Source organism: Pseudomonas sp. PA-1-3F, from assembly GCF_021609665.1.
Lineage (GTDB): Bacteria > Pseudomonadota > Gammaproteobacteria > Pseudomonadales > Pseudomonadaceae > Aquipseudomonas > Aquipseudomonas paracarnis.
The window spans coordinates 1-115,343 of record NZ_WJZD01000020.1 but is presented as its reverse complement, the minus strand read 5'-3'; the positions used below and the strand labels follow the sequence as shown (position 1 = coordinate 115,343).

Genomic DNA, 115,343 nt, shown 5'->3' with positions numbered 1-115,343 from the left:
CTGGAAGGCGTGGCCGATGCCGAACCTGACAGCTACGCGCGCAAAGGCCTGCAACTATTGGTCGATGGCGCCGAACCGGAAGCGATCCGCAGCATCCTCGAAGTGGATTTCTACACTCAGGAAAGCCGTGACATCAATGCCGCCAAAGTCTTTGAAAGCATGGGCGGCTATGCGCCGACCATCGGCATCATCGGCGCGGTAATGGGCCTGATCCATGTGATGGGCAACCTGGCCGACCCCTCGCAACTGGGCAGCGGCATTGCCGTGGCGTTTGTCGCGACCATCTACGGCGTGGCCAGTGCCAACCTGGTGTTGCTGCCGGTGGCCAGCAAGCTAAAGTCGATTGCCATGCGCCAGTCGCGTTATCGCGAAATGTTGCTCGAAGGCATCCTGTCGATTGCCGAGGGCGAAAACCCGCGCTCCATCGAATTGAAGCTTCAGGGCTTCATGGATTGATGGGTATGCACATTGACCTGTGGCCAGTGAGCTTTATGTGGCGAGCGAGCTTGCTCGCGCTGGGCTGCGAAGCAGCCCCAAAACCAGGTACCGCAATCTGTCTGAACAAACGCGTTGCCTGGATGGGGGCCGCTTCGCGCCCCAGCGCGAGCAAGCTCGCTCGCCACAGTAGAGCGGCCAATAGCGGTCAGGGAGGTATTTGCCTGTGAGCCGTCGCCGTCGCGAGCCTGAAGAACACGTCAACCACGAACGCTGGCTGGTGTCCTACGCGGACTTCATCACCTTGCTGTTCGCGTTTTTCGTGGTGATGTACTCGATCTCGTCGATCAACGAAGGCAAGTACAAGATCATTTCCCAGGCGCTGGTCGGCGTGTTCAACGATGCCGAGCGGGCGCTCAAGCCGATCCCCATCGGCGAAGAGCGGCCCAAGACGGTGACCCCGGCCAAGCCCCTGGTCAATGACAGTGATGAAACCGCCGCCGGCATCGGCGGCACCAGCGACCCGCTCAAAAGTATCGCCGACGATATCAGTGCCGCCTTTGGCGACCTGATCAGCTCCAACCAGATGACCGTGCGCGGCAATGAGTTGTGGGTGGAGATCGAGCTGAACTCCAGTCTGTTGTTCGCCAGTGCCGATGCGTTGCCCAGTGACCAGGCGTTCACGATCATCGACAAGGTGGCGGCGATCCTCAAACCGTTTGAAAACCCGATCCACGTGGAAGGCTTCACCGACAATTTCCCCATCAGCACCGCGCAGTACCCGACCAACTGGGAACTGTCCTCGGCCCGCGCGTCGAGCATCGTGCGCATGTTGGCCATGCAGGGCGTGAACCCCCAGCGCCTGGCGTCTGTGGGCTATGGTGAATTCCAGCCGGTGGCCAATAACGCCACGTTGGAAGGCCGCGCCCGTAACCGCCGGGTGGTGCTGGTGGTCTCGCGCAACCTGGATGTGCGTCGCAGCCTGACCGGTACTGGCACTGCCAATGCCACCCCGGATGCGGCGTTGAAGCGTGCTGGCACACAAACTGCACCGCCCGTTGTCAAGCCGCCGGTCCGACCGAGTAACGTCAATTCTCCGTCGCTGGCTCAATAACCGTATGCAATGTCTCGGTCGCGCCTGTGCCCGCCGGGAGGAACCAACCGAATGAGAGTCTGGGCAGTTGCCAATCAAAAGGGTGGGGTCGGCAAGACCACCACTTCCATCGCCTTGGCCGGCTTGCTGGCCGAAGCGGGCAAGCGTGTGGTCGTGGTTGACCTGGACCCCCACGGTTCCATGACCAGCTATTTCGGCTACGACCCGGATGCGCTGGAACACAGCTGCTATGACTTGTTTTTACACAAGGGCAGCGTCCCGGCGGATCTGCCTGGGCAACTGCTGTTGCCCACCAGCAACGAAAGCATTTCCCTGCTGCCGTCGAGCACCGCCCTGGCCACCCTGGAGCGCCAGTCGCCAGGCCAGAGCGGCCTGGGCCTGGTGATCGCCAAGACCCTGGCGCAGCTGTGGCAGGACTTCGATTACGCGATCATCGACAGCCCGCCGTTGCTCGGCGTGCTGATGGTCAATGCGTTGGCGGCCAGCCAGCAATTGGTGATCCCGGTGCAGACCGAGCACCTGGCGGTCAAGGGCCTGGAGCGTATGGTCAGCACCCTGGCGATGATCAACCGTTCGCGCAAGCAGGCGCTGCCGTTCAGTATCGTGCCGACCTTGTTCGACCGTCGCACCCAGGCGTCCCTCGGCACCTTGCGCGTATTGCGCGATGCCTACCCGGACACCATCTGGAATGGCTACATCCCGGTGGACACGCGCCTGCGTGACGCCAGCCGTGCCGGGCTCACACCGTCGCAGTTCGACGGCAAGAGCCGTGGGGTGCTGGCCTACCGTGCGTTGCTCAAGCACCTGCTGTCGCAACAACTTGTGGCGCAGGTGGCGTGATGAACCGTCCTGTCGAATTCAAGACCCGCCCGCAACTGGCACTGGAATCCTACCTGGATGCCTTGCTGCAGGATGCGACGGCCGAGGAACTGCCAGAACCGATTCTGGTACTTGAGCCTGCTGTCGAACCCGAAAGCCCGCTGGATGAATTCCAGCAGGCGGTGATGGAAGAACAGGCGCGGGATGCGCAGGTGGTGGAGGCGCCCGTGGTGGTGCCGAGAGCCCCGGCAGTGGTGGCCCCCCCGGTGGTCGAACCGCTGGTGGACGTGCACCTGCCGCCCAGCATCACGCCGCCGCCGGTGACGGGCGACGGTCGGCCCTCATGGGCTGCCGAGCCGTTCGAGTGCCTGCTGTTCGACGTTGCCGGGTTGACCCTGGCGGTGCCGCTGGTGTGCCTGGGCTCGATCTATTCCCTGGAAGGCCAGGAGCTGACGCCGCTGTTCGGGCAGCCGGAGTGGTTCCTCGGCATCCTGCCCAGCCAGGCCGGCAACCTCAAGGTGCTGGATACGGCGCGTTGGGTGATGCCCGACCGCTACCGCGATGATTTTCGCCAGGGCCTGCAATACGTGATCTCGGTGCAGGGCTACGAGTGGGGGCTGGCGGTGCATCAAGTCAGCCGCTCGTTGCGCCTGGACCCGAATGAAATCAAATGGCGCAGCCACCGCGGCCAGCGGCCGTGGCTGGCGGGCACTGTGATCGAACACATGTGCGCGTTGCTGGATGTCGCCGAACTGGCCGAGTTGATCGCCAGTGGTGCGGTGAAGGCAATGCCACAGAACAAACGCAGTTGATTGAACAATAAGGGCCGTGCGGTTGCGCGGCCTACGTGCACACACGCCGTCGATAGCGGCATTTGAAGGGGTCAGATGAATGAACAAGTCAGCGTCCGCACAAGGTTTGGATGATCCGATCCTGCAATGGGTGACCTTCAAGCTGGATAACGAAACCTACGGCATCAACGTGATGCGCGTGCAGGAAGTGTTGCGCTACACCGAGATCGCCCCGGTTCCAGGCGCGCCAAGCTACGTGCTGGGCATCATCAACCTGCGCGGCAACGTGGTGACGGTGATCGACACCCGTCAGCGGTTCGGTCTGGACACGGTTGAAGTCAGCGACAACACCCGTATCGTGATCATCGAAGCCGACAAGCAAGTGGTTGGCATCCTGGTCGACAGCGTGGCCGAGGTGGTTTACCTGCGCCAATCGGAAGTGGAAACCGCACCGAACGTGGGTAACGAAGAGTCGGCCAAGTTCATCCAGGGCGTGTGCAACAAGAACGGCGAGCTGCTGATTCTGGTTGAGCTGGACAAGATGATGAGCGAAGAAGAATGGTCGGAACTGGAGAGCATCTGATTGTTCCTTGAGGCAGCGGTGATTGTCCTGGCCCTGTTGTGGGCCGGGACCTTGGCGTTTGTGCTGCGCTATATGCGCCAGCAGCGGGAGTCGGCCTTGCAACAGGCCGAGCGCGATGCGGTGCGCGACCGGCGCATTCTGGAACTGGTCAAGCGTGTTGATCACTTCCAGCAAAGTGCGGTGCGGGTTGGGGATGAAGTGCATGAACTGCGTGCGATTCTCGCGCCGTTGCCCGACAGGTTGGTGCAATTGGAGCAGCGTGATCCGTCGAACCTGTCGTTTGCCCAGGCGGCCAAGCTGGTTGGCATGGGGGCGACGGTGGATGAGTTGACCCAGTCGTGTGGGCTGACCCAGGCTGAGGCGCAGTTGATGAGTAAGTTGCACAAGGGCTGATTCTCGACGCGGCTTGGCCGCCGCAGCGATCAACTGTGGGAGCTGGCTTGCCTGCGATGACGGCCTACCAGCCGACACCTCTCTACCTGACACCCCCCGATCCAACTGTGGGAGCTGGCTTGCCTGCGATGACGGCCTGCCAGCCGACATCTATCTGCCTGACAGCCCACATTTTGATCTGCATACCTCAATCAATTTTCTCCAGCCACAGACTTTTCCTGTTCCCCAAAGGTCAACATCCTTCAAGCACCTTGACCCAGGAGATTCTCCCAAATGACCGCCCCCAAAGCCCTGTTGATCCTCCACGGCAAACAAGCCCTCAACGAGGATGTGCGCGCTGCTGTGCTGGCGCGGCGTGAGCAGGGTGGGGAGTTGGCGGTGCGGGTGACCTGGGAGGGCGGTGATGCCCGGCGACTGGTCAATGAAGCCCTGGCCGAGGGGTACACCCATATCATTGCCGGCGGTGGCGACGGCACCTTGCGCGATGTGGCCGAAGCCATGGCCTATGCCAACACTGACGCCAGCCTGGTGCTGATGCCCCTGGGCACCGCCAATGATTTCGCCAAGGCCGCCGGCGTGCCGTTGGAGCCGGCTGGCGCCCTGGCCTTGCTGGACGTACAGCCCAGGGCGATCGACCTGGGCCAGGTCGGTGGGCAAATTTTCCTGAATATGGCCACCGGTGGTTTTGGCAGCCAGGTCACGGCCAACACCTCCGAAGACCTGAAGAAGGTCTTGGGCGGTGCCGCGTACCTGTTCACCGGTTTAACCCGCTTCAGTGAATTGAAAGCCGCCTACGGTGAATTGGAAGGCCCGGATTTCCATTGGAAAGGCGAGTTGCTCGCGTTGGGCATCGGCAACGGTCGCCAGGCCGGTGGCGGGCATGTGCTGTGCCCCGGTGCATTGGCTGATGACGGGCTGTTGGATGTCAGCATCTTGCCGGCGCCTCAAGAGGTGGTCGGCACGTTGCGTGAGTTGATGAACAACGGCTGGGGCCTGGACACCATGTTCGTGCGCGCACGCCTGCCCTGGGTGAAGATCAAGGTCGCACAAGGCTTGTACATCAACCTCGACGGCGAGCCGCTGGAAGGCGACGACCTGCACTTCGAGGCGCTGCCCAATGCCCTGCGCGTGCACTTGCCGCTGGGTTCGCCGTTAGTCGTCCAGGCTGATGATCTGCTCACGCACGGCAAATAGCACCAGGCCCGCCACGTCAAAAATCTGCAAGCGCTTCATGATCTGCGAGCGGTGGGCTTCGACAGTCTTGATGCTCAGGCCCAGGCCGTGGGCAATTTCCCGGGTGGATTTGCCGCGCACGATCAAGCGCAGGATTTCCAGTTGCCGCGCCGTCAGGTTGTGGCTGTGGGCGACAGGCGCGCTGGAGTCCTGGCTACGGATCAGCGCCTGGTTGATCACTGTGTGGGCGATGGCAGGGCTCAGATAGCGTTCGTTGTTACGCAGAGCCAGCAGGGCATGTTCCAGCTCGTTGGCGGTGGTGTCCTTGAGCAGGTAGCCGTGGGCACCAGACTCCAGGGCGCGCATGATCATCTCGGGATCGGTGTGCATCGACAGGATCAGCACTTTGCACTTGGGGTAGGCGCGCTTGAGCTGCTGCAAGGCATCCAGGCCCACGGTGTGTTTCATCGACAGGTCCAGCAGCACAATGTCGGGCTGCAGGGCGCAGAATTTCTCAAGCAGTTGCGCGCCGTCGCTGGCCTCGCCAACAACGGCGTAGCCGGGGATATCCAGGATCAGCGCGCGCACGCCGGCGCGGATCAAGGCATGGTCATCGACCAGGAGCAGGTTGCAGGTCACCGGAGAACCTTATGGGCACTGGCCCGTTCGAGGGCGCGGGGGGCCCAGGGGAAAAGTGCGTGGATGCGTGTGCCGTTGCCCGGCTGGCTGCTGACGGACACGGTGCCGCCCAACTGGTGGGCCCGTTCGCACATGCCGGCCATGCCCCGTTGGCCTTCCTTGCCGGGGTCGGCGGCAGGTGCGAAGCCCTGACCGTCATCGCATATCGTCAGTGACAGCCCTTCCGGCAAGCGTTGCAGGCGCACCAGCAGGTTGTGTGCCTTCGCATGGCGCAGCATGTTGGTGACCGCTTCCTGGGTGATGCGAAAGGCCGCCACGGCCATTTCTTCGGGAATGCCGGTGAGGCGTTGCTGACACTCCAGGCTCCAGCACACCTGGGTATTTTCCAGGGCCTTGAGCAGGTGCGCGCGCAGGCTGGCTTCCAGCCCCAGGCTTGCCAGTTGGCGAGGGTTGAGAATGGCGGACACGTCGCGCACCTTGGCCAGGGTTTCATTGAGCGTATTGCACAGCACCGAGCAATGAATTTGCAGGTCTTGGGGCAGTCGACGCTGCAACCATTCGCTCTGCAACTTGGCGGCGGTCAGCAGTTGGCCGATGTCATCGTGCAGCTCGCGGCTGAGGCGGTGGCGTTCGTTTTCCTGGACTTGCAGCAGGCGGTCGGCCAGCTCCTGGGGCTGGAACTTGATGGCTTTGCGCGAGCGCCACTGGTGCAGGGCGACCACTGCCAACGTGACCAGGTTGAGCAACACAATCACTAATGGCAGCGGCGCGCCTTGCAGGTAAACCCACAGGCTGACCAGCAGTGAGCACAGGCACAGGGCAAGGATGAGGGGGCGCGCATGGCGGCGGGACACGAACCTTGCGATGAGTGACTTGAGGCTGGCGTACATAGCGGATGGAGCCAATGAGGGTTCACTGCGCGAAGACCGGTCACGGCGGTTGACTGGGCTCTGTCGAGAGTGCGGTGCCGGATCGTGGTTATCCATAATGAAGTTGCTTCATTTCGAGCGGGGCATGGTACCACCACTATTACCGTTGGTCGCCTGGCATATTCCTCCCTCGATATATTAACCACGTCAATGCCCTGACGGTCAGGCCAGCGCTCTTGAGTTGTATTAGTTAGACTGATTTGTACAATTTTCAAGGTGCTGGCTAATTGATATTTCTTCAGTCTCTAGAAGTGTTTCATCTTTGCCTTAAACGGTCGCTTTTAGATAACACGGGTATTAAATACGACCTCTCCTTGATTTAAGACCTCTGCTGTAGACGCTGCTGATGGCCGTAGTCTTTTTGCGGAATCTGCGAGGTCACCGTGGCAATCAGCGAAGTTTGCTCACTGTCATCCAGGCCCAGTTCCCCGGTACGGATGTCAATCAGCTCCAGTTGCCAAGCCAGTAACCTCAGGCAGTCGTGCAACGCCTCCAGGGCCTGGTCATGCAGTTGCACCGGGCTCACGGCATTGGCGATCAGGTATTGAATATGCCGGGAGAACTCGCTGATCGCCTGCAAGGCCAGGCCATCGGCTTTTTCTGCCAGTTTGGCCAAGCTGGTTTTCATGCAGTCGATGGCGTCGCTGTCATTGCGGATCAAATGCAGGTGGTTCAGGCATTCCTCGGACTTGGCCAGCAGCATTTCGGCTTCCAGCAAAAACTCGGGAAGCGCGGTTTGCCATTCGTTCGCGCTATTCATCATGCAAGTCTCCACAACTTAAGGTCGGGTGATGAGATGTCGCACCGGGTGAATGGCTTAAAACTAGCGCTGAAATACGACTGGGGCGTGTAGGTTGCTTCCGATAATCCAGTAGGACGTTTATTGAAAAACTCACGAATGCCGCCTTTAACCGCTGTTAGGCGGGATGACGCAACTTCAGTTGCCGATACGTGAGTGCCTGAAAGGCCCGTAGACCAAGGGCTTGGGTGGGCAAACAAAAGCCTGACTCCATTCATGCAATGAGAATGGCGTCACATTAATGGCTATTAGATATCGCGAATATCAGGTTGGGCCTGATTGCGTATAGGGGAATCCCCTATGTGGTGGAACTGCACGTCAATTCGACTGTCGCGCAAGGCGGCTTGATAGAGCATCAAGGGCCCAAGCAGTAAAGCATGATGTCAGTGTGACATCAATGGATTTACATGGCATTTTATTGGGGTCAAGGTCCGGCGCTTGCCGCCGATAACGTGCTTATACAGCTGCATACCCTTTCACGCGCCTGCGGCGTGTACACCAGGAGCTTTTAATGGCCGGCATTCTCGACACGGTAGATCAACGCACGCAATTGGTGGGTGAGAATCGCCTGGAAATTCTCATGTTCCGCCTCTTCGGACGGCAGTTGTTCGCGATCAACGTGTTCAAAGTGCAGGAAGTGCTGCAGTTGCCCAAGCTGACCCTGATGCCCCAGCGCCACCCGTTCGTGTGTGGGGTGGTCAACCTGCGTGGCCAGACCCTGCCGGTGATCGACCTGTCCCAGGCCATCGGCATGCGTCCTTTGGTACCGGGCCCCAACAGCACCATTATCGTCACCGAATATAATCGCTCGGTGCAGGCGTTCCTGGTGGGCGGTGTCGACCGCATCGTCAACATGAACTGGGAAGCCATCCTGCCGCCGCCGACCAGCGCCGGTCGCCAGCACTACCTCACCGCCATCAGCAAGGTCGATGAGCAACTGGTGGAAATCATCGACGTGGAAAAAGTCCTCGCCGAGATCGTGCCCTACAACGCCAAGGTCTCCCGGGACAAACTTGAAGACCCGGTGCTGGAGCGTGCCCGTGGCCGCGAAGTGCTTCTGGTGGATGATTCCAACGTGGCGTTGTCGCAGTTGCGTGACACCCTGGGCCAGTTGGGCGTGAAGATGCACGTCGCCAGCGACGGTCTCAAGGCACTGAACATGCTCAAGGCTTGGGCCGACAGCGGCCAGGTGATGACCGACAAACTGCTGATGATCTTCACCGACGCCGAAATGCCCGAGATGGATGGCTACCGTCTCACTACCGAAATCCGCAACGACCCGCGCCTGCGTGGTCTGTACGTGGTGATGCACACCTCGCTGTCGGGCAGCTTCAATGACTCGATGGTCAAGAAGGTCGGCTGCGACAATTTCCTCTCCAAATTCCAGCCGGACAAGCTGGTGGACGTGGTACGCCAGCGACTGATGTTGGACGAAATGCCCGCCTGACTTTAGGATGACACTTTGTTTCCTAGGAAGGCAGGCCCATGCTGCGTCTCAGCGCGTTGTACCGTTACCCCTTGAAGTCCGGCAAGGCCGAAGCCTTGCAGCAGATTGGCCTGGATAAACTCGGGTTGGACGGGGATCGACGCTGGATGCTGGTGGATGAAGCCAGCGGGCGGTTCCTGACGCAACGGGCCGTGGCGAAGATGAGCCAGCTCTCGGCGTTGTGGAACAGCAGCGGGGGCCTGACCCTGAGTTCGCCGGGCTACGCGCCATTGGATGTGGCATTGCCGGGCAGCGCCAGCGAACTGCGTGGTGTGACCATCTGGCGCGACACCCTGCGTGTGCCGGATGCTGGCGATGAGGCCGCGGCCTGGGTCAGTGCATTCATTGGCAAGCCGACGCGCTTGGTGCAACTGCCCCTGGAACGTGCGCGCACCACCGAAGCCGGGTATGGCAAGGATGACGACAAGGTCGGCTTCGCTGACGGCTACCCGTTGCTGTTGATCGGCCAGGGCTCCCTCGACGACTTGTGTGAAAAGATCGGCCGCCCGATGCAGATGCTGCGTTTTCGTCCCAACCTGGTCATCGAGGGCGCCGAGGCTTTCGCCGAAGACGGCTGGAAGCGCTTGCGCATCGGCGACGTGGAGTTTCGGGTGGTCAAGCCGTGCTCGCGGTGCATCCTCACCACAGTCGACCCCCAGACCGGTGAGCGCAGCCCCGACCGCGAGCCTTTCGCGACGCTGCAAACCTACCGCCAGACCGAAAAGGGCGCGATGTTCGGCCAGAACCTGGTCAACGATGGCATCGGGCGCCTGGAAGTCGGCATGCCGGTAACGGTGCTGGAATAAAAAAGCCCGTCTCGTGGGAGACGGGCTTTTTGTGTGCCGGGTACCGCTTAGCCGCGGTATTCACACAGGTAGGCGGTGTCCACCGCAACCTTCAACTGGAACTTGCTGTTGGCCGGTACGTTGAACTGGCTGCCGGCAGCGAAGGTTTCCCAGTCGCTGCTGTCGGGCAGCTTCACGGTCAGGGCGCCGGAGACCACGTGCATGATTTCACGTTGGGCGGTGCCGAATTCGTATTCACCCGGAGCCATCACGCCGATGGTCGCCGGCCCTTCTGCGGTGCCGAAAGCGATCGACTTGACGGTGCCGTCGAAGTACTCGTTGACTTTGAACATGGGTGAATCCTCGGAAAAGATGGATGCTTACGCTCATCACTGCAGGCGCGGGCTTCTGTGGCGAGGGAGCTTGCTCCCGTTGACTGCGTAGCAGTCCCCGTTTTTTGGGGGCGCTTCGCACCCCAGCGCAAGCAAGCTTGCTCGCCACAGGATTTCGTTGGTGCAGGTGGGCAGCATCAAAGGAAATTGGTTGGCCAGTATGCCCAAGGCTGCAAGCGCTGCCTAGACCGGCAATATCAGCGGCAGCAGGCGTGCGGTGTTGCGTGCATCCTCCAGGGCGCGATGCTGCTGGCCATTGAACTGCATTCCTGCCAATTGCAGCGCACCATTGAGGCCCAGCGGCTTGTCCAGGCGCCGGGCCTTGGCAAAGCGTTGCTTGAGGTTCACATGCGGCGTATCGCCCAGGGCGCTGGCGAGGCCATGGCGCTGCCACTCCAGCTCAAGCTGCACGCGATCATAGTCACCCCAACTGGCCCAGCCTTCCAGGCGTGGCTGATGTTGGCCCAGCCAGCGCTCGAACAGCGGCCACACCTCGGTGATCGGCGCGGCCATGTCGATATTGGCCTGGGTGATATGGGTGAGTTTGCGGCAAAAGGGTGTCAGCAATGGCCGGCGCAAGGGCCGCACAAAGCGCTGGAAGTGGTCCAGTTCGCGGCCCTGGCGGTTGACCAGGCTGGCGCCGATCTCGATGACTTCCATCTCTGTCACGGGCCAGCCGCCGTCATCCGTTGTGGCTTCAAGGTCAATAATCAGCCAATGAGGCATGTGCAGGTTCCCGTACTCGTCCCTTCCTGATGGGGATAGAGCGTAGCCCGGCCCTGTAGTTCCGCCTAGGGGCGTTATTCGATCTCCAGCAAAACCTGACGGTTGCGCACCTGGTCGCCCGTCATGACGCGCATCTCCTTGACGGTGCCATCGATGCCGGCCTTCAACGGGTGCTCCATTTTCATCGCTTCGAGCACCAGCAACAGTTGGCCTTTGCTGACGGTCTCACCGACGCACACCCGTATATCGACGATGGCGCCGTCCATGGGCGCCTGGACCGTGCCGCTGCTGGCGTCGGCCTGGCGGCTGGCGACTTGCTGGGTGCGGTCTGTGACGGTCAGCCCTGGTAGCCATAGCCGGTTGCCGTCCAGGTGATAAGCGATGCGGCGGCGGACCCCCTTGATGACGAGGCTGGCGTGACGGCCGTCGGTGGTGAGTTGCAGGTCGTCAACGCTGACGCTGTGGAGTTGGCCGTTGGCCTCCAGACGGTACGTTACGGGGACACTCGCCGTATTGCGCCAGCGCGCAAGTGTTTGGGTGTGCTGGTTGGCGCTGTGTTGATAAAACAGCGCGGCGGCCAGCTTGAGCTGTTCAGCGGTCGCCGTCTGCTGTGGGATGACGCTGAAGTGTTCGGCGATCAACCCCGTGCTGAAGTCGCCATTGATAAAGTCCGGGTGCTTGAGCAGGTCGATGAGCAAACGCTGGTTGGTCGCCACGCCCAGCAATACGCTGTCTTCCACGGCCCGCAGCAGTTTTCGCCGGGCTTCTTCGCGGCTGGCGCCGTGGGCGATGATCTTGCCCAGCATCGGGTCGTAGAACGGGCTGACGGTTTGGCCTTCAAGCAATCCATGGTCGATGCGTACGCCTGGGGCTGGTTCCCAACGCAACACGTCACCGGTTTGCGGCAGGAAGCCATGGGCCGGGTCTTCGGCGTACAGGCGTACTTCCATGGCGTGGCCGGTCAGGGTCACCTGCGATTGGGTGAGTGGCAGCGGTTGGCCGGCGGCGATCTGCAACTGCCAGTCCACCAGGTCGAGGCCGGTAATCATCTCGGTGACGGGGTGTTCGACTTGCAGGCGCGTGTTCATTTCCAGGAAATAAAACTGGCCGTTGCGGTCGAGCAGAAACTCCACGGTGCCGGCACCTACATAGCTCACCGCCCGCCCGGCCTTGAGCGCGGCTTCGCCCATGGCCTGGCGCAGATCGGGCGTCATCACGGGGCAGGGCGCTTCTTCAATGACTTTCTGATGGCGGCGCTGTATCGAACAGTCGCGTTCGCCGAGGTAAATGAGGTTGCCATGGCTGTCGCCGAACAGCTGCACTTCCACGTGGCGCGGGTCGATCAGCGCCTGTTCGAGGATCAACTCGTCGCTGCCGAACGCATTCATGGCTTCCGAGCGTGCGGTGCGCAGTTGCTCCAGCAGCTGTTCGCGCTGGTGCACCAGGCGCATGCCACGCCCACCGCCACCGGCGCTGGCCTTGATCATCAGTGGGAAGCCGATGCGTTCGGCTTCCCGTTGCAGGGTGGCATCGTCCTGGGCACTGCCTTGATAACCGGCGATGCAAGGTACGCCGGCGTCGAGCATGGCGAGTTTGGACAGGCGTTTGCTGCCCATCAGTTCGATCGCCTCGGCGCTGGGGCCGATGAAGGTGAGCGTGGCCTGCTGGCAGGCGCGGGCGAAGTCGGGGTTTTCCGAGAGGAAGCCGTAGCCGGGGTGAATGGCGTCGGCGCCGGTCAGTTGGGCGGCGGCGAGGATGGCCTCTGTGTTCAGGTAGGACTGGTGGACGGGCGCCGGGCCGATGTGTACGGCTTCGTCGGCCATCTGCACGTGCAGGGCATCGGTATCCGCGTCGCTGTACACGGCCACGGTGCGGTAGCCGAGGGCCTGGGCAGTGCGCTGGATGCGGCAGGCGATTTCACCGCGGTTGGCGATCAGGATCTTGGTGAATGCGGGCATTGGGTTATCCCTTGGTGGATGTGGCGTGTGTTGGGGCTTCTTCGCAGGCAAGCCAGCTCCCACATTTGAAATGTCTCCCCCTGTGGGAGCTGGCTTGCCTGCGATGGCGTCATCGAGACCAACTCGGCTTTCGCTTCTGCACAAACGCCTGCGTCCCCTCGACCCCTTCTTCACTCCTCACCGCCTCGGCAAACCACTGCGCCCCGCGATCCAGCACGGCCTCAAGGGGCTCATCCACACTGGCCAGCAACAGCGCTTTAGTCCGTGCGTTCGCCCCCGGCGCACACTGCAACACCTGCCCCAATACCTCATCCACCCGCTGCGCCAATGCCTGGGCGTCGTGCTCGACAAAATGCACCACTCCCAGCCGCCCAGCCTCCACCCCATCAAACCGCGCCGCCGTCAGCGCCAGGCGCCGCGTGTGAGTAAGGCCAATACGCTTGACCACAAACGGCGCAATTTGCGCCGGCAACAAGCCCAGGCGGGTCTCGGGCAAGCCGAACTGCGCCTGGCCCTCTGCAATCGCAATATCACTCACGCTCGCCAGCCCGAACCCACCGCCCAGCACCGCGCCTTGCAGCACCGCGATCACCACGGGTGTCAGTGCCTGCACCTCTTGCAGCAAGGTGCCAAATGCGCGGTTCAACGTTTGCAGTTGATCCCCCGCGCTGACCAGATCCTTCACATCGGCCCCCGCGCAAAAATGCCCGCCCGCGCCGCTGATCACCACGGCGCGCACCTGGCTGTCCAACTGCGCCAGTACCGCGCGCAGCTCATTGACCATTTCAAGGCTCATTGCATTGCGGCATTCGGGCCGGTTGAGGGTGATATGCAGCACGCCGTTGTGGGCTTCTAGCAGCAAGGTGCTCATGGCTTTTTACCGGGCAGGGTGCCCATCAGTTTGCAGATGATGCCCAGCATGATTTCGTCGGCACCGCCGCCAATCGACACCAGGCGCACGTCGCGATAGGCGCGGGCCACCGGGTTGTCCCACATGAAGCCCATGCCGCCCCAATATTGCAGGCAACTGTCGCTGACCTCACGGCCCAGGCGCCCGGCCTTGAGTTTGGCCATGGAGGCCAGCCGCGTGACATCCTGGCCCTTGATGTACTGCTCGGTGGCCTGGTAGACCAAGGCGCGCAGGCATTCGATTTCGGTGGCCAGTTCCGCCAGGCGGAAGTGGATTACTTGGTTGTCGATCAACGCCTTGCCGAAGGTTTGGCGCTCCTTGCAGTATTCGATGGTGCTGTCGATGCAGTACTCCAGGCCCTTGATCATATTGGCCGCGCCAAACAGGCGTTCCTCCTGGAACTGCAACATCTGCATCATGAAGCCCGCGCCTTCGTGGCCGATGCGGTTGCGTTGCGGTACGCGCACGCCGTCGAAAAACACCTGGGCGGTCTCGGAGCTGTGCATGCCGAGTTTTTCCAACGGCGGGCTGACGCTGATGCCGGGGCTGTTCATCGGCACCATGATCAGGGATTTGTTGATGTGCGGCTTGTCGTCCGAGGTGTTGGCCAGCAGGCAGATGAAGTCAGCGCTGGGCGAATTGGTGATCCACATCTTGCTGCCATTGATCACGTAGTCATCGCCGTCCTTGCGCGCATGGGTCTTGAGCCCGGCCACGTCGGAGCCGGCGCCGGTTTCCGAGACGCCGATGCAGCCCACTTGTTCGCCGCTGATGGCCGGGCGCAGGAACTCTTCGCGCAGTTCATCGGAGCCGAAGCGCGCCAGGGCCGGAGTGCACATATCGGTCTGCACACCAATGGACATGGGGATGCCGCCGCAGCGGATGGTGCCGAACTCTTCGGCGGCGACAATGGAGTAGCTGTAGTCCAGGCCCATGCCGCCGAATTTTTCCGGTTTGGAGATGCCCAGCAGGCCGAGGTCGCCGGCCTTGCGGAAGATTTCGTGAATGGGGAAGCGCCCGGCTTTTTCCCATTCATCCACGTACGGGTTGATCTCGCGGTGGACGAAGGCGCGCACGGTGCGGCGCAGTTCCTGGTGTTCCTGGGTGAAGATCATTTTTATTGTTCTCCCTGTTGGGACGCGGAGCGTCCTGGTTTGCATTCCCACGCGGAGCGTGGGAACGATCAGCGCGCCACGCCAAAGCTGTTCGGTTGCAGTTGCCGCAGTTCGGCTTCGTGACAGATATCCAGCAAAAATCCGAGCAAGGTGCGGGTGTCCCGTGGATCAATCAGCCCGTCGTCCCACAGGTTGGCGCTGCCGTAGAGGGCGGTGGACTGGCTGTCGAGCTTCTGCGCGGTGACCTGTTCGAGCATGTCGAGCACCTTGGGGTCGGGCACCAGGCCGTCCTTGAGTTGCTTGGCCTCGGTGACAATGCGCAGCACCTTGCCCGCTTGTGCGCCGCCCATCACCGCGGTGCGGCTGTTGGGCCAGGCGAAGATAAAGCGCGGGTCCAGGCCGCGGCCGCACATGGCGTAGTTGCCGGCACCGTAGGAGCCACCGACCACGATGGTGAGTTTAGGCACACGGGCATTGGCCACCGCCTGGATCATCTTCGCGCCGTGCTTGATCACCCCTTGCTGTTCCGACTCGGTGCCCACCATGAAGCCGGTGGTGTTGTGCAAAAACAGCAGCGGCGTGCGGCTTTGGTCGCACAGCTGGATAAACTGCGCGGCCTTGCTCGCGCCCTTTGGGGTGATGGGGCCGTTATTGCCGATCACTCCCACGGCGCGCCCCTGGATATGCAGATGGGCGCAGACGGTGTGGGGGTCGAACTCGCCTTTGAATTCCAGCAGGTTGGAACCGTCGGCCAGGCGCGCCAGGATTTCGCGCACGTCATAGGGCTTTTTCGGGTCATCGGGGATCAGCCCCAACAGCTCTTCAATCGGGTACAGCGGTTCGCGATAGGCGCGGGGTGGCGCGTGCGGCAAGCGATCATTCCAGGGCAGCAGGCCCACAATTTCACGCACGATGCGCACGCCGTCGGCATCGTCTTGGGCCAGGTACTCAGCGGTGCCGGCGGTTTGCGCGTGCATCTGCGCACCCCCCAGTTCTTCATCGGTGGCGACTTCGCCAGTGGCGGCCTTGAGCAACGGTGGCCCGGCGAGGAACAGCTTGGCCTTGCCGCGCACCACCACCACGTAATCCGACAGCCCCGGCTGATACGCACCGCCGGCCGTCGCCGAGCCGTGCACCACGGTGATCTGCGGCAAGCCCATGGCGGACATGCGTGCCTGGTTGGCAAAGCTGCGCGCGCCTTCAACGAAAATCTCGGCGGCGTAGTTGAGGTTGGCGCCGCCGCTTTCGGCGAGGGTCACCACTGGCAGTTTGTTCTCCATGGCGATCTGTTGCAGGCGCAGGGATTTTTTCAGCCCGGAGGGGGAAATGGTGCCGCCTTTGATCGCGCTGTTGTTGGCCACCACCAGCATGCGCACGCCGCTGACATAGCCGATACCAGCGATCAGCCCGCCACCGGCGGCGCTACCGTCCTTGTCGTCGTGGAGTTTGTAGCCGGCCAGACTGGCCAGCTCCAGGAAAGGCGCGCCGGGGTCCAGCAGCAGGTTGAGGCGCTCACGGGGCAGCAATTGGCCGCGCTTGTCGAACTTGGGCTTGGCTTCCTGGGCCTTGGCCAGCAGGGTGTGTTCCAGTTGACGTAGCTGGGCAATGGACGCCAGCATGGCTTCGCGGTTTTGCGCGAACGCTGGGCTGTTAGGCTCGATCATGGTTTCAATGACAGGCATGGCGTTATTGCTCCGCCTTGAGCACATCCGGCAGGTAGGCGCGGTGGAACCCGTTGAATGGCTCGCTCGGCGCCTGCGCCTTGTGCAGCGGCCATGCGCGGCTGCCCAGGCTGGCGGCGCCGTCGATGCGCAGGGTGCTACCGCTGATAAAGGCCGCAGCCGGGCTGAGCAGGAAGACGATGGCCGCGCTGACTTCCGACTCGGTGCCGATGCGCTTGAGCGGTACATGCTCACGCAGGGTGGGAATCACCGCCTTGAACGCGCCTTCGTAGGTGTCCATGCCGCTGGAGGCAATCCAGCCAGGCGCCACGGCGTTGACGCGCACCCCGGCATAGCCCCACTCAAACGCGGCGGTCTTGGTGACGTTGTCCATGCCGGAGCGCGCCGCGCCGGAGTGGCCCATGCCGGGCATGCCGCCCCACATGTCGGCGAGCATGTTGACGATCGCGCCACCGTGCTTGCTCATCGACTGGTTGAACACTTCCCGCGCCATCAGGAAACCGCCCACCAGGTTGGTGCGCAGTACGGTTTCAAAGCCCTTCTGATTGATCGCCGCCAGTGGCGACGGGTATTGGCCGCCCGCGTTATTCACCAGGCCATGGATGGGGCCGTGGTCGTGCAGGATCTGCGTGACCAGCGCTTTCACCGCCTCTTCCTCACGAATGTCACAGGCATGCCAATGGGCGACGCCGCCATCTTCAGCAATTTCCGCCGCGACCTTCTGCAGTTTTTCTGGCTTGCGCCCCACCATGATCACGCAGGCACCAAGGGCCGCCAGCTCATGGGCGGTGCAGCGGCCAATGCCACTGCCGCCTCCGGTGACGATCACGGTTTGCCCCTTGAACAGGTCGGCTTTGAAGATCGAGTCGAAGGCCACGGCGACGGTCCTTTAGGTGAGTTGATCGGCAATGTATTGCGGCACGGCGATGGGGATTTCCAGCAGTTGCTGAGCGAAGGCTTTGCCTTGCGGGTCGATGCGCAGGCTGGCGATACCGCCGCCGCCCAGGGCATTCTCCAGCAGGAAATTCAGGCTGTGGCTGCCGGGCAAGTACCAGCGTTCGACGCGGCCATGGATCGGGTCGAGCACGTGGTCCATCCAGTCGACGATCACCTCCGGGGTCAGGGCTTCGGCGATCCACGGCAGGTAGTCAGGGTGGCGAGCGATCACGCCGATATTGCTGTGGTTGCCCTTGTCACCTGAGCGCGCCACGGCGAGTTTCACCAGCGGCACACTGGCATCGGCACGGCCCTCCGGCTTGGCCGGCTCGATGGGCACAGCCGGCGTGAGCAGAGGCGCGGAGACGGGCAGCTCGACGGCATGACGTTGGCCTTGGTACTCGATGGCGACGCTACACCGTGATTTGTCGACCAGGAACGAAAACAGCCGAATCAGCGGATACACCGTCGGTCGCCCGCCCACAATGCCGGTCAGCCCCGGTGCCATGCCGGTGGCCGCCTGGGCGATCTCGCGAGCGAACAGTACCAGCGCCTGCTTGTTCGGATGCCGCACCGCCAGCTTCACCACCACTTCGCGGCAATCCGCACGCCGGGCGTGGGCGCCGTAGGTGGCTTCGCTGCCGAGCAGTTCGATGTTGACGTCGGTGTAGGGCGCCCAGCCGCGCTGGCTGAACAGCTCCGAAGTCTTGTTGATGAGCGCCTGGCTGACCCGCTCGGCCTTGGCCACCGCGTCGATGCCGGCGAGCAGGCAACTGGCGGTGCAGCGAAAGCCATCGGGGTAAGTGGCGCTGACCTTGTACTGGTCGGTGGGTGGCAGGCCCTTGGCGCCGTGCAGGCGCACCGCGTGTTTGCCTTGTTGCTGCAGTTTGACCTGGCTGAAATCGCAGATCACGTCCGGCAGCACATAGGCGCGCGGGTCACCGATTTCATACAGCAGTTGTTCGGCCACGCTGAGTTCGCTGATCAGCCCGCCGCTGCCTTCGACCTTGTTGACGGTGAACTGGCCGTCGGCGCTGACTTCGACGATAGGGAAGCCGATGTGTTCGTAGTCGGGCACGTCACGCCAGTCGGTGAAGTTACCGCCGGTGCATTGGGCGCCGCATTCGATGATATGCCCGGCCAGGGCGGCCTGGGCCAGGTGATCGTAGTCCTGCCATGACCAATTGAATTCATGCACCAGTGCCGCGCTGACCACTGCGCTGTCGACCACCCGGCCGGTGATGACAATATCGGCGCCGAGCCCCAATGCCTGGGCAATGCCCGGTGCGCCGAGGTAGGCGTTGGCGGACACGCACAGGGGCGGCAGCGGGGCGCCGTTGTACAGGTCGGTGACAGGTGGCAGCTGTTTGAGTTGAGGGTGCAGGTCATCGCCGAGCAACACGGCGATTTTCAGCGGGATGTGGGCGTTATCGCAAGCCGCCTGCAGGGCGGCGGCGCAGGCCTGGGGGTTGATACCGCCGGCATTGCTGATCACCCGGATGCCCTGGCGCTGGATATCCGCCAGCAGGGGCGTAAGCACCTCGACAAAATCCGTGGCGTAACCGGCCTTGGGGTCTTTCAGGCGGGCACCGGCGAGGATCGACATGGTGACTTCCGCCAGGTAATCGAACACCAGGTAATCCAAGGCACCGCCCTGCACCAATTGGGCGGCGGCGGTGCAGGTGTCGCCCCAGAAGGCGCTGGCGCAGCCGATACGTACCGTCTTTCTCATGAGAAATCCTTCCTCCAAGGGCTGGTGCCGAGACTACCAAGCAAGCGCTTGGTTTGTAAACTCCAGTCACAAGTTTTACCCAAGCGCTTGCTTGGGTGGCAGTCACGGCCTAAATTGCCGGCCAAGACGACAGTAGACGTGAAGGAGAGCAGCATGGATGAGCACAAAGCCCTGGGGGTGATGCGCACCATGGTCGATGGTGGCCAATTGACCGACCCCGAGAGCGCCCGCGGCAAGTTGCTGCAAACCGCAGCTCATCTGTTTCGCAACAAGGGTTTCGAGCGCACCACTGTGCGAGATCTGGCCAGCGCCGTGGGCATCCAGTCCGGCAGCATCTTTCATCACTTCAAGAGCAAGGATGAGATATTGCGTGCGGTGATGGAGGAAACCATCCATTACAACACCGCGATGATGCGCGCTTCACTGGAGGAGGCGAGCACGGTGCGCGAACGCGTGCTGGCGCTGATCCGCTGCGAGTTGCAGTCGATCATGGGTGGCAGTGGCGAGGCCATGGCGGTGCTGGTCTACGAATGGCGCTCGCTGTCGGCCGAAAGCCAGGCGCACGTGCTGGCCCTGCGTGACGTGTATGAGCAGATCTGGTTGCAGGTACTGGGCGAGGCCAAGGCCGCTGGCTACATCCGGGGCGATGTGTTTATCACCCGGCGCTTCCTCACTGGCGCCTTGTCCTGGACCACCACCTGGTTTCGCGCCCAAGGCAGCCTGACCCTTGAGGAGTTGGCCGAAGAGGCCTTGTTGATGGTGCTGAAGTCGGACTGAGGCGCAAGTTATTAATTTGCTGGCGAAAGTTGTCTCCCCCAGTAAAAACGCCTAGCTTATCGGCATTGAACTCTTCAACGGTGCGTGCCTCGATGTTTTCGCCATGGCGGCTGGCTGCAGGACTTACTTTATGGGCACTGGGCACCGCCGCGTGGACGCAGGCCGGTGCCGCGCAGTTGGTGAGAATCGGCGCGGCGCATTTTCCGCCCTACACCGTACGCCCTGAACAAGGCGCCGACACCGGGTTGCTGCCGCAATTGGTCGAGGCGTTGAACGCTGCGCAAACCGATTACCAGTTCGTGGTGGTGCCTACCTCGATCCCCCGGCGTTTTCGTGACTTCGAGCAAGGCCGGGTCGACATGGCCATCTTCGAAAACCCGTCCTGGGGTTGGCAGAATATTGCCCATACCAGTGTTGATATGGGGCTGGAAGATGCGGAAATATTCGTTGCCCAGCGTCAACCCGGGCGCGACCAGAGCTACTTCGCCGACCTCACCGGTAAGCGCCTGGCGGTATTCAGCGGGTATCACTATGCCTTTGCCGACTTCAATCCCGATCCCAAGAACATGGCCGAGCGTTTCAACGCGACGTTGACCTATTCCCATGACAGTAATTTGCTGATGGTTGCTCGTGGGCGTGCGGATATTGCACTGGTTACCCGTTCGTATCTGAGTGATTTCATGGTGCGCAACGCAGACATGGCGGGGCAGTTTTTGGTGTCGGAGCGTATTGACCAGGTGTATCACCACTATGCGTTGTTGCGGCCCAAGGCACCGATCACTGGTCCGGCGTTTGCCGAACTGCTCAAGCGTCTGCGCGACAGTGGCCAGATGCTGAAGATTTTTGAGCCGTATCGTATTGATGTGACGGCGGTGCCCTGAGGTCTTAGTAAGTAAAATCCTTCGGGCTCAGTGGGATCAACTGTGGGAGCTGGCTTGCCTGCGATGACGGCCTGACAGTCGACACAGATATAACTGATGCCCCGCGATCCAATGTGGGAGCTGGCTTGCCTGCGAAGACGGCCTGACAGTCAACACAGTTGGACCGTGTACATATCCATTCCTGCGGTAACGGCTATTTAGGGTTCCGCTTTTACAGCGGCTCACTTTTGAAAAGCCGGAATGCCGGCCCAGACAAAAGTAAGCAAAACGCTCTTGCCCCACCACTCGGCACCTCGCCTAGGCTCGGTGTGCCCGTAATCCGCCAGTGATTTGGGGGGCCGCCGCCACGCGCCATCCATGGCGCGGGGCGGCTAAACCGGCATCCCTGCCGGTTTACCCCCCAAATCCCTGTCGAATTCCGGCCAGCGTGGTTTAACGGGGCGCCTAAGATCAAAAGCCAGATCAAGATCACAAGCAGATCAAGATCAAGAGCGGCTCGCTTCGCATCGTAGTTACCGTGGAGCCCTTACCCACATATGTCTGCGCTGCATTAAACCCGCCGCGCAAACGTATCGCTATGACTGCCCGACACCTTGCGGCAATGCACCAGCGCATCGCGAATCATGAAGTTCACCAAGGTCGGAGACACCCCAAGCTCCTTGGCGATGTCTTTTTGCGGCACGCCATGCAAGCGGTACATCTCGAACGCGTAGCGGGTGCGCTGGGGCAGTTGCGTCAGGGCGTCGGCGATGTTTTCCAGGGTGTTGAAATTGATGTGCGAGGTTTCCGGTGAAGCGCCGTGAATAACCACATTCAAGCCTTCCTCTTCGGTCCCGGAGTATTTGAGCTCCAGGGCCTGCTTGCGGTAATGATCGATCGCCAGGTTGCGCACGATCTGAAACAGATAACTCAGTTGGGCCTTGAACGATGAGGTGATGGTCGGCGCCGACTGCAGCCGGAAGTAGGCGTCCTGCACCACGTCTTCGGCGCGGGAGCGGCACCCGGTGATACGGGCCGCGATCTTCACCAAAATCAGTCGATTGTCGACGAACGCCTGGAGAAGGGGTGAATCGCACCTGCCTGTGGATACTTGTTCCGTCATGGAAATCACCTTGCTGCGAATAGGTTAGGGGAGGGCATCCCTGCTGAGGCCTCCTACATATCGGGCAACAAATTATGCTTAATGATAATGATTGTCAAATGAGAAGACGAACTAATCTTATGCCTTGGGCAAAGGTGTGAACCACGTCTCGCTCGCCCCCGGCGACTAATTATTTGAAGGCTCCGTCCGTTCTCATGGGTGACAGGTTCGTTAGTACAACGGCCAAGGATCAGCACCCGCAGGAGGACCAGATGGGTTTTTATCGTGCATTCAGCGTGTTTCAGTTCGGAGTCCTCGCGGGATGAGTACGTCCCTGCGGCTGCGCCTGTTTTGCCTGCCCCACTCAGGCGCCAGCGCCTCGGTCTACGCTCGCTGGCGCCGGGTCCTGCCGGACTGGCTGCAAGTGTGCCCGCTGGAATTGCCGGGACGCGGCATGCGCATGGACGAGCCATTGCAGCGCGATATCAAGGCCTTGGCCGCGCAGCTTGCTGAAGAAATCAGCCGTGATCTCGATGGCCCCTATGCCTTGTTCGGCCACAGCCTTGGCGGGCTGTTGGCGTTTGAATTGGCTCACGCTCTGAACGCGCGCAATCTGCCCGCGCCCCTGGCGTTGTTCGTTTCCGGCACGGCGGGCCCGGCGCGTCGTGATGTGAGCGAGTACGCCGTCGAAAAGACCGATGCCCAACTGATTGCCCGGCTGCGCGAATTGCAGGGCACCGCCGAAGAAGCCCTGGCCAACCCCGAGCTGATGCAACTGATGTTGCCGATCCTGCGCGCCGATTTTCTGCTGTGCGGCAGTTTCACCTATGGCGAGCGCCAGCCCCTGGCGCTGCCGATCCATGTGTTCGGTGGCAAGCAAGACAGCGTGCGTGCCGACCAGTTGCTCGACTGGCAACTCGACGCCGCCAGTGGGTTTTCCCTGGACATGTTTGACGGCCATCACTTCTTCCTCGTGCAGCACGAAAGCGCCGTGCTGCGCTGCGTGCGTCGCTATGCCGACGAGCACTTGGCGCGCTGGCGCATTGGTGCGACGCGGCAGCTCGTCGCCGGCTGAACCCCACCGACTTCCCGAATTTCCCGTAAGCCGATTTCAGGCAGGAACCCCATGATGGACGCCTTCGAACTCCCCCGCACCCTGGTCCAGTCCCTTCAACAGCGTGCTGCGCAGACGCCGGACCAGGTGGCGTTGCGCTTCCTCGCCGAGAGTGCCGAGCACAGTGTGGTGCTCAGTTATCGCGACCTCGACCAACGCGCCCGCACCATCGCCGCCGCCTTGCAAACCAACGCTGGCCTGGGCGAGCGTGCGGTGTTGCTGTTCCCGAGTGGCCCGGACTATGTGGCGGCGTTCTTTGGTTGCCTGTACGCCGGGGTGATCGCGGTGCCGGCGTATCCACCGGAATCCACGCGTCGTCATCACCAGGAGCGCCTGCTGTCGATCATCAGCGATGCCGAGCCGCGGCTGCTGTTGACCATTGCCAGCCTTAGCGAGGGCCTGGCGCAGATTGAAAACGCGCCCAAGGTGTTGAGCGTCGACACCCTGGAGGCGCAGCAGGCCGACCAGTGGGTCGAGCCCGACCTCAAGGCCGACGACATCGCGTTCCTGCAATACACCTCCGGCTCCACCGCATTGCCCAAGGGCGTGCAAGTCAGCCACGGCAACCTGGTGGCCAACGAAGTGCTGATCCGCCGTGGTTTTGGCATCGACCTCAACCCCGATGACGTGATCGTCAGCTGGTTGCCGCTGTACCACGACATGGGCCTGATCGGCGGCCTGCTGCAACCGATCTTCAGCGGCGTGCCCTGCGTGTTGATGTCGCCGGCCTACTTCCTTGGCCGACCTTTGCGCTGGCTGGAGGCGATCAGCGAATACGGCGGCACCATCAGCGGTGGCCCGGACTTCGCCTACCGCCTGTGCAGCGAACGGGTCAGTGAGTCGGCCCTGGAGCGCCTGGATTTGAGTCGCTGGCGCGTCGCCTATTCGGGTTCCGAGCCGATCCGCCTCGACACCCTGGAACGCTTTGCGGAAAAATTCGCGGCCTGTGGTTTCACCACGAATAATTTCTTCGCCTCCTACGGTCTGGCCGAAGCCACCCTGTTTGTCGCCGGAGGTACCCGTGGCCGTGGCATTCCCGCCCTGCGCCTGGACGAACAGGCGCTGGCCGCCAACCGTGCCGAACCGGGGCAGGGCCCTGCGATCATGAGTTGCGGCACCAGCCAGCCGAACCACGCCGTGCTGATCGCCGACCCGCACACCCTCACCGAGCTGCCCGACCAGTGCGTCGGCGAACTCTGGGCCACGGGCCCGAGCATCGCCCACGGCTACTGGCGCAACCCGCAAGCCAGCGCCAAGACCTTCGTTCAGCATGCTGGCCGCACCTGGTTGCGCACCGGTGACCTGGGTTTTATCCGCGACGGTGAGGTGTACATCACCGGGCGCCTGAAAGACCTGCTGATCGTGCGCGGCCACAACCTTTACCCCCAGGACATCGAACAGACCATCGAGCGCGAAGTGGAAGTGGTGCGCAAGGGTCGGGTCGCCGCGTTTGCGGTCAATGACCAGGGCCTGGAAGGCATCGGCATCGCCGCGGAAATCAGCCGCAGCGTGCAGAAAATCCTGCCGCCCGAAGCGCTGATCAAGGCGATCCGCCAAGCCGTGGCCGAGGCCTGCCAGCAAGCCCCGAGCGTGGTGGTGCTGCTCAACCCAGGCGCTTTGCCGAAGACCTCCAGCGGCAAAGTGCAGCGTGCCGCCTGTGCGATTCGGCATGCCGATGGCAGCCTCGACAGCTACGCGCAGTTCCCCGGGCAGCAGGGGCAGGCGAGCGACGTGGCGCTGGAATCGGACCTGCAACAGCGGATCGCGGCGATCTGGTGCGAACAGCTGCAACTGGCCCAGGTGGCGGGCGACGATCACTTTTTCCTGCTGGGGGGCAACTCCATCACCGCGACCCAAGTGGTCGCCCGCCTGCGCGAAAGCCTGGGGCTGGAACTGAGCCTGCGCCTGCTGTTCGAAGCGCCGACCCTCGCCACCTTCGCCACGGCCGTCGCGCAGCTGCAACAGGATGGCGGCGTGGCCCAAGGCGCAATCCACGTGCTGTCACGTCAAGAAGACCTGCCCCAATCCCTGGCACAGAACCGCCTGTGGATCACCTGGCAATTGGACCCTCACAGCAGCGCCTACACCATTCCAGGCGCCTTGCACCTGCGCGGCGAGCTGGATGAAGACGCACTGCGCCACAGCTTCCAGCAACTGATCCAGCGTCACGAAGCCCTGCGCACGCGCTTCTGCGAGCGCGACGGCCAGGCGTTCCAGCGTGTCGAGGCTACGGCGGATTTCGAACTGCCGATCATCGACCTCAGTGACCTGCCCAACACCGAGCGCGAAGCCCGTGCGCAAGAGGTTCGCGAAGACCAGGCGCGCAGCCCGTTCGACCTGGAAAAAGGCCCGTTGCTGCGGGTTACCCTGGTGCGCCTGGGCGATGAAGAGCACCAACTGCTGGTGACGCTGCACCACATCATTGCTGACGGTTGGTCGCTGAATATCCTGATCGACGAGTTCTCGCGCCTGTACGCCGCTGCCGCCCAAGGCCAGTCTCTGGAGCTGCCGCCGCTGGCCTTGCAATACGCCGACTACGGCAGCTGGCAGCGCCAATGGCTGGCCGAAGGCGAGGGCCAGCGACAGCTGACGTACTGGAAAGCGCAGTTGGGTGACGAGCATCCGGCCCTGAACCTGGCCACCGATCACCCGCGTGCAGCCCAGCATCGGCACAGCGCCTCGCGCCATAGCCAGCGCCTGGATGCGCGCCTCAGTGCGGCGATCCGCCAGACCGCCCAGGCCCATGACTCAACACCGTTCATGCTGCTGCTGGCGACGTTCCAGACCTTGCTCTATCGCTACAGCGGCCAGCGCGACATCCGTATCGGCGTGCCCAATGCCAACCGCCCACGCCATGAAACCCAGGGCCTGATCGGCTTCTTTATCAACACCCTGGTGCTGCGCGCCGAGCTGGACGGGCGCCTGCCGTTCAACCAACTGTTGGCCGCCACTCGCGAGACCACATTGGCCGCCCAGGCCCATCAGGACCTGCCCTTCGAACAACTGCTGGAAGCCTTCCCCCAGGCCCGCGAACAGGGCCTGTTCCAGGTCATGTTCAACCACCAGCAGCGCGACCTCAGTGCCTTGCGCCGCCTGCCGGGCCTGCTGGCCGAAGAGTTGCCCTGGCACAGCCGCGAAGCCAAGTTCGACCTGCAACTGCACAGCGAAGAAGACCGCAATGGGCGCTTGAGCCTGTCGTTCGACTACGCCGACGAGCTGTTCGATTGCGCGACCATCCAGCGTCTGGCCGAGCACTTCATCCATCTACTTCAAGCTGTGTGTACGCAACCACAACACGCCATCGGCGATCTGCCGTTGATGCAGGCTGACGAACAGCAACCCTGGAGCGAAGCCCCCTGCGCGCCGGCCCGGCACTGGCTGCCCGAGCTGCTCAATCAGCAGACGTCGGACGCCACCGCATTGGTCTGGCAGGACGGCAGCCTGACATTCGCCCAATTGCACACCCAGGCCAACCGCCTGGCCCATTACCTGCGCGACAAAGGCGTCGGCCCGGACGTGTGCGTGGCCATCGCCGCCGAGCGTTCGCCGCAACTGCTGATCGGCCTGCTCGCCATCATCAAGGCCGGTGGCGCCTACGTGCCGCTGGACCCGGATTACCCCGCCGAACGCCTGGCCTACATGCTCAAGGACAGCGGCGTGCAACTGCTGCTCACCCAGACCGCGTTGCTGCCCCAACTGCCCAGCGCCGAAGGCGTGTGCGTGATTGCCATGGACAGCCTGCACCTCGACAGCTGGCCGACCCAGGCGCCAGGCTTGCACCTGCACGGCGATAACCTCGCCTACGTGATCTACACCTCCGGTTCCACCGGCCAACCCAAAGGCGTGGGCAACACCCACGGCGCCCTGGCCGAGCGTTTGCAGTGGATGCAGGCCACCTATCAACTGAACGAAACCGATGTGCTGATGCAAAAGGCGCCGATCAGTTTCGACGTGTCGGTGTGGGAATGCTTCTGGCCATTGATTACTGGCTGCCGCCTGGTATTGGCCGGGCCGGGCGAACATCGCGACCCGCACCGCATCGCGCAGCTTGTGCAGGAACATGGGGTGACCACGCTGCACTTCGTGCCGCCGCTGTTGCAGCTGTTTATCGACGAGCCGCTGGTGGCCGAATGCACCAGCCTGCGTCGCCTGTTCTCCGGCGGCGAAGCCTTGCCCGCCGAACTGCGTAACCGCGTACTGGCGCGCTTGCCAGCGGTGCAGTTGCACAACCGCTATGGCCCGACCGAAACCGCGATCAACGTCACCCACTGGCAGTGCGCCGTCTCGGATGGCGAGCGCTCGCCGATTGGTCGGCCGTTGGGCAATGTGATCTGCCGCGTACTGGACGAGCAGCTCAACCCGTTGCCGGCCGGTGTGCCGGGCGAACTGTGCATCGGCGGTATCGGCCTGGCGCGGGGTTACCTGGGCCGTGCCGGGCTGACGGCCGAACGTTTTGTCGCCGACCCGCTGGGCGCGGCGGGCACCCGCTTGTATCGCACCGGTGACCGTGCGCGCTGGAACGCCGATGGCGTGCTCGAATACCTCGGGCGCCTCGATCAGCAGGTCAAACTGCGGGGGTTCCGGGTGGAGCCGGAAGAAATCGAAGCGCGCCTGCTGGCCCAGGTAGGCATTGCCCAGGCCGTGGTGCTGGTGCGTGATGCACAGTTGATCGGCTACTACACCGCCGACACCGAACTGGATGAGCAAAGGGTCAAAACCGCCCTGGCCGCCGAGTTGCCGGAGTACATGGTGCCCGCGCTGCTGATGCGCCTTGACGCCATGCCCCTGAGCCCCAGCGGCAAGCTCGACCGGCGTGCCTTGCCAGAGCCGGTATGGCAAACCCGCGAACACGTCGAACCGCACACACCTTTGCAGCTGCAAATCGCCGCGATCTGGCGCGAGGTGCTTGGCCTGCCACGCATCGGCCTGCGCGATGACTTTTTCGCACTCGGCGGGCACTCGTTGCTGGCCACGCAAATCATCTCCCGCACCCGCCAGGCCTGCGACGTCGAACTGCCCCTGCGCACGCTGTTCGAAGCCAGCGAGCTGGGCGATTTTGCCCAGCAGGTCGGGCTGATGCAGGCGGCGGGCCAGCGCAACCAACAGACTGCCATCGCCAAAGTCGACCGCAGCCAGCCGGTCCCTTTGTCCTATTCCCAGCAGCGCATGTGGTTCCTCTGGCAGATGGAACCGGACAGCCCGGCCTACAACGTCGGCGGCATGGCGCGCCTGCGCGGCGTGCTGGATGTGGGGCGTTTCGAGGCCGCCTTGCAGGCCTTGATCATGCGTCACGAAACCCTGCGCACCACTTTCCCAAGTGTCGATGGTGTGGCCTGTCAAAAGGTCTCGGCGCAAACCAATGTGCGCATGGACTGGCAGGATTTCTCCGCGCTGAATGAGCCGCAGCGCCAGCAGCGTTTGCAGCAACTGGCCGATGTCGAGGCGCACACGCCGTTCAACCTGGAAACCGGGCCGCTGTTGCGCGCCTGCCTGGTCAAGGCCGGCGAGCAGGAACATTACCTGGTGCTGACCCTGCACCATATCGTTACCGAAGGCTGGGCCATGGACATCTTTGCCCGTGAACTCAGCGCCTTGTATGAAGCCTTTATCGACGAGCGCGACTCACCGCTGCCAGCGTTGCCGGTGCAGTACCTCGACTACAGCGTATGGCAACGCCAGTGGATGGAAGCCGGTGAGCGCCAGCGTCAGCTGGACTACTGGACCGCCCAACTGGGCAACGAACACCCGTTGCTGGAATTGCCCGGCGACCGTCCGCGGCCACCGGTGCAAAGCCATCGGGGCGAGCTGTACCGGTTTGATTTGAGCGATGAGCTGGCCGCCCGCGTGCGAGCCTTCAACGCCCAGCACGGCCTCACGCTGTTCATGACCATGACCGCGACCCTGGCAGTGTTGCTCTACCGCTACAGCGGCCAGACCGACCTGCGCATCGGCGCGCCAGTGGCCAACCGTATCCGCCCGGAAAGCGAAGGCTTGATTGGCGCGTTCCTCAATACCCAGGTGCTGCGTTGCCAGCTCAATGGGCAGATGCAGGTCAGCGAGTTGTTCGAGCAGGTGCGCCATACCGTGATCGAGGGCCAGTCCCACCAGGACCTGCCGTTCGACCATCTGGTGGAAGCCCTGCAACCGCCGCGCAGCGCGGCGTACAACCCGTTGTTCCAGGTGATGTGCAACGTGCAGCGCTGGGAATTCCAGCAAAGCCGCCAACTGGCTGGCATGACCGTGGAGTACCTGGCCAACGATGCGCGGGCGACCAAGTTCGACCTCAACCTGGAAGTCACCGACCTCGACCATCGCCTGGGTTGCTGCCTGACCTACAGCACCGACCTGTTCGACGAGCCGCGTATTGCGCGCATGGCCGAGCATTGGCGCAACCTGCTCGAAGCGTTGGTCGCCGATCCCGGCCAGCGCCTCAGCGAATTGCCGTTGCTGAGCGCAGATGAACAACGCGCCTTGCAAGACAGCCTGGGGGTGGAGAAGGGCGAGCATCGCCTCGACCAGTGCATCCATCAACTGTTCAGCCAGCAGGCCAGCCAGCGGCCGGATGCCCCGGCGCTGACCTTTGCAGGTGTGACCCTCTCGTATGCGCAACTGGATGAGCGCGCCAACCGCCTGGCCTGGATGCTGCGCGAGCGTGGCGTGGGCCCGCAGATGCGCGTGGGCCTGGCGCTGCCGCGTTCGCTGGAAATGGTCGTCGGTTTGCTGGCGATCCTCAAGGCCGGCGGTGCCTATGTGCCGTTGGACCCGGAATACCCGCTGGACCGCCTGCATTACATGATCGAAGACAGTGACATCGGCCTGCTGCTCAGTGATGCGGCCCTGTTCGAAGCTCTGGGTGAGTTGCCGGCGACGGTGGCGTGCTGGTGCCTGGAGGATGACTCGCCGGTGCTGGCGAATTACCCCGCCGAAGCGCTGCCGTTCGTGAGTCTGGCGCAACACCAGGCGTACCTCATCTACACCTCGGGTTCCACGGGCAAGCCCAAAGGCGTGGTGGTGTCCCACGGTGAGATCGCCATGCATTGCCAGGCAGTGATCGAGCGGTTCGACATGCGCCCGGATGACTGCGAGCTGCACTTTTACTCGATCAATTTCGACGCTGCCACCGAGCGTTTGCTGGTGCCGCTGCTGTGCGGGGCGCGGGTAGTGTTGCGCGCCCAGGGCCAGTGGGATGCGGAGGAAATCTGCGCGCTGATCCGTACCCATCGCATCAATGTGCTCGGTTTCACCCCGAGCTACGGCAGCCAGTTGGCGCAGTGGCTGGCGACCCAGCAACAGACGCTGCCGGTGCGCATGTGCATCACCGGTGGCGAAGCCTTGACCGGCGAACACCTGCAACGCATCCGCGCAGCGTTCACGCCCCAGCTGTTCTTCAACGCCTACGGCCCCACCGAAACCGTGGTGATGCCCCTGGCCAGCCTGGCGCCCGAGCAGTTGGAGGAGGGCGCTGGCAGTGTGCCGATCGGCAGCATCGTCGGCGAGCGCGTGGCTTACATTCTCGACGCCGACCTGGCGCTGGTGCCCCAGGGCGCCAGCGGTGAGCTGTACATCGGTGGTGCCGGCCTGGCCCAGGGTTATCACCAGCGGCCGGGGATGACGGCGGAGCGTTTTGTCGCAGACCCGTTTGCTGGCAAGGGCGGGCGCCTGTACCGCACCGGCGACCTGGTACGCCAACGCGCCGATGGCCTGGTGGAGTACCTGGGGCGCATCGATCATCAGGTGAAGATCCGCGGTTTTCGCATCGAACTGGGCGAAATCGAAACGCGCTTGCTCGAACATGACGCTGTGCGCGAAGCGGTGGTGCTGGCACTGGATGCGCCGAGCGGCAAGCAATTGGTGGCGTACCTGGTCAGCGATGCCGAGCACGCCGCCTTGCGCGACGCGTTGAAGGCGCACCTCAAGGCGCAACTACCGGACTACATGGTGCCCGCGCATCTGATCGTGCTGCAGAGCATGCCGCTGACCGCCAACGGCAAGCTCGACCGCCGCGCCTTGCCTGAGCCGGACCCAGAGGCCAATCGCCAAGCCTACGTGGCGCCGCGCAGCGAGCTGGAACACAGCCTGGCCGCCATCTGGTGCGCGGTGCTGAACGTGGAGCAAGTGGGCCTCGACGATAACTTCTTTGAACTGGGCGGCGACTCGATTCTGTCGATCCAGGTGGTGAGCCGGGCGCGCCAGGCCGGCATTCATTTCAGCCCCCGTGACCTGTTCCAGCACCAGACCGTACAGAGCCTGGCTGCCGTGGCGACTCGCTCGGAGCTCATTATCGCCGAGCAAGGATTGCTGACCGGCCCCTCGGGCCTCACGCCGATCCAGCACTGGTTCTTCGACACCGACATCCCGGCGCGCCAGCACTGGAACCAGGCATTGGTGCTCAAGCCACTGCAACTGCTCGATGCCCATCGCCTGGAGCAAGCGCTGCTGGCGGTGCTGGAACACCACGACGCGCTGCGCTTGAGCTTTACCCCGCGCGATACGCAATGGCATGCCGAATACCTGGGCGTGCCGGAAGGCGGCGTGCTGCTGCAGGCGCAGGTGCGCGACATGCAGGCGTGCACGGCGTTGTTCACCGACACCCAGCGCAGCCTCGACCTGGCACAGGGGCCGCTGCTGCGCGCCTTGCTGGTGGACGGGCCGCAAGGTCAGCAGCGCTTGCTGATCGCCATCCATCACCTGGTGGTGGACGGCGTGTCGTGGCGCGTCCTGCTGGAAGACCTGCAAAACGTTTATCGCCAACTCAGTGACGGCCAGTCCGTCAGCCTGCCGGCCAAAACCAGCGCGCTGCGCGATTGGGCTGCGCGCTTGCAAGCCTATGCCCACAGTGAGTCCTTGCGCGAAGAGTTGAGCCTGTGGCAAGCGCAACTAGCTGGCCCCACCGTGGCCTTGCCAGTACAGCGTCCCCAAGGCGCACGGCGCAATAGCGATGCCGAAACGGTCAGCGTGCGCCTGGATGCCGAGCGCACCCGGCAGTTGCTGCAACAGGCGCCGAGTGCCTATCGCACCCAGGTCAACGACCTGTTGCTGACCGCCCTGGCCCGCGTGCTGTGCCGCTGGAGCGGGCAGGCCTCGGCACTGATCCAACTGGAAGGCCATGGCCGCGAAACCTTGTTCGATGATATCGACCTGACCCGCAGCGTGGGCTGGTTCACCAGTGCCTATCCGTTGCGTCTGACGCCGCTGGCCGAGCAGGGCGACTCGATCAAGGCGATCAAGGAGCAACTGCGTGGCGTGCCCCATAAAGGTTTGGGGTATGGCGTGCTGCGTTACCTGGCCGATGACCTGTGCAAGCAGAGCATGGCCGCATTGCCGAGCGCGCAGGTCACCTTCAACTACCTGGGTCAGTTCGACCAGAGCTTTGGCACTGAGGCACTGTTCCACCCGCTGGAGGAATCCGCCGGCCTGGCCCATGACCCGGATGCGCCGTTGCCCAATGAACTGAGCATCGACAGCCAGGTCTACGGCGGCGAGCTGGTGCTACGCTGGACGTTCAGCCGTGAGCGGCATGATCAGCAGGTGATTGGCGATCTGGCCGAGGCCTACCTTGGCGAATTGCACAGCCTTATCGCCCATTGCCTGCAGGACGATGCCGGTGGCCTCACGCCGTCCGACTTCCCCCTGGCGCGCCTGACCCAGGTGCAACTGGACGCCTTGCCGGTATCGGCCAGCGCCATCGAAGACGTCTACCCGCTGACTCCGATGCAGGAGGGCTTGCTGCTGCACACCCTGCTGGAGCCCGGCACCGGCCTGTATTACATGCAGGACCGCTACCGCATCAACAGCGCCCTGGACCCGGAGCGTTTTGCCCAGGCCTGGCAAGCGGTGATCGCCCGCCACGAAGCCTTGCGCGCCTCGTTCTGCTGGAACGTCGGCGAAGACATGCTGCAAGTGATCCACAAGCCCGGCAGTACGCCGATCGAGTACCTGGACTGGAGCGCCGACCCGCAGGATGAGCAGGAGTCGCGTCTGCAAGCCTTGCTCAAGGCCGAGCGCGAAGCCGGTTTTGACCTGCTCAACCAGGCGCCTTTCCACTTGCGCCTGATTCGCGTGGGCGAGGCGCGCTACTGGTTCATGATGAGCAACCACCACATCCTGATCGATGCCTGGTGCCGTTCGCTGCTGATGAATGACTTCTTCGATATCTACACAGCCCTGGGCGAAGGCCGCGATGCGCAACTGGCGCCGCCGCCGCGCTATCGCGACTACATTGCCTGGCTGCAACGCCAGGACCTCAACGAGGCGCGCCAGTGGTGGCAGCAAAACTTGCAAGGCTTCGAGCGCGCCACGCCGATCCCGAGTGACCGCCCGTTCCTGCGCGAACACGCCGGTGGCAGTGGCGGCATGGTGGTGGGCGACTGCTACACCCGCCTGGATGCCCGCGACGGTGCGCAGTTGCGCGAACTGGCCCAGGCGCATCAGCTCACCGTCAACACCTTCGCCCAGGCGGCGTGGGCCTTGGTGCTGCGGCGTTTGAGTGGCGATCGCGACGTGCTGTTCGGCGTCACCGTGGCCGGGCGCCCGGTGGACATGCCCGAGATGCAACGCACCGTGGGGCTGTTTATCAACAGTATCGCGCTGCGGGTGAAACTGCCCGAGGACGGCCAGACGTGCAGCGTGCGCCAGTGGTTGAGCGCCTTGCTCGACAGCAATATGCAACTGCGCGAGTACGAATACCTGCCGTTGGTGACGATCCAGGAACACAGCGAATTGCCCAAGGGCCAGCCGCTGTTCGACAGCCTGTTTGTGTTTGAGAACGCGCCAGTGGAAGTCTCGGTGCTGGACCGTGCACAAAGCCTGAACGCCACCTCGGATTCCGGGCGTACACACACCAACTTCCCGCTGACGGCGGTGTGCTACCCCGGCGATGACCTCGGCTTGCACCTGTCCTACGACCAGCGTTATTTCGACGAAAGCACCGTGCAAGGCATGCTCGCTGAGTTCAAGCGCCTGTTGCTGGCGCTGGTGCAGGGCTTCCATGGCGACATGGCCGAGCTGGCGCTGATTGGCGAGCAGGAACGTGAATTCCTGGTGGCGGGCTGTAACCAGAGTGAGCGAGCCTATCCGCTGGAGACGAGCTACATCGAGCTGTTCGAGGCCCAGGTGGCAGAGCATCCGCAGCGCATCGCCGCCAGTTGCCTGGACCAGCAATGGAGCTACGACGAACTGAACCGCCGCAGTAACGGCCTGGGCCACGCGTTGATTGCGGCCGGTGTGGGCCTGGACCAACCGGTGGCGTTGCTGGCTGAACGTGGGTTGGACTTGCTCGGCATGATCATCGGCAGCTTCAAGGCCGGTGCCGGTTACCTGCCGCTGGACCCAGGGCTGCCCGGCCCGCGCCTGAGCCGCATCATCGACATGAGCCGCACGCCGCTGCTGGTGTGCACCGAGGCGTGCCGCGAGCAGGCCGTCGAGTTGCTGCAAGGGGTTGATTGCCAACTGCTGGTGTGGGAGGAAGTGCCCGCCCGTGGCGAAAACCCCGGTGTCTACAGCGGCCCGGACAATCTTGCCTACGTGATCTACACCTCGGGTTCCACCGGCTTGCCCAAGGGCGTGATGGTCGAACAGCGTGGCATGCTCAATAACCAGTTGAGCAAGGTGCCGTACCTGAACCTGAGCGATGCCGATGTGATTGCCCAGACCGCGTCGCAAAGCTTCGATATTTCTGTGTGGCAGTTCCTCGCCGCGCCGCTGTTTGGCGCACGGGTGGACATTGTGCCCAATACCATCGCCCATGATCCGCAAGGGTTGCTGGCCCATGTTCAAGCACAGGGCATCACCGTGCTGGAGAGTGTGCCGTCGCTGATCCAGGGCATGCTGGCCCAGGAGTGTATCAGCCTCGAGGGCCTGCGCTGGATGTTGCCGACCGGGGAGGCCATGCCACCTGAGCTGGCCCATCAGTGGCTGCTGCGTTACCCGCAAATTGGCCTGGTGAATGCTTACGGCCCGGCGGAATGCTCCGATGATGTGGCGTTCTTCCGCGTCGATCTGGCGTCGACCCGTGGCACTTACCTGCCGATTGGTACGCCGACCGACAACAACCGCTTGTACCTGCTGGACGGCGCTTTAGAGCTGGTGCCTCAAGGGGCGGTGGGCGAGCTGTGCGTCGCCGGCACCGGTGTCGGTCGTGGCTATGTCAGCGATCCGCTGCGCACCGCCCAGGTGTTTGTACCCAACCCCTTTGGCGCGCCTGGTGAGCGCCTCTACCGTACCGGCGACCTGGCACGGCGTCGCAGCGATGGGGTGCTGGAGTATGTCGGGCGTATCGACCACCAGGTGAAGATTCGCGGCTACCGCATCGAACTGGGTGAAATCGAAGCGCGCCTGCATGAACAACCCCTCGTGCGCGACGCGGCGGTGGGTGTGCAAGAGGGGGCCAATGGCAAACATCTGGTCGGCTACCTGGTGGCCGCCGATGCCAAACTCGACCCGAGCGAGCAGTTGGAGCGCATCAAGCAACGCCTGCGTACCGAACTGCCGGAATACATGGTGCCACTGCATTGGCTATGGCTTGACCGCCTGCCCCTGAATGCCAACGGCAAGCTCGACCGCAAGGCCCTGCCGGCCCTGGAGATCGGCCAGTTGCACAATCAGGACTATGTGGCGCCGCGCACTGAACTGGAAACCACGTTGGCGGGTATCTGGGCCGAGGTGCTGAAGGTCGAGCGGGTCGGGGTGCAGGACAACTTCTTCGAACTGGGCGGGCATTCGCTGCTGGCCACGCAGATTGCCTCGCGGGTGCAGAAGACACTGCAACGCGATGTGCCGTTGCGGGCGATGTTCGAGTGCAGCACCGTGGCGGAGTTGGCCGAGTATATCGAGGGGGTGGCAGGCAATGAGATCAGTGCCGAGAAGGTGGATCGGTTGAGTGATTTGATGGCGGAGTTGGAGGGGCTTTGATCTTCGTTGTCTGTCAGGGCCTCATTGCAGCATAGGCATCTACACAGCTGGACCTGTGGCGAGGGAGCTTGCTCCCGTGACGGCCTGGCAGCCGACGCTGATCGAGCTGGTGCACCGCGATCCAAATGTGGGAGCTGGCTTGCCTGCGAAGACGGCCTGCCAGCCGACACCTATCTACCTGAGGCCCCGTGATCAAATTGTGGGAGCTGGCTTGCCTGCGATAGCGGCCTGACAGCCGACACAGGTGTCAGACCGAGTACATATCCATTCCTGCGGTAACGGCCACTTAGGGTTCCGCTCTTACAGCGGGTCACTTTTGGAAAAGAGCCCCAAAAGTAACCAAAAGGGCTCCTGCCCCACCACTCGGCACCTCGCCTAGGCTCGGTGTGCCCGTAATCCGCCAGTGATTTGGGGGGCCGCCGCCACGCGCCATCCATGGCGCGGGGCGGCTAAACCGGCATCCCTGCCGGTTTACCCCCCAAATCCCTGTCGAATTCCGGCCAGCGTGGTTTAACGGGGCGCTTAAGATCAAGATCAAAAGCAGATCAAGAGCAAGAGCGACTCGCTTCGCATCGTGGTTACCGTCTGCTGTTACAACCCACAAAGTTGTGTAGATACCTATGCTCATCGCAGGCAAGCCAGCTCGCACATTGGATCGCGGGGCATCAGTTATATCTGTGTCGGCTGCCAGGCCGTCACGGGAGCAAGCTCCCTCGCCACAGATTTAGCGTCGTGCCGAAGTTGTGTAGATACCTATGCTCATCGCTGGCTTGCCTGCGATGGCGCCCGCGAGGGCGGCGCTTATTTTGGCCCGAGAATTTTCACTAACTTATCCGGCGAAGGCGCCCCTTGCTGCTGCTGCAACCCACCCTTGTCATCCAGATAGAAGATCGCCGGCGTCGCCGACAACTCCAGTTCATCCATCAGCTTCATATTGGCATCAAGCTTGGCCTCGACCTCGGCCGGGATCTTTTCCAGCGCCTTGAGCTTGCTGCCCTTGCCGGCGGCTTCGTGTTCTTGCAGGGCTTTTTGCGGGTCTTTGGCGGCGAGCAGGGCGGCGGATTTGCCTGGGCTGTCTTCGCGGATGATGCCGACCATGATGTGGCGCAACTGCACCTTGCCGGCCTTCACCCACGGGCGGGCCTGTTCCCAGAACATGTTGCAGTACGGGCAGTTGGGGTCGCTGAACAGGTAGACGGTGCGCGGGGCGTTTTTATCGCCGTCCTGGATCCAGCTGCTGTTTTCCATCTTGGCCCAGACTTCCTTGGCCATCGGCGCGTACACCAGTTTTTCCAGGGGCGCGGTGCTCAGGTCATTGCCTTGGGCGTCGTACAGGTTGCCCGCGATCACGTGCTTGCCGTCGGCGGTCAGGTACAAGGCCATGCCACGGTTCTGGTACTGGGCGGCGTAGCCGGTGAGGCCGCTGGGGGCATCGAATTTGCCGATGATCTTGGCACCTTTGGCTTCGATCTGTTTGATCGGGGCCGGCAGGTCTTCGGCCTGGGCCAGCGTAGCGGCTAGCGTCAAAGGCAGCAGGGTCAGCAGGTGGCGGAGGCGAGGCATGTCGGTTTCCTTGTCGTGGTGTTGTCGAAGGGTTCCATGGCACGGGCCAGGCTGGCTTCGGAGAGTTCGCCCAGGTGGCTGTTGATCAGGCGCCCATCGGCTTGGTAGAACAACGTAGTCGGCAAGGCCATGGAACCCACGGCCTGGCCGAGGCGGCCGCTGGCGTCGAACAGCACGTTGTCGAGGTTCAGGCCCTGGGTGGCCAGGTAAGTGCTGACGCTTTGCATGCTTTCGGCCTGGTTGACGAACAGGAAGGTCACATCGGGGCGCATGCGCTGGGCGTTTTCCAGCACCGGCATTTCGCGTCGGCACGGCGGGCACCAGGTGGCCCAGAGGTTGATCACCAACGGGCCGCCTTGATAATCCGCCAGTTGCACCACCTCGCCATTGGCATTGCGCAGGGTGATATCCGGCAGGCGCGTGCCTTTTTCGTACAGACTGAGGGACAGGCTGGTCATGCCCCAGAACACCAGGCCGGTGATCACCCCGGCGCTGAGCGGCTTGCGCAGGGCAGGGCGACGCCAGCCGTAGACCAGCGCGCCGAGGATCAGCGCGATGATCCCGGGCCAGGCGAGAAAGCCGCCGTCACGCAGGTCGACCATCTCCACCCAGTCGTGGCTGTAATAACTCCAGTACATCAGCACAAAGCTGACGCGGGCGGCGAGCAGGCCCAGCAGAAACAGGCTGAACAGCACCGACTCCGGGTTTTCGCCGCCGCGCTTGGCCACGCGCCAGCCCACCAGGGTGGCGAGAATCAGCGCGCTGATCAGCAGCAGGTGATTCAGGGCGATGGCGAAGGTGCCGATGGTGAGGGTCAGCATCAGAGAGCGTCCCGCGTCTGGGTCCAGCGTTGCAGGAAGGCGGCGGCGTCTACTTCGCCGGTGATGCGTTGGGCGCGGCGTTCTTCACCGTCCGGGCCGATCCACACGAAGCTCGGTGGCCCTGGCACTTTGTAGCGGCCCAGCAGCTCGCGGCTGGCGGCGTTGTCGGCGGTGACGTCCAGGCGTAACAGGCGCACGTCTTTGAGCGCGTCCATCACCTCGGGTTTGCCGAACACCTGTTTCTCCATGATCTTGCACGACACGCACCAGTCGGCGTAGTAGTCCAGCAGCACCCATTGGCCCTGGGCCTTGGCACTGTCGAGCTGGCTTTGCAGCACGGCCGGGTCGTTGATCGTGGTGAAGGCATCGTGGGCGCTCGGTGCACCGGCGACCTTTGAGCCGCTGTAGACCTTCAAGGGTTGCCACAGCTCATCGCTGCCACCGGCCGCCCCCACCACCAGCATCGCGCCCCACAGACCCAGCACCAGGGAACCAGCGCCGAATACCTTGGCCGCCAGGCCGGACTCACGGGCCAGCGCCCGGCCACAGTACGCCATCACCAGCGCCAAGGCGCCCCACAGGCCGATCCACAGGCTGTCGCCGACCACCGGGCGAATCATCAGCACCGCGGTGCCCAGGAACAGGAAGCCGAAGATGCCCTTGAGCACGTTCATCCAGGTGCCCGGCTTGGGCAGGAAGCGGTTGCCCACAGTCACCAGCAGCAACAGCGGGATGCCGATACCGATGCCCATGGCGAACAGGATCAGCCCACCGTGCAGCGCATTGCCGCTCTGGGCGATGTACAGCAGGGCGCCAGCCAGGGGCGCGGTCATGCACGGCCCCACCAGCAGGCCGGACAACGCGCCGAGCACACCGGCACCCACCAGGCTGCCACCGCTTTGCTGGCGGCTGACGTTATCGAGGCGGTCGCGCAGGAAGGCGGGCAGTTGCAGCTCAAAGAAGCCGAACATCGGCAGGGCGAGCAGCACGAACAACGCGGCAAAGCTGCCAAGGATCCACGGGGTTTGCAGCAACGCCGCCAGGTTGGCGCCGAGCAACGCGGCCATCACCCCCAGGGCGGCATACACCAGCGCCATGCACACCACGTAACTGCCGGCCAGGGCAAAGCCACGGCGCGGGCTGGCGCCACTGCCCACTACCAGGCCGGCGAGGATCGGCAGCATCGGCAACGAGCAGGGCGCAAACGCCAACAGCAGGCCCAGGCCGAAGAACACCAGCAGGCTCCACCCCAGGCTGCGCTGCTGCAGGCCGCTGGCCAGGCTTTGATCCTGGGCTTGCGCGGTCGCGGCGACGGCCGGGTTGCCGCCCAGGTCCACGGTGATCGACTGCGGCGGATAGCACAGGCCCGCATCGGCGCAGCCCTGCCAGCCGAGTTTGACCTGGCCGGTGGTGCCAGCGGGGATCTTCACTTCCAGGCCCTGGCGATACACCTGTTGTTCACCAAAGAACTCGTCGCTATGGGCTTCACCCTCGGGCAGCACGGGTTTTTCGGCCAGGCCGTCGAACTTCATGCGCTGCTGGTACAGGTAGTAACCGTCGGCAATCTGCCAAAACAGCTGGGTTTCGCCGCTTTCAAGACGTTCGGAGGTAAAGGCGAAGGCTTTGCCTACCGGGAGGAAGTCGGGTTTGGTTTCGAAGGGGCTGCCCGGCGCTGCCTGGGCGAATCCCGCGAACAACACCAGCAGAAAGGTAAACAGATGCCGCATGGTCAAGCCTTAGTTCGATGCAAGTGAGGCACACAATGTGTGGCGTTGATTAACCGATGATTAACCGCCGCTATTCTAGAGCGTAGGGATTGTCCGGTGTTGCGAACTTTAGCGGCATAATGCGCGCTTAATCCGTGGCTTTTCTAATCGCGCCATCTTTCATGAAGGGTTAACCATGCACGTACTGGTCTGTGAAGACGACGAACTGATCGCCAGTGGCATCGTGGCCGGCCTGACCGCCCAGGGCTTTACCGTGGAGCGCGTGGCCACGGCCTCGGCGGCGCGGGCGATGCTCAAGGCCGCGGCCTTCGACATCATGGTGCTCGACCTTGGCCTGCCCGACGAAGACGGCCTCAAGCTGCTGCAACAACAGCGCAGCCAGGGGTTGGACATTCCGGTGCTGATCCTCACCGCGCGGGACTCGGTGACCAACCGCGTCGACGGCCTGCAAGCCGGCGCCGACGATTACCTGCTCAAGCCCTTCGACTTGCGTGAACTCGCCGCTCGCCTGCAAACCCTGTTACGCCGCGTGGCGGGGCGCAGCGTCAACCTGATTGAACATGGGCGCCTGGCCTACGACCCCAGCAGCCGCGAGACCTTCCTCGGCGGCCAGCCGGTGGACCTGTCCCGGCGTGAACAGGCGTTGTTGCAGGCGCTGTTGCACAACAAGGGCCGCGTACTGTCCAGCGAACAGCTCAAGGACAGCGTCTACGGCTTCAGCGACGAACTGGAAAGCAACGCCCTCAACGTGCATATCCACCACCTGCGGCGCAAGTTGGGCAATGGCATCGTCGAAACCGTCAGGGGGCTGGGCTATCGCCTCGGCACGGCTGATGGGGGAGAAAACACGCCGTGAAGAGCTTGCGTCTGCGCCTGACGTTCAAGCTGGGCGCCGCTTTTGTACTGATCTGGGTGCTGGCGGCCGCCTGGATGCTCAACGACTTGCGCAACCAGATGATGTTTTCCCTCGACCAGCGCCTGGTGGCTTCTGCGCGCATGGTGGCCGGGCTCACCGAGCAGATGCCGGGCCTGGCCAGCGTCAGCGGGGGCGCGCATTTGCGCACCGAACAACTGAATGTGCCGGGTGGCATGGCTTGCCAGGTCAGCTCCTTGCGTGGCGAGATCCTGGCGCGCAGTCATACCACGCCGGAGGAAGGGTTGGAGTCGCGCCGCAGCGGCTTTCGCGACCAGATCATCGACGGTGTGGGCTGGCGCAGTTTTACCCTGTCCCGTGGCGACTTGCTGATCACCACCGCCGACCGCCAGGTGGAGCGTGAAGCCCTCAACCTGTCGATCCTGCTGGCGGCGTCGGTGCCGGTCGGCGTGGCATTGCTGGGCTGCCTGTGCCTGCTGTGGCTGGGCATTGGCCAGAGCCTGGTGCCGCTCAACCGTATGCGGGATGCCCTGATGCGGCGCAGTGTCGACTCCCTCGAGCCTCTGCAGATTCACCCTCTGCCCAGTGAACTCAAGCCGTTGCTCGACACCCAGAACCAATTGCTGCAGCGCATCGCCAAGACCATCGAGCGCGAACGTCGCCTGACCGGTGACGCCGCCCATGAACTGCGCAGCCCGTTGACCGCGATCAAGACCCACCTGCAAGTCGCGCGCATGACCGAGGGCGCGGCCCGCGACCAGTCCCTGGCGCACGCCGAGGAGGGCGCCGATCGCTTGCATCGCACCCTGGAGCAACTGTTGTTGCTGGCGCGGGTGGAGGGCAGCCTGTCGTTTGACGATGGCCTGCAGTCCAGTGCCGAGGAAGTCGCTCGGTTGGCGATCCAGGATGCCAACGCCGGCGACAATTCACGCATTGATCTGATCCTGGCGCCGGATCTTTCCCCTGTTCCAGTGGCAATGCCTGTGGGCCTTGCCGTCGCGGCCTTGCGTAACCTGCTGGACAACGCCTTGCGCCATACCCCGGCCGATACCCGCGTGGAACTGCAGGTGTTTTCTACCCCGGATAACGTGGTGTTCCGCGTGCGTGACCATGGCCAGCAGATCTCCAGCGAAGACCTGCAATACCTCACCCAACGCTTCTGGCGCAATGGCAGCAGCGAAGGCTGTGGCCTGGGCCTGGCGATTGTCCAGGCGATCGTGCAGCGCTGTTCCTGCTCGTTGAACTTCGACAGCCAGCCCGATGGTATGCGGGTCGACCTGGGCATGCCGTTGCGGCGCTGAGCAGTCCTATTCACGTGGCAAATAATTACCGCCCGCCTGAGGCTCAAGCCTTCAGGATGGCGGTAATTTTTTTGCGCTTGAACGGGCCGAATGAGTCGGCCTGAATTGAAAAGGACTGTTCTTATGTTGGTGATCGACACCAGTTTCCCCGCCAGGGATTTCAACGACCGCCGCGGCGAATCCGTGCAGCAGGTGCTTGTGCACTACACGGCCGCGCCCTTTGCTTCCTCGCTACGCACCCTCACCCAAGATGGCGTCAGCGCCCACTATCTGCTGCCCGACCCCGCTGAACCCAGCTACCGCGCTGCCGGTTATGAAGAGCTGCGGGTGTTTCGCCTGGTGGACGAGGACCAGCGCGCCTGGCACGCAGGCGTGAGCTATTGGGCGGGGAAGGCCGATCTCAACAGCCGCTCGGTGGGCATTGAAATCGTCAACCTGGCGCGGGATGAAGCGGGGGTCTTTACCTTTCCGGAGTACGCACCGGCACAGATTGACCTACTGATTGAATTGCTTCGCGACCTGCTGGAGCGCTATCCACAGGTGGGCCCCACTGACTGGCTCGGGCATTCGGACGTGGCCTACTGGCGCAAGAGCGACCCTGGGCCTCGGTTGCCCTGGCGTGTGCTGCATGAGGCCGGCATCGGGGCCTGGTTTGATGAATCGAGCCGGGCGATGTACCAGCGCCGCTTTTGTCTCGGCTTGCCGCCGGAGGTCGAAGTGGAGCGGGCGTTTCAGCGTTATGGCTACAAGCCCGCGCAGAATCGCCGGGCCTTTGAACAGCGCACCCGGGCGTTCCAGATGCACTTTCGGCCACGGGATTATTGTGGATTCCTGGATGCAGAGACCTGCGCGATCTTGTATGCCCTGAACGAAAAGTACCGCGGGATTTAATACCGAGCACTGTTCAAATGTAGGAGCGAGCTTGCTCGCGAAAAACGTCAACGATACCGCGGGCTTTCTGGATAAACGCGGCGCCGGGGAGTTTTTCGCGAGCAAGCTCGCTCCTACAATTGGATCTTCATTCATCAGTTAACAACCCTCGTCCCCTAAATCCTTTTCACGCTGAAGCGTCTCCACAACAGGAAATCCGTGCGCATGCCCTTGGGCCAGACGCCAACGGATCGGCAGTTTGGTCACGATCATCAGCGTATTGAGGGATCCACAGATGTCAGTCGCTACCAGCCGTATCGAAGACGCCCCGGTGCAGGCCGCGGAAACGCTCTATCAGTTTGACGAAAGCCCGCTGCTGGCCCGCCAGCGCCAGCAGGAGTCCAACGCCCGCAGCTACCCACGGCGCATCCCCCTGGCACTAAAACGCGCCAAGGGCATTTACGTGGAGGACGTCGAGGGGCGCCGGTTCATCGATTGCCTGGCCGGCGCCGGAACCCTGGCGCTGGGGCATAACCACCCGGTGGTGATCCAGGCCATCCAGCAAGTGCTGAGCGACGAACTGCCCCTGCATACCCTGGACCTGACTACGCCGGTCAAGGATCAATTCGTGCAGGACCTGTTCGGTTTGCTCCCATCGGAACTGGCGCGAGAAGCGAAAATCCAGTTCTGCGGCCCCACCGGCACTGATGCGGTGGAAGCCGCTTTGAAGCTGGTGCGCACTGCCACAGGGCGCAGCACCGTGCTGTCGTTCCAGGGCGGCTATCACGGCATGAGCCAGGGCGCGCTGAGTTTGATGGGCAGCCTGGGGCCAAAGAAACCCTTGGGCGCCTTGCTCGGCAATGGCGTGCAATTCCTGCCATTCCCGTATGACTACCGTTGCCCGTTTGGGCTGGGTGGCGCCGAAGGTGTGCGGGTCAACCTGCATTACCTGGAAAACCTGCTCAACGACCCGGAAGCCGGCGTGCTGTTGCCAGCGGCGGTGATTGTCGAAGTGGTCCAGGGTGAGGGCGGCGTAATCCCGGCGGACCTCGACTGGCTGCGTGGCCTGCGCCGTATCACCGCGCAAGCGGGGGTGGCGCTGATCGTCGATGAGATCCAGAGCGGTTTTGGGCGTACCGGCAAAATGTTTGCCTTCGAACACGCCGGCATCATTCCGGACGTGGTGGTCATGTCCAAGGCGATTGGCGGCAGCCTGCCGTTGGCGGTGGTGGTGTATCGCGACTGGCTCGACACCTGGCTGCCGGGCGCCCATGCCGGGACGTTCCGCGGCAACCAGATGGCGATGGCGGCGGGCTCGGCTGTGATGCGCTACCTCAAGGATCACGACCTGGCAGGCCATGCGGCGACCATGGGCGAGCGCCTGGGCGAACACCTGCGCATCCTGCAGCGCGACTTCCCGCACCTGGGGGATATCCGTGGGCGTGGGCTGATGCTGGGGGTGGAGCTGGTAGACCCGACTGGCACGCCTGATAGTCAGGGCCACCCGCCGGTGCATCGCCAGCTGGCGCCGCTGGTGCAGCGCGAATGCCTCAAGCGCGGGCTGATCCTGGAACTGGGCGGGCGCCATGGCAGTGTGGTGCGTTTCCTGCCACCGCTGGTGATCACCGCTGGCGAAGTCGACCAGGTGGCTGAGATTTTCGGGCGCGCCTTGGCGGCGGCCGTGGCCAGCCTGTAATTTTCCAGGCCCTTGGTACGTTTCTACAGATATCAGTGCTGCGCGTGGTGCGCAGCCAGCCTTTGAGCAACGGAGAACAGCAATGACCTCAGTATTTGACCGCGACGACATCCTCTTTCAGGTAGTGGTCAACCATGAAGAACAGTATTCGATCTGGCCCGACTACAAGGCCGTGCCGGAAGGCTGGCGCACCGTGGGCAAGAGTGGCATGAAGAAGGAGTGCCTGGCGTATATCGAGGAAGTGTGGACCGACATGCGGCCGTTGAGCCTGCGCCAGAAAATGGATGGCGCGGCCCTCGCCAACTGATTCACCTGGGTTCAAATGTGGGAGGGGGCTTGCCCCCGATTGCGGTGTATCAGCCAGCCAATGTTTAGCTGACACCCAGCTGTCGGGGGCAAGCCCCCTCCACATCAAGCATTACAGTGATGTGTGGGTATAGAGGTAATCCGTCGCCAACGACGCCAGCGTCCTCACGCCTACCACCAACGCCGACTCATCCACAAAGAACCCTGGGTTGTGATTCGGCGCCGCCTTGCTCATGTCCTGATCCCTTGGGGTCACCCCCAGGAAGACAAACAGCCCCGGCGCCTCCTTGGCATAGAACGAGAAGTCTTCGGCGCCACCCACCAACGGGCCTTGCACCACATCATCCTGAGCCGCCCAGCGCAGGCTCGGCAGCATTTTCTCGGTCAGCGCCGGATTGTTGATGGTGGGGTCGTACTTCTCGATGATCGTCACTTCGGCCTTGGCGCCACCGCTTTCGGCGATTTTCTCTACAGTTTGACGCACGTCTGCATGCAGCTTCTGGCGGATACCGTAGTCGTAGGAGCGAATGGTGCCGCTCATGTCCACCGACTCGGGGATGATGTTATAGCGGGTGCCACCGTTGATGGTGCCGATGCTCACCACAGAGGGGAATGACGAAATATCGGTACGGCGGCTGACCACGGTCTGCAGGCCGACAATGGTTTGAGCGCCAACGGTGATCGGGTCGATACCGTCCCAGGGGCGGCCGGCGTGGGTCTGTTTGCCGAGGATCCTGATGCGCAGGTCATCGGAGCTGGCCAGGGTCGGGCCCGGTCGGTAGGCGATTTGCCCGGCAGGCACACCGGCCCACACATGCAGGCCAAATACCGCATCGGGCTTGGGCGCTTTCATCACGCCTTCCTGCACCATCATCTTCGCACCCCAGGTGTTCTTGCCGTCGGGGATAAAGTCGCTGGGGCCTTCTTCGGCCGGTTGGAAATAAAACACCACGGTGCCGGGCAGGCGCTCGCGCATCCCGGTGAGAATCTTCGCAGTGCTCAGCAGGATAGCGGTATGGGCGTCGTGGCCGCAGGCGTGCATCACGTCGACTTCTTTGCCCAGGTAGGTGCCCTTGGCTTTGGAGGCGAAGGGCAGGTCGGCCACTTCCTTGACCGGCAGCGCATCCATGTCGGCGCGCAGAGCCACGGTCGGGCCGGGCAGGGCGCCTTTCAAGATGGCGACGACGCCAGTGCGGGCCACCCCGGTCTTCACCTCAAGGCCGAGTTCGCGCAACTGTTTGGCGACCAACTCGGCGGTGCGGGTTTCGGTATTGCCCAGTTCCGGATGAGCGTGGATATCGCGGCGGGTTTCCAACAGGCTGGGTTCGAGGATTTTTGCCTGGGCGGCAATGGTTTCCCGGGCACTGTCCTGGCCGCTGCTGGCGGCGATCACTGCACTGCTCGCGACCGCGCCGAGCAGACCCAAAACCCATTGGTGTGTCAGACCGTTCATTCGCATACCAACCTCTCCTTGCTTATTGTTGTGGATCTTTCTCCTGCACGCTGCCGGCAGTCTGCACCTGCACGCTCAAGCGCGGTGTCGCCAGGTCCAGCCCGGCTTCATCCAGGTGCCGCTTGAGCGACAGGTTGAACGCCCGGGATACTTCCCACTGCTTGATCGGCGCAGTCTTGAAGCGTGCGCGCAGGATCGCGCTGCCGGACTCGAAGCTTTCCACGCCCTGGATCTCCAGCGGCGACCAGATATTGCGGCGTTGCAGCGGGTCGTTGCGCATGGCATGGCCGACCTCGCGCATCAGTTTGATCGCGTCGTCGATTTCCATGTTGTAAGGGATCGCCACCCGGAAGATCGCGTAGCCGAACTCGCGGGAGTAGTTCTTGATGCTCTTGATTTCGCTGAACGGGATGGTGTGCACGATGCCGTCGATATCGCGCAGGCGCACGGTACGGATGGTCAGGCCCTCTACGGTACCGAGGTGGCCGCCGACGTCCACGTAGTCGTCGATGGCCAGGGAGTCTTCGATGATGATGAACAAGCCGGTGATCAAGTCGGCTACCAGCGATTGCGCACCAAAGCCGATGGCGATACCGATCACGCCCGCACCGGCCAGCAGGGGCGTGACGTTCATACCCATGTTCGCCAAGGCCACGATGGCGGCGATGATGAAGATGGTCACGAACAGCACGTTGCGGATCAGCGGCATCATGGTTTGCGCACGCGCGTTGGCCAGGCCTTTGCGCGAGCGGGTCAGGGCGTGGTGAATCGCGGTGTCGCTGAGGATCCAGATCAGCCAGGCGAACAACAAGGTCCCACCGAGGCCGAACAGCTTCACGGCTATTTCATGGCCTTCACCTTCGGTAAAGCGAATCATCGACAGGCCCCAGACCCGCAGCCCCAGTTCGATAAAAACCAGCCACACCACCAGGTGCACCAGGGTGTAGACAAAGCCTTTGAGGCGTTCGGAGTACAGCGCGTGGCGTTTGTGCCCGCGTTGCGGCTTGAGAGCGTGGCGGCGCACCAGGCCGTTGATCACCATGCACAACACCAGCAGCACCGTGCACAGCAACGACTGGCGCAGGGCGGTGCTGGTGTCGCCGGCCGACAGGAAGGTGGCGAACAGTGAGATGCCCACCAGCAGAAGAGCCGGGATGTACCAGAAGGTGCCGATGATCGACAGAGTATCGGTGAGGGCGCGGCGGGTCAGTCGGCGCGACAGCGGCTGGTTGCGGATCAGGTGCGCGATGGGCCGGCGGAAACGCAGGATAAACACCCCGGTGGACAACGCCGCCATTACATTGGCCACGGTCGCGGCGGTGTGGGCCAGATGCTGGCCGAGCGCGGCAACCAGGCGCGGGTCGCTCAAGGCTTCACCGAAGGCGGCAAAACTGCCGATCCACCACAGCGGGCGGAACGCCTGGTGGCGCAGGATATACAAGGCGCGGTGGCGGTGCGGGCCGTCGAGTACGGAGAAGGCAATCACGCAGATTGCCGAGAAACAGGTGCCGACTACCAAGGCATAGGCCAGCACCATGGCCAGGGATTTGCCCAGGGAGGAAGGCAGGGCGTAGCTCAGGTACACCGTGATCACCAGGGCGATCAACCAGGGGCCCAGCTTGCGCAGGGCAAAGCGCAGCATGTCCCAGGTGCGCGGGTGCTGCGGCAGCTCTTCGGGCAGGCCGAAACGCTCGCGCACCCGATGGCTGAGCCAGATCAGCGCAGCGGCCAGCAGGCTCCATACGGCCAGGATCACGGCAAAACCGAAGATGATCGGCAGCCATTCGCTGGCCGGCAACATCAGGGCGGCCAGTTCATCCTTGGCCAGGTCAACTTCATTGGACCAGCGCCCCAGCGGGCTGTCGGCGCCGGAAAACTGCTGCTCAAAGCCCGACAGCGTACTGCCGATCAACCCGAGTACCCCGAGTTCGGCGGCGGGCTGGGCCTTTTGCGTGGCGGCGCGCAGTTTTTTCAGGTCGCTGAGCAACTGGGTGCGTTGCTGGTCGTTTTCCAGGGTCTTGATCACTTCGTCCAGCGACTGCCCCAGGGGCACTTCCGCCTGGGGTTGGGTCTTGCTGGAGCCGCCCAGCATCCCCGGCAAGCCCACGGCTTGGGCGGGCATCACTGGCAGCAGCGTGAGCAGGGCGATCAGCAGGTAGCAGGGCAGGGCAAACAGACGGGAGAACACGAGGCGGTCAACCTTGAAAACGACGAATTGACCGAGTGTACGAGGCCGCTATGCCCAATGCGAGCGCATTTGTCACTGCGCCAGTTTGGCGAGGATCTTGTAGAGCACGGTGCCGAGGATCAACAGCATGCCGATCCACATGCCAAACACGCCCAGAGGCTTGTCGCGAAAGTTGAAGCCGACCGCGAGCATGATCATACCGATCACGATGGGGATCAGCATGGCGTGGAATGAGGACATTGAGATCATGGCGAGGGGCGGCCTTGTGGGACTGGAAGTTCTGACAAGTCTAGGCCGGATTGGCAGAAGTGCAGTTGATGTGAGTCAGGTAGCCTTATATCTGTTTGGAAACCCATCGCGGGCAAGCCCGCTCCCACACTGAAATGCATTCACAGATCAAATGTGGGAGCGGGCTTGCCCGCGATGGGCGCGCCTGGGTCTCAGGGTAAATCGCGACTGGCGTAGAACGCCCCCAGCACCTTGACCAGATGCGCCAGGTCATGGCTGCCGCACAGCTCGCGGATGGAGTGCATGGCAAAGGTCGGCAAGCCGATGTCCACGGTGCGCACGCCCAGGTGGCTGGCAGTGATGGGGCCGATGGTCGAGCCGCAGCCCATGTCGCTGCGTACCACGAAGCTTTGCACTGGCACTTCCTGGGCCATGCACAGGTGGCGGAAGAACCCGGCGGTTTCGCTGTTGGTGGCGTAGCGCTGGTTGCTGTTGACCTTGATCACCGGGCCGGCGTTGAGTTTCGGGCCGTGGTTGGCGTCGTGTTTCTCGGCGTAGTTGGGGTGCACACCGTGAGCGTTATCTGCCGACACCAGCAGGGATTTCTGAATGGTGCGTACGAATTCTTCACCTTCGGGCAGCAGGCGACGCAGGGTCTGTTCCAGCATCGGGCCATCGGCACCGCAGGCCGAGCAGGAGCCGACTTCTTCGTGGTCGTTGCACACCAGCACGCAGGTTTCATCGGTGTCGCTGGTGAGCAAGGCTTGCAAACCGGCGTAGCACGACAGCAGGTTGTCCAGGCGCGCACCGGCAATGAAGTCGCCATTGAGGCCGATCACGGCAGCACTTTGGGTGTCGTAGAAACTCAGCTCGTAGTCGAGCACCACATCGGCATTCAAGCCATGCTCGCGGGCCAACTGTTCGGTGAGCACGGCGCGAAAGTCCACGCGTTCGTCACCGGCAAACTGCGCCAGGATCGGCGGCAGCTCGGTCTGGGCATTGATTGCCCAGCCCTGGTTGGCTTCACGGTTGAGGTGAATGGCCAGGTTGGGAATGATGGCGATCGGCAGCTTGAAATCGATCAGTTGGCTCTCGACCTTGCCATCGCGGCGGAAGGTGACACGCCCGGCCAGGGACAGGTCGCGGTCGAACCAGGGCGCCAGTAGCGCGCCGCCGTAGACTTCCACGCCCAGTTGCCAGAAGCCCTGACGTTGCAGCTCCGGCTGGGGCTTGACCCGCAGGCACGGGCTGTCGGTGTGGGCGCCGACCATGCGGATACCGTCCTGCAGCGGCGATTGGCGGCCGAGCTTGAAGGCGATGATCGAGGAATCGTTGCGGGTCACGTAGTAGCGACCGTTGGCCTCGGTGGCCCAGGTGTCGCGCTCGTCGAGACGCTGGTAACCGGCCGCTTCCAGGCGTTGGGCCAGGGCGGCAGTGGCATGAAAAGGAGTAGGGGAGGCCTTGAGGAAGTCGATCAGGCCTTGATTCAACGCTTCGCGCATAAATAGCTCCAGACAGCAGTGGCGAGAGTTTACCGTATTGGCCCCGCCGATTCATTGTAGGAGCGAGCTTGCTCGCGAAAAACTCAACGGCACCGCAGCCATTCAGGCTATACGCAGTGTTCTCAGGTTCTTCGCGAGCAAGCTCGCTCCTACAAGGTCATCGTCTTTGTCTTAAAAAGGGGCTGGGCACTCGAAACGCTGGCGCTCGCCGCTTTGCGGATGGGTGAAGCTGAGCATGCTTGCATGCAGGCACAGGCGCGGCCACGCGGCCAGGGCTTGTTCATGGGCGTACAAACCATCACCCAGCAATGGATGCCCGATGGACAGCATATGCACGCGCAACTGGTGCGAGCGCCCAGTGATGGGTGTCAGCTCTACGCGGCACCAGTCGCCGCAACGCTCCAGCACTTTCCAGAAGGTCAGGGCATGTTTGCCGAACTCATGGTCGACCACGTGGCGGGGCTTGGTCGGCGGGTCGTAGCGCAGGGGCAGGTCGATACTGCCGCTGTCCAGTGCCGGTTGGCCCCAGGCCAGGGCGGTGTAGGCCTTTTCTGTCTCGCGGTCGTGAAACTGGCGGGACAGTTCGCGGTGGGTATCCGCGTCCCGGGCCAGCAGGATGATCCCCGAGGTTTCCCAGTCCAGGCGATGGACGATGCGGGCTTCTGGGTAGCCGTTTTCCTGCAGGCGAGTGATCAGGCAGTCCTTGTTGTCGTCGGCGCGACCAGGCACCGAGAGCAGCAGGGTCGGCTTGTTCACCACCAGGACAGCGTCGTCCTGATGCAGGATGTGGATATTGGACAGCGGCATTAAACAGCCTCGTAACAAACGCCAACGGCGGCTCCACTGACGGCCCCCTCACCCTGTAGGAGCGAGGGGGCCGTCAGTGGAGCCGCCGTGGCGACCGCCCGTTCGATCAACGATCGGGCAGGGTGATATTGAGTTCCAGAATCGAGCAGCTGCCGTCATTTTCCAGGGCGACATGCACGTCATCGTTGCCGATATTGACGTACTTGCGGATCACCTCGACCAGTTCCTTCTGCAAGGCTGGCAGGTAATCCGGCGTGCTGCGTTGGCCGCGTTCGTGCGCCACGATGATCTGTAGACGCTCTTTCGCTACCGACGCGGTACTTGGCTTTTTGTTGGCGCGAAAGAAGTCGAGAAATTTCATTGTTTAGTTGCCTCCAAAGATACGCTCGAAGAATCCCTTCTTCTTGACATCGAGGAAGCGGTGTTCCACGGTCTTGCCCAGCAAGCGATCGACTGCATCGCTGTACGCCTGGCCGGCGTCGCTCTGGTCGTCGAGAATCACCGGTACGCCCTGGTTGGATGCCTTCAGGACGGCCTGGGATTCCGGAATCACGCCCAGCAGGGTCACGGCGAGGATTTCCTTCACGTCTTCAACACCCAGCATTTCGCCGTTGTTGACGCGCTCCGGGTTGTAGCGGGTGAGCAGCAGGTGCTCCTTGATCGGGTCCTGGCCTTCTTCGGCGCGCTTGGACTTGCTGGCCAACAGGCCGAGCATGCGGTCCGAGTCACGTACCGAGGAGACTTCCGGGTTGGTTACCACGATGGCTTCGTCGGCGAAGTACATCGCCAGGTGAGCACCGGTTTCGATACCAGCCGGGGAATCGCAGACCACGTATTCGAAGGTTTCCTTGAGCTCGGCAAGCACTTTGCCGACGCCCTCTTTGGTCAGCGCGTCTTTGTCACGGGTCTGGCTGGCGGCCAGCACGTACAGGTTCTCAAGGCGCTTGTCCTTGATCAGGGCCTGTTGCAGGTTGGCTTCGCCGTTCACCACGTTGACGAAGTCATACACCACGCGACGCTCGCAGCCCATGATCAGGTCAAGGTTACGCAGACCGACGTCGAAGTCGACGATGACTGTCTTGTGGCCGCGCAGAGCGAGGCCGGTACCGATAGCGGCGCTGGTGGTGGTCTTACCCACACCACCCTTGCCGGATGTAACCACGAGAATCTTGGCCAAGGTGTTTCACCCCTAAGGAAAAAGGACTTTCGGTCCCTGAAAAACATCTCTTGAAACTCGCTGCAGGCGGACAGCCTTTGCAGGAAAAGAAGGAGTTTCCATGGGGAAACACCAACTTCCAATTAGTCCTACACAAGTCTTGCCGGTTTCGCTTTGCTATCAGAGTCTAGAGATGCTTGGAAAATGCGGCAGTATCCGTTAAAGACGGATGATGTTCAACACATCGCCCGACAGGTTGACCTGTACCGAAGCGCCCCACAGTGGATCGCGGCGCAAATCTTCGGAAACCTTGTACTGACCCGCGATGGAAACCAGCTCGGCGGTCAACTGCTGGCAGAAAATACGTGCCTTGGTATCCCCCTTGATGCCGGCCAGGGCGCGTCCGCGCATCGGGCCGTATACATGGATGTTGCCATCGGCAAGAAGTTCCGCCCCCGGGCTGACCGAGGAGACCACCACAAGGTCGCCGCCCTGAGCGTAAATCTGCTGCCCGCCGCGTACCGGCGAGGTGATGATCTTTGTAGGCCTGATCGCAGGCTCCGGTGGTTTTTCCGGTTTTTTCTTTTCTTCGCCGACCAATGGCTCCAGCGCACGCTCGCGGGCGCCGGACGGTGGCAGTACTGGCAGTTCAATGGCGATGGCGGCGGCAATGTCTTCGATGCGGCTGGCGCGAATCGCCAGTGTGCGCAGGCCATGGGAACGGCATACGCGCATCAGGCCGGGCAAATCAATCACTCCCTGGCCAGCCGGCAGCTTGTCCAGCGCCAGCACCAGCGGGGCGTTGTTGAAGAAGTTCGGCGCCAGGGCGACCTTGGCGGCCAGTTGGCGGTCCAGGGCGTCGAGGTCATTGCGGGCCAGTTCCAGCACGGTAATGGCGAGCATGCTGCCTTTTAGCTGGAACACGGGATCTTGGTCTAGCGGTTCGGTTTGGCTCATGGTCGGCGAAAGCGGCTTGTCACGAAAAGTGTCGAGACTTATAACGAGAACACTCACCCGCCGCAAGCCGAGTCGAACCGTTGTAGAATGCGCGGCCCTTGTCTTTACCGGAATCTGTAATGGATCGCCCGCGTTTTCGAGCTGTATTTCTTCACCCGCGTTTTTGGCTGCTATGGCTGGGGCTCGGCCTGCTGTGGCTGGTCACCCAGTTGCCGTACCGGGCATTGTTGACCATTGGTCGCCTGCTCGGTGCGGGCATGTACCGTGTGGCGGGTGATCGTCGCCGTATCGCAGCGCGCAACCTTGAACTGTGCTTCCCGGAAAAATCCGCCAAGGAACGCAAACGCCTGCTCAAGGAAAACTTTGCCTCCACCGGTATCGCCTTCTTTGAAATGGCCATGAGCTGGTGGTGGCCCAAGCCGCGCCTGGCGCGCCTGGCCCATGTCGAAGGGTTGCAACACCTCACCCAGGCACACTTGGAAGGCAAAGGCGTGATCCTCATGGCCTTGCACTTCACCACCCTGGAAATCGGCGCGGCGCTGCTGGGGCAGAAGCACACCATCGATGGCATGTACCGCGAACACGGCAACCCGTTGTTCGATTTTATCCAGCGCCGTGGCCGTGAACGCCATAACCTCGATTCCCTGGCCGTGGAGCGTGACGACGTGCGCGGCATGCTCAAGCTGCTGCGCGCCGGCCGGGCCATCTGGTACGCGCCAGACCAGGACTACGGCGCCAAGCAAAGCATCTTCGTGCCGCTGTTCGGCATCCAGGCCGCCACCGTCACCGCCACCAGCAAGTTCGCACGCCTGGGCAAGGCGCTGGTGGTGCCGTTTACCCAGGAGCGCCTGGCTGACGGCAGCGGTTACCGCCTGGTGATCCATCCGCCGCTGACCGACTTCCCGGGTGAAACCGACGAGATCGACTGCCTGCGCATCAACCAGTGGGTCGAAGCCTCGGTGCGCGAATGCCCCGAGCAATACCTGTGGACCCATCGCCGCTTCAAGAGTCGGCCGCCGGGTGAGCCCAAGCTGTACGAAAAGCGCCGTCGATAACCCTGCTGTCATTGTAGGAGCGAGCTTGCTCGCGAAAAACCCAATAACACCGCGTTCACCTAGGATGTACGCGTAATCATTGGCGATCTTCGCGAGCAAGCTCGCTCCTACAGTGATATGACGTTGATAAGCCCAACTTTTCGCCACATGGAGTGACGCAATGCGCCCAGCGGAACCGGTCACAGGCTTGATTCTTTCCGGCGGCGGGGCGCGAGCGGCTTATCAGGTGGGGGTGCTGGCGGCGGTTGCCGAATTGCTGCCGCCAGGGGCACCGAATCCTTTTCCGGTGATCGTCGGCACCTCCGCCGGCGCGATCAATGCGGTGAGCCTGGCCAGTGGGGCCAGTGACTTCTGCGCGGCTGTCCAACGGCTGACCGCATTCTGGCAGGGCTTTCGCAGCCATCAGGTGCTGCGCAGCGATTGGCCGGGGGTGATACGCCAGGCCGGTCGCTTCCTGATCCACAGCCTGTTGGGCCTGGGTGCCCAGGTGCCGGTGGCGTTGCTCAATAGCTCCCCCCTGCGTGACTTGCTGCAAGCGCGCTTGAACCTGGACGGCATCGACGAGGCGATCCGCCGCCAGCACTTGCAGGCGGTGGCGGTGACGGCCTTTGGTTATGAGTCCGGGCAAGCGGTGACCTTCTATCAGGGCGGCGGCACCATCGATGCCTGGCTGCGCCATCGGCGGATCGGCGTGCCGACCCAACTGACGGTGGAGCACTTGCTGGCGAGTTCGGCGATTCCGCTGTTGTTCGCTCCGGTCAAACTCGATGAAGAGTACTTCGGCGATGGCGCAGTGCGGCAGTCAGCGCCCATCAGCCCGGCCTTGCACCTGGGGGCCAGCCGCGTATTGGTCGTTGGTGTGAGCGGCAACCCAAGGGGCAATGAAGCCTCGACGCAACGCACCTACACCGGCCAGCAACCGACCCTGGCGCAAATCGGCGGGCACATGCTCAACAGCACCTTCATTGACAGCCTGGAAAGCGATATCGAACTGCTGGAGCGCTTGAACCAGTTCAGCCGCGTCGTGCCTGCGGATGCGGCGGTGCAGGGCCTGGCGCCGGTAGAGGTGTTGGTGATTGCCCCCAGCCAGCCCATCGATGAAATCGCCGCGCGACATCGCCAAGAATTGCCGGCGGCGTTGCGTGTGTTTTTACGGGGGCCTGGGGCAACCAAGACCAGCGGGGCAGGGGTGTTGAGTTATCTGTTGTTCGAGGCGGGGTATTGCAGCGAGTTGATCGAACTGGGGCGCAAGGATGCGCTGGCCAAGCGCGAAGAAATCACCCGTTTCCTGGGCCTGACGCCGAACTGAATGTGGGAGCTGGCTTGCCTGCGATAGCGGTATGCCAGCCAACACTGCTGGCACAGACACATCGCGATCGCAGGCAAGCCAGCTCCCACAGGGAACCGCGATCAACCTTTAGAAGTGGTACTTGACCAGGAAGCTTGCTGTGTCCTGAGTCGTCTTGAAGGCGCCGCTGTCTTCAATCCCGTATTTGTTCTTCCAGTAGTCGTATTCAAAACCCACATACAACTGCTTGTCGCCCCAATGCAGCGCCTTGCCCAAGTCGTATTTGACCTGCGGGTTGAAGTGCAGGTTGGCGTGATAAGTGCCGCGGGCGTTCTTGTCGTTATCCACCACCCAGTCCATGAAACCGTCGATCAGCACGTCGGAATTACCCACGGGAATGGTGTACGACCAGACCGGAGTGATCTGCCACACGCCGTCACCCGGACGATTGCCCTCGGTCTGGCGCTGGTAGAAGTTCAACTGGAAGTAGTCGAAACCGGGGATGTTCAAGTCGAACGCCGGACCCAGGAGGTAGGACTCGTTATCGCCCTCGCCGAACTCATAGGTGAAGGCCAGCAGCACGTCCTTGATCGGGCCGAACGACAGGTCCTTGTCCAGGATCTTGCCGAACGACAAACGCGGGCTGAACTCGCCGTAGTAAGTATTCGGGCCGACATTGCCGTCTTCCTTGCCGTTGTAAAAGATACGGTCGAGGAAGAAGAAGTTGTCGCCGTACTTCCATGCGTCGGCATGTTCGAAGGTGACGGTTTGCTGGATCTGCGGGTTGACGGTAAAGCTCTTGCCCCACAGATAAGTCAGGCTGTTGTTTTGCCACTGCAACAAGTCACCGGCGACGGCCTGGCCACCGGCCAACAGTGATCCTGCCAGCATCAGGCCTTTGAACATAGGTTTCATTCGGTTGCTCCCGAGTTAAAATTTTATGGTTTTTCTTCTACGCAGGCGCTCTGGTGTGGCGCCTTTTGGTTCGCTGCAAAAATCGTCTGTTCGGTCAGCTTTGATGCTTTTAGCAAGAGCTGCGCCAAGGTGCTGAAAAAGCCAAAAAATCCCCGTCGGCTGCAGCGGATGCAGTCGAATTCAGGGGACTTTTGTGCACTTTGGCAGCAAACATCAGGCCGGGATAAGTTGGCCTTGAGGTCAGCTTTTACATTCGCTGTTTTTTTTTGAGTCGATTCGAGCGGGCGCGGAGAATACTGGCTCCCAGGCCTGGGCTCAAGTGCGCTGTAACAGAGCGCGAGGGGCAAGAATGGGGCGCGGCGTGTGGCCGGCCCCATGTCAAGGTTGTGCATGTGGGGGTTCCCTGTTTGTTGTTATTTTTGTACTAACAAAGGAATCAATGCGTATGCGCGACTTCGGGGCGCTCAGCGCCGCCGAGGATGTTGAACAGGATGTTGAGCGACAGCGCGCTGAGGGTGGCCATGGCAATGCCACTGTGGGTAATCGGGCTCATCCACAACGGCAGCTGTGCGAAGAACTCCGGGCGTACCACGGGGATCAGGCCCATGCCGATACTCACTGCCACCAGCAACTGGTTACGGCGGTCGGCGATGTCGGCTTCCTGCAAAATCTTGATCCCGGTTGCCGCCACCATCCCGAACATCGCAATCGCCGCGCCGCCGAGTACCGCAGGTGGAATTGAAGCCACCAGATAGGCCGCCTTGGGCAACAGGCTGAGCACGATCAAGAACGCGCCGGCCATGAGCGTGACCGAGCGGCAGCGCACGCCGGTCATCTGCACCAGGCCGATGTTCTGCGCGAAGGAGGAGTGGGTAAAGGTGTTGAAGAAGCCGGCAAAGAACGACGCGCCGGCATCACACAACAGGCCGCGTCGCAGCATCTTCGGCGTGACCTCCTGGCCGGTGATCTTGCCCAGGGCGAGGAACATGCCGGTGGACTCGACAAAAATGATCACCACCACCAGGCACATCGACAGGATCGGCGCCAACTCGAACTTGGGCATACCGAAGTGCAACGGCGTCACCACCTGCACCCACGGCGCCTGGGCCAGGCCACTGAGGTCGACCATGCCGATCACACCACATAGCGCGTAACCCAGGCCCATGCCGATCAGTACCGAGATGTTCACCCAGAAGCCGCGCATGAAGCGGTTGATCAGCAAGATCGTGGCCAGTACCAGGGCGGCAATCGCCAGGTAGACCGGCGAGCCAAACGTGGCGGCGGCGCTGCCCCCGCCGGCCCAGTTCACCGCCACGGGAAACAGCGAAAGGCCGATGGCGGTGATCACCGTACCGGTCACCAGCGGCGGGAAAAAGCGCACCACCTTGGACATGAACGGTGCGATGAGCATGCCGAAGAACCCGGCGGCGATGGTCGCGCCGAAGATGCCCTGCAAACCGATGCCGGGCATACCGGCCATGGCGACCATGCTGCCCACGGCGGCAAAACTGGCGCCCATCATCACCGGCATGCGGATGCCCATGGGGCCGATGCCGAACGACTGCACCATGGTGGCGATACCGGCCACCAGCAGGTCGGCGTTGATCAGAAAGGCGATTTCTTCACGGCTCAAGCCGGCGGCCTGGCCAATGATCAGGGGCACGGCGACAGCACCGCCGTACATCAGCAAGACGTGTTGCAGGCCTACCAGGATCAGTTGCAAGAGGGGCAGCCGCACCATGGCGGGCGCGGCAGGAGTCTGCGTTTCTAACTGGGACATGCAACACCTCGAATCTTTTTATTTTTGTGTTGTTTGGCATTCAATTGCCGGATGAAACTTAATCTTCAAACCATCACTGATCTCCCTTGTGGGAGCTGGCTTGCCTGCGATGGCGGTGTGTCAGTCACCGAAAATGTTGGTGATCTGCCGCTATCGCAGGCAAGCCAGCTCCCACATGGGAACGGTGTGAAACAGTCAGTTGGTACGGGCCCCCTGATTAATCCAGGTGCCGATCAAATCCCGTTCCTGCTGGGTCATCTGGGTAATGTTGCCCAGCGGCATGATCTGGCTGGCCACGGCCTGCGCTTGAATCCGCGCCGCCTGCTGCTGGATCTGTGCCGGTGTGTCGAACATCACCCCAGCCGGTGCCGTACTGAACAGCGGGCTGGTGGGCTTGGCCGAATGGCACACGGTGCAGCGTTGCTCGATCACGTGGTGCACCTGGCCGAAGTCCGTGGTGGCCTGGGCCGGTGCCGGTTCAGCGGCGGGTGCGGCAGGCGCGGCCGGTTTCAAGCCACCGCCCAGTGCGGTTTCTGGCAGGGGTTGGTACTCGATGGCAGCCGGTGCCTTGGCAATCGGTTCAGCCGGCTTGGGCCCGGTCACGTAGGCCAGGCTGATCATCGCCAAGGCGCCTACGGGCAAGGTCCACGCATACTTCTGGCTGTCATGCCGGGTGTTGAAGTAATGGCGCACCAACACTGCTGCCACCGCGATACCGGCCAGGATCAGCCAGTTGTATTGGCTGCCATAGGTGCTCGGGAAGTGGTTGCTGATCATGATGAACAGCACCGGCAAGGTGAAGTAGTTGTTGTGGCGTGAGCGCAGCAGACCTTTGGCCGGCAGCGCCGGGTCGGGCGTGCGATTCTCGGCGATGGCCGCCACCAGCGCGCGTTGGGCCGGCATGATGATGCGAAACACGTTACCCACCATGATCGTGCCGATCACCGCACCCACGTGCAGGTAGGCACCGCGGCCGCTGAACACCTTGCTGAAGCCGTAAGCCGCCGCAATCAACAGCACGAACAGGATCAAGCCGAGCAGGGCAGGGCGTTTGCCCAGGGCCGAGTCGCAGAGGAAGGAGTAGATGAACCAGCCGGCGAACAGTGAACCGATGCCCAGCAACACGCCTTCGGTGCCGCTGAGGCTGCTGCCGGGGGCGAGCAGGTACAGCGTCGGGTTGAGGTAGAACACCACGCACAGCAGCGCGACGCCCGACATCCAGGTGAAATAGGCTTCCCATTTGAACCAGTGCAGGTTGTCCGGCATGGTCGGCGGGGCCAGTTTGTATTTTTCCAGGTGGTAGATACCGCCACCGTGGATCGCCCACAAGTCACCGGCCAGGCCGTTCTTGGGGTTGACGCGATTAAGGTTGTTTTCCAGCCAGACGAAGTAGAAAGAAGCGCCGATCCAGGCGACGCCAGTGATCATGTGAACCCAGCGCACGCTCAGGTTCAGCCATTCCAACAGATGTGCTTCCACAGTCTTTACCTCTCGCCTGTCACCCTTGTTGTCGGGTGATCAGACCTTCTCTTATTGGTGGGGGGCGAGGATCAAACGCTCATCCTCTTTGAAAAAATGCTCATCGCAGTTATTGCCTGTGCCACTGCGATCAACCACCAGGAAGTCATCCCGCTTTTCGATCGTCAGCACCGGGTGGTGCCAGACGCCGCGATGGTAATTAATGCCCTGCCTGCCGTTGGTGACGAAGGCGCGGACCAAGCCCGATACAGGTTCATCGCCAAGTGGCGCGACCACGATCAGAAAGGGGTTGCCGAGCAGCGGAATGAAAGCCTGGCTGCCCAGCGGGTGTCTCTCCAGCATGCACACGGTCAGCGGCATGTCCTGAGCGTCGGCGCGGAAGATGCTGATGATAGCGTGGTCTTCCGGCTTCGCGGTTTCGACCGTGGCCAGTTTGTGAAAGCGCATGGTCGACCCGTTGTTGATCATGAAGTGATCGCTGCCGTCGGTTTCGATAACGTCTCCGAAGGGGGCGAAGGCTTCTTTGGTCAGGGGTTCGATCATCAGTGTGCGCATGGCTGTCTTCTTGTCTTGTCTATAGATCGTTCCCACGCTCTGCGTGGGAACGCTGCCCTGGACGCTCTGCGTCCGCTGTGTGACGCGGAGCGTCACGGGGTGCATCCCCACGCAGAGCGTGGGGACGATCGGGTGTTATTTGGCGACCTTGCCCAGGACGCGCAGGCGACTCACACCACCATCCGGGAACACGTTCAAGCGGATGTGGGTAATCGGCCCCAGCGCCTTGATCTGCTCGGCGAAGGTGTGTTCGGCGTGCATTTCCAGCTTCTGCGCCGGCAGCAGTTCGCGCCAGAACAGCGACTGGGTTTCGATCTGGCTGTCGGTGCCGCCTTTCACGAAGGCGCCCTGGATCGAGCAGGTGTCCGGGTAGTTGCCCTTGAAGTGCAGGGTGTCCACCACGATTTTCTCGATCTCGCCCGGGTGGCCCAGGGCGACGATCACCCAGTCATTGCCTGGCGTGCGACGACGTGCGGTTTCCCAGCCATCGCCCATGTTGATGCCGCGGCCCGGGTTGAGGATGTTGCTCATGCGGCCGAAGTGTTCGTCGGAACAGGCCAGGGCACGACCGCCATTGAGCGCGGCAGCCAGGTCGACCTGTTCGTTGTCGCCCACCGAAGACCAGTCGCGGAACGGCACGCCGTACACACGCAGACGGGCCACGCCGCCATCCGGGTAGATGTTGAAGCGCAGGTGGCTGAACGCTTGGTCGTTGTTGATCTCGTGGTAGTGGTGGCTGTTGCCTTGCAGCTCGACGGCTGACAGCACTTCCACCCACTGGGTGTTGGCATCCGGCTCGCCCGAGGCCAGGAAGCAGGCTTCCAGGGAAGCCGACGGCGGGAAGTTGCCGGTGAAGAATGAAGTGTCGATGTCCACGCCTTTGATCGAACCCGGCACGCCCAGGCGGATCACCGCACTGTCGTAGCCTTCGAAGCGCTTGCGGCGTGACTCCCAGCCGTCCATCCACTTGCCGTTGTCATCGAAAACGCCCTCCTTCCACACGGCCGGGGTCGGCTGGAACAGGCGGTTGGCGTCAGCGAACCAGTCATCGGTCACCGAGATGATCTTGGTGCCCAGGCGGGCGTCGGCCAGGTTGACGAACTTTTCGAAAGGTACGGCGTAAGCTTTCATTCTTCTTGTCTGCCTTAGATAGAGTGGCTGGGGATGGACTGCTAGAGGGTCAGTAAGCGGAACAACGCGATCTTGTTGATCTCGTCCAGCGCGCACTTGAACTCGGTGTCTGCCGAGTTGTGGATGCGCGTTTCGAACGCGGCGAGGATCTGATGCCGGTTGCTGCCTTTTACCGCCATGATGAAGGGAAACTTGAATTTGGCTTTGTAGGCCTCATTCAGCTCGGTGAAGCGAGAAAACTCTTCGGCCGTGCATTGGTGAATACCCGCGCCCGCTTGTTCATCGGTGCTGGCTTGGGTCAGTTGGCCCTGGACGGCAGCTTTTCCGGCCAGGTCCGGGTGAGCATTGATCAGCGCCAGTTGCGAGGCGTGATCAGCACTCAACAGGATATCGCTCATGCGCTGGTGCAGGGTTTCGATCTGGTCGATCGACGCGTCCTGGCCCAGGTCGAAGGCCTTTTCGGCCACCCATGGCGAGTGTTCGTAGATATCGGCAAAGGCCTGGACGAAGGCGTCGCGGCCCAAGGTCGAAGGTTTCAGGGTCTGGAACGCAGTCATTTCGCCGCTCCCGGGAAAGGGTGGGTTTGGTGCCAGTGACGGGCGATGTCCACGCGGCGGGTGAACCACACCTGATCATGGCCTTTGACGTATTCAATGAAGCGCTTGAGCGAGGCCAGGCGTGCCGGGCGACCGATCAGGCGGCAATGCAGGCCGATCGATAGCATCTTCGGCGCTTCGGCGCCTTCTGCGTACAGCACGTCGAAGGCATCCTTGAGGTACTCGAAAAAGTCATCGCCCTTGTTGAAACCCTGCACCTGGGTGAAGCGCATGTCGTTGGTGTCCAGGGTGTAGGGGATTACCAGGTGCGGCTTGCCGTTCGGGGTGTTGGGTTCCCAGTAGGGGAGGTCGTCGTCGTAGGTGTCGCAGTCGTACAGGAAGCCGCCTTCCTCCATCACCAGGCGACGGGTGTTGGGGCCGGTGCGACCGGTGTACCAGCCCAATGGGCGTTCACCGGTAAGTTCGGTGAGGATGCGGATGGCTTCGAGCATGTGCTCGCGCTCCTGGGCCTCGTCCATGTACTGGTAGTCGATCCAGCGGTAGCCGTGGCTGCAAATCTCGTGGCCGGCGGCGACCATGGCGCGGATCACATCCGGATGCCGCTGGGCGGCCATGGCCACAGCGAAGATGGTCAGCGGGATGTCGAATTCTTTGAACAACTTGAGGATGCGCCACACACCGGCACGGCTGCCGTACTCGTACAGCGACTCCATGCTCATGTTGCGCTCGCCTTGCAGTGGTTGCGCCGAGACCATTTCCGAGAGGAAGGCTTCGGACTCTTTGTCACCGTGCAAAATGTTGCGCTCGCCGCCTTCTTCGTAGTTGAGTACGAACGACAGCGCAATGCGTGCCTTGCCCGGCCAGTGGGGGTGAGGAGGGTTACTGCCGTAACCGATCAGGTCGCGTGGGTAGTCAGCGCTCACTGCAGTCTTCCTTCTTGTTCGTGGTAGCAGGTGTGTGTGGCGTCCGGGCAGTGGAATGACTGAGTGGCGTCACAGCGATGAGTGATTGTATACAACTTATTGCAAACTTTGTAAGCCTGCATTTCTGCATTTTTTCTGAACGGGCTCTCTACGGGTCTCTGCAAGAAACTTGCCTGAGTGGTCAGGTTAAGATCAAAAAGCCCACTGTAGGAGCGAGCTTGCTCGCGAATAACCTGAGGGCGCCACTTTTCATCCTGAGAGCCCGCGTTATCGTTGGCGTTTTTCGCGAGCAAGCTCGCTCCTACAGGGGATTGAAGCGCTGTGAAATTTATTGTGTACAATTTTCTTTGAAAATGTCTTAATCAGCCATCGCCGGCTTTTTCACTGCCCTGAAAGAGTGCGGGTTTCTCTATGACTGACTTCGGGAGGCGCATAAAAGCCATGGGACGTTTGACCACACACGTTTTGGACGCCGCGCACGGTTGCCCCGGCAGCGCAATCAAGGTTGAGCTGTACCGCGTCGAAGGTGCGCAGCTTGAGCTGGTCGCTACCGCCACCACCAACAGCGACGGCCGCTGCGATGCGCCGCTGTTGCAAGGCGACGATTACCGCAGCGGTGTCTACCAGCTGCAATTCAACGCCGGCGATTACTACCGCGCCCGTGGCGTGCAGCTGCCGGAGCCGGCTTTCCTGGATGTAGTGGTGCTACGCTTTGGCATCAGCGCCGAGCAAGAGCATTACCATGTACCCCTGTTGATTTCGCCTTACAGCTATTCCACCTATCGCGGTAGCTGAGTCGTCACCTCGCTTCATACCCCCAAATGCTCTTCGTTGGTTTCGCCCGCGCACACTGCGGGCTTTTTTTCGCCCGTGGTGTGTTCAATTATCTAACGCCTTTTGAGCCGCGACGCTGCCTAGGCTGGTGTTTGTCCTTCCATCAAGAAGAAAGCACCATGACTTCAGCCATCGGCAACATCTATTCAGATGATCCGGATATCACTGCCGAACGCGTGCAGCAGATGCGCGATCAACTGACTCGGCGCATCAACACTCATCCCCAGCCCGGCCGCCTGATCAACCAGCTCGCGGAGGCCGACCGGCGGTGTTTCCAGTCGACCAGAGTGCTCGCCCGCTTGATAGGTCATGCGCCCCGGGTTCTGGGAGTGATTCGTGCCGCGCTGCGCAAGGAATTTGAAATTGACCCCGACAGCCTGCTGTTTACCCAGGCGGCATTGCCGGGAGCGGTCGCCAAAGTTGACACTTTGACCGACCGGGCGCTGCTGTCGCTGGCATTGCCTTCGGTACCGGACAACCTCAATCAATTTACCTCCTTGAGTGTCAAAGGCGATCCAAACCGTCGGCTGCCGTATACGCCTTTGCAGGTGTTGCGACGCATGATCGCGATGAACCTGCTGGAGCGGCTGCCTCAAGCGGTAACGGAATATTGGCAGGCCTTGGCGCATGGATCGTGGCACACACGTCAGGAGTGCTGGGCTGAATCATACGCCGCAGCTTTTGCCGAGCAGGCTTTCATGGCACGGCAACTGGATGAGATTTCCATTGCGGGAATGACCCTGGTCCAGCAACTGGTGGATGCCCCCGACACCGAGGCGCGCCAGCGCGCCGGGGGCAGTTGGGCCAGCGTGCGGGTAAGCCAATTGATGTGGCCAGGCTTGCCTGCAGTCGCGATTCCCGGGGCACTGCATATTTATCGAGACGGCGACCCCGAGGGTGCGCCGCATGTGATTTACCTGCCGGGCGTGGCCCGCCATTTTTACGAGTACCCGTCGTTCTTCTCGCTTCAATGCGGCCTGTTGGCGTTGACCAGTCAGACGCTGTTCGATGAACTCTGGCAATGCTTGCCACTAAAGCGTCGTCACCAATTATGCCGACCCGATCACCTGAGCCCAGCCTCCGTTGTCGTGCGTGGCGCGGCGGTGACGGAGGATGCGTTGGCTCTGAGCGCCCGGGCGTTGCTGGATGGCCAGTGGGCGAATGAGTTGGCCTGCGCGCTGGCGATCAATCACGCGCATGTGTTCGCTGCAAGCAGGCCGCGGCCTGAAACGTTGTCGGCCACGGCCTTTCTCCGTTCGATCGAGCAAGCTCGCAAACGGCTGGCAGGTAGCGCCCGGCTGCACAACGTGTGCGACCAATTACTTGCCTGGGACCGGCAACGACGGCAGCCGGAAATCCTGTTTGCCAGTGCGACGCCAGAGCTGGCCCGGCTTACGGCAGAGCAACAGGTCAAACGCTATGAAAAAGGCCTGGTTGCGTTGCTCAACCAGGATGATCTGAGTGCGCAGAGCGCGGCGTTCGAACAGGTGTTGGCGCTCGAGCGTCAGCGCAAGGAGCACACGCAGGTGCTGAGCGCACAGATCAAGGATGCGCAGCATCAACTGTTCGATTTGCCGTTCTGGCTTGCGCGCCCTGGGGGAGGGCGCAGGCGTGCTGCACTGTTTTTGCGCGCCCAGGTCGAAGCATTGCGCTGTGAGGTTGAGTTGCAACACCAGCTCAAGCTCATATCCACGGCGCATCGTGACGTGATTAGCGAAGTGCTGGACCAGCCTGCAGCGCGCAAACGCCCTGGCAGTCAAACCCAGGTGCTGTCGGTCTCGGTGGGCAGCGCGCCGGATGCCTTCTATCCGCTGCATAACCTGTGGGTGGTGACGCGAGTGACCGCGCTGAAAAAACCGGCAGGCGCAATTCCGGTGGTGCTGTATGCGTTTGGAGACTATGGCGGGCTTATGGCTTTTTCCGGCCTGGAGGCGCTGACGCAGGGGCTCAAAGCGACACTGGGCAGCAGTGACTATTCCAGGTTATGGGGTTGTGTCGAACGGGATAAGCTCCACGACTTGCGCGCCCATGCGGTGCGCAACACGCTGGCTGTGCGTTACGAGCCTGTCGACATCAGCCCCACGGGTCTCTCGCTGAAAAACCTGGTGATGTACTACGCAGGGTTGAGCAAACGCATCGGTGGCATGGCGAGGCTTTTCGGCGAGGTGAAGGATGCGATGGTCAGCCGCTTGTTGTGGGTGGTCGAGCTGCACCAACATCTGGCGTTTCCTCCCAACCATGCCTTGAGCCAGGCGTTGGCCAATGTGGACGTGCTGCGTAAAGTTGCGCTTGAGATGAAAGAATCTCCACCGTGGCTGGCCAGCGCAACGCGTACCCAGCTCAAACAATTCCAACGCCTCAAGCGCAGGTACCTGGGCAGTGCCGCTGCCGCTGAAAGCGGGCTCGTGCAGATCCTGCCTGACCTGGACACCTTCGCCCGCAGTGCATTGATCGCTCGTTTGACTGAAGACGGTTTTTACCCGGAACTGGACATCGACAAGCCGTTGATCGACTTGCCGGATGACACCTACAGCAGTTTTTGTGGCCACGAAAGCCGCTGCACGCCGGGCGATCGCAAAGTCATCGTGACACCCAGCCTCAAACGCCACACGTTCAGCATGCTGCAACTGGCGTTGCATAACCTTGACTCGCAAGCACCCTGGACACGCCCGCGATTGACACGCGGCCGCTATCTGCAACCGCAGTGGCGCCAGCGACTGAACGCCGATTATCTGATCAACACCGTGTCTTCGCTGGATATCGGCGGTCATTACGCGATACGGGCCCACCGTGCATTTTACCCTGCGGGGGCGAGCGGTCAGAGGGAAGAACGTATCCCTGTGCTGATAAATCGCACGTTGCGGGACTGCGCGCAGATGCAGCTTTTTTCAGCGGCCGCCCAGGGTTTGAGCGCCCAGGCGCAGAGCCTGTTCAAGGTTGCAATGGCAGCCCGCACGGCTGAAGACCTGTTAAAGAACGGGAATCGGCTGACGCTCAGTGTGGTTCATTTGGTAGGACACACGATGCTGCATGATCGTTACATCGCAGGCATTGTGGTGATGGCGGACCAGGCCAGCGGACGCTGCGTGGTTTACTGGCCGGCCGCGCCCCAAGCCTTGGTCATCAGCGAATACACCAGTGTGGGAGTAGCCCTGGCGGCGCTCAATCGTATGGCTGCAGAGCCCGATTACGTTAAGGTTCTGGCGCGACAGGTTGCACCGGGTTGGGCATTCGAGGCCATCGCCCATAACGTCGATGCAACAAACAAGACCAGCTCGATTTATGACGTGGACCCTATCCTCGCCGGTTTTTCATTCTTCGAAGGTGTGTGGAGGAGCTATGAGTTTTTCCGCTCATTCAAAATCACGCACCTTGAGCCTACGCCAGCGGTCAATGAAATCGAAGAGCTGATCCACGAGCAGATTGCCAGTGCACCGTCGAACTGGTTGGCGGTGGTGCCCACCACCTACCGTGACGCCAGGGCACTGCTGTACGCGGCCAGCTCGCTGGAGCTGCAAGGGCGGGTTCAAGCCGTCAGTAACTCCAGCTGGATGTTGGCGACTTATCGGGTTCAACGTCTTGAAGAGCAGAGCGAGGCCACCCGGCGCGGGTTGCTGGGTATTTTGATTCCGTTATTCGGTAAGGCTAACGACTTCCATGATTTGCTGTTGGCTGCCCGACGCTATCATCGCTTTGGCGACCCTAACGATGCCGTGGATGTGGCGTTCATGACCCTGTTTCTGGCGGTCGAACTGGCGACAGACTTTGCGCCTGTTCCCAAAGTGAAGGGCGGTAAGGTCATAGGTATGCGTTCGCCGATGAAGGTTCTGAGTCGTATCCGTCGCTTGCCGATGGCAATACGTAGTCATTTGCCCAGCGCGTCTTCGTCGCTGGTGACGCAATCGAAGCTCTTGGACCGTTTCAGAATCAAGGGTAAGCCCGAGGGCGCCGTAGCGTTGAAAGGGCCGGGCAGGCAAGGCGTGCATGTCAAGAACGGCGAGCAGTTCATAGCGGACGATACGCACCATTACCCGGTTTACCAGCGCGAAAGTGAAGAGGTATTTCGCCTGCGAAATAGCCGGGAACCGGGACTGGATGAGTTGGTCATCAACATTCAAGAGCCTAAAGAGTGGTTGTTGGGCATGAATGCGCCACAACCTGGGCCCAGCTCCGGGGTGCATAACCCATGGCCCGTTTCCCCATTGCCGGATTGGCAACCCCCTCGTACGCGCACGGCTACCGAGAATCGGATTGTGCAGTCACGTACAACGGATACTCAGTGGCTGAGTTGGCGTGTTCAAGTCCAACCCAGTCAAATTGTAGACTTTCCGGCGGCTGGCGTGTTTGAGGTAGGCGTGGGTCCCAGAGGTTCTGAGCTCAATGCCAGGTTTTTACGCGTGGCTCCTCCTTATACCGCCATCCAGGATCCGAGCAGCGGTTTCTACCGGATGCTCCCGCAGGGTGATCGTGCACCGTTGAACGGCCTGGTGTTTATCACCCGAAATGAGCCACCGGGGCGATCCGCGCTAACCGATATCATGCGCTGGACAAGCACTGATATTCGCGACCAGCCTATTCCCGTATCACGCCTGCCTTCAGGTGGATGGCAAAATCATCCGGCACTGTTCGACAGGCCGTTGAGGCAGTATGTGACCATGGCCTTTCCCACCCTGACGAATGACGCTCGAACGTTTGCCGTCATAAGGTTGGTTGAATTGTCAGGTCCTTCCCGGGCTGCCACGGCAAGCCATTTGCTCGACATCCGCGCGACGCTGGACGAATGGCTACCCGCGCCTCCTGCGAGGAGCGGTCAAACGGATGATTTACTGCGGATGTTGCGACCTAATGAGCGGCGCAGCGAATATCTATACATCGGTTTTGAAGGCAAGGCGCCCGGCTTCACGCGTGTAGACTTCATACCGCCTCATCCGTTAGACCCGAGCCTGCAATATGCTGTCAGACCGGTCAGGACGCAGAGGCTTGAAGCAGAGCGCGCCGCCGTCAGAACCGTGTTGGAGCAGCAGGGTTACCGCATTGTGGACTTGTCTGTGCGACGTCCAGGGTTACCTGTTGGAGAAAACAGTATTGAATCAGTCGTGACTCATCCCCGTTCGAGCACAATTTACTACGTGGCCTACCAATGGTTTGAGACAGGGCGAATTAGCGTGAGAACGAAGCTTTCGGACAAGTGGGTTAGGGTAGCCATCAACTCCCACCCTGACTCTGCTTTACTAAGGGCGGTTGACAACGCGATGCAAGAACAACGCTTGGTGCGGATTGTGGCCGGCATTCAGTGGCCCACAAAGGGGCAGTTGGCCCCCACTGTCTATTTCGTCAAATTGAACCCTTAGCGTTGATGAGAGCCATTGCACCGGCGCCGCCAAACAGCGCAGCGCTGGTGCGGTTGAACCAGCTCTGGCCCGAACCGCTGCGCAAATACCGCGCGGCGCCATGGGCGCCCAAGCCGTAAGCCAATTTGCACAACAGGTCGAGCACCGTCCAGGTGGCGATCATGATCAACAATTGCGGTAAAAACGCCTGCTCGGCGCTGAGAAACTGCGGCAGGAAGGCCGCAAAAAACAGGATGTCCTTGGGGTTGCTGGCCCCCAGTACGAAGGCCCGGCCAAACAACGCACCAAAGCGCGGCACAGCCGGGGACGGTGGCACTTCGGCGCCTGCGCTCGGCAGGCGCGATTGCTGCCAGCTTTGCCAGGCGAGGTAGAACAGGTACAGCGCGCCGACGATCTTCAGTGCGCTGAACAATTGCTCGGATGCCAGCAACAGCGCGCCGAGGCCAAGTGCCGAGGCGCTCAGCAGACAGATCGAAGCAAATACGCCGCCCAGAAACGCCGGGTAAGAGCGGCGCAGGCCGAAGTTGAGGCTGTTGCTGATCATCAGCAATGACAGCGGGCCGGGGATCAGGATCACAACCAGCGCAGCGCCGCTGAACAACAGCCAGGTATCCAGGTTCATCTACAGTTCTCCCTTACGTGCAAAAGCCCCACCCGAAGGTGAGGCGGTTTTTCAGCCCTTCCTGAACTACAGAAAGATGAACTTGGCGATAAAGATCGCGCACAGCACCCACAGGCTGATGGAAATCTCACGGTACTTGCCGGTGCCGGCCTTCAACGCCACATAGGTGATAAAGCCCAGGGCAATCCCGTCGGCGACCGAAAATGTCAACGGCATCATGATCGCGGTCACGATGGCCGGAATGCTGTCGGTGGCTTCATCCCAATTGATATGGGCCATGCTCGCCATCATCAGCATTGCCACGTAAATCAATGCGCCCGCCGTGGCATAGGCGGGAATCATGCCGGCCAGCGGCGCGAAAAACATCGCCGCCACAAACAGCACGCCTACGGTCACGGCAGTCAAGCCGGTGCGGCCGCCGGCAGCTACACCGGCAGCGCTTTCCACATAGCTGGTCACAGGCGGCACGCCAACCATGGCGCCGAACACGCTGGAAGCACTGTCGGCCTTTAATGCACGAGACAGGTTGTCGATCTTGCCGTCTGCCTTGACCAGCCCTGCGCGTTGGGCAACGCCCATCAGTGTACCGGCAGTGTCGAACATGTGTACAAAAAGAAAGGCAAATACCACGCTTATCATGCTCACATTGAACACACCCATCACGTCCATGGCCATCCAGGTCGGTGCCAAGCTCGGTGGGGTAGAGAGAATGCCGTTGTAATGCACCAGGCCCAGGCCCCAGCCCGCCAGGGTCACGGCGATGATGCTGATCAGGATCGCGCCGAATACGCGGTGGTAACTGAGGATGGCGATCAGCAGGAAGCACACCGCCGCCAGCAGTGGGGCGGGTTCATGCAGGGAGCCGAGCTTGATCAGGGTGGCCGGGCTGTCGACGATGATGCCGGCGGTTTTCAGGCCGATCACCCCCAGGAACAGGCCCACGCCCGCGCCCATGGCATGACGCAGGCTGACCGGGATACTGTTGAGCAACCATTCGCGGATACGCGACAGCGTCAGGATCATGAACAGCACACCCGAGACAAATACCGCACCGAGGGCGGTTTCCCAGTTGTAGCCCATGGTGCCGACCACGGTGTAGGTGAAAAACGCGTTCAAGCCCATGCCCGGCGCCAGTCCCACTGGCCAGTTGGCGTACAGGCCCATCAACAGGCAGCCCAGCGCGGCGGCGATGCAGGTGGCGACGAAAGCCGCGCCGTGATCGATACCGGCATCGGCCATGATGTTGGGGTTGACGAAAATGATGTAGGCCATGGTGATAAAGGTGGTGAGGCCGGCGATCAGCTCGGTCTTCACTGTGGTGCCATGCAAGCGCAGTTTGAACAGGCGCTCCAGCCAACCGCCTCGGGGCGCGGCCAGATCCAACGTAGGGGCTTCGGTTTTACGGCTATCCACAGCGAGTACTCCTCAATCGTTTTATTGTTATTTCCAGCGCCGGTTACATGAGTGGGCAACCGCGCTTTGAGGTACTGGCGGGCTTTGTTGACCAAAAGGTCAGGAACTCGCACGAAGCGAATTATGCTTTTGTATACAAATAAAGCAAATAATGTTTTCGATTATCTTGGCGAAAAGGGATGAAAGGCCCAGGCCAAGGGATTTATTCTGCACGACGCCTTGAAACAAGCCTTCGATACCCGCACCTTGTGGGCGCAAGCATTCGGTCAGCGCGGTGAAAAGGGGAGCCCCATGTACAAGGTTTATGGCGATTACAAGTCGGGCAATTGCTACAAGGTCAAATTGATGCTCAATCTGTTGGGCATCCCGTATGAATGGATCGATATCGATATCCTCAAGGGCGATACCCAGACCCCGGCGTTCCTGGCCAAGAACCCCAATGGCAAGGTCCCGGTATTGGAGCTCGAAGATGGCACCTGCCTGTGGGAGTCCAACGCGATCCTCAACTTCCTCGCCGATGGCAGCGAATTCCTGCCGACCGAACCGCGCCTGCGCACGCAAGTCCTGCAGTGGCAATTCTTCGAGCAATACAGCCACGAGCCCTACATTGCGGTGGCGCGGTTCATTCAGTTTTACCTGAACATGCCCGAGGATCGGCTGGAAGAATACAAGACCACCCACAAAGGCGGTTACAAGGCCTTGAGGGTGATGGAGCGTCAGCTTCAAGCCACGCCTTATTTAGTGGGCGAGCAATTTTCCATTGCCGATATTGCGTTGTATGCCTACACCCATGTGGCCCATGAAGGCGGCTTTGACCTGGCGCCGTATCCGGCGGTGCAGGCGTGGTTGCAGCGCGTGGCCAGTCATCCCAAGTACGTGGCGATGCTCGACTGACTCCCTCGGTCCAATGTGGGAGCTGGCTTGCCTGCGATAGCGTCACCCTGGTGCCCCGGCTAAACCGAGGTGTCTGCATCGCAGGCAAGCCTGCTCCCACATTCAGCGCGGCGGCGTGTCAGGCAGTGCTTTGTTGAGCAGTTCAAAGCAGCGCTGCGCCGCCGGGCTCAAGCCCATCCCGCTACGGCTGATCAACCCGATCTCCCGATTCACCCCGGGATGATCGATGCTGATCCGCTTCAAACCTTCCAGGCTATCGGCCGCTGACTCCGGCAACACACTGATGCCCAGGCCCTGGCGCACCAAGGCCAATACGGTCGACATGTAGTTGGCCTCCATGCCGGCGTTCAGCGTCAACCGTGTCTCATCGAACAGCGTGTCCACTTGCTCGCGCACACTGCTGTCGCGCCCGGTCAGGATGATCGGCTGGTCCGCCAATTGTTCCAGCGTCAGTTGGCGATGGCGGGCGAGCGCATGGCCTGACGGCACAAATGCGCACAAACGATCATTAAGCACGGGCACGAAGTCCAGGCCGTGGCTCAGGCGGGCGCGCACGCCGATGCCGAAATCCACTTCGCCGTTGCGGACCTTTGCGTGAATGCGCTGGGCCACCAGGTCATGCAGGCGCACTTCGATGCCGGCGAAGCGTTCGCGAAACAGGCGCAAGGCCGGGGGCAGGGCGCCAGCGCAGACTGAGGGCAGCGCGGCGATGGTTACCACTCCACGGCGCAAGGCGGCGAGGTCGCGGGAGCCGGTGACGATGTTGTCCAGGTCCAGCAGCAGTTTTTCCATGGGCCCGCGCGCCTCCTGGCCCGCAGCGGTAATGCTCACGTGGCGCGGGCTGCGGTCGAGCAGCGCGACGCCGAGCCAGTCTTCCAGTTGTTGCACCTGCACGGTGAGGGCCGACGGCGAAAGGTGTAACTCGTTGGCCGCTTTGGTGAAACTGCCAGTGCGGGCCACCGCGAGGAACGCCTGGATGTGCTGGATCGAGTTCTTCATTTTGTTTTTCCGAACGAGCTAGGCCGAATATTCCAATTTACAAAGACTAACCCGCTTCCAATACTCCAGGGAAAACAATAACCGGCCAACCAGGCCGCCCTGGAGTAACCCATGCTCGCAACCCTGGGTGTCATCACCATCCTGTGCCTGCTCGCTGCCGTCATGAGCAAGCGCCTCTCGCCACTGGTGGCCTTGATCGCCTTGCCGATCATCGCTGCGCTGATCGGCGGCTTCGGCCTGCAAACCAGTGCCTTCATCATTACCGGTATCAAGAACGTCGCCCCTGTGGTCGGCATGTTTGTGTTCGCGATCCTGTTTTTCGGGATCATGACCGACGCGGGCATGCTCGATCCCATCATTGATCGCATCCTGCGCACGGTCGGCACGCGTCCTACACGGATTGTGGTGGGGACCGCGACCCTGGCGTTGCTGGTGCACCTGGACGGCTCTGGCGCGGTGACCTTTCTGGTGACGGTGCCGGCGATGCTGCCGCTGTATACGCGGCTGGGCATTGATAAACGCATCCTCGCCTGCGTGTGTGCGATGGCCGCCGGCGTCAACTTCCTGCCCTGGACCGGCCCGGTGCTGCGTTCGTCGGCGGCGCTGCATGTGCCAGTGGCCGACCTGTTCCAGCCACTGATCCCGGTGCAGATCGTCGGGCTGATCTTTGTTTTCGCCTGCGCCTGGTGGCTGGGCCATCGCGAAGAAAAACGCCTGGGCCTGGGCGCCGGTTCCAGCGTGGAGGCGGTGCCGCAACGAGTGCTCAGCGATGACGACATCAAGCTGCGCCGTCCACGGTTGTTCTGGGTCAACCTGGTGCTGACCGTGCTGGTGATGGTGGTGATGATCGCCGGCTGGGTCGACCCGGTGGTGATGTTCATGCTCGGCACCGTGGTTGCGTTGTGCATCAACTATCCCAACGTGGACGCCCAGCGTGCGCGCATTGACGCCCATGCGAAAACCGCCCTGACCATGGCCAGTATCCTGCTCGCCGCCGGGGTATTTACCGGCATCATGCAAGGCACCGGCATGCTCAAGGCCATCGCCGAAGTGGCGGTGGCGCAGATTCCGGCGGGCCACGGCAAGTTGATCCCGGCCGTCGTGGGCTTTTTGTCCATGCCCATGAGCATGTTGTTTGACCCCGATTCCTACTATTTCGGCGTGATGCCGGTGATCGCCGAAGTCGGCAAAGCCCTGGGCGTCGACCCGCTTCAGGTGGCCCAGGCTTCGCTGCTGGGCGTGCACACCACCGGCTTCCCGGTCAGCCCGCTGACCCCTGCGACCTTCCTGCTGGTGGGCCTGTGCAAGATCGAACTGGCCGATCACCAGCGCTTCACCATTCCTTTCCTGTTTGCCGCCTCGGTGTTGATGACCCTGACGGCGTTGCTCCTGGGAGTGATTTGACATGAACACCTTGCGCATCGGCTCCGGCGCCGGCTACTCCGGCGACCGTATAGAACCCGCCGTGGAACTGGCCAAACACGGCGACCTGGATTACCTGGTCTTCGAATGCCTGGCCGAACGCACCATCGCCCTGGCGCAACAGGCGCGTATCAGCGACCCGCAAGGCGGTTATGACCCGCTGCTGGCTGAGCGCATGCGCCGTGTCTTGCCCTTTGTGGGGCAGGGGACGGGGCGTCGACGCCTGCGCGTGATCACCAACATGGGCGCGGCCAACCCGCTGGCGGCGGTCAGTGAAGTACGGCGCATTGCTGGCGAGCTGGGCCTGGGCCTCAAGGTTGTGGCGGTGGTCGGGGATGACGTGCTGCATACCTTGTCTGCCGAGCAGTTGCTGGATAACGGCCAGACCGTAGGCGCATTGGGTGAGCGGCTGATTTCTGCCAATGCCTACCTGGGCGTGGAGGGCATTGTTCAAGCGTTGCGCGCCGACGCCGATGTGGTGATCACCGGGCGCGTGGCCGACCCTTCGCTGTTCCTGGCGCCGCAGATGTTCGAGTTCGGCTGGGCCTTCGATGATTGGCCGCGACTGGGCCGGGGCACGCTGGTGGGGCATTTGCTTGAGTGCGCGGGGCAGGTCAGTGGCGGTTATTTCGCCGATCCAGGCTTCAAGGATGTGGAGGATCTGGCGCGCCTGGGCTTTCCCCTGGCCGAGATCGACGCCGACGGCAACGCAGTGATCACCAAGGTGGCAGGCTCGGGTGGGCGGGTCAGCCGCGCGACCTGCGTCGAACAACTGATTTATGAAGTTCACGACCCGGCAGCTTATTTGACCCCGGATGTGACGGCCGACTTTTCCCTGGTGGGGTTTGTCGAGGAGGGCGTGGACCGGGTGCGTGCCCAGGGAGCCAGTGGGCGTGCCCGGCCTGATCAACTGAAGGTCAGCGTCGGTTATCTGGACGGTTGGATTGGTGAAGGGCAGATGTCCTACGGTGGTCCCGGCGCTGTCGCACGGGCCGAGTTGGCGCGGGAAGTGGTGCTCAAGCGTCTCGCGTTGATCGGGGTCAACATGCAGGACCTGCGTGCCGAGTTGATCGGCATGGATTCATTGCACGGCCCTCGCAGCAGCGTCGAGCCTTGGGAAGTGCGACTGCGGGTTGCCGCCCGGTGTGACGAGCGCAGCGACGCCGTGCGGGTCGGCAATGAAGTAGAGACCCTCTACACCAACGGCCCGGCCGGCGGCGGTGGGGCGAGCAAGAGCGTGCGTCGGGTGGTGGCGGTGGCGTCGTTGCTGTTGCCCCGTGAAGCGGTCAAACCGAGGATTGAAGAATGAAACTGCACAGGCTGGCCCATTCCCGCACCGGGGATAAGGGCGACACGTCGAACATCTCGATCATTGCCTATCGCGCCGAGGATTATCCGTTGCTGTGTGAACAGCTGACGGCTGAGCGCGTGGCCGAGTTCTTTGCCGATTTACGCGATCCCGATGCGGCACCGGTTCAGCGCCATGAGCTGCCGAACGTGCAGGCGCTGAACTTCGTCCTGCCGGGAATCCTGCGCGGCGGCGTAACCCGCTCGCTGGCCCTGGACGCCCACGGCAAGTGCCTGGGTTCGGCACTGTTGGATCTCGACCTGGCAATACCGACTTAAGAACACAGCAGAGCAAATGTGGGAGCTGGCTTGCCTGCGATGCGGGCACCGCGGTGCAGCAGATGTACGGCGGTGATGCAATCGCAGGCAAGCCAGCTCCCACATTGACCGCCGCGGGCTTCAGATCGCAGCGAAGCGCTTGTCCAGGTAGTCAATGATCACCTTGGAGTCATACATCCAGGTGGTCTGGCCGTTCTCTTCGATGCGCAGGCACGGCACTTTGATCTTGCCGCCTTGCTCCAGCAGGGTCTGGCGGTCCTGCTCGTTGTTCTTCGCGTCCTTGAGCGCCACCGGCACATTCAGGCGGTGCAGGGTGCGACGGGTCTTCACGCAGAACGGGCAGGCGTGGAACTGATACAGGGTCAGGTCCTTGGCCGCAGCATTGACCTTGGCCTGTTGTTCGGCAGGGCGTTGCTTTTTGCGTGGGCGGGTAAGAAAGTCGCCCGCGATGATGACGTGGCCGAGGCCCACTCGAAGTGCTTTGACGAACATGGCTGAAACCTCTTGCCCATGACTGAGGGGGCGCAGCTTACCTGATTTCTGCAGGCGAAAAAAAACCGGCGATGAACGCCGGTTCCTTCCTGCCCAGCCGGTTACTTGATCAGGCTGAGAAATTCGCTGCGGGTGGCCGCGTTCTCGCGGAACTCACCCAGCATCACCGAGGTGATCATCGACGAATTCTGCTTCTCCACACCGCGCATCATCATGCACATGTGCTTGGCCTCGATCACCACGGCCACGCCCAGGGCGCCTGTCACTTCCAATACGGCGTCGGCGATCTGGCGGCTGAGGTTTTCCTGGATCTGCAGGCGGCGCGCATACATGTCGACAATGCGTGCGACCTTCGACAGGCCCAGCACTTTGCCGCTCGGGATATACGCCACATGGGCCTTGCCGATAAACGGCAGCAGGTGGTGCTCGCACAACGAGTACAGCTCGATGTCCTTGACCAGCACCATTTCGCTATTGTCAGAGCTGAACAAGGCACCGTTGGTGACTTCCTCGAGTGTCTGTTCATAACCGCGGCAGAGGTACTGCATTGCCTTGGCGGCACGCTTTGGCGTGTCGAGCAGGCCCTCGCGGGACACGTCCTCGCCGAGTTGGCCGAGGATCGCGGTGTAATTCTGTTCCAGGGACATGAAACTACCTGTGGGATTTTCGCAAAGCGCAAGGTTACGGTGGCGGACACATCGCTGCAAGCCTGACGATGGCACTTGTTACTCGTCGCGCCCTTCCATCATGGTGCGCTTGAGCATCACATACACCGCGCCGGCACCGCCGTGACGAGCCTGGCAGGAGGTAAAGCCGAGCACCTGGGCATGCTGGCGCAGCCAGGTATTGACGTGACTCTTGATCATCGGGCGCTTGCCGTCCAACCGCACAGCCTTGCCATGGGTGACGCGCACACAGCGGATTTCGAATTTGGTCGCTTCGGCCAGGAAGGCCCAGAGGGTTTCCCGGGCTTTTTCCACGGTCATGCCGTGCAGGTCGAGGCTGCCTTCGAAGGGGATCTGGCCGGCCTTGAGCTTGCGCATCTGGCTTTCCTGCACGCCGTCGCGGGCCCACATCAGTTCATCTTCGGGGCCGACGTCGATCACGAACTGGTCCGATAGGCCGTCCACGGTGGTGGCATCGGTGCGCACGGTCGCGGCCTGGCGCAGCTTGGCGATCTGCGCGCGGTCAGTCTTGGGTTTGCCGGTGTCGGCGCGGTCGTGCTTGATCGGCTTGACGCCGCGCAGCTCGTTTTTGAACAGGGAAAAATCGTCGTCTTGCATGTCAGCCTCCGCGAAGGGCGGGCAGTTTACCTAAATCGCGGCGGCCAGGGCGCAGGAAACGCTATCCAAGCGCCATCAGTCGTGCTTTTTCATCAGGTGAGAGGCGATATTCAACGACAGCGGCTGGCGCATTTTCCGGCGGCTGCGACGCCACAACCACACGCCCAACCACAGCACCAGCAAGCCGATCCCCAGCAGGAGTGCCGAGCCGCCCGGGCTGGCATTCAGTTCGCCCAGGGCGGGCGAATGCCCAAACAGACCGGCGCCACCAGCGCCCGCCAACAACAAGCCTACTATCGCCAGCAACGCGGCCATGCACGCTACCAGGCGCAGACGCCAATTGCTCGGGCCCTTGGGGCGCAAGCGACGAGCATCAAAACCATCGGATATCTTCATTCCGACCTTTCCTCCAGGGTATCGGCCCTTCGACCGGAAGATACACAGGTTGTTCCGGGGGGGAGAGGTAAATGCGCCAAATGAGAGGGCTTTGCGGATGAGCGGAGCAATAAACACGCCGCTCACCGCCAGCAGCATCAGATCAAGTCTTTGGCCAGCGCCAGGGTGGCGAAGTTGTCTGCCATGATGGCCATTTCGGTTTGCTGCACATGCTCGGCGCTCAGGATACCGCCCTTGTAGGGCAGGTCGCGGGTGGCACAGGCGTCTTCCACCAGCGTGCAGCGAAAGCCCAGGTTCTTGGCCGCGCGCACGGTGGTGCTGACGCTGGAGTGGCTCATGAAACCGCAGACGATCAGGTCCAGGGAGCCGAGGTCTTGCAGGTGTTTTTCCAGGCCGGTGCCATGGAAGGCGCTGGGCAGCAGTTTGCCGATGATGGTTTCGTCACCCTCAGGCTCAAGGCCCGGAATGAATTCGCCGCGCTCGCCCTGGGGGTCAAACAGGCCGCCCACGGTGCCCAGGTGGCGCACATGCACAATCGGGCGCCCGGCACTGCGCGCTGCGGTCACAAGCTGCTTGATGTTTTCTACCGCCGCGTCCATGCCCGAGAGGGCGAGCGGGCCGCTGAGGTATTCTTTCTGGGCGTCGATGATCACCAGGGTCGCATGATTGAGGTTGGCTGCTGCGTAACCGCGACCGCTGAGTTGAAACATCGTCTTTGGAACGGACATTCTGGGGCTCCTGTGAGTGGGGCTTTTGCGACATTGTCCACTGGCTGAGCGCTTCTGTGAATCGCTACTATCGTAAGGTACGCCGTTGCTGGCGTGCAGCCATGTCAAGAGGCAGGCCTGTTTAACACAATGCGGGCAGATTCGATGAAATCCGACGTACGGCGCCAGGTTTTTCGTACATCGTCGGTACAGGTGAAGGCTGTTAGAATCGCCAGTCGTTTTTTCCAGGAGCTTGCCCCGTGATCACTTCCCGCCTGCGCACCTTGCGCGACCATATCCGTTGGGCTGTCAGCCGTTTCCATGGGGAAGACTTGTTTTTTGGCCATGGCACCGACAATGCCTGGGACGAAGCCCGGCAGTTGGTGCTGGGCGCCTTGCACCTGCCGTGGGAAATCGCCGACAGCTATTTGGATTGCAACCTGGAAGAAGAGGAAATCTCCCACGTGCAGCGCTTGCTGCATCGCCGTATCCATGAGCGAGTGCCGACGGCCTACCTGTTGAACGAAGCCTGGTTTTGCGGCATGTCGTTTATCGTCGATGAGCGCGTATTGATCCCGCGTTCACCCATAGGCGAGCTGATTGAAGACCGCTTCGAACCCTGGCTGGCCCAGCCGCCGGCACGCATCCTCGACCTGTGCACCGGCTCCGGTTGCATCGGCATCGCCTGTGCCTATGAATTCCCCGAGGCCGAAGTGGTGCTGGGAGACTTGTCCTTCGAAGCCCTGGAAGTGGCGAACCAGAACATCGAGCGCCATGGCGTCGACGAGCGGGTCTACACCGTGCAGGGCGATGGTTTTGACGGGCTACCCGGCCAGCGTTTCGACCTCATCGTGTCGAACCCGCCCTACGTGGATGCCGAAGATTTCGCCGACATGCCCGATGAATACCAGCACGAACCGGAACTGGGCCTGGCCTGCGGCGACGACGGCCTGAACCTGGTACGCCGGATGCTGGCTGAAGCTGCGGACCACCTGACCGAGAAGGGCCTGCTGATTGTCGAAGTGGGCAACAGCCAGGTGCATGTCGAGGCGCTGTACCCGGAAGTGGATTTCGCCTGGCTGGACTTCAAGCGCGGTGGGCATGGGGTGTTTATGTTGACGGCTGAGCAGTGCCGCCAACACCAGGCCGTTTTCGCTGCCCGGATATAACTGCAGAAACTCGGTCAATGTGGGAGCTGGCTTGCCTGCGATAGTGGTGGGTCAGCTTGCACTTGTGCTACTGATACATCGCTATCGCAGGCAAGCCAGCTCCCACATTTTGATTGCATTTCAATCTATCAGCGGTGCGTGGCAATCCAGATCAACAACCCCGCCTGAAACACCGTAAACGCCACCAGACAGGTGATGGTAAAGCGCAGCCCGCTGTCTTCACGCTTGAACTTGGTGACTTTTTCCTCTTCCTTGCGCAGCTTCACTTCCTGCTCCGCCAGGTTCTGCTCTGCCTGTTGCAGCATCTGCGCGGCTTCCAGGATCTCCACGAACTGCACTTTCTCGGTGTTCCAACTGTCCAGCACGTCGCTGACCTTGCCGGGTTGCACATTGCCCTTGAGGTGCTGCACATCGGCGTAGGCCACATCGAAACCCTGGATACGCAGGAAGTGATCGCGGCGCAGGCGCGTGGCTTCGTTGAGGGCGTCCTTGTTGGCCAGATCCACGCCGTCGACGCGGTAGTGTGACCACTTCTTCTTCGCCCAGGCGGCGCCTTGGGCCACCAGGAAGCGCCCGATACCGCGGTTGGCCGGCTCGATTTCCAGGCTGTTGCCGGGCCCGAAATGCACGCGGTGTTTATCGTGATCGACCCAGATATCCAGGTGGTTCTGCTCGCGCCGTACTCGCTGGCCCGGTAACTGGATGACCATGCGCAACAGGCTGTGGTGTTTATCATGGCGCTCGGCATAGCCGAACTGCACAAAGCGCAACGGCCGTGCGCCGGTCGCGCGGTCGGTGGCCAGCGGGGCCAGGCGCAGCATCTTGAAATGTTCGGCGTGAACGTCGGCCCACGGCAGGGCCGCTGCGGCGCCAGCTTCGGTTGCGGCCGTAGTCTCGGCGGTAGATTCGGGTGTTGTTTCGGTGGTTGTCATGCGGCGCGATCCTGTCCAAGCCCTGCGAGCCGACAATCTTTTTACTGTCGACTCTGGACTTATCGGCCGTTTTTCCCAGGACTGGAGGCCAATTGCCGCTTAACGGGGTTGAAGTCCTTCGATAAAGCTGACGATACGTTGGCCCAGCTCCGCAGCCAGCGGCAGTTTCGGGTCATTGTAGGAGGCCAGTTGCTGCTTCACGTTATTGGGCACGATGCGCATCACGTGGTTCATGCCTTCGATCACCGTCAACTGCGCGTCGGGCTTGGCCTGCTTCAGTTGCCGGGCGTCGCCTACGCCAACCTGGATATCGTTGGTGCCCTGAATGATTAGCGCCGGCATGTCCAGGCGCGCAAAGGCGGCCGACGGATCGGCGCGGAACAGGCTGATCAGATACGGCTGCACGCTGGGTCGGAAAATACCCTCCAATGGGCGCGGCACGTCGGCGTCCACCTGGCCGGCCTTGAGGTGATCGAGTATTTCATTGCTGCGCAGCAGCAGGGCAGGGGGCAAGTGATCGGCCAGTTGCTGACGGATCACCTGGTCCACCGGGCGGGCGCTGCCAGACAAGGAAATGACCCCGGCCGGTTCAAGTTGCGGCGCGGCGAGGGCGGCGACCAGCGCGCCCTCGCTGTGGCCCAGCACAATCAGCGGGCCCATGCGCTTGTCGGCCTTGAGCAACTTGCCCCAGGCCACGGCGTCGGCCACATACGCCTCCAGGGTCAGGTTGCGTTCATCCGGCGTGGCCGCCAGGCTTGCGGCCACGCCGCGCTTGTCGTAGCGCACGCTGGCGATGTTATGCCGGGCCAGTACCCAGGCCAGGCGCTTGAGGCTGTCATTGCGCGCGCCGTCGGCGCTGTTGCCGTTGCGGTCGGTGGGGCCGGAGCCGGCGATGATCAACACCACCGGCACCGGTTTATCCGATTGCGGCAACAGCAGCGAGCCAAAGAGTTGGCCGCTACCGGTGTCCAGGCTGATCGGGCGTTGCAAGACGACAGGGGAGGCGGCCTGGGCCACGGCGGTGAACAGGGTGAGGGTGAACAGCAGAACTCGCAGCATCATAGCGCCATCATTGGAGAGGTGCCGGTTGGACCAACGTCTACCGGTAAGGTTTCGAGGATGAACTAGTCGGTTAGCCTGCGTATACTGGCCGCCTTAAGTTATTACGGTTGACTTGATTCAACTGATTTCACGGAGCGCCCTGCATGTCCGGCAATACCTTCGGCAAGCTGTTCACTGTCACCACCGCGGGCGAAAGCCATGGCCCGGCGTTGGTCGCCATTGTCGACGGCTGCCCGCCAGGCCTGGAGCTGAGCCTGGACGACCTGCAGCGCGACCTCGACCGCCGCAAGCCCGGCACCAGCCGCCACACCACCCAGCGCCAGGAACCGGACGAAGTCGAAATCCTCTCCGGAGTGTTCGAAGGCCGCACCACGGGCTGCGCCATTGGCCTGTTGATTCGTAACACCGACCAGAAGTCCAAGGACTACTCGGCGATCAAGGACCTGTTCCGCCCGGCCCATGCCGACTACACCTACCACCACAAATACGGCGAACGCGACTACCGTGGCGGTGGCCGCAGCTCGGCGCGTGAAACCGCCATGCGCGTGGCCGCTGGCGCCATCGCCAAGAAATACCTGGCCACCCAGGGTATCGTCATCCGTGGCTACATGAGCCAGTTAGGCCCGATTGAAATCCCGTTCAAGACTTGGGACAGCGTCGAAGACAATGCCTTCTTCTGCCCCGACCCGGACAAGGTGCCGGAACTGGAGGCCTACATGGACCAGTTGCGCCGCGACCAGGACTCGGTCGGCGCGAAGATCACCGTGGTGGCCGAAGGCGTGAAACCGGGCCTGGGTGAGCCGATCTTTGATCGCCTCGACGCCGAACTGGCCCATGCGTTGATGAGCATCAACGCGGTGAAAGGCGTGGAAATCGGCGCCGGCTTCGCCTGCGTATCCCAGCGCGGTACCGAGCATCGCGATGAGATGACCCCTGAAGGTTTCCTCAGCAACAACGCGGGCGGCATCCTCGGCGGTATTTCTTCCGGCCAGCCGATCGTGGCGCACCTGGCGCTCAAGGCGACGTCGAGCATTACCACGCCTGGCCGTTCGATCAATGTGCACGGCAACCCGGTGGACGTGATCACCAAGGGCCGCCACGACCCGTGCGTCGGCATCCGTGCCACACCGATTGCCGAAGCCATGATGGCCATCGTGTTGATGGACCATCTGCTGCGCAATCGCGGGCAAAATGCCGATGTGCGCGTGAGTACCCCGATACTGGGCCAACTGTGATCGCCTGGGGCAATGAGCGAGCTTGTTGTGGCCAGCGAGCTTGCTCGCGCTGGGCTGCGCAGCAGCCCCAATAACATGCTCCCACCGCTCCCATACTGGCGCCTCTCCAGCTTCTACCTCTTCTATTTCGCCCTGCTGGGGGCGACCGCGCCGTTCCTGGCGCTGTACTTCGATCACCTCGGTTTCTCCAGCGCGCGCATCGGCGAGCTGGTGGCCATTCCCATGCTGATGCGCTGCGTGGCCCCCAACCTGTGGGGCTGGATCGGCGACTACACCGGCCGGCGCCTGGCCATTGTGCGATTCGGCGCGGTGTGCACCCTGGCCAGCTTCTGCCTGATTTTTGTCAGCAAAACCTACGCCTGGCTGGCGCTGGTGATGGCCCTGCACGCGTTCTTCTGGCACGCGGTGCTGCCGCAGTTTGAAGTCATCACCCTGGCACACCTGCACAAGCAAACCTCGCGCTACAGCCAGATCCGTCTGTGGGGCTCCATTGGTTTTATCCTCACCGTGGTGGTTATGGGGCGCCTGTTCGATTGGCTGAGCCTGGATATTTACCCGGTGGTGGTCGTGGTGATCATGGCCGGCATCATCGGCGCCAGCCTGTGGGTACCGAACGCGCAGCCGGCCAGCCACGGCAACCGCCTGGCCGGCGATGGCTTTCTCAAGCAATTGCGCAGCCCAGGCGTGCTGGCGTTTTATGCCTGCGTGGCGCTGATGCAAATGAGCCATGGCCCGTATTACACCTTCCTCACCCTGCACCTGGAGCATTTGGGCTACAGCCGTGGCGTGATCGGCCTGCTGTGGGCGCTTGGGGTGGTGGCGGAAGTGCTGATGTTCCTGGCCATGAGCCGTATTCTTGCGCGCTTTTCGGTGCGCCGGGTGCTGCTCGCCAGCTTCTTGCTGGCGGCGCTGCGCTGGTGGCTGCTGGGTTCATTTGCCGAGGTTTTCTGGCTGCTGCTGGTGGCGCAGTTGATGCACGCCGCCACGTTCGGCAGCTTCCACGCGGCGGCAATTGCCTTTGTGCAACGCAGCTTCGGTGACCGCCAGCAAGGCCAGGGCCAGGCCCTTTATGCCGCGCTGGCCGGCACCGGCGGCGCGCTCGGCGCCCTGTATTCCGGTTACAGCTGGAATCTGCTGGGGCCAACCTTCACGTTCAGTATCGCCAGCCTCGCGGCCCTGGCCGCCGCCATTATCATTGGCCTTCGATTGCAAGAGCCGAACCAAGGAACCGTGCAATGAGCTATGTAGCCGTCTACTCCATCGCCACCCCGGACACCCCGAACAAAGTGTTGACCCATGCCGACGACATCCGGTCGACCCTGGCCGAGCACGGTGTGCGGTTCGAGCGCTGGCAGCCCAGCCCAATCGAGAAGGGCGCCAGTGCGGCGCAGATGATCGCCGCGTACCAGGCGCAGATCGATGCTCTGGGCTACGCCGCTGTTGAAGTGGTCAGCGTGACCCACGACCATCCACAGAAAGACGAGTTGCGCGCACAGTTCCTGGATGAACGTACCTACAGTGAAGATGAAGTGCGTTTCTTCATCGCAGGCCAGGGGCTGTTTACGCTGCACATAGACGACTATGTGTACAGCTTGCGCTGTGAGAAGAATGACTTGCTGATCATCCCGGCCGGTGTACCGCACTGGTTCGACATCGGCGAAAACCCGCACTGTGTGACACTGCGTTTGTTCAACACGGCCCAAGGCGTTGTGCCCTCTTTGACCGGTGATGCGATTGCCGCCCGCTTTCCAGGGCTGGATGACTAAGCATAGATAACTGAATGTTCAACCCTGGCAAGTTGGAAGTTGCTGTGGGAAGAAACTTAATTATTTGTAGGGCACCGCTGTTTGTTCGGTGCTGTGCGCTTTGATTCCACTCTTTATGTAACTCTCTGTTCGGCGTCAATGTTTATGCCATCTGTCAATGGGAGGAATCCGAAAGATGGCAGCGCATCAGCAGATATAAGGAGAGAACAATGAGTGGCCCCGAGGAGACGTATCGCCCGTTGGTTATCGTGCCGACGGCTATCAGAAAACGCATGAGCTTGTCCGGCAAGCCCCTGACTTCCACCGAGCTGGAAATCCTGCGATGGGCCTCCGAGGGCAAGACCGTCTGGGAAATCAGCCAGATTCGCGCCACCTCTGAAGCCACGGTTAAATTTCATCTGCGCAACATCTACGGCAAGTTGGATGTCACCAACCGTGTACAGGCAAAGAATGAGGCCGCACGCCAGGGCTTATGTTAACGGCATGAAAAAGGGCCGCGACGCTGAATAGCGTCGCGGCCCTTTTTTTTTCGGATTTTCAGCTTAGGCCGAATGATAAGTCGGCAGCGCAAAGCGGTTCTGGCTTTGCAACATCGAAATCTGCGGCAGTTCGCTGGCTTGTTCAGCCAAGTCACGGCGAATGGCGCTGATGACCCAGGTCAGTTGATCGGCGGTGTGCAGCTGCTGATAAGAGATCGAGCGCTTGACCTGTTTACCTTCGCTGTTGCGCAGGGTCAACAGGATACCGCCGTCCGGACGTGGCTGGGTGGTGACGTCGTAGTTGGAGAATACCGAAGCGAATTTATCTTGGATCAGGCTCATGTCTATCAGCTCCATTGGCTCAAGTTGGCAAGCATGGAGTGATAGGTGCAGTGATTGTGCCAGTATTGGATTTTCTAGAAAATCCTTATAAATCAGTTACTTATAAATTTATAGGATTTTCATTTTCGTGCAATTTGCATGAAGGGCCATCGTGCATCCTGCATTTTGCGCTATCTGCCCGGTGATTCTCCCGGCAGGAGGGGAAGGGCTGTAATGATACTGACCGTCTTTTGCCCGGAAAAATCCCGGTCGGCTGGCAGGCCGTCATCGCAGGCAAGGCGGCTCCCACATTTAAATGGTGGAGTGTCAGGGGGATAGGCATCGGGCGGCCGCCACGGGATACAAAACTTTTCAAATCCCGCGTGTACAGCCAAAGAACCGCTGACGTATTTTCCGCTACACCAGTCGATGTACCTGGACCAGACCAAGAATAAGAAAAGGGACGTCCCGCCATGACTCATCAGCAAATCGACATGATCACCTGGCGCATGATGCTGCGTAAGGTGCCTGCCATCGTTCGGGCGCTACCACGGGTGGTGCGCGGCATGCGTGCGGCCAACGTCACCGACCCCAGCCAACCCTGCGGCCTGGGCTGGCATTTCGAACAAGCCACGTTGCGTAACCCGGAGGGTGCTGCCCTGCTGTATGGGAACAGCGTGATCAGCTACCGCGACGCCAATCAGTGCGCCAATCGTATTGCCCATCACTTGCAGGCCCAGGGCATCCGCAAGGGTGACGTGGTGGCGCTGTTTATCGAGAATCGCCCCGAGTTGCTGCTCAACGTGCTGGCCGTGGCCAAGCTGGGCGGCATCTGCGCCATGCTCAATACGGCGCAAACTCAAGGGGCGCTGGTACACAGCCTGACCCTGGTCAATCCGGTTGCCATTGTGGTCGGTGCCGAATTGCTGAGCCCTTACGCAGCAGTGCGCGATCAAGTCCAGATCCCGGCCGAGCGCACCTGGTTCGTGGCCGATCAGCCCGGCAGTAGGGTGCCCGACGGCTACATCGACCTGATGGCCGCCAGTGCCGAAAGTCCGGTGGACAATCCGGCGAGTTCGGCGCAGGTGTTCTTCCACGATCCCTGCTTCTATATCTACACCTCCGGCACCACCGGCTTGCCCAAGGCCGGCATCATGAAGCACGGGCGCTGGACCAAAACCGCCGTGAGCTTCGGCAGTATCGCCCTGGACATGGGGCCGCAGGACGTCCTCTATTGCACCTTGCCGCTGTACCACGCCACCGGCCTGTGCGTGTGCTGGGGGGCGGCGATTATCGGCGCGTCCGGCTTTGCCATTCGGCGCAAATTCAGCGCCAGCCAGTTCTGGGACGATGCACGCCAGTTCAAGGCGACCACCCTGGGCTATGTCGGTGAGCTGTGCCGCTATCTGCTCGACCAGCCCGCGAGTGCGCAGGACCGCGATAACCAGGTGACCAAGATGGTCGGCAACGGCCTGCGCCCCGGTGTGTGGGCGCAGTTCAAGCAGCGTTATGGCGTGGAGCATATCTGCGAACTCTATGCCGCCAGCGACGGCAATATCGGCTTTACCAACGTGCTGAATTTTGACAACACCATCGGCTTTTGCCTGCAGCATTGGGCGCTGGTGGATTACGCCCATGACACCGGCGAACCGCTGCGCGGCAACAATGGGTTCATGGTCAAGGTGCCCACTGGCGGGCAGGGCCTGTTATTGGCGCGCATTGATGATAAGTCGCCCTTCGACGGTTACACCGACCCGGAAAAGAACCGCAAGGTGGTACTGACCGACGTATTCGAAAAAGGCGACCGCTATTTCAACACCGGCGACCTGGTGCGCAGCATCGGTTTCGGCCATGCGCAATTTGTCGATCGCCTGGGGGATACCTATCGCTGGAAGGGCGAAAACGTCTCGACCACCGAGGTGGAAAACGTCCTGCTGAAACACCCGCAGATCGCTGAAGTGGTGGCCTATGGCGTCGAGATCGACAACACCAACGGCCGCGCCGGCATGGTCGCCATCACCCCCAGCGAATCGCTGGCCAGCCTGGACATGCGCGAACTGCTGCAATTCGCCCACGGCCAGTTGCCCCCTTATGCGGTGCCGTTGTTTTTGCGGATCAAGGTGAAGATGGAAACCACCGGCACGTTCAAGTACCAGAAAGTGAAGCTCAAGGAGCAAGGGTTCGACCCGGACAAGGCTGGCAATGATCCGGTCTACGCCTGGTTGCCGGGTTCGGACACCTATGTGCCGGTGACCGGGCAATTGCTGGCGCAGATCCAGGGCGGGCAATTCCGTTATTGATTCTGGCTATGGCGGCTTTTGACAAAAAAGCCATGACACCGGGGAACTCCATCGCGACACTGGGCGCCTTAAACAGTTATGTCAGTCGCCTCAGCAAGGAGCCCCCATGTCAGATCAGCCTAAACAAATGACCGAAGACGAAGCCGCCGAGTTTGCCGAGCAAGTCTTCGACGTCGCTCGGCGCGGCGACGCCGCCATGCTTGCTGCACTGTTGGCGAAAGGCCTGCCGGCCAACTTTCGTAATCACAATGGCGACACCCTGTTGATGCTCGCGGCGTACCACGGCCATGCCGAGGCGGTCAAAGTGCTGCTGGAGTTCAAGGCCGACCCCCTGATCGCCAACGACAAGAACCAGTTGCCGATTGCCGGCGCGGCGTTCAAAGGCAACCTGCCGGTGGTCCAGGCGTTGATCGAGGGCGGCACGCCGATTGACGCGGCCTCCTCGGACGGGCGTACGGCCTTGATGATGGCGGCGATGTTCAACCGCGTTGACATGGTTGATTACCTGCTTGGTAAAGGCGCAAACCCCAAGGCCACCGATGCACAAGGCGCGACGGCACTGGCCGCGGCGCAGACCATGGGCGCGGTGGATACGGCGGCGCAGTTGCAGAAACTGGTGTAGGCTACGCGCCCTTCAAAACTTGCCCGTTACAGGATCGCCCCATGAAAACCGCCCTCGTCGAACTCATCAGCAAAATCAGCGCCGGCGTCATGGGGGAGGATGAGGTAGCGCGTATTGCCGACGAAGCGGCCCAGGCCTACGCGGACCCGGCGGCGTTCCTGGCGGCCAATCCGGATATCAACTACGACGACAGTTTCCCGATCCCGCTGGGGGAGTGGGTGGTGGTCGGTAGCCTGCCGGACACGGTGTTGTTCCAGGCCGATACCTATGGCGACCTGTTTGCCCAGATCGTTGCGTCGTTCGGTCCGGGCGTGGCGTTCAACCTCAAGCCCAAGCAACTGGCCAAGACCGAAGACCTGACCGCGCTCAACCGCATCCAGATCCAGATGAGCGCCCTGAGCCCCGAAAATGGCGGTTATGTGCTGATGAACTTCAGCCAGTTGCTGGACGACGAGATCCAGGCAGTGCTGGTGTTCGGCAACGACCTGGCGCGGGTACTGGAACTGTGTGCCGAAGTCGGCATCAAGGCCGAACCGTCATTGGAAGCCTTAAAGATTGCCGTACACGTCTGAAATAAAACGGAACCCGCGCCAAGGCTGACTATCCTACAAGTGCATGCCCTCACTTAGGAGCGACACCATGGGTTCCACGTTTAATAGTCTGATTGGCCTGATCATCCTCGCGCTGGATATCTGGGCGATCATCAACGTGTTCAAAAGCGGCGCCAGCACCGGCGCCAAAGTGCTGTGGATCCTGTTGATCCTGCTGTTGCCAGTGCTGGGCCTGATCATCTGGGCTATCGCCGGGCCGCGCGGTAACGTGCGGATCTGACGACCCACTCGATTTGGAGCGGGCACAGTCAATGTGGGAGCTGGCTTGCCTGCGATAGCGGTGGGTCAGCTTGCATTGTATTGGTTGACACACCGCTATCGCAGGCAAGCCAGCTCCCACAGTGGGGTTTACGGCGTTAATTAAATTTGTGTGTCGAAAGTATTCGCCGCACGAAATTTTCACATCCCATCCAAGACAATTCTCCGGCTTTATCCGGCTGCCAGGGCTCTATCTCCAGCGCCCTTAAAGGCAGGGCCGTGGCATGCGTTCAGTAATTAATAGCCTTGCCGGCCTTGATCGGGCACCATTTGTGCCACCGCGTTAACCGCCTACCCCAGCCAGCCTGGGCGAGGGACGGACGCCACTGCATTATTTCGCAACTTAAACTTCCAATGGGTCCTAAAACGACATGGCAAACCCGGACGCCCTGAATCAGCAGCGAGCTTCAAATCGCCTGCTGCAACCGACCGTCAAATCCCATCTGGCGTACACGCTGCTCTGCGCACTGGTCATGATGGTGATGTTTTCCCTGCTGCGCCTGGCGTTGCTGGTCTACAACCGCGAGATGATCCTCGATACGCCGGCTTCGACGTTCCTCGAAGCCTTCGCCAACGGGCTGCGCCTGGACATTCGCCTGGTGATGTACCTGCTGATCCCGCTGCTGTTGGCGCTGTTCAGCGTGCGGGCCATGGCAGCGCGCGGGTTCTTCCGTTTGTGGCTGACCGTCGCGTCCAGCATCGCCTTGTTCCTTGGCCTGATGGAGATGGACTTCTACCGCGAATTCCACCAGCGCCTCAACGGCCTGGTCTTCCAGTATGTGAAGGAAGACCCGAAAACCGTGATGAGCATGCTCTGGTACGGTTTCCCGGTGGTGCGCTACCTGCTGGCCTGGGCCGTGGGCACGCTGATCCTGAGCATGGCCTTCAAGGGCGCTGACCGCGCAACGCGCCCACGGGGCCCCTTCAGCGGCGGCACTATCAGCACGCGCCAGGTGGCGCCATGGTACAGCCGCATCGCAGTGTTCATGGTTTGCCTGCTGGTCGCCGTGGTCGCCATCCGTGGCACCCTGCGCCAGGGGCCACCGCTGCGTTGGGGTGACGTCTACACCACCGATTCGAACTTCGCCAACCAGCTGGGCCTCAATGGCACTCTGTCGCTGATCGCGGCGGCCAAGGCGCGCTTCGGTGAAGACCGCGCCAACATCTGGAAGGCGACCCTGGAACAACCGCTGGCCACCCAGACCGTGCGTGACATGCTGGTGCTGCCGCAAGAGAAGCTGGTAGACACCGACACCGCTGCCGTGCGCCGTGACTTCACGCCACCGGCCGAGAAAACCCTGCCGATCAAGAACGTCGTGGTGATCCTGATGGAAAGCTTCGCTGGTCATTCGGTGGGCGCATTGGGACGTCCGGGCAATATCACCCCGTACTTCGACAAGTTGACCCACGAGGGCTTGCTGTTCGACCGCTTCTTCTCCAACGGCACCCACACCCACCAGGGTATGTTCGCCACCATGGCCTGCTTCCCGAACCTGCCGGGTTTCGAATACCTGATGCAGACTCCGGAAGGCAGCCACAAGCTGTCGGGCCTGCCGCAGTTGCTCAGTGCGCGTGATTTCGACGATGTGTATGTCTACAACGGCGATTTCGCCTGGGACAACCAGTCGGGCTTCTTCAGCAACCAGGGCATGACCAACTTCATCGGCCGCAATGACTTTGTCGACCCGGTGTTCTCCGACCCTACATGGGGCGTGTCCGACCAGGACATGTTCAACCGTGGCCTGGAAGAACTGAAGGCGCGCGAAGGCGGCAAGCCGTTCTACGCACTGCTGCAAACCCTGTCCAACCACACGCCGTACGCATTGCCGACCCCATTGCCGGTTGAGAAGGTCACCGACCGTGGCAGCCTCAACGAGCATTTGACGGCCATGCGTTACTCCGACTGGGCCTTGGGCCAGTTCTTTGAAAAGGCCCGCAAAGAGCCGTACTTCAAGGAAACCCTGTTTGTGATCGTCGGTGACCACGGCTTTGGCAATGAGCAGCAGATCACCGAGATGGACCTGGGTCGCTTCAACGTGCCGATGCTGATGATTGCACCGGGCATGCGCGAGAAGTTCGGTGAGCGTGACCACACCGTGGGCACCCAGATCGACATCGTGCCGACCATCATGGGCCGCCTGGGCGGCGATACCTTGCACCAGTGCTGGGGCCGCGACCTGCTGAACCTGCCGGAAGGTGACAAGGGTTTCGGCGTGATCAAGCCATCGGGCAGCGACCAGACCGTGGCCTTGCTCACCGGCGACCGCGTACTGGTATTGCCCAAGGAAATGCCACCCAAGTTGTGGGAATACACACTGGGCGCCGAGCCGACTGGCAAGGTGATTCCTGAGTCGCCGGACGAAGCTGTGCTCAAGCAGAAGCTCGAGTCGTTCCTGCAGACCGCGACCAAGAGCCTGCTGGATAACACCGCAGGTGTGGTAGATGGCAAACCGGACTAACTGACCGGCAATAAAAAAGAGGCCCTCTAGAGGGCCTCTTTTTTTGCTTTCTTACTTGTAGGAGCGAGCTTGCTCGCGAAGAAGGTCAACGATAACGCGCGTCCTGAATAAACGCGGCGCCTGTACCTTTTTCGCGAGCAAGCTCGCTCCTACAAAAAGCGTAGCGCGGCGTTTATATCTTGCCGAGCAACAACAGCACCAGCAGAACAACCAGCACCACACCCAGGATACCCGACGGCCCATAACCCCAGTTACGCGAGTGCGGGAACACGGGCAGGCCACCGACCAGCAGCAGGATCAGGATAATAATCAGAATGAGGCTCATGGTTTTATTCCTTATAGGTTCTTTGCAAAAACCGGCTGTTTAACCGTTGGTTCGTCCATGTACAGTGGGACGCCTTACCCATTCCGACTCTGCTACTTCGTAGAAAATTCATTGTTTTTATAAAACATTTTGATGTGACGCTTATTTCTTTTAACGCGTGCGCAACTTGAACTAATCAGTTGAAAAAAATTGAACTTAGTCTATAGGCACGCTTGCGACCGAGCCCGCGGTTTGCCCGGGGCATTCATCACCCTGATGGTGCGTGGGTAGAGCAAAAACCTTCGCTACACTGCCGGTCACTTCTTTCGTGAACCACAAGGCTACCTCCTATGCAAAACCGCATGATGATCACTGGCGCCGGGTCTGGCCTGGGTCGCGAAATCGCTCTGCGCTGGGCCCGTGAAGGCTGGCAGTTGGCGTTGTCTGATGTCAGCGAGCCCGGTTTGCAGGAAACCCTCAAGCAGGTTCGCGAAGCAGGGGGGGATGGCTTTATCCAGCGCTGTGACGTGCGTGACTACAGCCAGCTCACGGCCTTCGCCCAGGCCTGTGAGGTGAAGCTCGGGGGCATCGATGTGATCGTCAATAACGCCGGCGTGGCCTCGGGCGGGTTCTTCGCTGAACTGTCCCTGGAGGATTGGGACTGGCAGATCGCAATCAACCTGATGGGCGTCGTCAAAGGCTGCAAGGCGTTCCTGCCGCTGCTGGAAAAGAGCAAGGGCCGCATCATCAACATCGCGTCAATGGCAGCGCTGATGCAGGGCCCCGCCATGAGCAACTACAACGTGGCCAAGGCGGGCGTGGTGGCGTTGTCAGAGAGCCTGTTGGTGGAGCTCAAGCAACAGGAAGTGGGCGTGCATGTGGTGTGCCCGTCGTTTTTCCAGACCAACCTGCTCGACTCGTTCCGTGGGCCAACCCCAGCCATGAAGGCTCAAGTGGGCAAGTTGCTTGAGAGTTCGCCCATCTCGGCGGCGGATATTGCCGACTACATTTACCAGCGCGTGGCCGAAGGCGAATTCATGATCCTGCCCCACGAGCAAGGCCGCATGGCTTGGGCGTTGAAACAGAAAAATCCGCAGTTGCTGTATGACGAAATGACCCTGATGGCCGACAAGATGCGCGCCAAGGCGCAAGCTGTGAAGGGCTGATTTGGCTGGGGTCTGTCAGGCAAGTTACCTACCTGTGTAGGCAACGCCTGATTTGCCCGCAAGCCATTGCCGGTCCAGTGCCAAGGGGGCATGGTCGAGGTCCTGTTATTTGCAAAGGACAACCGCCATGCTGGTCTTAAGCCGTGCCATAGGCGAAGCCATCGCCATTGGCGATGACATCACCGTGCATATCCTTGAAGTGAACGGTACTCACGTGAAATTCGGCATCGAGGCACCGATGGATGTCAACGTGTACCGCGCCGAGGTGTACCGCAAGATTCTCAAAGGCGAGGGCCAGGCTACCCATCCCGTGCCGGTACCCAACCTTTAGGCGCAGCTTTTCAGTCGAACAGGTGCTTGGGCACATCGTGCTTGAGCATCAACTGGCATTGCTCGCTTTCGGGGTCGAAGACGATCAGCGCCTGGCCTTTGGTCAGCGCCTGGCGCACGCGCAGCACGCGGGTCTCCAGGGGCGTGTCGTCGCCATTGTCGGTGCCGTCGCGGGTGACGAAGTCTTCGATGAGGCGGGTCAGGGTGTCGACTTCAAGTGCATCGTAGGGAATCAGCATACAAGCCTCAGGTGTCAGGTCCCGGCGATGCTACTGCGCCGGGACCTTTGTTGCCAGTATCAACTCACCGCGTCAGGACTTCTGGCCGACCAGGCTGTCCACCGATGGCACGCGGGTGTCGCTCTCCATTTGCGTTTCATGCTCGATCTGATGACTGAACCGATCCAGTGAGCCCTGGGCCGGTTGCGCATCGCTGGCAAACACCGGCGGGCTGAGGATGTAAGCGCCCAGCAAGCGGCTCAGGGCGGCCAGGCTGTCTATATGGGTACGCTCGTAACCGTGGGTGGCGTCACAACCGAAGGCCAGCAGGGCGGTGCGTATATCATGGCCGGCGGTGACCGCCGAGTGCGCATCGCTGAAGTAATAGCGGAACAGATCGCGGCGTACCGGCAGGTCGTTCTCCGACGCCAGGCGCAGCAAGTGGCGGGACAGATGATAATCATAGGGCCCGCCGGAGTCCTGCATGGCCACGCTCACCGCGTGTTCGCTGGAGTGCTGGCCGGGGGCGACCGGGGCAATATCGATGCCGACAAACTCACTCACATCCCAGGGCAGGGCGGCCGCTGCACCACTGCCGGTTTCCTCGGTGATGGTGAACAGCGGGTGGCAGTCGATCAGCAAGGGTTCGCCACTGTCGACGATGGCCTTGAGCGCGGCGAGCAGGGCAGCGACGCCGGCCTTGTCGTCCAGGTGGCGAGCGCTGATATGCCCGCTCTCGGTGAACTCGGGCAGTGGGTCGAACGCCACGTAGTCACCGACGCTGATGCCCAGGGAGTCGCAGTCGGCACGCGTGGCGCAGTAGGCGTCCAGGCGCAGTTCCACATGGTCCCAGCTCACCGGCATTTCATCCACGGCAGTGTTGAACGCGTGCCCGGAGGCCATCAACGGCAATACGCTGCCGCGAATCACGCCGTTGTCGGTGAACAGGCTGACCCGGCTGCCTTCGGCAAAGCGGCTCGACCAGCAGCCCACCGGCGCCAGGGTCAGGCGCCCGTTGTCCTTGATCGCACGCACGGCGGCGCCGATGGTGTCCAGGTGGGCAGAGACGGCGCGGTCAGGGCTGTTTTTCTGGCCCTTGAGGGTAGCGCGAATGGTGCCGCGCCGGGTCATTTCAAACGGAATGCCGAGCTCTTCCAGGCGTTCGGCGACGTAACGCACGATGGTGTCGGTAAAACCGGTGGGGCTGGGAATGGCGAGCATTTCCAGCAGCACTTTTTGCAGGTACGCGAGATCGGGTTCGGGAATGGTTCGGGTCATGAAAACTCCTGATGAGTTGAGGGCGATCGACGCGCTGCGATCGTGCGATCGTTCCCACGTTCCGCGTGGGAATGCAGCCTGTGACGCTCTGCGTCACCACAGCGGACGCAGAGCGTCCCTGAGGCATTCCCACGCAGAGCGTGGGAACGATCGGTAGTCAGGTAGCCGGCTGACTGTGTGGAAACAACAAATCCACAAACTTCTCAGCCGTGGGTTGCGGTTCATGGTTGGCCAGGCCGGCCCGTTCGTTGGCTTCGATAAACACATACTCTGGCTGGTCGGCCGCAGGTACCATCAGGTCCAGGCCGACCATAGGGATATCCAGGGCACGGGCCGCACGCACGGCCGCGTCCACCAGCGTGGGGTGCAGGATCGCCGTGACATCTTCCAGGCAACCCCCTGTGTGCAGGTTGGCGGTGCGTCGCACGGCCAGTTGCACGCCACGGGGCAGGATGCTGTTGTAGTCGTAACCTGCGGCTTTGAGGGTGCGCTCGGTTTCTGCATCCAGCGGGATTTTGCTCTCACCATCGGTGGCCGCCTGGCGACGACGGCTTTGCGCCTGGATCAACGCGCGAATCGAATGCTGGCCGTCGCCGATCACTTCGGCAGGGCGACGAATCGCAGCCGCGATCACTTCAAAACCGATCACCAGAATCCGCAGGTCCAGGCCTTCGTGGAAGCTTTCCAGCAACACGCGGCTGTCGAACTGGCGCGCCGCTTCGATCGCCTGCTGCACCTCTTCGATGCTGCGCAGATCCACGGCGACGCCATGGCCTTGCTCGCCATCCAGCGGCTTGACCACGATGCGCTGGTGTTCGTCGAGAAACTCCAGGTTGTCGTCGGCACTGCCCGCCAACTGTTGCACCGGCACCTGCAGGCCCGCCGCCTTGAGCACCTTGTGGGTGAGGCTCTTGTCCTGGCACAGGGTCATGCTGATGGCGCTGGTCAGGTCGCTCAGGGACTCACGGCAACGCACGCGACGCCCGCCGTGGCTAAGGGTGAACAGGCCCGCATCGGCATCGTCCACGTGCACATCAATACCGCGTCGGTGGGCTTCTTCGACAATGATGCGCGCGTAAGGGTTGAACTCCGCCTGGGGCCCCGGGCCCAGAAACAGCGGTTGATTGATGCCGTTCTTGCGCTTGATTGCAAAGGTGGTCAACGCCCGAAAGCCCAGCTTGGCGTAAAGGCTCTTGGCCTGGCGGTTATCGTGCAGCACCGACAAGTCCAGGTAGCTCAAGCCTCGGCTCATGAAGTGCTCCACCAAGTGGCGCACCAACACTTCACCGACGCCAGGGCGGGTGCATTGAGGGTCGACGGCCAGACACCAGAGGCTGCATCCGTTCTCCGGGTCGTGGAAGGCTTTGTGATGATTGAGGCCCATCACGCTGCCAATCACCGCGCCGCTGTCTTCGTCTTCGGCCAGCCAGTACACCGGGCCGCCTTGATGACGTGGGGTGAGGCGTTCCGGATCGACAGGCAGCATCCCGCGGCCCTGGTACAGGTGGTTGACCGCTTGCCAGTCGGCCTCGCTCTGCACCCGGCGAATACGAAAGCCGCGAAATACACGGGTGGCCGGGCGGTAGTCGGTGAACCACAGGCGCAGGGTGTCGGACGGGTCGAGGAACAGTTGCTGCGGGTCAATGCCCAGGATTTGCTGGGGCGCGGCCACGTACAGCGCGATATCACGCTCGCCAGGCTGCTCGTTGAGCAGTTCCTGGGCCAGGCTTGCCGGGTCGGGAAAGGTGTGGCCGATCAACAAACGACCCCAGCCGCAATGCACGGCAATCGGGTCGGCGGCCAGTGCGCTGCCGTCTTCGGCCAGGCGCGCTTGCAGGCGCTCGTAGGTCGGCGCCTGGCCCTTGAGTAAGCGTTGGCTGTAAGCCGCGGCATTCGGTTTCATGGATCAGATTCCTTGTTCGCTCAGCCACAGGTTCAGCGCCGCCAACTGCCACAGCTTGGAGCCGCGCAGTGGGGTCAGTTGGCCTTGCGGGTCGGTGAGCAAGCGGTCGAGCATGGCTGGGTTGAACAGCCCGCGGTCCTGGCTCGGGTCCAGCAGCAACTCGCGCACCCAGTTCAAGGTGTCGCCCTGCAGGTGCTTGAGGCCGGGCACGGGGAAGTAGCCTTTCTTGCGGTCGATGACTTCGCTGGGGATCACGCGGCGCGCCGCTTCCTTGAGCACCTGTTTGCCGCCGTCGGGTAGCTTGAACTGGGCCGGCACACGGGCCGACAGTTCTACCAGGCGGTAGTCGAGAAACGGCGTGCGCGCTTCCAGGCCCCAGGCCATGGTCATGTTGTCGACGCGTTTGACCGGGTCGTCCACCAGCATCACCGTGCTGTCCAGGCGCAGGGCCTTGTCCACCGCTGCGTCGGCGCCCGGCATTGCAAAGTGCTCGCGCACGAAATTGCCAGCAGCGTCGTTGGCGGTCAGCCATTGGGGCGCGACGGTCGCCGCGTAGTCGTCGTAGCTGCGGTCGAAAAACGCCTCGCGGTAGGCCGCGTACGGGTCGCTGGCACCGTCCACTTGCGGGTACCAGTGGTAACCGGCGAACAGTTCATCGGCGCCCTGGCCGCTCTGCACCACTTTGCAATGCTTGGCCACTTCCCGCGACAGCAGGTAGAAGGCGATGCAGTCATGGCTGACCATCGGCTCGCTCATGGCGCGGAAGGCGGCCGGCAGTTGCTCGATGATCTCGCTTTCGGCGATGCGCAGTTGGTGGTGATGGGTGCCGTAGTGTTTGGCGATCAGGTCTGAGTACTGGAACTCGTCGCCACGTTCGCCGCCGGCGTCTTCAAAGCCGATGGAAAAGGTCGACAAATCCTCCACGCCCACTTCACGCAGCAGGCCGACGAGCATGCTCGAGTCGACGCCGCCGGACAGCAGCACCCCCACATCCACCGCCGCACGTTGGCGAATGGCCACGGCTTCGCGGGTGCTGTCGAGCACGCGGTCGGTCCAGTCTCCCAGGGTCAGGTGTTTTTCGTCCTCATGGGGCCCGTAGGGCAGGGTCCACCAGGTTTTCTGTTCGGTCTTGCCGCTGGCGTCGATGCGCATCCAGCTGGCGGGCGGCAGCTTTTCGATGCCGGCCAACAGCGTACGCGGCGCGGGCACCACGGCGTGGAAATTCAGGTAGTGGTTGAGGGCGACCGGATCGAGGATCGGGTTGATATCCCCACCCTTGAGCAACGCTGGCAACGCCGAGGCGAAACGCAGGCGCTGGCCGGTGCGCGACAGGTACAAGGGCTTCACACCGAGACGGTCACGAGCGATGAACAGACGCTGGGCATCACGCTCCCAGATGGCGAAAGCGAACATGCCGTTGAGCTTGGGCAGCAGCGCTTCGCCCCAGGCGTGATAACCCTTGAGCAACACTTCGGTGTCGCCACCGGAATAGAAGGCGTAACCCAGGGCTTCCAGCTCTTGGCGCAGCTCCGGGAAATTATAGATAGCGCCATTGAACGCCAGGGACAGCCCCAGATGGGCGTCGACCATCGGTTGGGCAGAGCCGTCCGACAGGTCCATGATCTTCAGGCGGCGGTGGCCCAGGGCAATCGGCCCTTGGGCATGAAAGCCCCAGGCGTCGGGGCCTCGGGGGGCGAGGTGGTGTGTGATGCGTTCTACGGCTGCCAGGTCGGCAGGTTGATGATCAAAGCGTAACTCGCCAGCTAGTCCACACATAAATTCCTTACCGGTTTTTCCGTTGGGGAGGGGTCAATACTCAATACGCCCAAAAGGGCGCGTACCCAGAAACTGACCCAGTGCTATGCGTGGAGTTTTAGACCGATAAGTTATAAGGCAGATAGCCGCCTTGCCTTTAATCCGGCTTTTTTTGTGCAGCGCCTTGGCCTCGCACCAACGCGCGCAGGGCAAATCGATTGGGGTGGCAAGCCTCGGCTACGCTGGTTGGCACTGGCAGGGGCTCATCACTCAGCCATGCAGCCAGCAGTTCGCCGCACAACGGCGCAGTGATCAGGCCACGCGAGCCATGGCCGCTATTGAGAAACAGCCCCGGCAGCCACGGGCAGGGCGTTTTCGGCACTTGCCGGGCGTCTTTGCCCAGTACCGCATAAGCCTGCTCAAACGCCGCATGGTCGGCCAATGGCCCAACGATGGGCAGGTAGTCGGGGCTGGTACAACGAAACGCGGCACGGCCTTCCAGTTGTTCGGCCGCCAGGCGGTCGGCACCCAGGCGCTGCAGCAGGTCGGTAGACATCTCGCGCAGCATCTGCAGGTTGCCGCTGTGTTCGGCGGGCGTGGGCGTGAGGTCTTGATTGTTGAAGTCAAAACTGGCGCCCAGGGTGTGTTCGCCAAGCCGGGCCGGCGCGACGTAGCCCTCGGCACAGACCACCGTGGCCAGCGCTTTACTCGCGCAGGTTTGCGCCAGCCGAGTGATCTGCCCACGGATGCGCTTGAGCGGTATGTCTGCACTGAAGGGGAAACGCTTGATCTCCGCAGCCCCTGCGAGCACCACGACACCGGCGCTGGCCAGCACGCGGTCACCGGCGCGGGCTTGCCATTGGTCGTCGAGCCGGTGCAGTTCCAGTGCCTCGTGGTGGGTGAGCACTTCAATCAGTGGATGTTTGGCCTGCCACTGGCACAGCGCGGGCGGATGCACCCAACCGCCCTCTGGAAAAAACAACCCGCCGTGGGCCAGTTCGATTCCCGCCTTTTGCTGCGCCTGCTCGCGGTCCAGCAGATGCAACAGGTCCGGAGCAAAGGCGTTTGCCAATTGAGCCTGACGCTGGATTTCCTTGGCGTCAAACGCCAGTTGCAACACGCCACAGCCGTCCCAATCGACACCTCGGTGCAAATGTTCCAGCAGGCGTCGGGTGTGGCCAAAACCGCTGACTATCAGCTGGGACAAGGCCGTGCCATGGGCCGAAAGCTTGAGGTACAACACACCCTGTGGGTTGCCCGACGCTTCCTGTGCCAAGCCGGCGTGGCGCTCCAGAAGGCTGACACGCCAACCCCTTGCGGCCAGGCTGGCGGCGGTCGCGCAACCGGCCAGGCCACCGCCGATGACCAGGGCATGACGTTCTCCCTCGATGGCGGGTGGCCGGGCGAACCAGGGTTTACGTGGGGCCGGCGCGGGTAAGTCGGCGGGCCAACCGACAAACTCCCCACGCAGGATCTCCCACTTATGGCCGATGCCTGGCGTGCGTTTCATCTTGAACCCGGCGGCATTGATCAACCGCCTTACCCAGCCGGTGCTGGTGAAGGTGCTGATGGTCGAGCCCGGTGCCGCCAGGCGCGCCAGTTGGGCGAACAGCTCGGCGGTCCACATGTCGGGGTTTTTCGCCGGGGCGAACCCGTCGAGAAACCATGCATCGACCTGGGCGTCCAGTTGCGGCAATTGTTCCAGCGCATCGCCGATCAACAGGGTCAGGGTCACGCGGCCGTTGTCCAGTACCAGGCGTTGGAAACCCTGATGGATGGCAATGTATTGCGCCAGCAGTTGCTCGGCCAAGGGTTGCAGTTCGGGCCAGAGGGCGAGGGCGCGTTGCAGGTCGGCATGGCTGAGGGGGTACTTTTCCACGCTGACGAAGTGCAGCCGCGCACCGGCGACTGCGTGCTGTTCGAACAACTGCCAGGCGCAGAGGAAGTTCAAGCCGGTGCCGAAGCCAGTTTCACCAATCACCAGGCGCCCACCTGCGGGCAAGGCGGCGAAGCGTTCCTGCAAGCGGTTCTGCTCCAGGAACACGTAGCGGGTTTCTTCCAGGCCCGACTGGTCGGAGAAATACACGTCGTCGAATACCCGCGAATGCGGGCGGCCTTGGTCATCCCAGTCGAGCTGGGCGTGGGTGATGGGGTTCATGGCGGCTCATAAAATGAAAGCGGGCAAAGGCAAGGCGGCCATTCTAGCCGATCAACAGGCGTTGAATTGATCCATGGCAAGGCTGGGTTGTATTTCCTTGCGCGTGTCGGGGCCCAATCCGCTAGTCTTGAGCCATCTTGAAACGGAGCTGCCCATGTTCGAATCCGCCGAAATCGGTCACGCCATCGACAAAGACACCTACGACGCCGAAGTGCCGGCCTTGCGTGAAGCCTTGCTGGAAGTTCAGTACGAGCTGCAACAGCAGAAACGCTTCCCGGTGATCATCCTCATCAACGGCATCGAGGGCGCGGGCAAGGGTGAAACCGTCAAGCTGCTCAATGAATGGATGGACCCGCGCCTGATCGAAGTGCGCACCTTCGACCTGCAGACCGACGAAGAACTGGCGCGTCCACCGGCCTGGCGCTACTGGCGGCAACTGCCGGCCAAGGGCCGCATGGGCATTTTCTTCGGCAACTGGTACAGCCAGATGCTGCAAGGCCGCGTGCATGGGCAGATCAAGGATGCGCGCCTGGACCAGGCCATCGCCGGCGCCGAACGTCTGGAAAAGATGCTCTGCGATGAAGGTGCGCTGATCTTCAAGTTCTGGTTCCACCTGTCCAAAAAACAGATGAAGGCGCGCCTCAAGGCCCTGGCCGACGACCCGCTGCACAGCTGGCGCATCAGCCCATTGGACTGGCAGCAGTCCAAGACCTACGACAAGTTCGTGCATTTCGGTGAGCGTGTGCTGCGCCGCACCAGCCGCGATTACGCGCCGTGGCATGTGATCGAAGGCGTCGACCCCCATTACCGTGGGCTGACCGTGGGCAAGATCCTGCTCGATGGGCTGCAAAGTGCCCTGAAGCAGGCCAAGGTCAAGGCCAGCGGCATGAACCCGGCGCCGTTGCTTGCCTCGGTGGACCGCAAGAGCCTGCTCGACAGCCTCGACATGACCCTGCGCCTGGACAAGGACGACTATGAAGAGCAACTGATTACCGAACAGGCGCGCTTCTCTGGCCTGATGCGCGACAAACGTATGCGCAAGCACGCGCTGGTAAGCGTGTTCGAGGGCAACGACGCGGCGGGCAAGGGTGGGGCGATCCGTCGAGTGGCGGCAGCACTGGACCCGCGCCAGTACCACATCGTGCCGATTGCCGCGCCCAGCGAAGACGAACGGGCCCAGCCTTATCTATGGCGGTTCTGGCAGAAAATCCCGGCGCGCGGCATGTTCACCGTGTTTGACCGCTCCTGGTACGGCCGCGTGCTGGTGGAACGCATCGAAGGCTTCTGTACCCCTGCGGACTGGATGCGCGCCTATGGCGAGATCAATGACTTCGAAGAGCAACTGCGCGATGCGGGGGTGATCGTGGTCAAGTTCTGGCTGGCCATCGACAAGGAGACGCAGCTGGAGCGCTTCCAGGCTCGTGAAGAAATCCCCTTCAAGCGCTTCAAGATCACCGAAGACGACTGGCGCAATCGCGACAAGTGGGACGACTACCGCGCGGCGGTGGGCGATATGGTTGACCGCACCAGCACCGAGGTGGCGCCCTGGACTCTGGTCGAGGCCAACGACAAGCGCTGGGCGCGGGTCAAGGTGCTGCGCACCATCAACCGTGCGCTGGAAGAAGCGTTTGATAAAAGCGACAAGCACGACAAAAAGAAAAAGAAATAGCCTGTAGGAGCGAGCTTGCTCGCGAAAAACGTCAACGATAACGCGTGCTTCCTGAGTGAACGCGGCGCCTATTAGTTTTTCGCGAGCAAGCTCGCTCCTACAGAGGCTTCATGCTTTTGCATCCACGCAGTGAATGATCATCGCGGTCGGCCAGGCCTGGATCTATCCTCGATCCACAACCACAAGATCGAGGTAGCCCATGCGTGAAGTAGTGATCGTCGACAGCGTGCGAACCGGCCTGGCCAAATCCTTTCGCGGCAAGTTCAACCAGACCCGCCCCGATGACATGGCGGCCCATTGTGTCAATGCGCTGCTGGCCCGCAACGGTATAGACCCGGCGACGGTGGAAGACTGCATCGTCGGTGCCGGCTCCAACGAAGGCGCCCAGGGCTATAACATCGGGCGTAACGTGGCGGTGCTCTCGCAACTGGGCACCGGTACGGCGGGCATGACTCTCAACCGTTTCTGTTCGTCGGGCTTGCAGGCGATTGCCATTGCCGCCAACCAGATCGCTTCGGGCTGCAGCGACATCATTGTTGCCGGTGGCGTGGAGTCCATCAGCCTGACCATGAAGAGCGTCAACACCGATAACCTGATCAACCCGCTGCTTAAAGAACAGGTGCCGGGCATTTACTTCCCCATGGGCCAGACCGCCGAAATCGTTGCGCGCCGCTATCACGTCAGCCGCGAAGATCAGGACCTTTACGCGCTGCAAAGCCAGCAGCGCACCGCCCAGGCCCAGGCTGATGGCTTGTTCAACGATGAAATCGTGCCGATGGCGGTCAAGTACAAGGTCGAGGACAAGAACACTGGCGCGGTGCAGATCCTGGATGGCGTGGTAGACCGGGACGACTGCAACCGCCCGGACACCACCCTGGCCAGCCTCAGCGGCTTGAAGCCGGTGTTTGCCGAGGATGGCTCGGTGACTGCAGGTAACTCCTCGCAGCTCTCCGACGGTGCGTCGATGACCCTGGTGATGAGCCTGGAAAAAGCTCTGGAACTGGGGCTCAAGCCCAAGGCGTTCTTCCGTGGCTTTACCGTGGCCGGTTGCGAGCCGGACGAGATGGGCATCGGCCCGGTGTTCTCGGTGCCCAAGTTGCTCAAGGCCAAGGGGTTGCAGGTGGCGGATATCGACTTGTGGGAACTCAATGAGGCCTTTGCTTCCCAGTGCCTTTACGCGCGCAATCGCCTGGAGATCGATAATGCCAAATACAACGTCAACGGCGGCTCGATTTCCATCGGGCACCCGTTCGGCATGACCGGCTCGCGGCAGGTGGGGCACCTGGTGCGCGAGCTGCAACGGCGCAACCTGCGTTACGGGATTGTCACCATGTGCGTGGGGGGGGGGATGGGCGCCACCGGACTCTTCGAAGCCGTACGCTGAGTCAGGTTGGAATACCGCCAATGTGGGAGCTGGCTTGCCTGCGATTGCGGTGGGTCAGCGACAGATTGGACACAGATAAATCGCCATCGCAGGCAAGCCAGCCCCCACATTCAAGACTGTGACGTATCCGAACTCAGTGACTTGCCCCTAGAATGCCTGCTCCACTTCCTCTGGCATCTGGGGCTCTCATGCACATCTCTTCCGGCCGCTGGGTCTACGGTTTCTTCCTGACCCTGCTGACCGCGTTTCTGTGGGGCATTCTCCCGATCAAGCTCAAGCAAGTGTTGCAGGTGATGGACCCTATCACCGTGACCTGGTTTCGCCTCATGGTAGCGGGCACGTGCCTGTTCGTTTACCTGGCCGCCACCAAACGTCTGCCCAGCCGCAAAGTGCTTGGCCCCAAGGGTGGGTGGCTAGTGGGCATGGCGGTGTGTGGCCTGGTGGGCAACTACGTGTTGTACCTGGTTGGCCTGAAAATGCTTAGCCCCGGCACGGCGCAGTTGGTGGTGCAGATGGGCCCGATCTTTCTGATGGTTGCCAGTGTGTTTGTGTTCAAGGAGCGCTTCAGCCTGGGGCAGGGGGTGGGGCTGATGGTGCTGATCGCAGGCTTTGGCTTGTTTTTCAACCAACGCCTGGTGGAGTTGCTGACGTCCATGGGTTCTTACACCGCCGGTGTGCTGACGATCCTGCTCGCCACCACCATCTGGGTGTTCTACGCACTGGGGCAGAAGCAGTTGCTGACGGTATGGAATTCATTGCAGGTGATGATGGTGATCTACCTGTCGTGCGCGGTGTTGCTCACGCCTTGGGCGCACCCGCTGGAGGCGTTGCAGTTGAGCCCGTTGCAAGGCTGGCTGCTGCTGGCGTGCTGCATGAATACGCTGGTGGCCTACGGCGCATTTGCCGAAGCCCTGGCGCATTGGGAAGCCTCGCGGGTCAGTGCGACCCTGGCGTTGACGCCGTTGGTGACCTTTGTGGCGGTGGCAGTGTCGGCCTGGCTGTGGCCGGACTATGTGCAAGCCGAAGAGATCAATGCCTTGGGGTATGTGGGGGCTTTGGTGGTGGTGACTGGCTCGGCGATGGTGGCGCTGGCGCCTTCGCTGCTCGCCGGGCTCAGGGCCCGGCGGCTGCGGATGTCGGTTTAAGCGCCGAGCATGTTTTGCGGGCGCACCCACTGGTCAAACTCGGCATCGGTGAGGTAGCCCAGCTCCAGTGCAGCCTCACGCAGTGTCAGCCCTTCGGCGTAAGCCTTCTTGGCGATTTCGGCTGACTTGTCGTAGCCGATATGCGGGTTGAGGGCGGTGACCAGCATCAGCCCGCGTTCCAGGTGCTGGGCCATTTGCTCGGCGTCGGGTTCAAGACCGGCAATGCAATGCTCCTGGAAGTTGTTGCAGCCATCGGCCAGCAGGCGGATCGACTCCAGCAGGTTGTGGATGATCACCGGTTTGTACACGTTCAACTGCAAGTGCCCTTGGCTGGCGGCCATGCCGATGGTCACGTCGTTGCCCAGCACCTGGCAGGCCAGCATCGACAGCGCTTCGCATTGTGTGGGGTTGACCTTGCCGGGCATGATCGAACTGCCCGGTTCGTTGGCCGGCAACTTGACTTCGGCCAGCCCGGCGCGAGGGCCGGAACCCAGCAGGCGCAGGTCGTTGGCGATCTTCATCAGCGCCACGGCCAGGGTTTTCAGCGCGCCGTGCAGGGTCACCAGCGGCTCATGGCCGGAGAGGGCGGCGAATTTGTTCGGCGCGGTCACAAAAGGTAAACCCGACAACGCGGCCAGCTCGGAAGCAATCGCCTCGCCAAAGCCATGGGGGGCATTGAGGCCGGTGCCGACGGCGGTGCCGCCCTGGGCCAGCTCGCACACCGCGGGCAGGGCGCTGCGGATCGCACGCTCGGCGTAATCGAGCTGGGCGATAAACGCCGAAAGTTCCTGGCCGAAGGTGATCGGTGTGGCATCCATCATGTGGGTACGGCCGGTCTTGACCAGCTTCATATGCCGCGCGGCCAATTCTGCCAGCCCACCGGACAAGGTGGCGATTGCCGGCAGCAGTTGCTTGTTCACCGCTTGCACCGCAGCAATGCTCATGGCGGTGGGGAAGCAATCGTTGGAACTCTGGGAACGGTTGACGTGATCGTTGGGGTGCACCGGGCTCTTGCCGCCGCGGTTGTTGCCGGCCAGTTCGTTGGCGCGGCCAGCGATCACTTCGTTGGCGTTCATGTTGCTCTGGGTGCCACTGCCGGTCTGCCAGACCACCAGCGGGAACTGGTCGTCATGCTGGCCGTCCAGGACTTCGTCGGCAGCCTGCTCGATCAGGCGGGCAATATCGGCGGGCAAGTCGCCGTTGCGGTCGTTGACCCGCGCCGCAGCCTTCTTGATCAGGGCCAGGGCATGCAATACCGCCAGCGGCATGCGCTGCTCGCCAATCGCGAAATTGACCAGCGAACGTTGGGTTTGCGCGCCCCAATAGGCGTCATCAGGGACCTGTACTTCCCCCAGGCTGTCGGTTTCGATACGGCTCATCGGTCACCCTCCTTATGCAGTCGTGATTGGTCAGTTTAGGCCCTGGCGGCCAGCGTGGGTTCCCTAAAAGCGCATTTGTGCCATCGCGCCCCGTGAAACCGGGGCTTGCCAAGGAGTGGGGTTGAGCCGCGAGGTTTTTTAGGCGCAGAATGGTCGCCCTTGGGGTCTTACCTCGCCTGCTAGAAAAGGAAACTCGATGACTCGTCTTCGTGCCATCTGTACCGCGGTTGCTCTGGTTTGCGCCAGCGGCCAGGTTCTTGCCGATACCGCCAGCCACAACGCCAGTGCCGAAGCCTTCCTTACCCTGGCCCATGCTGACAAGCTGGGGACCCCGGTGTACATGCAAGTGCAGCAAATGTTCGCCCAGCGTTTCGAACAGACCAAGGCGCCTGCCGCCAAGCAGTCGGTACTGGACAGCTACCAGGCCAAGGCCAACGCCGCTCTGGACCAGGCCATCGGCTGGCCGAAGCTCAAGCCTGACATGGTCAAGCTCTACACCACCAACTTCAGCGAATCCGAGCTCAAGGACCTGGTAGCGTTCTATCAGTCGCCACTTGGCAAGAAAGTCCTGGAAAAAATGCCCCAGCTGACCCAGCAATCGGCCCAGATGACCCAGGCCAAGCTGGAAAGCGCCGTACCGGTGGTGAACAAGCTGTTGGAAGACATGACCAACGAGCTGGCGCCAAAAGCCGCCGCACCGGCCAAGAAGAAGTAAGCAGGAATGACCATGCAACAGCGTATCGAAACGGCCCTTGCCGCCCTGGCCCCGCAACATTTGAGCGTGCTGGATGAAAGCCACATGCACAGCCGTGGGTTGCAGACCCACTTCAAGGCCGTGCTGGTCAGCCAGCAGTTCGAGGGGCTCAACCGCGTCAAGCGCCATCAGAAGGTCTACGCCACTCTGGGTGATCTGATGAGCGAGTTCCATGCGCTGGCGCTGCATACCTATACGCCCGACGAGTGGGCGACAATCGACGCAGCCCCGGCCTCGCCGACCTGCGCCGGCGGACATTGATGGGGTAACCCTGATAGAATCCGCAACGCGCCGCTTAGCCGGCGCGTTTTTTTTGCATCCGGTTCACCCCTTACGAGGGTAGCCACCTGGAGAGAACACCCATGACTCAACCGATTGTCGTGGCGGCACTGTATAAGTTCGTCACCCTCGAAGATTACGTCGCCCTGCGCGAGCCCCTGTTGCAGGCTATGATCGATAACGGCATCAAAGGCACCTTGCTGATCGCCGAAGAAGGCATCAACGGCACCGTTTCCGGCAGCCGCGAAGGCATTGACGGCCTGATGGCCTGGCTGAAAAAAGACCCGCGCATGGTCGACATCGACCACAAGGAATCCTACTGCAACGACCAGCCGTTCTATCGCACCAAGGTCAAGCTCAAGAAAGAGATCGTGACCCTGGGCGTTGAAGGCGTCGACCCGAACAAAAAAGTCGGTACCTATGTCGACCCGCAGGATTGGAATGCGTTGATCAGCGACCCGGAAGTGCTGTTGATCGACACCCGTAACGACTACGAAGTGTCCATCGGCACCTTTGAAGGCGCAATCGACCCGAAAACTACCAGTTTTCGCGAATTTCCCGACTACATCAAAGCCAACTTCGACCCGGCCAAGCACAAGAAGGTCGCCATGTTCTGCACTGGCGGCATTCGCTGTGAGAAGGCCTCGAGCTACATGCTCAGCGAAGGCTTCGATGAGGTCTACCACCTCAAGGGCGGTATCCTGAAGTACCTCGAAGAGGTGCCCCAGGAAGAAACCAAATGGCAGGGCGACTGCTTTGTGTTCGACAATCGCGTGACCGTGCGCCACGACTTGAGCGAAGGCGACTACGATCAATGTCATGCCTGCCGCACACCCGTGAGCGTAGAAGACCGCGCCTCCGAGCATTACGTGGCGGGCATCAGTTGCCCCCATTGCTGGGATAAGCTGCCGGAGAAGACCCGTCGCAGTGCAATCGACCGCCAGAAGCAGATCGAACTGGCCAAGGCCCGCAACATGCCGCACCCGATTGGTTACAACTACAAGCAAACCCCTTCCGAGGCCTGAGCCATGTCTGCGCGCCTGCTCTATGTAATGGACCCGATGTGTTCCTGGTGCTGGGGCTTTGCCCCGGTGGCACAAGCGCTGGTGGAGCAGGCCCAGGCGGCCGGCGTGGACGTGCACCTGGTGGTGGGCGGCTTGCGCACCGGCAGCGGCGCGGCGCTGGAGCCGACTACCCGGCGCTACATCCTTGAACACTGGCAGGCCGTCACCGACGCCACCGGCCAGCCGTTCAAGCGTGACGGCGCGCTGCCCGACGGTTTTGTCTACGACACGGAGCCGGCGTGCCGCGCTATCGTCACCGCACGCAGCCTGGCGCCGGATTGCGCCTGGAAGCTGCTGGGGCTGATCCAGCGTGCGTTCTATGTCGAAGGACGGGACGTGACCCTCGCCCATGTGTTGGTTGAGCTGGCCGAGCAGGCCGGCATTCCACGTATCGAGTTTGCCGGCGAGTTCGACCGTGCCGAGCAGCACGCCGCCACGGCGGCCGATTTCACTTGGGTGCAAGACCTGGGGATTGCCGGGTTCCCGACCCTGCTGGCCGAGCGCAACGGCCAGTTGGCCTTGCTGACCAATGGTTACCAGCCGCTGTCCGAGCTGTCGCCGTTACTGGGTCGATGGCTGGAGCGAGCTGCCTGTGTATGAACAGCCTCCACGCACCGACCGCCTGACCTGGGCAGAAATTCGCCGCCTGGCCCTGCGCCACAAGAAATCCCTGTGGGTCGCCAACGGTGTCGCCGTGCTCGCCACCCTGTGCAGCGTGCCTATCCCGCTGTTATTGCCGTTGCTGGTGGACGAAGTGCTACTGGGCCATGGCGATGCCGCCCTCAAGGTGATGAACCACGCGCTGCCCCTGGGTTGGCAAAAAGCCGCAGGCTATATCGGCCTTATGCTCTTGGTCACTCTGGCCCTGCGCTGCGGCGCGCTGGTGTTCAACGTGGTGCAGGCGCGGCTGTTTGCGCGCTTGGCCAAGGACATCGTGTACCGCATCCGCGTGCGTCTGATTGAGCGTCTCAAGCGTATCTCCCTGGGTGAGTACGAAAGCCTGGGCAGCGGTACGGTCACCACCCACTTGGTGACCGACCTGGACACCCTGGACAAATTCGTCGGCGAAACCCTCAGCCGCTTCCTGGTGGCGATGCTGACCCTGGTCGGCACCTCGGCGATCCTGGTGTGGATGCATTGGCAGCTGGCGTTGTTGATCCTGTTGTTCAACCCGTTGGTGATCTACGCCACGGTGCAATTGGGCAAGCGCGTCAAGCACCTCAAGAAGTTGGAAAACGACAGTACTTCACGCTTTACACAGGCGCTGACCGAAACCCTCGATGCCATCCAGGAAGTACGTGCCGGCAACCGCCAGGGCTTTTTCCTCGGGCGGCTGGGCCAGCGTGCCCAGGAAGTGCGTGACTACGCCATTCATTCCCAATGGAAAACCGACGCGTCGAGCCGCGCCAGTGGCTTGCTGTTCCAGTTCGGTATCGACATCTTCCGCGCCGCGGCCATGCTCACCGTGCTGTTTTCCGACCTGTCCATCGGCCAGATGCTCGCAGTGTTCAGTTACCTGTGGTTCATGATTGGCCCGGTGGAACAACTGCTGAACCTGCAATACGCCTATTACGCGGCGGGCGGCGCGCTGTCGCGCATCAACGAGCTGCTGGCGCGTGCCGATGAGCCGCAATACCCAGGCGGCGCAGACCCGTTCAGCGGGCGCGAGACGGTCGGCATCGAAGTGCGTGGCCTCGACTTCGGCTACGGCGAAGAGCTGGTACTCAACCAGTTGAACCTGGCCATCGCACCGGGTGAAAAGGTGGCAATTGTCGGCGCCAGTGGCGGCGGTAAAAGCACCCTGGTGCAACTGTTGCTGGGGCTCTACACGCCGCAGGCCGGCAGCATTCGCTTTGGCACTGCCACCCAGCAGGAGATTGGCCTGGAGACCATCCGCGAGAACGTCGCGGTGGTGCTGCAACACCCTGCGCTGTTCAACGATACCGTGCGCGCCAACCTGACCATGGGCCGCACCCGCACCGATCAAGCCTGCTGGCAGGCGCTGGAAATCGCCCAACTGGATGCTACTGTCAAGGCATTACCCTTGGGCCTGGACAGCGTGGTCGGGCGTTCGGGCGTGCGCTTTTCCGGTGGTCAGCGGCAACGCCTGGCGATTGCCCGCATGGTGCTCGCCGAGCCTAAAGTGGTGATTCTGGACGAGGCCACGTCTGCATTGGATGCGGCGACCGAGTACAACCTGCACCAGGCACTGGCGCGGTTTCTCAGCGGGCGTACTACACTGATCATCGCTCACCGGCTGTCTGCGGTGAAGCAGGCTGACCGAGTGTTGGTGTTCGATGGCGGGCACATCGCCGAGGATGGCGACCATCAGCAGTTGATTGCCGATGGTGGGTTGTACGCCAAACTGTACGGACACTTGCAACAAGTGCGTTGATTTAGCTTAGGCTGTGCTATCGGGAGCGGATTTTCGCGTGCGTATTAAGCTGTGCATGTGTAAGGGACTTCATGAAGCAAAAGCGGACTCTCGGAACGCCACGCCTGTTGGGTATTGTCTGGCCCTTCATCGCCGTCGTGTTGTTCCAGGCATTGTTAGGCTGCGTCAGTCTCTACGTGCTTTCGGCAGTGCGGGGCTATGTGGCGGGCGAAAGCCTGTGGTCCAAGGGCCAGAAGGATGCTATCTACTACCTGACCCTCTACGCCGATAACCGCAACGACGCCACCTACCTCAAATACCAGCAGGCCATTGCCGTGCCCCAGGGTGGGCATGAATTGCGCATTGCCCTGGACCGTCCCAATCCAGACATGGAGGCCGCGCGCCTGGGTATCCTCAAGGGCGGCAACCATCCGGACGACGTTTCCAGCCTGATCTGGCTGTACCTCAACTTCCGCCATTTCAGCTACCTGGAAAAAGCCATTGAGCTGTGGACGGTGGGCGACGGCTATCTGCTGCAGTTGGATGAGCTGGCCCAGGAGATGCACGGCGCCATTACCTCCGGCTACGTCAGCAGTGACGATGTCCATAGCTGGAAGGCGCGCATCACGGCCATCAATGAAGGTGTGACGCCCGCCGCCAAGGCGTTCAGCGATGCCCTGGGCGAAGGTTCGCGGATGATCCTGCGCCTGTTGTTGATCACCAACCTGGCGACAGCCTTGGGCCTGATCGTGTTGGCGCTGCTGCGCACCCACAAGCTGCTGGCCCAGCGTCATGCCTTTGCCGATGCGCTGCAAGCGGAGAAGGAGCGGGCGCAGATTACATTGGAGTCGATTGGCGACGGGGTGATTACCACCGATGTCGACGGGGCCATTGCCTATATGAACCCTGCCGCTGAAGCCTTGACCCACTGGCGCTCGGAGCAGGCCCAGGGCCTGCCGCTGGCGGCGTTGTTCAAGCTTTTGAATGAAAACGCCGAGCCCGACGGATTCACCCTGATTGAGCACATCGTCAAGGGCCAGTTCAGCGGCGGCAGCGAGCATTCCAAGCTGATCCAGCGCCTGGACGGCAGCACGGTCTCGGTCACCCTGGTGGGCGCGCCGATCCGCAGCGCCGGCAAGATCAGCGGTGCGGTCCTGGTGCTGCACGACATGACCCAGGAACGTCAGTACATCGCCAATCTTTCCTGGCAGGCCACCCATGACGCCTTGACCGGCCTGGCCAACCGTCGCGAGTTCGAGTTCCGCCTTGAACAGGTGCTGCAACAGGTCGCGCGCCAGCAAAGTGGGCGACATGCCTTGATGTTCCTCGACCTCGACCAGTTCAAGCTGGTCAATGACACCTGTGGGCACGCGGCAGGCGATGAATTGTTGCGTCACATCTGCGCGCTGTTGCAATCAGACTTGCGCGAAGGCGATACCCTGGCTCGGTTGGGCGGCGACGAGTTTGGCATCCTGCTGGAAAACTGCCCGGCGCCGGTGGCGGAAAAAATCGCCGAGAGCCTGCGCCATACCGTGCAAAGCTTGCACTTCGTGTGGAAGGGGCGGCCCTTCATGACCACTGTCAGCATCGGCCTGGTGCATATCTCGCAAACCCCGACCACCCTGGAAACCTCCCTGCGCGCCGCCGACATGGCGTGCTACATGGCCAAGGAAAAGGGGCGCAACCGGGTGCAGGTCTACCACGTCGACGACTCCGAGTTGTCTCTACGGTTTGGCGAGATGGCCTGGGTACAGCGGCTGCATATCGCCCTTGAAGAAGATCGCTTTTGCCTCTATGCCCAGGAAATCGCGCCGTTGGGCCCTACCGACGCTGGCAATGGGCACATCGAAATTCTCCTGCGCCTGCATGACGAAGCGGGGCGGATCATTTTACCCAACAGTTTTATTCCGGCTGCCGAGCGTTACGGTTTGATGACGTCCCTGGACCGTTGGGTAGTGGAAAACGTATTCAAGATTATCGCCCGCTGCATGCATGAGCGTCCGGGCCGACCCATGGCCATGTGTGCGATTAATCTGTCAGGCATCACCATTGGCGATGATGACTTTTTGGGTTTTTTACGTCAGAAATTCGATAGTTACAGCATTCCACCGGAAATGATTTGTTTTGAAATAACTGAAACGAGCGCTATAGCCAATTTGGGCAGTGCGATTCGATTTATTAATGAACTCAAAGCGTTAGGGTGCCATTTTTCCCTGGATGACTTTTGCGCCGGAATGTCCTCATTCGCATATTTGAAACATTTACCTGTAGACTTCCTGAAGATCGATGGAAGTTTCGTAAAGGATATGCTGGACGACCCGATTAACCGCGCCATGGTCGAGGTGATCAACCACATCGGCCACGTCATGGGTAAGCGCACGATTGCCGAGTTTGTTGAAACACCCCAGATCGAACAGGCTTTACTTGAGATAGGTGTGGATTACGCTCAGGGCTACCTGATTGAACGCCCGCAATTGTTTACCTTTGATAGCCTGCAGTGCCGACCTGAGCGGCCGCAGCCTCTGTTATTCAAGGCGCCCGGCACTTTCCGCTGAAACATTTGCTGGTCTGTACAATCACACTTGAAAAGGAGCCCCACAGTGATCGACACATTCAACAGAACCGGCCCGCTTATGGAAGCCTCGAGTTACCCCGCCTGGGCGCAGCAACTGATCCAGGACTGTAGCGAGAGCAAGCGTCGGGTTGTCGAGCACGAACTGTACCAGCGCATGCGCGACAACGCCCTCAGCGCCAAGACCATGCGCCACTACCTGATTGGTGGTTGGCCGGTGGTGGAACAGTTTGCCTTGTACATGGCGCAGAACCTGACCAAGACCAAGTTTGCCCGCCATCCTGGGGAGGATATGGCGCGCCGTTGGCTGATGCGCAACATTCGCGTGGAGCTCAACCATGCCGACTATTGGGTCAATTGGGCGCGGGCTCACGGCGTCAGCCTTGAAGAACTGCAAGCGCAGGAGGTGCCGCCCGAGTTGCACGCCCTGAGTCATTGGTGCTGGCACACCAGCTCGGCGGATGCGTTGATCGTCGCGATTGCCGCCACCAACTACGCGATCGAGGGGGCGACGGGAGAGTGGTCCGCCGTGGTCTGCTCTACCGGTGTGTATGCTGCCGCCTTCCCTGAGGAAGATCGCAAGCGGGCGATGAAGTGGCTGAAGATGCACGCCCAATACGACGATGCCCACCCTTGGGAAGCCCTGGAAATCATCTGCACACTGGCCGGGACCAACCCGAGCAAGGCCTTGCAGGAAGAGTTGCGCCAAGCGGTGTGCAAGAGCTACGACTACATGCACTTGTTCCTGGAAAGCTGCATGCGTCTAGAGAATGCGGAAAAAGACAAGGCGCCAGCCGTTCGCGAGCGCCCTGTGCGCATCGCCAGCGAGGCGTGATGTAACGGTTCGGATGGTATTTGTGGCCAGGGAGCTTGCTCCCGTTGGACTGCGTAGCAGGCCCAACCTCTTTTAACAAAAAAGCGGGGCGGCCTCGCGCCCCCACCGGAGCCAGCTCCCTCGCCACAGGGCAGTGTTTGTTGGTTAACAGCGCCGCGCCCCGCGATCCGTGGTGCGTGCTTGTTCTTATTAACATCCGGCGCCTCCGACGACATCTTTTTGGTTGTGGGTT

The 115,343-nt window shown here is 61.6% G+C and carries 97 protein-coding genes (1 of these 97 running past the window's edge); 48 read left to right on the top strand and 49 right to left on the bottom strand.

Annotated elements, in window-relative coordinates:
- The 7 genes from GIV26_RS16235 to yegS form a co-directional block, all read left to right on the top strand.
- Window positions 1-456, top strand: the 3' portion of a protein-coding gene (locus tag GIV26_RS16235; protein WP_003192902.1) for a flagellar motor protein. 285 nt of this gene lie to the left of the window's left edge; 456 of the gene's 741 nt are visible here — the last part of the coding sequence; its start codon lies beyond the left edge, outside the window; the stop codon is at window positions 454-456.
- 205 nt (window positions 457-661) lie between these two features.
- Window positions 662-1,549 (top strand): flagellar motor protein MotD, encoded by an 888-nt coding sequence (gene motD / locus GIV26_RS16230; RefSeq protein WP_236281504.1) that lies wholly within the window; start codon window positions 662-664, stop codon window positions 1,547-1,549.
- A 51-nt stretch (window positions 1,550-1,600) separates the two neighbouring features.
- Entirely contained in the window at window positions 1,601-2,389 is a 789-nt protein-coding gene (locus tag GIV26_RS16225) for a ParA family protein (protein ID WP_014719332.1), read from the top strand.
- A complete protein-coding gene (locus tag GIV26_RS16220) occupies window positions 2,389-3,180 on the top strand; it encodes a CheW domain-containing protein (protein WP_236281502.1) in 792 nt (263 codons plus the stop codon). The genes GIV26_RS16225 and GIV26_RS16220 overlap by 1 nt, the downstream gene beginning before the upstream one ends.
- Window positions 3,181-3,259: 79 nt before the next feature.
- Entirely contained in the window at window positions 3,260-3,742 is a 483-nt protein-coding gene (locus GIV26_RS16215; RefSeq protein ID WP_003192896.1) for a chemotaxis protein CheW, read from the top strand.
- Window positions 3,743-4,135, top strand: a complete 393-nt coding sequence (locus GIV26_RS16210; RefSeq protein ID WP_054896355.1) for a DUF2802 domain-containing protein — start codon at window positions 3,743-3,745, stop codon at window positions 4,133-4,135.
- Between the two features lie 273 nt (window positions 4,136-4,408).
- On the top strand, window positions 4,409-5,329 hold the full coding sequence (gene yegS / locus GIV26_RS16205; RefSeq protein ID WP_236281501.1) for a lipid kinase YegS: 921 nt from the start codon (window positions 4,409-4,411) through the stop codon (window positions 5,327-5,329).
- Here the strand turns inward: yegS and GIV26_RS16200 are convergent.
- From GIV26_RS16200 to GIV26_RS16190, 3 genes are all read right to left on the bottom strand, one after another.
- Window positions 5,288-5,947: a response regulator transcription factor gene (locus GIV26_RS16200; protein ID WP_236281499.1), complete on the bottom strand. Its 660-nt coding sequence runs from the start codon at window positions 5,945-5,947 to the stop codon at window positions 5,288-5,290. The genes yegS and GIV26_RS16200 overlap by 42 nt on opposite strands.
- A complete protein-coding gene (locus GIV26_RS16195) occupies window positions 5,944-6,837 on the bottom strand; it encodes a sensor histidine kinase (RefSeq protein WP_034126804.1) in 894 nt (297 codons plus the stop codon). Before GIV26_RS16195 ends, GIV26_RS16200 begins: the two co-directional genes overlap by 4 nt.
- Window positions 6,838-7,195: 358 nt before the next feature.
- Complete coding sequence (locus tag GIV26_RS16190; RefSeq protein WP_169918712.1) at window positions 7,196-7,639, bottom strand: hypothetical protein; 444 nt, start codon at window positions 7,637-7,639, stop codon at window positions 7,196-7,198.
- A 547-nt stretch (window positions 7,640-8,186) separates the two neighbouring features.
- On the opposite strand from GIV26_RS16190, the gene GIV26_RS16185 reads away from it, so the two are divergent.
- On the top strand, window positions 8,187-9,122 hold the full coding sequence (locus GIV26_RS16185) for a chemotaxis protein CheV (protein WP_034126805.1): 936 nt from the start codon (window positions 8,187-8,189) through the stop codon (window positions 9,120-9,122).
- 38 nt (window positions 9,123-9,160) lie between these two features.
- Window positions 9,161-9,967, top strand: coding sequence for an MOSC domain-containing protein (locus GIV26_RS16180; protein WP_054920414.1), 807 nt, complete (start codon window positions 9,161-9,163; stop codon window positions 9,965-9,967).
- 47 nt (window positions 9,968-10,014) lie between these two features.
- Here the strand turns inward: GIV26_RS16180 and ppnP are convergent, their stop codons facing one another.
- The 8 genes from ppnP to GIV26_RS16140 form a co-directional block, all read right to left on the bottom strand.
- Window positions 10,015-10,299 (bottom strand): pyrimidine/purine nucleoside phosphorylase, encoded by a 285-nt coding sequence (gene ppnP, locus GIV26_RS16175; protein ID WP_003226701.1) that lies wholly within the window; start codon window positions 10,297-10,299, stop codon window positions 10,015-10,017.
- 222 nt (window positions 10,300-10,521) lie between these two features.
- Window positions 10,522-11,064, bottom strand: coding sequence for an exonuclease domain-containing protein (locus tag GIV26_RS16170; protein ID WP_019818536.1), 543 nt, complete (start codon window positions 11,062-11,064; stop codon window positions 10,522-10,524).
- A gap of 74 nt (window positions 11,065-11,138) precedes the next feature.
- Window positions 11,139-13,022 carry an acetyl/propionyl/methylcrotonyl-CoA carboxylase subunit alpha gene (locus GIV26_RS16165; RefSeq protein WP_236281497.1) on the bottom strand — a complete coding sequence of 628 codons (1,884 nt, stop codon included), beginning with the start codon at window positions 13,020-13,022 and terminating at the stop codon, window positions 11,139-11,141.
- A 109-nt stretch (window positions 13,023-13,131) separates the two neighbouring features.
- A complete protein-coding gene (locus tag GIV26_RS16160) occupies window positions 13,132-13,893 on the bottom strand; it encodes an enoyl-CoA hydratase/isomerase family protein (protein WP_236281496.1) in 762 nt (253 codons plus the stop codon).
- Window positions 13,890-15,047, bottom strand: a complete 1,158-nt coding sequence (gene atuD, locus GIV26_RS16155) for a citronellyl-CoA dehydrogenase (RefSeq protein ID WP_236281494.1) — start codon at window positions 15,045-15,047, stop codon at window positions 13,890-13,892. Before atuD ends, GIV26_RS16160 begins: the two co-directional genes overlap by 4 nt.
- Window positions 15,048-15,115: 68 nt before the next feature.
- The gene (gene atuC, locus GIV26_RS16150; RefSeq protein WP_236281493.1) at window positions 15,116-16,729 is read right to left on the bottom strand and encodes an acyl-CoA carboxylase subunit beta; all 1,614 of its coding nucleotides are present in this window, start codon (window positions 16,727-16,729) and stop codon (window positions 15,116-15,118) included.
- 4 nt (window positions 16,730-16,733) lie between these two features.
- The gene (locus GIV26_RS16145) at window positions 16,734-17,606 is read right to left on the bottom strand and encodes an SDR family oxidoreductase (RefSeq protein ID WP_236281491.1); all 873 of its coding nucleotides are present in this window, start codon (window positions 17,604-17,606) and stop codon (window positions 16,734-16,736) included.
- A gap of 12 nt (window positions 17,607-17,618) precedes the next feature.
- On the bottom strand, window positions 17,619-19,397 hold the full coding sequence (locus GIV26_RS16140) for an acyclic terpene utilization AtuA family protein (RefSeq protein ID WP_236281490.1): 1,779 nt from the start codon (window positions 19,395-19,397) through the stop codon (window positions 17,619-17,621).
- A gap of 153 nt (window positions 19,398-19,550) precedes the next feature.
- Between GIV26_RS16140 and GIV26_RS16135 the strand changes: the two genes are divergently transcribed.
- Both GIV26_RS16135 and GIV26_RS16130 read left to right on the top strand, forming a co-directional pair.
- Window positions 19,551-20,174, top strand: coding sequence for a TetR/AcrR family transcriptional regulator (locus tag GIV26_RS16135; RefSeq protein ID WP_236281488.1), 624 nt, complete (start codon window positions 19,551-19,553; stop codon window positions 20,172-20,174).
- A 92-nt stretch (window positions 20,175-20,266) separates the two neighbouring features.
- Window positions 20,267-21,055 carry a substrate-binding periplasmic protein gene (locus GIV26_RS16130; RefSeq protein ID WP_236281486.1) on the top strand — a complete coding sequence of 263 codons (789 nt, stop codon included), beginning with the start codon at window positions 20,267-20,269 and terminating at the stop codon, window positions 21,053-21,055.
- Window positions 21,056-21,605: 550 nt separating this feature from the next.
- Here GIV26_RS16130 and GIV26_RS16125 read toward each other — a convergent pair.
- The gene (locus GIV26_RS16125; protein ID WP_032904207.1) at window positions 21,606-22,157 is read right to left on the bottom strand and encodes an RNA polymerase factor sigma-70; all 552 of its coding nucleotides are present in this window, start codon (window positions 22,155-22,157) and stop codon (window positions 21,606-21,608) included.
- A 301-nt stretch (window positions 22,158-22,458) separates the two neighbouring features.
- Here GIV26_RS16125 and GIV26_RS16120 point away from each other — a divergent pair, with 301 nt between their 5' ends.
- Together GIV26_RS16120 and GIV26_RS16115 are read left to right on the top strand one after the other, a co-directional pair.
- Complete coding sequence (locus tag GIV26_RS16120) at window positions 22,459-23,211, top strand: thioesterase II family protein (RefSeq protein ID WP_236281484.1); 753 nt, start codon at window positions 22,459-22,461, stop codon at window positions 23,209-23,211.
- Window positions 23,212-23,262: 51 nt separating this feature from the next.
- Window positions 23,263-36,159: a non-ribosomal peptide synthetase gene (locus GIV26_RS16115; RefSeq protein ID WP_236281483.1), complete on the top strand. Its 12,897-nt coding sequence runs from the start codon at window positions 23,263-23,265 to the stop codon at window positions 36,157-36,159.
- 801 nt (window positions 36,160-36,960) lie between these two features.
- Here GIV26_RS16115 and dsbG read toward each other — a convergent pair.
- The 3 genes from dsbG to dsbD are packed head-to-tail and all read right to left on the bottom strand — an operon-like array spanning window position 36,961 to window position 40,270.
- On the bottom strand, window positions 36,961-37,722 hold the full coding sequence (gene dsbG / locus GIV26_RS16110) for a thiol:disulfide interchange protein DsbG (protein WP_020302229.1): 762 nt from the start codon (window positions 37,720-37,722) through the stop codon (window positions 36,961-36,963).
- A complete protein-coding gene (locus GIV26_RS16105) occupies window positions 37,698-38,543 on the bottom strand; it encodes a TlpA disulfide reductase family protein (RefSeq protein WP_034126122.1) in 846 nt (281 codons plus the stop codon). The genes dsbG and GIV26_RS16105 overlap by 25 nt, the downstream gene beginning before the upstream one ends.
- Entirely contained in the window at window positions 38,543-40,270 is a 1,728-nt protein-coding gene (gene dsbD, locus GIV26_RS16100; protein ID WP_236281481.1) for a protein-disulfide reductase DsbD, read from the bottom strand. Before dsbD ends, GIV26_RS16105 begins: the two co-directional genes overlap by 1 nt.
- Window positions 40,271-40,445: 175 nt before the next feature.
- On the opposite strand from dsbD, the gene GIV26_RS16095 reads away from it, so the two are divergent.
- The 5 genes from GIV26_RS16095 to GIV26_RS16070 all read left to right on the top strand — a co-directional run bounded on the left by GIV26_RS16095 (window position 40,446) and on the right by GIV26_RS16070 (window position 45,318).
- Window positions 40,446-41,126 carry a response regulator gene (locus GIV26_RS16095; RefSeq protein ID WP_014719307.1) on the top strand — a complete coding sequence of 227 codons (681 nt, stop codon included), beginning with the start codon at window positions 40,446-40,448 and terminating at the stop codon, window positions 41,124-41,126.
- Window positions 41,123-42,445, top strand: coding sequence for an ATP-binding protein (locus GIV26_RS16090; protein WP_198862302.1), 1,323 nt, complete (start codon window positions 41,123-41,125; stop codon window positions 42,443-42,445). Before GIV26_RS16095 ends, GIV26_RS16090 begins: the two co-directional genes overlap by 4 nt.
- 123 nt (window positions 42,446-42,568) lie before the next feature.
- Window positions 42,569-43,336, top strand: a complete 768-nt coding sequence (locus tag GIV26_RS16085; protein WP_054896342.1) for an N-acetylmuramoyl-L-alanine amidase — start codon at window positions 42,569-42,571, stop codon at window positions 43,334-43,336.
- A 274-nt stretch (window positions 43,337-43,610) separates the two neighbouring features.
- Window positions 43,611-45,011 carry an aspartate aminotransferase family protein gene (locus tag GIV26_RS16075; RefSeq protein WP_054896341.1) on the top strand — a complete coding sequence of 467 codons (1,401 nt, stop codon included), beginning with the start codon at window positions 43,611-43,613 and terminating at the stop codon, window positions 45,009-45,011.
- An 82-nt stretch (window positions 45,012-45,093) separates the two neighbouring features.
- Window positions 45,094-45,318, top strand: coding sequence for an MbtH family protein (locus tag GIV26_RS16070; protein WP_003192847.1), 225 nt, complete (start codon window positions 45,094-45,096; stop codon window positions 45,316-45,318).
- 111 nt (window positions 45,319-45,429) lie between these two features.
- Here the strand turns inward: GIV26_RS16070 and GIV26_RS16065 are convergent, their stop codons facing one another.
- From GIV26_RS16065 to minC, 8 genes are all read right to left on the bottom strand, one after another.
- Window positions 45,430-46,776, bottom strand: coding sequence for an amidohydrolase (locus tag GIV26_RS16065; RefSeq protein WP_105227541.1), 1,347 nt, complete (start codon window positions 46,774-46,776; stop codon window positions 45,430-45,432).
- A gap of 16 nt (window positions 46,777-46,792) precedes the next feature.
- Window positions 46,793-48,958, bottom strand: coding sequence for a mechanosensitive ion channel family protein (locus tag GIV26_RS16060; protein ID WP_034126128.1), 2,166 nt, complete (start codon window positions 48,956-48,958; stop codon window positions 46,793-46,795).
- A 72-nt stretch (window positions 48,959-49,030) separates the two neighbouring features.
- Window positions 49,031-49,198 (bottom strand): hypothetical protein, encoded by a 168-nt coding sequence (locus tag GIV26_RS16055; RefSeq protein WP_003192842.1) that lies wholly within the window; start codon window positions 49,196-49,198, stop codon window positions 49,031-49,033.
- 200 nt (window positions 49,199-49,398) lie between these two features.
- Window positions 49,399-50,688 (bottom strand): M18 family aminopeptidase, encoded by a 1,290-nt coding sequence (locus GIV26_RS16050; RefSeq protein WP_003192841.1) that lies wholly within the window; start codon window positions 50,686-50,688, stop codon window positions 49,399-49,401.
- Between the two features lie 171 nt (window positions 50,689-50,859).
- Entirely contained in the window at window positions 50,860-51,495 is a 636-nt protein-coding gene (locus GIV26_RS16045; RefSeq protein ID WP_236281479.1) for an RluA family pseudouridine synthase, read from the bottom strand.
- A 106-nt stretch (window positions 51,496-51,601) separates the two neighbouring features.
- Window positions 51,602-51,856 (bottom strand): cell division topological specificity factor MinE, encoded by a 255-nt coding sequence (gene minE, locus GIV26_RS16040; RefSeq protein ID WP_003175252.1) that lies wholly within the window; start codon window positions 51,854-51,856, stop codon window positions 51,602-51,604.
- Between the two features lie 3 nt (window positions 51,857-51,859).
- Window positions 51,860-52,672, bottom strand: a complete 813-nt coding sequence (gene minD, locus GIV26_RS16035; RefSeq protein WP_003192835.1) for a septum site-determining protein MinD — start codon at window positions 52,670-52,672, stop codon at window positions 51,860-51,862.
- 198 nt (window positions 52,673-52,870) lie between these two features.
- Complete coding sequence (gene minC, locus GIV26_RS16030; RefSeq protein ID WP_003192832.1) at window positions 52,871-53,608, bottom strand: septum site-determining protein MinC; 738 nt, start codon at window positions 53,606-53,608, stop codon at window positions 52,871-52,873.
- A gap of 119 nt (window positions 53,609-53,727) precedes the next feature.
- Here minC and GIV26_RS16025 point away from each other — a divergent pair, with 119 nt between their 5' ends.
- Both GIV26_RS16025 and GIV26_RS16020 read left to right on the top strand, forming a co-directional pair.
- Entirely contained in the window at window positions 53,728-54,663 is a 936-nt protein-coding gene (locus tag GIV26_RS16025; protein WP_198715159.1) for a lipid A biosynthesis lauroyl acyltransferase, read from the top strand.
- A 160-nt stretch (window positions 54,664-54,823) separates the two neighbouring features.
- A complete protein-coding gene (locus GIV26_RS16020) occupies window positions 54,824-55,972 on the top strand; it encodes a patatin-like phospholipase family protein (RefSeq protein WP_236281477.1) in 1,149 nt (382 codons plus the stop codon).
- A gap of 108 nt (window positions 55,973-56,080) precedes the next feature.
- Here GIV26_RS16020 and GIV26_RS16015 read toward each other — a convergent pair whose 3' ends face one another.
- From GIV26_RS16015 to puuE, 8 genes are all read right to left on the bottom strand, one after another.
- The gene (locus GIV26_RS16015) at window positions 56,081-56,866 is read right to left on the bottom strand and encodes an outer membrane protein OmpK (protein ID WP_003192827.1); all 786 of its coding nucleotides are present in this window, start codon (window positions 56,864-56,866) and stop codon (window positions 56,081-56,083) included.
- 23 nt (window positions 56,867-56,889) lie between these two features.
- Window positions 56,890-57,258 carry a hypothetical protein gene (locus GIV26_RS16010; protein ID WP_125919870.1) on the bottom strand — a complete coding sequence of 123 codons (369 nt, stop codon included), beginning with the start codon at window positions 57,256-57,258 and terminating at the stop codon, window positions 56,890-56,892.
- 44 nt (window positions 57,259-57,302) lie between these two features.
- Window positions 57,303-58,646, bottom strand: a complete 1,344-nt coding sequence (locus tag GIV26_RS16005) for a nucleobase:cation symporter-2 family protein (RefSeq protein WP_032896003.1) — start codon at window positions 58,644-58,646, stop codon at window positions 57,303-57,305.
- A gap of 195 nt (window positions 58,647-58,841) precedes the next feature.
- Window positions 58,842-60,125, bottom strand: coding sequence for a urate hydroxylase PuuD (locus GIV26_RS16000; RefSeq protein ID WP_003192825.1), 1,284 nt, complete (start codon window positions 60,123-60,125; stop codon window positions 58,842-58,844).
- A 51-nt stretch (window positions 60,126-60,176) separates the two neighbouring features.
- Window positions 60,177-60,680, bottom strand: coding sequence for an ureidoglycolate lyase (locus tag GIV26_RS15995; RefSeq protein ID WP_003192823.1), 504 nt, complete (start codon window positions 60,678-60,680; stop codon window positions 60,177-60,179).
- A 135-nt stretch (window positions 60,681-60,815) separates the two neighbouring features.
- Window positions 60,816-61,811, bottom strand: coding sequence for an allantoicase (gene alc, locus GIV26_RS15990; protein ID WP_017137848.1), 996 nt, complete (start codon window positions 61,809-61,811; stop codon window positions 60,816-60,818).
- A gap of 41 nt (window positions 61,812-61,852) precedes the next feature.
- Complete coding sequence (gene uraD, locus GIV26_RS15985; RefSeq protein ID WP_236281476.1) at window positions 61,853-62,368, bottom strand: 2-oxo-4-hydroxy-4-carboxy-5-ureidoimidazoline decarboxylase; 516 nt, start codon at window positions 62,366-62,368, stop codon at window positions 61,853-61,855.
- Window positions 62,365-63,291, bottom strand: a complete 927-nt coding sequence (gene puuE / locus GIV26_RS15980; RefSeq protein ID WP_014719292.1) for an allantoinase PuuE — start codon at window positions 63,289-63,291, stop codon at window positions 62,365-62,367. Before puuE ends, uraD begins: the two co-directional genes overlap by 4 nt.
- 441 nt (window positions 63,292-63,732) lie before the next feature.
- Here puuE and uraH point away from each other — a divergent pair, with 441 nt between their 5' ends.
- Both uraH and GIV26_RS15970 read left to right on the top strand, forming a co-directional pair.
- Window positions 63,733-64,086 carry a hydroxyisourate hydrolase gene (uraH, locus tag GIV26_RS15975; protein ID WP_034126134.1) on the top strand — a complete coding sequence of 118 codons (354 nt, stop codon included), beginning with the start codon at window positions 63,733-63,735 and terminating at the stop codon, window positions 64,084-64,086.
- 158 nt (window positions 64,087-64,244) lie between these two features.
- Window positions 64,245-69,476: a dermonecrotic toxin domain-containing protein gene (locus tag GIV26_RS15970; RefSeq protein ID WP_236281474.1), complete on the top strand. Its 5,232-nt coding sequence runs from the start codon at window positions 64,245-64,247 to the stop codon at window positions 69,474-69,476.
- Here GIV26_RS15970 and GIV26_RS15965 read toward each other — a convergent pair.
- Together GIV26_RS15965 and GIV26_RS15960 are read right to left on the bottom strand one after the other, a co-directional pair.
- On the bottom strand, window positions 69,460-70,098 hold the full coding sequence (locus tag GIV26_RS15965) for a LysE family translocator (protein ID WP_072448024.1): 639 nt from the start codon (window positions 70,096-70,098) through the stop codon (window positions 69,460-69,462). The two genes, GIV26_RS15970 and GIV26_RS15965, sit on opposite strands and share 17 nt — an antisense overlap.
- A 66-nt stretch (window positions 70,099-70,164) precedes the next feature.
- Entirely contained in the window at window positions 70,165-71,511 is a 1,347-nt protein-coding gene (locus GIV26_RS15960) for an NCS2 family permease (RefSeq protein WP_034126137.1), read from the bottom strand.
- A 291-nt stretch (window positions 71,512-71,802) separates the two neighbouring features.
- Between GIV26_RS15960 and GIV26_RS15955 the strand changes: the two genes are divergently transcribed.
- Window positions 71,803-72,405, top strand: coding sequence for a glutathione S-transferase family protein (locus GIV26_RS15955; RefSeq protein ID WP_034126138.1), 603 nt, complete (start codon window positions 71,803-71,805; stop codon window positions 72,403-72,405).
- 102 nt (window positions 72,406-72,507) lie between these two features.
- Here GIV26_RS15955 and GIV26_RS15950 read toward each other — a convergent pair whose 3' ends face one another.
- A complete protein-coding gene (locus tag GIV26_RS15950; RefSeq protein WP_105227523.1) occupies window positions 72,508-73,404 on the bottom strand; it encodes a LysR family transcriptional regulator in 897 nt (298 codons plus the stop codon).
- Window positions 73,405-73,515: 111 nt separating this feature from the next.
- Here GIV26_RS15950 and GIV26_RS15945 point away from each other — a divergent pair, with 111 nt between their 5' ends.
- The 3 genes from GIV26_RS15945 to GIV26_RS15935 are packed head-to-tail and all read left to right on the top strand — an operon-like array spanning window position 73,516 to window position 76,452.
- Complete coding sequence (locus tag GIV26_RS15945; RefSeq protein ID WP_034126140.1) at window positions 73,516-74,808, top strand: CitMHS family transporter; 1,293 nt, start codon at window positions 73,516-73,518, stop codon at window positions 74,806-74,808.
- A 1-nt stretch (window position 74,809) separates the two neighbouring features.
- Complete coding sequence (locus GIV26_RS15940) at window positions 74,810-76,135, top strand: acyclic terpene utilization AtuA family protein (RefSeq protein WP_236281472.1); 1,326 nt, start codon at window positions 74,810-74,812, stop codon at window positions 76,133-76,135.
- Window positions 76,132-76,452, top strand: a complete 321-nt coding sequence (locus GIV26_RS15935) for an AtuA-related protein (protein WP_034126142.1) — start codon at window positions 76,132-76,134, stop codon at window positions 76,450-76,452. Before GIV26_RS15940 ends, GIV26_RS15935 begins: the two co-directional genes overlap by 4 nt.
- Before the next feature lie 120 nt (window positions 76,453-76,572).
- Here the strand turns inward: GIV26_RS15935 and GIV26_RS15930 are convergent, their stop codons facing one another.
- The 5 genes from GIV26_RS15930 to GIV26_RS15910 all read right to left on the bottom strand — a co-directional run bounded on the left by GIV26_RS15930 (window position 76,573) and on the right by GIV26_RS15910 (window position 79,351).
- Window positions 76,573-76,944, bottom strand: coding sequence for a glutathione S-transferase N-terminal domain-containing protein (locus GIV26_RS15930; RefSeq protein ID WP_020302241.1), 372 nt, complete (start codon window positions 76,942-76,944; stop codon window positions 76,573-76,575).
- 101 nt (window positions 76,945-77,045) lie between these two features.
- The gene (gene folE, locus GIV26_RS15925; protein WP_014719282.1) at window positions 77,046-77,591 is read right to left on the bottom strand and encodes a GTP cyclohydrolase I FolE; all 546 of its coding nucleotides are present in this window, start codon (window positions 77,589-77,591) and stop codon (window positions 77,046-77,048) included.
- Between the two features lie 78 nt (window positions 77,592-77,669).
- On the bottom strand, window positions 77,670-78,227 hold the full coding sequence (locus GIV26_RS15920; RefSeq protein ID WP_003192796.1) for a Smr/MutS family protein: 558 nt from the start codon (window positions 78,225-78,227) through the stop codon (window positions 77,670-77,672).
- Window positions 78,228-78,302: 75 nt separating this feature from the next.
- Window positions 78,303-78,623, bottom strand: coding sequence for a hypothetical protein (locus tag GIV26_RS15915; protein ID WP_014719281.1), 321 nt, complete (start codon window positions 78,621-78,623; stop codon window positions 78,303-78,305).
- Between the two features lie 137 nt (window positions 78,624-78,760).
- Window positions 78,761-79,351: a cysteine hydrolase family protein gene (locus tag GIV26_RS15910; RefSeq protein ID WP_014719280.1), complete on the bottom strand. Its 591-nt coding sequence runs from the start codon at window positions 79,349-79,351 to the stop codon at window positions 78,761-78,763.
- Window positions 79,352-79,590: 239 nt separating this feature from the next.
- Here GIV26_RS15910 and prmB point away from each other — a divergent pair, with 239 nt between their 5' ends.
- Complete coding sequence (gene prmB, locus GIV26_RS15905; protein ID WP_057709807.1) at window positions 79,591-80,499, top strand: 50S ribosomal protein L3 N(5)-glutamine methyltransferase; 909 nt, start codon at window positions 79,591-79,593, stop codon at window positions 80,497-80,499.
- A 128-nt stretch (window positions 80,500-80,627) separates the two neighbouring features.
- On the opposite strand, the gene GIV26_RS15900 is transcribed toward prmB, so the two are convergent.
- Both GIV26_RS15900 and GIV26_RS15895 read right to left on the bottom strand, forming a co-directional pair.
- The gene (locus GIV26_RS15900) at window positions 80,628-81,431 is read right to left on the bottom strand and encodes a hypothetical protein (protein ID WP_034126144.1); all 804 of its coding nucleotides are present in this window, start codon (window positions 81,429-81,431) and stop codon (window positions 80,628-80,630) included.
- 99 nt (window positions 81,432-81,530) lie between these two features.
- Window positions 81,531-82,493, bottom strand: coding sequence for an alpha/beta hydrolase (locus GIV26_RS15895; protein ID WP_019818577.1), 963 nt, complete (start codon window positions 82,491-82,493; stop codon window positions 81,531-81,533).
- A 143-nt stretch (window positions 82,494-82,636) separates the two neighbouring features.
- On the opposite strand from GIV26_RS15895, the gene aroC reads away from it, so the two are divergent.
- The 4 genes from aroC (at window position 82,637) to GIV26_RS15875 (ending at window position 85,973) form a co-directional block, all read left to right on the top strand.
- On the top strand, window positions 82,637-83,728 hold the full coding sequence (gene aroC / locus GIV26_RS15890) for a chorismate synthase (RefSeq protein ID WP_236281470.1): 1,092 nt from the start codon (window positions 82,637-82,639) through the stop codon (window positions 83,726-83,728).
- A 75-nt stretch (window positions 83,729-83,803) separates the two neighbouring features.
- Window positions 83,804-84,967 (top strand): MFS transporter, encoded by a 1,164-nt coding sequence (locus GIV26_RS15885; protein ID WP_034126374.1) that lies wholly within the window; start codon window positions 83,804-83,806, stop codon window positions 84,965-84,967.
- Complete coding sequence (locus GIV26_RS15880) at window positions 84,964-85,494, top strand: 1,2-dihydroxy-3-keto-5-methylthiopentene dioxygenase (protein ID WP_236281467.1); 531 nt, start codon at window positions 84,964-84,966, stop codon at window positions 85,492-85,494. Before GIV26_RS15885 ends, GIV26_RS15880 begins: the two co-directional genes overlap by 4 nt.
- Before the next feature lie 209 nt (window positions 85,495-85,703).
- Window positions 85,704-85,973, top strand: a complete 270-nt coding sequence (locus GIV26_RS15875) for a response regulator transcription factor (protein WP_054896323.1) — start codon at window positions 85,704-85,706, stop codon at window positions 85,971-85,973.
- Between the two features lie 63 nt (window positions 85,974-86,036).
- Here GIV26_RS15875 and GIV26_RS15870 read toward each other — a convergent pair whose 3' ends face one another.
- Window positions 86,037-86,315, bottom strand: a complete 279-nt coding sequence (locus GIV26_RS15870) for a DUF3509 domain-containing protein (protein ID WP_003172952.1) — start codon at window positions 86,313-86,315, stop codon at window positions 86,037-86,039.
- Between the two features lie 452 nt (window positions 86,316-86,767).
- Here GIV26_RS15870 and GIV26_RS15865 point away from each other — a divergent pair, with 452 nt between their 5' ends.
- The 5 genes from GIV26_RS15865 (at window position 86,768) to GIV26_RS15845 (ending at window position 92,544) form a co-directional block, all read left to right on the top strand.
- Complete coding sequence (locus GIV26_RS15865; RefSeq protein ID WP_236281465.1) at window positions 86,768-88,594, top strand: long-chain-acyl-CoA synthetase; 1,827 nt, start codon at window positions 86,768-86,770, stop codon at window positions 88,592-88,594.
- A 106-nt stretch (window positions 88,595-88,700) separates the two neighbouring features.
- Window positions 88,701-89,216, top strand: coding sequence for an ankyrin repeat domain-containing protein (locus GIV26_RS15860; protein ID WP_014719271.1), 516 nt, complete (start codon window positions 88,701-88,703; stop codon window positions 89,214-89,216).
- A gap of 41 nt (window positions 89,217-89,257) precedes the next feature.
- Complete coding sequence (locus tag GIV26_RS15855; protein ID WP_236281464.1) at window positions 89,258-89,788, top strand: hypothetical protein; 531 nt, start codon at window positions 89,258-89,260, stop codon at window positions 89,786-89,788.
- 67 nt (window positions 89,789-89,855) lie between these two features.
- A complete protein-coding gene (locus GIV26_RS15850) occupies window positions 89,856-90,047 on the top strand; it encodes a PLDc N-terminal domain-containing protein (RefSeq protein ID WP_003192770.1) in 192 nt (63 codons plus the stop codon).
- Between the two features lie 409 nt (window positions 90,048-90,456).
- Window positions 90,457-92,544, top strand: coding sequence for an LTA synthase family protein (locus tag GIV26_RS15845; protein ID WP_034126149.1), 2,088 nt, complete (start codon window positions 90,457-90,459; stop codon window positions 92,542-92,544).
- A gap of 172 nt (window positions 92,545-92,716) precedes the next feature.
- Here the strand turns inward: GIV26_RS15845 and GIV26_RS15840 are convergent, their stop codons facing one another.
- On the bottom strand, window positions 92,717-92,869 hold the full coding sequence (locus tag GIV26_RS15840) for a DUF3309 family protein (RefSeq protein ID WP_003192767.1): 153 nt from the start codon (window positions 92,867-92,869) through the stop codon (window positions 92,717-92,719).
- Window positions 92,870-93,198: 329 nt separating this feature from the next.
- Here GIV26_RS15840 and GIV26_RS15835 point away from each other — a divergent pair, with 329 nt between their 5' ends.
- On the top strand, window positions 93,199-94,014 hold the full coding sequence (locus GIV26_RS15835; protein ID WP_057977010.1) for an SDR family oxidoreductase: 816 nt from the start codon (window positions 93,199-93,201) through the stop codon (window positions 94,012-94,014).
- Between the two features lie 127 nt (window positions 94,015-94,141).
- Complete coding sequence (gene csrA, locus GIV26_RS15830) at window positions 94,142-94,345, top strand: carbon storage regulator CsrA (protein ID WP_034126151.1); 204 nt, start codon at window positions 94,142-94,144, stop codon at window positions 94,343-94,345.
- 10 nt (window positions 94,346-94,355) lie between these two features.
- Here csrA and GIV26_RS15825 read toward each other — a convergent pair whose 3' ends face one another.
- The 5 genes from GIV26_RS15825 to mnmC all read right to left on the bottom strand — a co-directional run bounded on the left by GIV26_RS15825 (window position 94,356) and on the right by mnmC (window position 101,656).
- Complete coding sequence (locus GIV26_RS15825; protein WP_003192759.1) at window positions 94,356-94,583, bottom strand: YheU family protein; 228 nt, start codon at window positions 94,581-94,583, stop codon at window positions 94,356-94,358.
- Between the two features lie 72 nt (window positions 94,584-94,655).
- The gene (locus GIV26_RS15820) at window positions 94,656-95,840 is read right to left on the bottom strand and encodes an osmoprotectant NAGGN system M42 family peptidase (RefSeq protein WP_034126152.1); all 1,185 of its coding nucleotides are present in this window, start codon (window positions 95,838-95,840) and stop codon (window positions 94,656-94,658) included.
- A 157-nt stretch (window positions 95,841-95,997) separates the two neighbouring features.
- A complete protein-coding gene (gene ngg / locus GIV26_RS15815) occupies window positions 95,998-97,743 on the bottom strand; it encodes an N-acetylglutaminylglutamine synthetase (protein WP_089041975.1) in 1,746 nt (581 codons plus the stop codon).
- Between the two features lie 3 nt (window positions 97,744-97,746).
- Complete coding sequence (locus GIV26_RS15810; RefSeq protein ID WP_236281462.1) at window positions 97,747-99,519, bottom strand: N-acetylglutaminylglutamine amidotransferase; 1,773 nt, start codon at window positions 99,517-99,519, stop codon at window positions 97,747-97,749.
- A gap of 136 nt (window positions 99,520-99,655) precedes the next feature.
- Window positions 99,656-101,656, bottom strand: coding sequence for a bifunctional tRNA (5-methylaminomethyl-2-thiouridine)(34)-methyltransferase MnmD/FAD-dependent 5-carboxymethylaminomethyl-2-thiouridine(34) oxidoreductase MnmC (mnmC, locus tag GIV26_RS15805; protein ID WP_236281460.1), 2,001 nt, complete (start codon window positions 101,654-101,656; stop codon window positions 99,656-99,658).
- Between the two features lie 154 nt (window positions 101,657-101,810).
- Here mnmC and pap point away from each other — a divergent pair, with 154 nt between their 5' ends.
- The 3 genes from pap to GIV26_RS15790 all read left to right on the top strand — a co-directional run bounded on the left by pap (window position 101,811) and on the right by GIV26_RS15790 (window position 105,854).
- On the top strand, window positions 101,811-103,325 hold the full coding sequence (pap, locus tag GIV26_RS15800) for a polyphosphate:AMP phosphotransferase (RefSeq protein ID WP_236281458.1): 1,515 nt from the start codon (window positions 101,811-101,813) through the stop codon (window positions 103,323-103,325).
- 199 nt (window positions 103,326-103,524) lie between these two features.
- Window positions 103,525-104,709, top strand: coding sequence for a thiolase family protein (locus GIV26_RS15795; protein ID WP_003192745.1), 1,185 nt, complete (start codon window positions 103,525-103,527; stop codon window positions 104,707-104,709).
- Between the two features lie 188 nt (window positions 104,710-104,897).
- On the top strand, window positions 104,898-105,854 hold the full coding sequence (locus tag GIV26_RS15790) for a DMT family transporter (RefSeq protein ID WP_057977020.1): 957 nt from the start codon (window positions 104,898-104,900) through the stop codon (window positions 105,852-105,854).
- Here the strand turns inward: GIV26_RS15790 and GIV26_RS15785 are convergent.
- Window positions 105,851-107,233 carry a class II fumarate hydratase gene (locus GIV26_RS15785; protein ID WP_057977022.1) on the bottom strand — a complete coding sequence of 461 codons (1,383 nt, stop codon included), beginning with the start codon at window positions 107,231-107,233 and terminating at the stop codon, window positions 105,851-105,853. The genes GIV26_RS15790 and GIV26_RS15785 overlap by 4 nt on opposite strands.
- A 196-nt stretch (window positions 107,234-107,429) precedes the next feature.
- Between GIV26_RS15785 and GIV26_RS15780 the strand changes: the two genes are divergently transcribed.
- From GIV26_RS15780 to GIV26_RS15750, 7 genes are all read left to right on the top strand, one after another.
- Window positions 107,430-107,948, top strand: coding sequence for a DUF2059 domain-containing protein (locus GIV26_RS15780; RefSeq protein ID WP_014719258.1), 519 nt, complete (start codon window positions 107,430-107,432; stop codon window positions 107,946-107,948).
- 6 nt (window positions 107,949-107,954) lie between these two features.
- Entirely contained in the window at window positions 107,955-108,248 is a 294-nt protein-coding gene (locus GIV26_RS15775; protein WP_054896313.1) for a BolA family protein, read from the top strand.
- A gap of 101 nt (window positions 108,249-108,349) precedes the next feature.
- Window positions 108,350-109,291, top strand: coding sequence for an oxygen-dependent tRNA uridine(34) hydroxylase TrhO (gene trhO / locus GIV26_RS15770; RefSeq protein WP_236281455.1), 942 nt, complete (start codon window positions 108,350-108,352; stop codon window positions 109,289-109,291).
- Window positions 109,292-109,327: 36 nt separating this feature from the next.
- Complete coding sequence (locus GIV26_RS15765; protein WP_170949794.1) at window positions 109,328-109,930, top strand: DsbA family protein; 603 nt, start codon at window positions 109,328-109,330, stop codon at window positions 109,928-109,930.
- The gene (locus GIV26_RS15760; RefSeq protein WP_019817586.1) at window positions 109,923-111,725 is read left to right on the top strand and encodes an ABC transporter ATP-binding protein; all 1,803 of its coding nucleotides are present in this window, start codon (window positions 109,923-109,925) and stop codon (window positions 111,723-111,725) included. The genes GIV26_RS15765 and GIV26_RS15760 overlap by 8 nt, the downstream gene beginning before the upstream one ends.
- Window positions 111,726-111,796: 71 nt before the next feature.
- Window positions 111,797-114,259: an EAL domain-containing protein gene (locus tag GIV26_RS15755; protein WP_034126162.1), complete on the top strand. Its 2,463-nt coding sequence runs from the start codon at window positions 111,797-111,799 to the stop codon at window positions 114,257-114,259.
- A gap of 78 nt (window positions 114,260-114,337) precedes the next feature.
- The gene (locus GIV26_RS15750; RefSeq protein WP_153474739.1) at window positions 114,338-115,111 is read left to right on the top strand and encodes a TenA family transcriptional regulator; all 774 of its coding nucleotides are present in this window, start codon (window positions 114,338-114,340) and stop codon (window positions 115,109-115,111) included.
- Window positions 115,112-115,343: the final 232 nt, after the last annotated feature.

Excerpts from the sequence above, each read along its gene's own strand:
- GIV26_RS16225 (WP_014719332.1), top strand. The coding sequence starts at position 1,601 with ATGAGAGTCTGGGCAGTTGCCAATCAAAAGGGTGGGGTCGGCAAGACC.
- GIV26_RS16220 (WP_236281502.1), top strand. The coding sequence starts at position 2,389 with ATGAACCGTCCTGTCGAATTCAAGACCCGCCCGCAACTGGCACTGGAA.
- GIV26_RS16215 (WP_003192896.1), top strand. The coding sequence starts at position 3,260 with ATGAACAAGTCAGCGTCCGCACAAGGTTTGGATGATCCGATCCTGCAA.
- yegS (WP_236281501.1), top strand. The coding sequence starts at position 4,409 with ATGACCGCCCCCAAAGCCCTGTTGATCCTCCACGGCAAACAAGCCCTC.
- GIV26_RS16195 (WP_034126804.1), bottom strand. The coding sequence starts at position 6,837 with ATGTACGCCAGCCTCAAGTCACTCATCGCAAGGTTCGTGTCCCGCCGC.
- GIV26_RS16190 (WP_169918712.1), bottom strand. The coding sequence starts at position 7,639 with ATGATGAATAGCGCGAACGAATGGCAAACCGCGCTTCCCGAGTTTTTG.
- GIV26_RS16185 (WP_034126805.1), top strand. The coding sequence starts at position 8,187 with ATGGCCGGCATTCTCGACACGGTAGATCAACGCACGCAATTGGTGGGT.
- GIV26_RS16180 (WP_054920414.1), top strand. The coding sequence starts at position 9,161 with ATGCTGCGTCTCAGCGCGTTGTACCGTTACCCCTTGAAGTCCGGCAAG.
- ppnP (WP_003226701.1), bottom strand. The coding sequence starts at position 10,299 with ATGTTCAAAGTCAACGAGTACTTCGACGGCACCGTCAAGTCGATCGCT.
- GIV26_RS16170 (WP_019818536.1), bottom strand. The coding sequence starts at position 11,064 with ATGCCTCATTGGCTGATTATTGACCTTGAAGCCACAACGGATGACGGC.
- GIV26_RS16165 (WP_236281497.1), bottom strand. The coding sequence starts at position 13,022 with ATGCCCGCATTCACCAAGATCCTGATCGCCAACCGCGGTGAAATCGCC.
- GIV26_RS16160 (WP_236281496.1), bottom strand. The coding sequence starts at position 13,893 with ATGAGCACCTTGCTGCTAGAAGCCCACAACGGCGTGCTGCATATCACC.
- atuD (WP_236281494.1), bottom strand. The coding sequence starts at position 15,047 with ATGATCTTCACCCAGGAACACCAGGAACTGCGCCGCACCGTGCGCGCC.
- atuC (WP_236281493.1), bottom strand. The coding sequence starts at position 16,729 with ATGCCTGTCATTGAAACCATGATCGAGCCTAACAGCCCAGCGTTCGCG.
- GIV26_RS16140 (WP_236281490.1), bottom strand. The coding sequence starts at position 19,397 with ATGAGAAAGACGGTACGTATCGGCTGCGCCAGCGCCTTCTGGGGCGAC.
- GIV26_RS16135 (WP_236281488.1), top strand. The coding sequence starts at position 19,551 with ATGGATGAGCACAAAGCCCTGGGGGTGATGCGCACCATGGTCGATGGT.
- GIV26_RS16130 (WP_236281486.1), top strand. The coding sequence starts at position 20,267 with ATGTTTTCGCCATGGCGGCTGGCTGCAGGACTTACTTTATGGGCACTG.
- GIV26_RS16125 (WP_032904207.1), bottom strand. The coding sequence starts at position 22,157 with ATGACGGAACAAGTATCCACAGGCAGGTGCGATTCACCCCTTCTCCAG.
- GIV26_RS16120 (WP_236281484.1), top strand. The coding sequence starts at position 22,459 with ATGAGTACGTCCCTGCGGCTGCGCCTGTTTTGCCTGCCCCACTCAGGC.
- GIV26_RS16115 (WP_236281483.1), top strand. The coding sequence starts at position 23,263 with ATGATGGACGCCTTCGAACTCCCCCGCACCCTGGTCCAGTCCCTTCAA.
- dsbG (WP_020302229.1), bottom strand. The coding sequence starts at position 37,722 with ATGCCTCGCCTCCGCCACCTGCTGACCCTGCTGCCTTTGACGCTAGCC.
- GIV26_RS16105 (WP_034126122.1), bottom strand. The coding sequence starts at position 38,543 with ATGCTGACCCTCACCATCGGCACCTTCGCCATCGCCCTGAATCACCTG.
- dsbD (WP_236281481.1), bottom strand. The coding sequence starts at position 40,270 with ATGCGGCATCTGTTTACCTTTCTGCTGGTGTTGTTCGCGGGATTCGCC.
- GIV26_RS16095 (WP_014719307.1), top strand. The coding sequence starts at position 40,446 with ATGCACGTACTGGTCTGTGAAGACGACGAACTGATCGCCAGTGGCATC.
- GIV26_RS16085 (WP_054896342.1), top strand. The coding sequence starts at position 42,569 with ATGTTGGTGATCGACACCAGTTTCCCCGCCAGGGATTTCAACGACCGC.
- GIV26_RS16075 (WP_054896341.1), top strand. The coding sequence starts at position 43,611 with ATGTCAGTCGCTACCAGCCGTATCGAAGACGCCCCGGTGCAGGCCGCG.
- GIV26_RS16070 (WP_003192847.1), top strand. The coding sequence starts at position 45,094 with ATGACCTCAGTATTTGACCGCGACGACATCCTCTTTCAGGTAGTGGTC.
- GIV26_RS16065 (WP_105227541.1), bottom strand. The coding sequence starts at position 46,776 with ATGCGAATGAACGGTCTGACACACCAATGGGTTTTGGGTCTGCTCGGC.
- GIV26_RS16055 (WP_003192842.1), bottom strand. The coding sequence starts at position 49,198 with ATGTCCTCATTCCACGCCATGCTGATCCCCATCGTGATCGGTATGATC.
- GIV26_RS16050 (WP_003192841.1), bottom strand. The coding sequence starts at position 50,688 with ATGCGCGAAGCGTTGAATCAAGGCCTGATCGACTTCCTCAAGGCCTCC.
- GIV26_RS16045 (WP_236281479.1), bottom strand. The coding sequence starts at position 51,495 with ATGCCGCTGTCCAATATCCACATCCTGCATCAGGACGACGCTGTCCTG.
- minE (WP_003175252.1), bottom strand. The coding sequence starts at position 51,856 with ATGAAATTTCTCGACTTCTTTCGCGCCAACAAAAAGCCAAGTACCGCG.
- minC (WP_003192832.1), bottom strand. The coding sequence starts at position 53,608 with ATGAGCCAAACCGAACCGCTAGACCAAGATCCCGTGTTCCAGCTAAAA.
- GIV26_RS16025 (WP_198715159.1), top strand. The coding sequence starts at position 53,728 with ATGGATCGCCCGCGTTTTCGAGCTGTATTTCTTCACCCGCGTTTTTGG.
- GIV26_RS16020 (WP_236281477.1), top strand. The coding sequence starts at position 54,824 with ATGCGCCCAGCGGAACCGGTCACAGGCTTGATTCTTTCCGGCGGCGGG.
- GIV26_RS16015 (WP_003192827.1), bottom strand. The coding sequence starts at position 56,866 with ATGAAACCTATGTTCAAAGGCCTGATGCTGGCAGGATCACTGTTGGCC.
- GIV26_RS16010 (WP_125919870.1), bottom strand. The coding sequence starts at position 57,258 with ATGCACAACCTTGACATGGGGCCGGCCACACGCCGCGCCCCATTCTTG.
- GIV26_RS16005 (WP_032896003.1), bottom strand. The coding sequence starts at position 58,646 with ATGTCCCAGTTAGAAACGCAGACTCCTGCCGCGCCCGCCATGGTGCGG.
- GIV26_RS15995 (WP_003192823.1), bottom strand. The coding sequence starts at position 60,680 with ATGCGCACACTGATGATCGAACCCCTGACCAAAGAAGCCTTCGCCCCC.
- alc (WP_017137848.1), bottom strand. The coding sequence starts at position 61,811 with ATGAAAGCTTACGCCGTACCTTTCGAAAAGTTCGTCAACCTGGCCGAC.
- uraD (WP_236281476.1), bottom strand. The coding sequence starts at position 62,368 with ATGACTGCGTTCCAGACCCTGAAACCTTCGACCTTGGGCCGCGACGCC.
- uraH (WP_034126134.1), top strand. The coding sequence starts at position 63,733 with ATGGGACGTTTGACCACACACGTTTTGGACGCCGCGCACGGTTGCCCC.
- GIV26_RS15970 (WP_236281474.1), top strand. The coding sequence starts at position 64,245 with ATGACTTCAGCCATCGGCAACATCTATTCAGATGATCCGGATATCACT.
- GIV26_RS15965 (WP_072448024.1), bottom strand. The coding sequence starts at position 70,098 with ATGAACCTGGATACCTGGCTGTTGTTCAGCGGCGCTGCGCTGGTTGTG.
- GIV26_RS15955 (WP_034126138.1), top strand. The coding sequence starts at position 71,803 with ATGTACAAGGTTTATGGCGATTACAAGTCGGGCAATTGCTACAAGGTC.
- GIV26_RS15950 (WP_105227523.1), bottom strand. The coding sequence starts at position 73,404 with ATGAAGAACTCGATCCAGCACATCCAGGCGTTCCTCGCGGTGGCCCGC.
- GIV26_RS15945 (WP_034126140.1), top strand. The coding sequence starts at position 73,516 with ATGCTCGCAACCCTGGGTGTCATCACCATCCTGTGCCTGCTCGCTGCC.
- GIV26_RS15940 (WP_236281472.1), top strand. The coding sequence starts at position 74,810 with ATGAACACCTTGCGCATCGGCTCCGGCGCCGGCTACTCCGGCGACCGT.
- GIV26_RS15935 (WP_034126142.1), top strand. The coding sequence starts at position 76,132 with ATGAAACTGCACAGGCTGGCCCATTCCCGCACCGGGGATAAGGGCGAC.
- GIV26_RS15930 (WP_020302241.1), bottom strand. The coding sequence starts at position 76,944 with ATGTTCGTCAAAGCACTTCGAGTGGGCCTCGGCCACGTCATCATCGCG.
- folE (WP_014719282.1), bottom strand. The coding sequence starts at position 77,591 with ATGTCCCTGGAACAGAATTACACCGCGATCCTCGGCCAACTCGGCGAG.
- GIV26_RS15920 (WP_003192796.1), bottom strand. The coding sequence starts at position 78,227 with ATGCAAGACGACGATTTTTCCCTGTTCAAAAACGAGCTGCGCGGCGTC.
- GIV26_RS15915 (WP_014719281.1), bottom strand. The coding sequence starts at position 78,623 with ATGAAGATATCCGATGGTTTTGATGCTCGTCGCTTGCGCCCCAAGGGC.
- GIV26_RS15910 (WP_014719280.1), bottom strand. The coding sequence starts at position 79,351 with ATGTCCGTTCCAAAGACGATGTTTCAACTCAGCGGTCGCGGTTACGCA.
- GIV26_RS15900 (WP_034126144.1), bottom strand. The coding sequence starts at position 81,431 with ATGACAACCACCGAAACAACACCCGAATCTACCGCCGAGACTACGGCC.
- GIV26_RS15895 (WP_019818577.1), bottom strand. The coding sequence starts at position 82,493 with ATGATGCTGCGAGTTCTGCTGTTCACCCTCACCCTGTTCACCGCCGTG.
- aroC (WP_236281470.1), top strand. The coding sequence starts at position 82,637 with ATGTCCGGCAATACCTTCGGCAAGCTGTTCACTGTCACCACCGCGGGC.
- GIV26_RS15885 (WP_034126374.1), top strand. The coding sequence starts at position 83,804 with ATGCTCCCACCGCTCCCATACTGGCGCCTCTCCAGCTTCTACCTCTTC.
- GIV26_RS15880 (WP_236281467.1), top strand. The coding sequence starts at position 84,964 with ATGAGCTATGTAGCCGTCTACTCCATCGCCACCCCGGACACCCCGAAC.
- GIV26_RS15875 (WP_054896323.1), top strand. The coding sequence starts at position 85,704 with ATGAGTGGCCCCGAGGAGACGTATCGCCCGTTGGTTATCGTGCCGACG.
- GIV26_RS15870 (WP_003172952.1), bottom strand. The coding sequence starts at position 86,315 with ATGAGCCTGATCCAAGATAAATTCGCTTCGGTATTCTCCAACTACGAC.
- GIV26_RS15865 (WP_236281465.1), top strand. The coding sequence starts at position 86,768 with ATGACTCATCAGCAAATCGACATGATCACCTGGCGCATGATGCTGCGT.
- GIV26_RS15860 (WP_014719271.1), top strand. The coding sequence starts at position 88,701 with ATGTCAGATCAGCCTAAACAAATGACCGAAGACGAAGCCGCCGAGTTT.
- GIV26_RS15855 (WP_236281464.1), top strand. The coding sequence starts at position 89,258 with ATGAAAACCGCCCTCGTCGAACTCATCAGCAAAATCAGCGCCGGCGTC.
- GIV26_RS15850 (WP_003192770.1), top strand. The coding sequence starts at position 89,856 with ATGGGTTCCACGTTTAATAGTCTGATTGGCCTGATCATCCTCGCGCTG.
- GIV26_RS15845 (WP_034126149.1), top strand. The coding sequence starts at position 90,457 with ATGGCAAACCCGGACGCCCTGAATCAGCAGCGAGCTTCAAATCGCCTG.
- GIV26_RS15840 (WP_003192767.1), bottom strand. The coding sequence starts at position 92,869 with ATGAGCCTCATTCTGATTATTATCCTGATCCTGCTGCTGGTCGGTGGC.
- GIV26_RS15835 (WP_057977010.1), top strand. The coding sequence starts at position 93,199 with ATGCAAAACCGCATGATGATCACTGGCGCCGGGTCTGGCCTGGGTCGC.
- csrA (WP_034126151.1), top strand. The coding sequence starts at position 94,142 with ATGCTGGTCTTAAGCCGTGCCATAGGCGAAGCCATCGCCATTGGCGAT.
- GIV26_RS15825 (WP_003192759.1), bottom strand. The coding sequence starts at position 94,583 with ATGCTGATTCCCTACGATGCACTTGAAGTCGACACCCTGACCCGCCTC.
- GIV26_RS15820 (WP_034126152.1), bottom strand. The coding sequence starts at position 95,840 with ATGACCCGAACCATTCCCGAACCCGATCTCGCGTACCTGCAAAAAGTG.
- ngg (WP_089041975.1), bottom strand. The coding sequence starts at position 97,743 with ATGAAACCGAATGCCGCGGCTTACAGCCAACGCTTACTCAAGGGCCAG.
- GIV26_RS15810 (WP_236281462.1), bottom strand. The coding sequence starts at position 99,519 with ATGTGTGGACTAGCTGGCGAGTTACGCTTTGATCATCAACCTGCCGAC.
- mnmC (WP_236281460.1), bottom strand. The coding sequence starts at position 101,656 with ATGAACCCCATCACCCACGCCCAGCTCGACTGGGATGACCAAGGCCGC.
- pap (WP_236281458.1), top strand. The coding sequence starts at position 101,811 with ATGTTCGAATCCGCCGAAATCGGTCACGCCATCGACAAAGACACCTAC.
- GIV26_RS15795 (WP_003192745.1), top strand. The coding sequence starts at position 103,525 with ATGCGTGAAGTAGTGATCGTCGACAGCGTGCGAACCGGCCTGGCCAAA.
- GIV26_RS15790 (WP_057977020.1), top strand. The coding sequence starts at position 104,898 with ATGCACATCTCTTCCGGCCGCTGGGTCTACGGTTTCTTCCTGACCCTG.
- GIV26_RS15785 (WP_057977022.1), bottom strand. The coding sequence starts at position 107,233 with ATGAGCCGTATCGAAACCGACAGCCTGGGGGAAGTACAGGTCCCTGAT.
- GIV26_RS15780 (WP_014719258.1), top strand. The coding sequence starts at position 107,430 with ATGACTCGTCTTCGTGCCATCTGTACCGCGGTTGCTCTGGTTTGCGCC.
- GIV26_RS15775 (WP_054896313.1), top strand. The coding sequence starts at position 107,955 with ATGACCATGCAACAGCGTATCGAAACGGCCCTTGCCGCCCTGGCCCCG.
- trhO (WP_236281455.1), top strand. The coding sequence starts at position 108,350 with ATGACTCAACCGATTGTCGTGGCGGCACTGTATAAGTTCGTCACCCTC.
- GIV26_RS15765 (WP_170949794.1), top strand. The coding sequence starts at position 109,328 with ATGTGTTCCTGGTGCTGGGGCTTTGCCCCGGTGGCACAAGCGCTGGTG.
- GIV26_RS15755 (WP_034126162.1), top strand. The coding sequence starts at position 111,797 with ATGAAGCAAAAGCGGACTCTCGGAACGCCACGCCTGTTGGGTATTGTC.
- GIV26_RS15750 (WP_153474739.1), top strand. The coding sequence starts at position 114,338 with ATGGAAGCCTCGAGTTACCCCGCCTGGGCGCAGCAACTGATCCAGGAC.